This window comes from Acinetobacter sp. B-6, assembly GCF_056930735.1.
In genome coordinates, this window is record NZ_JBXPBY010000013.1 from 1 (window position 1) to 115,343 (window position 115,343).

A 115,343-nucleotide genomic window follows, 5' to 3' on the forward strand; every position below is an offset into this window, starting at 1 on the left:
GAGCCGCAGGCTGATCCTGAAATTGGGCAAAAACTCAGCAATACTATAAAAATACTTATTTTTCAATGAATTGAAGATATAATTGCATCAGAATCACGCTAAATTTTTTTAACAACTTATAACGATTCACTTAATTTAGCTCATCAACATGGACCGCATCAAACAAAATTGAGCAGTTCAGCAAAGCTTTTGATCCGAGCCTTTGGCTGAGCAAGATCTAACTCCTGCTGACTTCCATATCCATATTCAACAGCAATCGTTTCGATACCATTTTTGCGAGCACCGAAAATATCATGCTCTCGGTCTCCGACCATAAGACATTGTTCTGGATTGAGCTGTTCTTTATCTAAAATATAGGCAATCAATTCGGCTTTATTGGTTCGTTCACCATTGAGTTCACTTCCATAAGGATAGTCAAAATAACTCAATAAATCGAAATGATCTAGAATTTGACGCGCATAGACTTCAGGTTTTGCTGTTGCTAAAAACAGTCGATAACCTTTATTTTTCAATGCAGCTAAGGTCTGCGCAACATCCTCAAATACATGATTTTCAAATAGCCCAGTAACAGCAAAACGCTCTCGATACCCCAATAAAGCTTGCTCAGCCAATACATCATTTACATCAATATTCAACAATTTTGCTAAAGATGCTTTTAGCGGTGGACCAATGATCCAATCAATGTTTTCAGATTCAGGAATAGGATGCCCAACTTTTGCAAGACCATATCGTGCAGATGTAGTGATCCCCACCTTTGGGTCAGTGAGTGTTCCATCCAAATCAATTAAAATATTCTTTATCATGGTCCAATCCTTTAAATCTGCGTTTCAAACAATTATCAAATTACTATCGAGTGTTCTCTCAAAGTTGCCTATACTAACGCAAATTTGAGAATTAAGGACATCATCGTGCGCCCTACTGTACTTTGTTTTTCAGGTCTAGACCCTTCAGGTGGAGCTGGCTTACAAGCTGATATTGAAGCAATTGGTCAAAGTGGTGCGCATGCGGCAATTGCTTGTACAGCATTAACCATTCAAAACTCTCAACAAGTCTTTGGTTTTGAAGCGACCTCAAAACAACTCTTACTTGCTCAAGCCAATGCTGTTGTTGGCGACTTACCGATTAAAGCAGTGAAGTCTGGGATGCTGGGGACTACAGATAACATTGCCGCTTTGGCTGATTTTTTAAGAGAACATCCAGACTATCTTTATGTACTGGATCCTGTTTTAGTGGCGAATAGTGGTGGTTCTCTAGGTAATCAAGAGACCTTAGTTAAAGCCTTTGTTGAACTGATTCCGTTAGCAACTGTCATTACCCCAAACACAGTTGAGTTACGTGCCTTAACAGGTGAAGATAATTTAGAACAGGCAACCCAGAAACTATTTGAAATGGGTGCTCAAGCCGTTTTAGTTAAAGGTGGACATGAAGATACACCTGTCTATATTCGCAATGCTTTATATGTAAATGGTGAAATGATCACTGAATCGAAATGTCCGCGTTTAGCGGGTGAATATCATGGCTCAGGTTGTTCACTTGCAAGCTTTATTGCTGGGCGCTTGGCACTGGGTGATCAACTTAAAATTGCGGTACAACACGCTGAAACATGGTTATTTGGTGTATTGAAAAATGCAGAAACACCCATCGAAGATGGGCAAAAAATTCCAAAACGTTTTTAAACCTAATGATCCTAAACAAACTAATGTCCAAAATTTTATCCATTCATTTATAGGTAAGGTTTTGGACAATTGATCAAACATAACAGAGAACAACAATGATTAAAAAAAGCTCAATCATTCTGGCTTGTGTTTTTTTCCTCAGTCCACTCACTTTTGCCTTACCCCAACAACAAACTGTTACAGGCAATTTAAACTACACTGTAAATGGACAAAAAACACAATTTTTATTTAAAAATGGCGATGAAGAGTTAGGGCAGCTCACCATTAAAACTGCATCAAAACGGCAAACATTCCCACTGCAAGAATTGCCTTATCAACGCTCCTACCAGATCTATTTTAATGATTATAATTTTGATGGATATACCGATATTGCAGTGTCTGCTCCAGATATGGGTATGGGGGTTTATGCTGTGTTTGATATTTTTCTTTACCAACCCAAAAGCAAAGATTATCAAGTATTAGATCAAAGTAAGATTGATTTTAGCCATGCCCAATGTTCTATATGGGCAGATCTCAAATTGATTCCTCAGAAAAAACAAATGACCAGTTCATGTCGAGGTGGCGCAAGATGGTGGGTTGATACCTTTGAATTTAAACATGGGCAATGGAAATGGTTAAAATCTAAGGCAGAGGATGAATGATTCAACAATTTTATGATCAGCGCGTCTTAAAAAATCAGCACAATAAATAGCAAGGACCAAAAACTTTACCCACCCCATATAAAAGCGTAAATTAATAACTTGAAATGGTGATCATGCTTTTTCAATGAAATTAATCATTATAACAAAATGAGAAGATAACGATTGTCCAAACGTATTCATCAAATCACCCCATTAAGCCTTCCTATTGCTGGCACAGAAGCAATATCGTTGTTGACGGAGCACTCTTTTCCTCGGCATTCACATGATTACTTTGGTATAGGTATTATTACACGGGGAGCACAACGTTCTTGGAGTTTAATTGGTCAAGTGGAAGCAGCATCTGGTGATGTCATTATCGTAAATCCCGGTGAAATTCATGATGGTATTCCTATTGATGGACCACGTTGTTGGCAAATGATTTATTTTCAACCAGAACTATTGCAACAAGAATTGCTTGCTGAAGGACGCTGTGCAGATGCCATATTGCATCCACTCATACATGATCAGTTATTGAGTCAGCATTTATCTCAACTTTTTAAACATATGTCTCAACCTGACATTGAAAGTGTTGCATTAGAAGAAATGCTTTTGTTTAGTTTAATGCATACAAGTCGTCATCACATACTCTCGAAAAAACATCGACCCACGCAACACTTTTCTGTAAAGCGTGCTAAAGAATATCTTGACGAGATGTCTGGATATACAGTTACTCTGAGTGAGCTCGCTGATTTATGCGATATCAGTCGATTTCAACTACTCAGAAGTTTTTCGCATGAATTTGGCATTACACCACATGCTTACTTAATACAACGACGTGTTTGCCAAGCGAGAAACTACCTATTACAAGGAAAAACTTTAGTTGAAGCTGCTTTATTTGCAGGCTTTGCCGATCAGAGTCATATGACAAGAGCCTTTGCACGTCAATTTGCAATGACGCCAAGTCGCTATCAAAAATATTATTTGTGTTAAAAGTATCCTGCAATTTTATTCAAGACTTTAATTTTATATCTTTAAGATAATCAAGCTTCATTTATATTTGGAGCAGGCTCATGTACATGAGTTTCGAATTTTTAATTACATCACTTATTGTTGTTATTTCACCGGGTACAGGTGCCATTTATACCATAGCCACAGGGATATCACGTGGTACAAAAGCCAGTTTGATTGCTGCAATTGCATGTACATTAGGGATTATTCCCCATATATTCATAGCAATCCTCGGACTGGCGTTCGTGTTTACCATGAGTAGCTCAGTATTTATGATTTTAAAGTTTCTAGGTGTGACTTATTTACTATATATGGCTTGGTCAGCACTCCAAGAGAAAGGCTCCTTTCAATTTGAACAAAATGAGACTAAGCACTCCTCTCTTAAAATTATCAAACACGCAATATTTATTAATTTATTCAATCCAAAACTTCCCTTGTTTTTTTTAGCTTTTTTACCTCAGTTTATTTCTAGCCATACCGCTCAACCTATATTGGACATGCTCGGCTTAAGTCTAATATTTATGCTGCTTACATTAGTTGTTTTTATTTTCTATGGGTGTTTCGCTGCAATGATGCGCCGATATGTGTTAGGAAAACCGAGTGTACTAAAATGGCTTAGGCGCATATTTTCTATGAGTTTTGTTGGTTTAAGTATGAAACTCTTATTTAGTTCAAAATCATGAAAGTTTTACTCTCTTTCTAAGTGTCTAAATCATATATACGATTTGATCAAAGTGAAGAATTGAAAAGCTATTTATAGCATTGCTCAAATTTAATTTCGTTTTGACGGAGATTAAGTCAAAAAATTAATTCAAATTTGAGCTAAATTTTCTCCAACTTTAATAACACATCCTTATTTTCCAAACCTCCGGCAAAACCAACCAATTTACCATTTGCACCCACCACACGATGACATGGTGCGATAATAGAAATTGGATTTTTACCATTCGCAGCGCCGACTGCCCGAACGGCTTTCACGTTGCCAATCTGTTCAGCAATTTGCTTATAACTTCGCGTTTCACCAAATGGAATCGTAAGTAAAGCTTGCCAAACCTTTTGTTGAAACTCTGTTCCAGCAAAATCTAGGGCTAAGTCAAATTGGGTTCGATGTCCTTGAAAATATTCATTCAATTGTTGCTGTGTTTCCAACAAAACGGGATGATTTTTATTTTCAATCAATTGTGCTAAACGGACACGTTTAGGATTTTCATTTTCCCAAAGTACTGCAACCAACGCTTGATCGTGGGCCACTAGTTTCAATTTCCCTACAGGTGAATTCATTTCCATAAATGAAAGCTGCATCAAATGACTCACTGTTGCTGATATCTATTTTCACAGATTAACTTAGCTTGAAGATAATTTCATCAACACTAACCCAGAAATAATCAGTACAGCAGCCAACATCCGCATGGCAGATGCCGGTTCACCTAAAAAGAAGATACCGACAGCAAATGAACCCACAGCGCCAATTCCTGTCCAAACCGTATAGGCAGTACCAAGTGGTAAGCTTTTCATTGCATAAGATAATAAGGCAAAACTTGCGGTCATAAAAATAAGGGTTAAAACACTAGGAATCAGTTTACTAAAACCATCTGAGACCTTCATGAAATATGCCCAAACCACCTCAAATAACCCTGCAACCGCCAATAAAACCCATGCCATTCGATATTCACCATTTTCTATATGTTATTTCTCAATATGATCACACAAAAAAGTGCCATCCCCAATCAGGATGGCACTTCGATATTCCAATTAACTGGATGAAAGCTTCATCAGCACTAGACCGGAAATAATCAGTACAGCTGCCAGCATACGCATTGCTGTTGCAGGTTCACCAAGGATAAAAATCCCCACTAAGAATGAACCAATTGCACCAATTCCTGTCCAAATGGTATAAGCCGTTCCTAATGGCAAGGTACGCATTGCATATGCCAATAGACCAAAACTTAAAATCATAAAGAATAAAGTGATAATGCTCGGTGTGAGCTTAGTAAATCCTTCAGACATTTTCATGGTATATGCCCAAACGATTTCAAAGATACCTGCAAAGACGAGAACAATCCAAGCCATGACCAGCTCCAAAATTAAATTAGAATCAGGTCGTCCTGACGATTTTTCTCAGATTGAGGGAGGTCGTTCCTCCTAAAGAATCATAATTATATCAACTCATCTGACTAAATTTATTAAAATTTACAAAATTTGACCTTATTTACATTTGAATGGTACTTTTTCATCAGGCTTGCTTTATGATCATTCACAGTCATTATAAAAGCGGAGTAAATACGCCATGAAACATGATTATTGGGGTGAAATTCATCCAAGTTGGGCAGGATTTAGTTCAGAAACTTTTTTTTCACATACATTTTTTAATCAACATGCAGATCGAGAGATTTTTTTGGGAGAAGAGTTCGATGAAGAAGGTAATGAAATAGAACAAGAACCTGATCAAGAACAACTTAATGCATTCGCCAAAACATATCAAAAATTTCTACAAAATTTTGAACAACACCTCAAAACAATACAGCAACATGCTTTCGAACGTTACCAAAAACTTTATGCACACCACTATGAAAATCCTGAAAAGTCAGGAGAAGCAGCTTTAAATATTCACAATGTTGAGTCACATAATCCTTATATTCAGACCATGTTAAATTTACGACTAAGTTCTCCAGACACATTAAGGCTATCCATTCATTATGATTTGGATACTGAGCACGGAATGGAGTTTAAGTTTGTCAATGATCAGCTTGAAATCGTGGCAGGTATCGCTGAAACATAAAAGGTCACCTCCTCAGAAGTGACCTTTTATTTATTTTTGAAAATCAAAAATTAGAATCTTAAACGCAACCCTGCACCATATAACCAACCGTTTTCTGAATCAGTTGCTGTTTGCCATTGAGTTTCTTTATTACCCTTAGAGTAAGTATAGGCAACACTGACATAAGGCATGACTTTTTTAGTGATTTCATAACGTGTTTCTAAACCCGTCGTCATACTGTTTAGACCTGACTTTTTTGCATATCGAGAGTCATCACTAAAGACCACATTGAGATCTAAATATGGCTGCAAAATCAGTTTTTGAGTTAACAGTAAATCACGTGAGGTTTCTAAACTAAACGCCACTCTGCTGTCTTGACCCAAATAAAGATAAGCATCTGTTTCAAAGAAATACTGCGCCAAACCATGTAAACCGAGTGCAGCATCTACACGTTCTTGATCAGTTTCTCGTTCAGGATTATCACTATAACGCACACCCGCTTGAACATCCCAGAATGCTGCAATATTACGGCTATACAAAGCACTCAGATCATATTCAACTTTGCTTGATTCGGCTTTACTGGAACTTCCTTTAATAAACAGTTTATTTTCGTCTGTTCCAACTCTGAGTTCGAATGAAGAATCCAGAGTACCTTTTCCATCCTCATCCACCATCCAAGCATTGTCGATCGTGACCCGTTGATATACTTGTCCACCATGCTCCTTTCGATGGTCATGTGTATCATGGGATGAACCCGTATTTGCTGGGTTATTACTCTGCTCAGCATCCATTTGATGTTGAGAATGATCAACCGTTTGGTTTGGATTTTCCATTGAGTTCATTTTGGAATGATCCATGGATGAATTGCTCATCGTCATGGTTGATTCAGTGACTGCATTCGTTACACCTTGCAGCTGATGACCTTCATGGGCGATTGCTAAACCACTGACTGACAACAATGAAATATTTAAAACTGATTTTGAAAAAAGATTAATGATTCGCATGTTCGCCTCCTTTCATTTCAGTTTTTTGATTTGCTTTTGTTGCTTGAATAGGTTGTGTTGACACTTTGCCATCACTGACATTTGCAACAATCAACTTATTCATCATGCCTGACGTCATGTGATACAACAGATGACAATGGATTGCCCATTCACCTAATTCATCAGCAGTAAGCAATGCCGTCACTGTTTTACCTGGCGGTACAACAACAGTGTGTTTATTTGGCATATCTACTGGAGGTTGACCATTTTCCAGCTGCATAAACATGCCATGCAAATGCATTGGATGCGCCATCATGCTGTCATTAATAAATTTAATACGAATGCGCTCACCGTATTTCACTTTAAGCGGTTCAGCCTCGCTAAATTTTTTACCGTTAATGGTCCAGACATAACGCTCCATAGTTCCACCTAAACGCACCACCAGTTCGCTGGTCGCCTCGCGCGTATCTGGTTGTGGTGTTAGTGACTTTAAATCACTGTATTGAAGCGCTTTATCTCCTTGAGGTGTTGAGGCATTTGCCCAACCATAAACCACTTGGTCATTCTTAGACTTTGAGGCTTGGTCATGCTGAGAATGATCCATGCCTTGCATACTGTCAGCATTCATCTTCGAATGGTCCATGCTCTGCATACTGTCAGCACTCATCTTCGAATGGTCCATGCCCTGCATACTGTCAGCACTCATTTTCGAATGATCCATGCCCTGCATACCGTCAGCACTCATCTTTGAATGATCCATGCCCTGCATACTGTCGGCACTCATCTTTGAATGATCCATGCCTTGCATACTGTCAGCACTCATCTTCGAATGGTCCATGCCCTGCACACTCCCTCCTCCCATACTGGAGTGGTCCATTCCCATATCTTCCATGGTCAACAGTGAACGTGGGCGAGCATTAGGCATATGAATACCTGAGGCTTGAGCTGTTAATTCATTATGCAGTGTTCCAATCGCAAATCCTGAACGGTCAATCGACTCAGCCTCAATTTGATAATGATTGCCTTTAGGTTCAACGATCACATCATAAGTTTCAGCCGTTCCTATACGGAACTCATCAACAGCAACAGGTTTCACTGGTTGTCCGTCAGCACTGACAACCGTCATTTTTAAATGAGGAATTCTGACATCAAAAAATGACATTGCTGATGCATTCACAAAGCGTAAACGCACTTTTTCATTTGGTTTAAACATACCCGTCCAATTCTGTTCAGGAGTTTTGCCATTGACCAAAAAGGTATAACCCGTCACATCAGACATATCTGTTTTTAACATACGCATCTGATTCCACATTTTCCGATCAGACCACGTGGTCTTTAAACCATCACGCTGTATTTGTTTCCAAACATCAAAAACCGTTTCTCGTCGATTTTGGTAGTATTCCGCTGATACTTTTAAATTGTTTTGAATTTGATCACTGGTCTGCTTATGAAAGTCCGATAACATGACCACGTAATCACGTTCTGTTTGTTCATGTGCTGCCAGAGGTTTTCTATCTTTTGGATAAATGACTAAAGAACCGTATAAACCATCTTGTTCCTGTCCTTTTGAATGTGCGTGATACCAGTAGGTTCCACTTTGACGAACCTTGAACTTATATACATATTCTTCGTTGGGTTTAATGCCATTAAAACCATTAAAACCTGGAACTCCATCCATAATTCCAGGAAGTAACAGACCATGCCAATGAACGGAGGAATCCTGATTTTTTAATTTATTGGTGACACGAATAACAGCATCATCACCTTCTTCAAACTCTAAAAGTGGTGCTGGAAACTGACCATTCACAGTAATACGTTTTAAGGGCTTGCCAATAACATTGACCATTCCTTCATCAATCGTCAATCGATACTCTCTCACTGCCGCCATTCCCCATGTTGAGGAAAACAAACACAATGAGACAAGTAGGCTTTTCGCCAAACGTTTTTGAACTAAATAAATAGACATAACTTAACCTAAATTTTAAAAATAAACTTTACGAATAAAAAGTTTCTAAAATCAGGCTAAGCTTTGGGTGGACGTAAGATTTCTTGCCAAAAACCAGCAAGATGTTGTGCTCTGTAGGTTGCTGGATAAGAAGCACTATTTTGAAAATGATCAGGTATGATCAATTTAGGAATATCACTATTCAACCAAATCACGGTAGATTGACAGGATAACAAGCTACAATCTTGGCACTTAAACGCTTGTGTTGGCTCAGATTGACTCACTTGCTGATGACAATCATTTTGATCCGTTATCGCTTGATCATCATTTGTATGCTGATTATGTCCATTTTTATTCTTATTTATATCTGTACAAAGATTTTTAAGCTGTTGTACAGACCCATATTCCTTTTTTGTTTGATGCCCATCGATGTGATGAGATGATGACATCATTTGTTGATGCTGCATACTCATCTGCATGACTTTTGCAGATGCAATAGACACACCACTCCACCCTATGGCAAAAACCATAAGACAAACAAACCACAGCTGTTTGCGGAGTTGTATAAACAAAACTTGAACCTTGTTAAGCCCATGATGAGCCTAAAGCATAGCCAATAATCTCGATTTTGGCAAATATCGCACATTTCAATGCATAAGTACTGATTGGATAAATCTTCAGCACGTTATTTTTTATACAATGCTGAATCATTGAGCAGGTCAATAAACAACACATTTCATAAAAAAAGAGCGCATATGAACTCTTTTTAAACGATTCTTGATGAACGACTAAACAATTGACAACTAATTGTTTAATCTATACCCAGCTTATCCATATGCTTATCAACATAGTTATCCATATAGTTAATCACAATGTTATCCACAGGGTGTTTTCAATTTTTGTGGAAAACTTTTAAACTGAAACTTGACCTACTTTGGCTAATTCAGCTCGCATTTCATTAATTACCGCTTGATAGTCGGGTTTTCCAAAAATCGCTGAACCTGCCACAAACATATCTGCACCCGCTTCCGCAATTTCACGAATATTGGCAGGTCCAACGCCCCCATCAATTTCTAAACGAATATCACGACCTGAAGCATCGATAATTTTACGTGCCTCACGGAGTTTTTCTAAAGTCTTTGGAATAAATTTTTGACCGCCAAAACCAGGGTTAACACTCATCAATAAGACTTGATCTACTTTATCCAACACATAATCTAAATAATGTAATGGTGTTGCTGGATTAAATACTAGACCCGCTTTTGCGCCACCATCTTTAATCAGTTGCAAAGAACGATCAATATGGTGTGTTGCCTCAGGGTGGAAGGTAATAATATCCGCACCTGCCTCAAGAAAATCACCAATCATACGATCTACAGGAGAAACCATGAGATGCACGTCAATCGGTGCTTTGATGCCATATTTCTTTAATGCCTTACACACCCCAGCACCAAAAGTTAAGTTTGGAACATAATGGTTATCCATCACATCAAAATGGACAACATCTGCGCCTGCAGCCAATACATTTTCAACTTCTTCACCTAAACGGGCAAAATCAGCAGACAAAATTGATGGGGCAATTAGAAATGGCTTGGACATGAAACAACCTAGCAGATATAAAAATTTTTCCTATTATAACAAACTTACCTTACAAGGTTGATTTAAAAGTAGACAGCTTTAATCTTCATCAGTATTTATAAAATAATTCTAATGCAGACCATCGATGAATCCTGTGTAAATTGTTTCCAACTACAATAAATGATACTGCAAACTTAAAATATTTTCTTTTAAGCGTTTTGGATAACCAAAAAAATCAAGGGCTTTAACAAGCCCTTGATCAAATCAGTTGTTATCTAAAGATAGAAGATCATTTGGACTGCTGATGCTTCTCTTGCTGTTTTTTCTCAAAATCGCGAACCATTTGAATGCGTTCTTCAGTTGCAGGATGCGAAGATAATGCATCCAGAATTGCTAAAGACTGATTTTTATCCGACTCTTTTTGCGATGAAGGCGAACTAGCGGATGCCTTTTTATCAGCATTGGCAGTTTGACTCGCATTGTCAGCTTTTTCTGAATCTTCTGTTTCATCACTTAAACGTTGTAAGAAATTGGCAAAATGTGAGACTTCAATGCCCTTTCGATCCATCAACTGTAAAGCATATAGATCAGCTTCGGATTCAAATTTACGTGAATAATTTGCACCAATCATTGCAGCAGGTAATGAAGTAAATAAGTCAGAACTATCTCCCGTCATGGCAATATACAAAACGCTAAGCCCTAAACTGGTTAAGCCTTGTTGTAGGCTATGGCGCTGAATTAAGTGACCTTGCTCGTGCGCCAAGACGCCTAAAATTTCTTGATCACTATGTGCCATTTCGATCAATTCATCCGTGATAATGATGGTATTGTTGGGCAATGCCACCGCATTGGCACCCAAGCGCCCTCCTTCACGAAAAACCAATTTGGCAGGTTTGCCTTCAGCCACTGTATTTAAATATTGTTTGGAAATTAAATCCTTTTGACCTTGAGCCAATTGGCTGGGCGCTGTCCAATTATTTAAAACATAGGTTTCGGCTTCATCCCCTAATTTTTTCAAACTATTTTCAGGCAATTGAAAAGCCACATAATGTGAAGCAGCTGGAACGCCCCATTTGACTAAGGCAAACACAAAAGCAACCACAAAAATCACGCTAAAAATGATCAGGCTTGGTGAACGTTCAAGTTTCCAGATTGAATGCTGAACTTTTTTTGTTCCATAATTAAACCATTCAGGTAATGCTCCATGAAACTCGATGCGCGCATCGTCTTTTAATTCAATCACAGGATGTAATTGCCCAAGCGCACCAATCAATGCCATATCTGAATATTGATAGCGACGATGCTGCTCTAAACGATCACCATAGCGAATCAGAACTTCAGACTCAGATTGAGCTGAAATCTGTGCATGGTGCGGTTTAGACACCACACCATCATAGAAAATAATATGTACTGGTTGTGACATAGATTATTCAACTCATATCATTATAAAGAAATATCAATGTCAAAAATGTCACTGATTTCTTCGGCTAAAGCGCTTTGTTCTTGCTGTGCCAAATTCATCATTTGATCTGGATCATCATGCAAAATTAAGCTCATCGACTCAACCTGATATTTGTGAATACGAATCGCAGCCCAAGCAGACATCAATCCTATGCTTAAAATTTTGACAATCCAGTTTGAGGCAATAATCCATGCGTAACGCCACTGACTGCAATCTGTTTTAAATTGGCTGTTGCCGACCGTGGTATTGTTCCATGTGGTAATAAAAAGACGTGCAGCGATTAATGGATAAATAAATAATCCAACCACTGCATACATGATAAATATCCCAGTAATAAAAAAGCTTGGTGAGAAACCTGCAACAGTGCCAATGATGCCGAAATAAACCACAGAAAATGCAATAATTACACCAATCGACATAAAAATAGGCACATAGACAGCCGCCATATAAGCAGACCAATCTGCATTTAATTTAAAGTTTAACTGCCCTGCATATAAATGATTGAGATAATATTTTTTATATAGCCATATCGCTACAGGCGAAAAGATACCCAAAGTAAAAATATACACCAATATGCTCAAGAAAAAGACTTTATAAGACTCTTTAGTGGTTCCAGCAAAATAAAATCGGCTGTTTCCGAATTTACTGTTTCGCGCAGTAAAACGCATAGTTGCACGAATCAACCAAGGGACTGCAGCATATAACACAACCAACCCAACCACAGTTGCTATCATTGAATAGTGGGATGAAATGGAAAATGCTGCGTAGATCCCCAATGCGATCAAACGCCCAATTAAAATTTTAGTTGGAATACCCGTAAAGTCAAAACGGCGCTGGAAAAACTCCGTGTTTCCATAAAAATAACGTAAACGACGAACCTTTGCCCAAGGTGCATACAAACTTAAAGTCACAATGGTCAATAAGATATTGACAATCCATATTCCAAAATACTCCATTGCATCACCATGAAACTTAAAGCGGTGAACTTTAGGGTATTGTTGGTCTGTATATTGCGGAATACTGGGTGGTGTGAGCTGTTGATCCACATTCAAATGATCAGGAAATAGAGGTGGAATTTGATCTTGCATATTATTCTCTTTATTCAAATTATGATGGTGAACTCAAGTTTTTCATAATAAAAAATATCAGTGCCAGTGTATATTTTTTCTAAACTGAAAGAAATAGAGTAAAAGTAAACAACAATTTACTTTTACTCGGCATCAATTTTTTTAATATTTTGAGATAAATCGCATTCTATTTTTGCAATTGTAATGCATGGAATTGCAAATGATCATCCATAAAACTTTGGATAAAATAATATCCATGATCATAGCCTTCGTGAAATCTCAGGCTGATCTTTTGCCCAACAGCATTACACGCTTGCTGGAATTTTTCAGGATTCAATTGACTGTAAAATTGATCTTTTAAGCCTTGGTCTATCAAAACCTCATCAAACAGTGAACCCTTGTTAATCAACAACTGCGTGGCATCATGTTGGCGCCATACTGATTGGTCATCCCCTAAATAATGGGAAAAAGCTTTTTCGCCCCAAGGACATTCACTTGGTGCGCAAATTGGCGCAAAGGCAGACACAGATTTAAAATAATGTGGATATTTCCATGCCAATGTTAAAGCGCCATGTCCTCCCATACTGTGCCCAAAAATACCGATCGCATTTGATTGGATTGGGAATGTTTCAAGCGCCCAAGAATAAAGTTCATCGACGATATAACTTTCCATTTGAAAATGTTCAGACCACGGTGCCTGAGTTGCATTGATATAGAATCCAGCACCTTGTCCCAAATCCCATGAATCGCCTTGAGCAACGTCTTGACCACGTGGCGAAGTATCTGGCGCAATCAATATTAAACCGAGTTGTGACGCCAAGCGCTGGGCATGCGCCTTAATAATGAATGTTTCCTCAGTACAGGTCAGACCAGCCAGATAAAACAATGCTGCACACTTTTGCCCTTTTAAAGCTTGAGGTGGCATATAAACAGCAACTTTGCTTGCACCTTTTAAATAATTCGACTGAATCTGATAAATTCGTTGTTCACCATCGAAACAAATCGTGTTACTTAAAAGTTCCATTGCCATCTCTCTCTAAATTTGGATTTACAAATTGTTTAAGGTTTATATCACTTACCTGATGCCTAAATGACAATAACCATCAAGGTTTAGCTGGATCTAACTTTTCATTCTGACTTTGTGCGGAAGCAATCACACCTTGTTGTGGAAATAAATGCTGCTCTAATTGAGGCAACATCAACTCCATATTTTTTCCAATCACCCACTGCGGCTCAGATGGATCAAATCCTTGCGCATTTTCCCATTTCGCAACTGTTTCAGATGCTTCTTTAAATGCCGCTTTTAATGAGCCTTGTTCACGCATTGCTTGATCAAAGAACGCTCGACCGAAATAAGTATAATCTGCTTCATTTGAACAACCAAATGATGCACGATCAGCTGCTGAAGCAGTAATAATTAAGGTATCTGGTGATTGCAGTGCTGAAACAAAACTACCTGAATAGCAGGCTGATATAACAATCACTTTCCAACGAATACCCGATTTATCTAAACTTTCTCTGAGCCATTTTGGATCAACATCGCTTAAATCAATCGGTTCATTTTCCAATTCAAAACGATTCGGTAAACCGTGTGAGGTCATATACAGAAACAACACATCACTTTCACGATTCATTTGCTGCCCGATACGGCGTAAGGCGAGATCTATACTGGTTTTTGAAGCGATTGGGGTCTCGTTAATACTTGCAGGATTATTCACCAACTCGATAGAGCGCCCGAATGTTCCAAAACGCGTATCAAACTGCTCTTTAATTCGATCAATCTCAAATTTAAATACATCCTGATAACTTGCCCCTGCCACACCTAAAAAGTACCAGTGTGTTTTGGCAAACTCACCAAACTGAATTTGTTCTAATGCTTTATTGAGTAAACGACTTTGGGCATAGAACGCATTTTCACTGATACTCGGTGGAACCTCTTCTACTTTCCAAATCGGCTGCTCTTTAATAGATACTTGCCAAGTAAACAGCGTCGCAACCGTAGCAAACATGATCAGCGCACGTTCCCACCACGGCCATTTTAACTCTCTCGAAAACACCCAAACCACTGCAAGGCTCTGCCAAATAAATAAAGCAAAGAACAACAGCGGAATCACATCATAAGTGAAATACGGTAACAGATCATGATTGCCCAGATACTGTAAAAGACACTGAAACAACATGATATGCGTATCAAGCACCAACCATAATAATGCAGGCACCAACATTAAACGTGGATTATTGGTCCGTTGAGAAAGGAATATCCCAACAATCAAAGCAATAAATGGCCATAAAGCATAACTGACTAAGCCTTGACGATTAAATACCCCACCATCACCTGCGACCAACCAACTAAATAAAGTATTGGCACACGCACCCAACAGCCCCCAAAAAATAAGCTGTAAAATTGACGGACGAACAATTTGTAAAGACTTTCGCGAACCCAAGAATAACCAAATCCCTGCACGTTGGTTACTTTTCAAATCATGCCAAAAGTTAATTGAGGGTTTAAGGTCTATCATATAGATTCTGTTAAGGCAGTCGCTTCAATCAGCCTATCTAGTTTAGGCTTGGCTAAAAAATTATCAATGTTTGATTTAACTATATATCAATAATTCGACTATTATTGAAACAGTTACCAAACTACTCAATAAGATTGCTGTTAAAATAAGCATCAAAACGACAAGCATCCCCTTGCCACTGATGATTGGTTGGTTGATCATTTAAAAATACAGCCAATCGAGGACGTTTTACCACAACCCGTTTGGCAATGTATTGAGCTAAGACTAAAAGATGATCTCCTAAATCCATTTCACCATCTTCTGGAAGCAGCATGTGCAATAACTGCATTTGTTTTTTGACTTGCGCCTGCTTTTTGACTGCCTGCTGATGTTGATCACGTTGCGGAAACATGGGATCTAAATAAACCACATCGACTGTTTGTTTATCTTGAATCAATTGCTCTAAATAGACGGTGGAATCCGAAAAAATTAAATCAATTCGCGCAACGACTTGTCCTAGAAATGGATCATTTTCAGCGTGTGCTTTTGCATCTTCAAGCAAAGTAAATAAAATTGGATGGCGTTCTACCAAGCGAATATTGGCACCCAGATAAGCCATCAACAAGCTGTCATGACCTAAACCTGCTGTGGCATCAACCAATTTTGGTTTTTCTGAAAGATGACAAGCTCGAGCAATCATTTCTGATTTTAAACTGGCACGTTTTAGACGTGGTATTTCAGCTTTCCAATCAGGCTGCATTCTCATGCCATTGGCACATAGACTCAAACCTTGCTCATCAACACACAGTGCGAGTTCAGGGTTTAACCTTAAAAAACGCGCGTTGAGTTTTTCAATCACCTCTATATTAACCACGACTCCACGTAGAGAAAGCACAGTTTGATAAGACTGTGCTTTCTCTAAAAAAGTGGATTCTGTAAATAAGCGAATCTCGCTTACCATAATTTCCAACCTGTTAAAGCAAATAATAAAATGATTAAACCTGATGCAATGCGATACCAAGCAAAGACCATAAAATCACGTTTGGAAACATAAGCCACCAAAACACGAATCAAAATTAATGCAGAAACAAACGAAACAATCAAACCTACAAAAAATACGGTCCAATCTTGAGTAGTTTCATAAATATGATAGTTTTTAAAAAGATCTAATAACCCTGCACCGACAATAACAGGAATACCTAAGAAAAAAGAAAATTCAGTTGCCGCCTTACGCGATACACCCAACATCATACCGCCAATAATTGTTGCGCCTGAACGTGAAGTACCTGGAATAAGCGCTAAAACTTGAATCAAACCAATATAGATTGCTTCTTTAATCGTAATATTGTCGACTTCAACTGCATTAACTCTAGGTGGATTTTTCTCTACCCACCAAATAATTAAACCACCAACAATTAAGCCAATCGCTACTGAAATATCATTAAACAAAAGTTCTTTTACGATATCACCACAAGTCAAACCCACAATCATGATCGGAATTGAAGCAGCAATTATGCTCACGCCTAAATGTCGACCTTTAGGTTCACCAGAAAACAGACCGATAGCAGCTCCCCAAAGCTTGCCCCAATATTCATAAATGACGGCAGCAATTGCCCCCATTTGAATCGCAACAACAAATAAGTCGCTCTTTTCTTTGGTCCAGAAATTCATTAATTCAGATGCAAGAATTAAATGCCCTGTACTTGAAATAGGTAAGAATTCGGTAATACCTTCAACGATACCCATAATGGCTGCTTTGAGTAGCAGTAAAAGATCCATGTTAAATCCTAAAAAATTAAATCCTAAAAATTAAAGCGAAAAACGATTATGGCTTGCCTTGTTCTGGTATTTTTTTCCATGCATTATCACGTAAATATACAGGTAATGCCTGTTCAGCACTGAGCCATTGCTGTTTCAATGCATGTTGTCTTGCAATCGTCGCAATATCGTTGGCATTTGCAGTAAGCTGCTGAAATTTAGTCGCTTCAGCATCGACCAATGTTGCACCAGAACCAATTAAAGTATATTTTTGGTACGCTGCAGCCTGCTGATAGTCTAATAATTTTTCTTCATCTACAAGTTGCATAATGTTATTTTGATCGAGCTTAAAACTCGCCATATAAACTTCATTCATACGTGCATCTAAAACGGCTGTAACTTCTACCAATTGAGCATGTTGATATGCTGCCTGAGCCAATGCTTGTAATGTAGACACAGGAATGACAGGAATATCATGTGCCCATGCCAATGCTTGGGTCACTGCGGCATTGATACGTACACCGCTAAAAGAACCAGGTCCACGGCTAAACGCAATCGCAGTCAGCGCTTGATTACTGATTTGGTTTTGCTGAAAGCCTTGCTCAATCATTGGCAAAATCGTTTGAGTCTGTGCCTTTGCTCGCGTATCAAGTTGAAAATAGAGTGTTTGAGTTTCATCAACAATCGAAACGGAACACTGCTCATTGGCAGTTTCCAATGCCAGCAATTTCATGCACAACCTTACCGTATTAAAAATGCTGCCTATGATACTCCACTCATTTCATTAGCGCGAGAACTAAGCGCTAAAGCCTGTCAGATAAAATCCATCAGATCAAATTCATCTACAAAAAATCAAGGCAATAGACTTTTTTCCTGAGCAAAAATGATGGTAACGCTCTCGATGGCAGTGTTCCGTTGAATATCTTTAACTCATGGATACGACTTAAGCAAACTGATTAAATTTTCTTAAAATATAAGGCGATGAAAGCAATTTATTTATGTTATGTAATTTTTCTTAATGGGATAAGTATTGAGGCGAGAGTACAGCATGTACCCCTCGCCCGAAAAAAATAAAGCCTTATTCAAAGACATTATTCATTTTTAAATGACGCTATTCACTTTGAAACAACCATGCTAATCAAACTTAAACTCTTCTAAATTGATAAAATCTTTATAGTGTGAGGCATAATGCATTGCACTCATTTTTAATAAATTAGCTGCATTTTCATCTAAAGTTCGAATGACTTTTCCTGGAGAACCCACCACCAAAGAATTATCCGGAATGACTTTACCTTCAGGAATCAAGCTATTGGCACCGATAATACAGTTTTTACCAATCACAGCATGATTTAAAACCACTGCATTGATACCAATCAAACTATTCTCACCGATGGTACAACCATGCAGCATTGCTTGATGTCCAATAGTCACATAATCGCCAACGTGTAATTCAATACCTGCATCAGTGTGTAACACTGCGTTCTCTTGAACATTACTAAAATTCCCTACATGAATTTTCGCATTATCCGCACGAATAACGGCACCAAACCAAACACTGACTTGTTGTCCCAACTCAACTTGACCAATTACAGTTGCATTATCAGCAACCCAACCATCAAAAGGCTCATGTAACGCTTTAGGTGCCAGTCCTTTAAATTTATACATCATCGCGTGATATTCCTTTCAATTTTTCCCTGTAACAATACTTTCAGATATAAAACTTATTTTCGATTAAAGATTTGAGATTTAAATGATGGAGAATTCAATAAAAATGGCCAGTTTTTCTGATAATCCAATCCATATTTAAATAATGAAATTAGAATTCTAGCCGTTAAACCCCAAATAATTTCATTTTCGATTCGCAGGCTAGGAAAATATACGGATTGATGTGCCAATCGCACTTCATAAGGAATCGGTTGTGATTCCATCATTTTTTTAATCGGTGCATAAAAAATACGATCTATTTCAGTCGGTTGTGGAATCAATTGAATATCAGGTGGAATTAACCCCACCACAGGTTTCACCGTAATTCCGCTTTTTGCTCGCTCCATGGGTAAATCACCAATCAGCTTGACATCAAAAGGATTTAACGCAGTTTCTTCCCAAGCTTCACGTAAAGCCACAACAATATTACTGGTATCATTCGGGTCACGCTTACCACCCGGAAATGAAACTTCACCGGCATGGTTTGATAGATATGCAGAACGTCTGGTCAACAAAATTTTAGGATCAGCTTCCTGAGTAATTGCAATCAGAACCGCAGCATTGGCAGGAAATGTTCTTCTGCCAAAACGTAATCTGTTTTGCAATATTTGTGTTAACTCATGATCCTGCATGTATCTCACTCAATATTTTTGTTCTCTTTCTATCATATATGAAATTTTATGGATAAGGCTATAAATGATGCGAAAGTAGAATTTTTCAGTTATGCTGAGTTATCTCACATTTTCAATGAAGCTTATGAGTTTTTGCAGTGCTTGTGGTCATTCGACAATCGAAAAAATTCCTTTAGGTGATCAAAAAATCCGTAAAGTTTGTACACACTGTGGCACTATTCATTATGTCAACCCTAAAGTTATTTGCGGCGCACTTGCCCTTTGGGAAGATAAAGTTTTACTTTGTCGCCGTGCAATAGAACCTCGCTATGGGCTTTGGACATTACCTGCTGGGTATATGGAACTGTTTGAAACCATGGAGCAAGGTGCAGCACGTGAAACACGTGAAGAATCAGAAGCAGAAGTAGAAATCGAACAATTGTACTGTATGTATAATATTCCACGCATTGGGCAGATTTATGTGTTGTTTAAAACACAAATTAAAGATGGTTTTTTTGGTGCTGGAGAAGAAACACTCGAAAGCCGATTATTTGAAGAACATGAAATCCCTTGGAATGATTTAGCATTTCCAAGCGTTGAACGTACATTACGTCATTATTTTGAAGATCGGAAAAATAATATCTTCCCAATACACTTAGAAACATTAGGAACACGTCTCGACCAAACAGGTTGATTAAAAATTAATTTATTGATAGTCAATTATATAGAGAGCTAAAAAAAATCCCCCAATCTCAATTGGGGGATTTTTTTAGCGCAATGAGATTATTTTGTTTTCACTGTATAACACTGTGGCAAACTTACCGATAGGGTCCCTTGCTGACGCTTCGCTAACTCTTTTTGTTCTGTAGTAAGCTTATCTTTATTAGTATCTGTATTGTTATAGATTGCCTGATAAACCGCTTGTAAATTGACCCAAGTTGCCTGAATTGTTTTGTCTCCATCCCAACTGGTTATATTCACCCCACTAGATGTATTTTGTTCATTAATTAATCGTTGAAGGTTTAAACGAATACCGCCCGAAGAGACTGAAGCTTTATTTAAGTCATCATTGGTAGTCCCACTCGTAGGGGTAACGACCAATTTTTCATTTAATCCCACTAAAGCACCATCAAGACTTCCAAAAATAGGATTGGCTAAAATCATACGCAGTGTAATTGATTTTTCAATATCCCCATTAATATAAGCAGTCCCTGTTGTACCCAGTCGATATTGTTGAACACCTGTTTCTTTATCAATGTAAGTGCTTGGATCGACATCCGCACAGGTATTTGAATTTAAAGTACCATTTCGACCAAGATTAGTACGGATATCCCCATTTTCATCAATCACAATACCTAGGGTTTGAGTATTTGGATTAACTTCAGGATTCGTAAACGTAAATGTAATATTGGCATACAGTGGGAAGTAATATTTTTCTCCTGTTTTTACTGTATTTTTCGTCATGAAAACTCTTCGATCTAGATAGTTCGCAGGATTGGTTTTATAAATATCAATACCACCTGAAAGCTGATCCCCATTGAATGTCTGACGCCACTTACCATAAACTGTCGTATCTGTCGGAGCAGTGGTCGCACCAGTCGCACGTTTATACATATATTCCGTACCAGCTACATTGGTATTGTTCAGTAATGTACCTTGATAAATGCTCAGTTGATCTGTTGTTGTTTGATCTTTTTTGAATATCAATGGATTGCTGATTTTTCGAGTGAATGGACTGATCCAACCTTGCTGTGGATTGACATCTAATTTTTGTGGAACCACTTGATTGAGTAACAGGAACTTTAACAATGAATCAGCAATGGTGCTACCTTCGACTTTTTGCGGAACACCTATCCATTGCATCGCATAACCTGTCGTATAGCCTTGGCGGTCCGTCACGAGATACATATTGGCTATCGATTCGTTCTTCGTATTTAAGTCACTCTTCCCTGTAAAGCCTTGGATATCAACATTTGCTCCACTAAAAATCAGGAAGTTTGTAGAGTAAATATTAACTAGCGACTGTTGAATCAAACGCTGTGCTGTTAATTGTGCCGAATCGTTATCGACCGTTTCAAGATTAAGCCATGGTTTTAATTTTTCTATATAGCTACCATCAAGAAAATCAGCAACACCAATATCTGCTGGTAAATCTTTCAGGTTATTTTTTAAATTATCAGATAACTCGATTGGCTGAATATCTCCAACTTGGTTGTTATTTTGCTCTACACCAATCGCTTGGAAAACACGAACCAAGCCAACCATGACTTTAAAAGTATCATCATTCATATCCATACTGGCAGGTGTTTTGCCTGTCATGGCACTTGCGATATCAATCAAACCAATCGCAGCAGGTTGTCCCCTCACCTTTAATGGACGAATTTTATTTAAATCTACATCCCCCAAAACAATTTTACGTTCTGATTGAGAACCCTGAATATAAAATTTTGCCTTATCACCAATTAAACAACCGCCAGAAGCCAAACCACCTTCTAATTTGGTGTTGAAATGATTTCGAGTATCTGTACTACAATCAAAATTTAATCCAGTCACTGGATAATCGACATAAAAACCTAAACATTTTTCATAAGATGCATCACAGCCATTGGTATAAGTGACGATACCTTTGTAAGGATCTTCATTGACTGTTGAACTTTCACCACCACAACCAGTAAGTGCTAAACCTAAACTCGTTAAAACGAAAGGGGCTAATACTCTTTTTTTCATAATCTCGTCCTTACTGAATAACACTCAGCTTAATTTGTCCATGATTTGTTAACTGTTTATTTTCAACATCTATAGCTGAGGATAATGGTGTTAAAAATAGATAAGTCGCTTTTTCTGGTTTTCTCAACACACCTTCCATTGCGGCATATTGTAAGTTGTTGTCGTGTGATTCTTCATTTTTAAAGCCACTGACACCTTCAATGACACAGCCTTGTTCATCTAAAAATACAACTAAAGGCCAATAGTAGGTTTGTGTCTTAGAAGAGGATGCGTAGGAGGTCAAAAGTATATTTTGTACCTGAGCATCTAATTTCACCACTTCATAAGCAAAATGCGCTTTAATCGGCGCAACAGGCCATAAACCAATCTCTTGATTTTTAAGTGATAAACCTTTTGCTTTAAGTATTTTTTTACCTGTAAAACAAGCTTGTTCTAAATTATGAACCACTTCGTCTTTAGGTAATCGGAAATAAGTTGAAGATAGCACGACTGGCTTTTTTTCGTCAGCATCTGGATTGCCTCGAATACGGTTTAAGAGACTTGTACTCAGTCCCTTTTGTCGTTCAATTGTTTCATAACGCCCATGTACTGCACCAATCTCTGGGGTCATATAAAATCGCTTTTTTCCCTCGAGATTAAATTCACGATCTTCCAGATATTCATTATTCACATACTTTTCACCATCAATGATGGTGAAGTTTTTGTCTTCAGTTTCTTGAATACTCTGCGTTTTAAGCGCAGCTTTGGAAATTTGTGAGTTCTGAGTCGTTAAACTCTTTTGTTGTTTTTCGACTTGTTTAGCTTCATGTTGTGATTTAGCTATTTCAGCAGTTTTGGTTTCTGGAACAGCTACAGCTGTTTTTTCTTGTTCATCTGGCGGTACTGATGACGAAACAGTTTGTTGTGGTTGTGGTTGTGGTTGTGGTTGTGGTTGTGGTTGTGGTTGTGGTTGTGGTTGTGGTTGTGGTGAAACCTTAACAGTTTCTTGCGGTCTTGTTTGGATTTCTGATGAATGCTTAGTTAAAGGTATCACAGATTTTTTTGGCTCTGGTGCACTTGTAGGAAAGCGCTCAGGTTGAGTCACATTTTTATTTTGTGTTGTGCTGGATTGAGGTTGAATAGCCTCAATAGATTTTTCAGTTTTATTTTCATTCTTTTCATTATTTTTTTGTTTGGTTTCAGATTTTGTTGATGATTCAGGTTTTTGGATAATCATCGGATGCCCATCAGGTCCGATAATGGTATAGAAACTGGATGCATAGCAAGCTGATGTGGCTAAGCTCATACCAATTACCAGCCACAAAGAAGTCAAAACTATTTTTTTCTCAGCTTTTAAATGCATTACCATCTCGTTCTGTAGTTAATCCCTAGAATTGTGACTTTGGTATTTGTTTTTACATTCAATCCAGCATATGGGTTGAGCAGTAAATTATCTACCCCTGTTTTATTCGCTAAACTACTAGTATTTGCAGGAATATTATCTCGGCTACGTAAGAAGCCCACAGATAAATCAATATCCGTATCTTCATCAAAACGGTAACCTAAACCTAAACCGAATAATTGAGCATTATTGATCGGCACCATAGTATTTCGTTTATCATCCGGAATCGCACTGGCACGAGGTTCATAACCTGCTCGGAGTTTTAAACGGTCATTGGCTGAATACTCAACACCAATTCCCCAGCTCCATGGTGATTTAAAGCCAAGCGGGAAAGCCAATGAAGTGTCTGTGACTTGATTGGATAAAAGTTTAGCAATTTTTAATGCTGAAATTTGGCGATCAAACTCAAATTGGAATTTTTCCCACGCTTTAAAGTCTGTCCACCCAACATCGAAATTCACTTGTAAATCAGGTAAAACCTTATATTTTATCCCTGCTTGGAAATGTGCTGGATATTCTAAATCCATTGCGATCAAACCAGATTCTGTTGGTGGTATATAACCTGGAAACCCAAGAATCGCAGCAAGGATCTGCCCCGTCGCAGATGAGTTTAAGCCTTTAATCAGTTCTCTTGGCGCGTTGGCATTATCAATAAAATATTTACCTTTCATACGCATTTTTGCCGAGCTTTGATAGACCATACCAAAACCAAAGTTTTCAGTTGGCTCCCACATTAAACCCAAGTTATAGCTTGGACTCAGACTTTGTTCTAAAGAAACCTGCATTTTCCCGAACTGACCAAAAGGATTCATACCCTCATTGGCATTACAAATACCAAACAGCAAAAGATCCGTGATCATATTGGAGTTATTTCGGAATGGTCCACAAACAGACTCATCCACCATTCGTAATACGCCAATCATTTCATTGGGGAAGCGTAAGTCCGTCTTTAATGCCATGGCATTATATGACATCCCAATCGAAGCTCCCAAAGAGAGTTGATCATTGACTTGATATGCAACAGAAGGTGATAAATATGTAATACGTTCAATGGCAACCTGTTGTCCCATAAAGTTGCCGGGATTTTTATCTTCTGAACCAAATCCTGCCACCATCGGTGCGTAAGCTGCGGTTGCATAGGTTAATTTTGAACCTGGCGGATTATATGAAACTCCACCAGTAGGCGCCAATACCGGCCATCCAGGTCCCAAATCTACAACTTTCTTTAAAATAGGAATGTATAAACTTGCATATTCAACGTCACCACGTACAGAGTCTTTATAGTCTGTACATAAGCTGGATGGATTATCAGGTGCATCATTACAGATTAAAGGATCATCAGAATAACCAAATACGTTATAACCTGGCGGTGCAGAAAACTCTCGTTGAACATCAAAGTTTGCAATGATACCTTGTACGTCGGTCTGTAGACCTTTAAGTTTCGTCAATCCAGCCGGGTTAAAATGAATTGCACTAATTCCTGGAGGGTCTGCAGTAACAGCATTCCCCATCGTCAATGAACGTATATCTACAGATAGGTTAAGCCCTAAATGTGCAAATACTTGAGTTGAACACCCTGTTAATAAAATTGCTGTTACTAATGGGCGCAAACGTATGTTTTTCATACCTTACACTCCTTAGCGAGCTTTTTTCTTACCAAAGCCAATAATATCTAATGGGAAGGACAATCCAAGTGAAATATCTGGTGAATCCTCAGTTAGACCAATTCCCAATGTACCATTCACAATGGTTTCAGGATTGACACGCACACCTAAAGCAATCGAGAACATACCACTTGATTGATTCGCAGCATCATATTTTTCACGCCCCTTTTCAGGGGTTGCTGGATTTGCCTGATAGGTAAAGGAGGTATTCATGTTAAATGATTGTTGATATGACATAGTCATAGATACATCATAGTTAAATGAATACGCAAAACCGAAAGAGAATCCGCCTGTCACTCCTGGATCAAACTCTTCTAAAACCCGTTGACCGAGCTGCTGACCACCCTGACCATTGGCATTTCCCCCCCCACGCACTTGGTTTAGACCAGTTTCTTTAAATCCATAGTTAGCCGAAACAGAGGCAAATAATACAACAGGGTCAATATATTTTCGGGTACTTGCACCGAAACCGACAGAATAATAGCCCTTACCTGTGGAGAGATCTGTATTCGGGTTAATTTCGTATGGGCTATCCCCTGTTTTTGTCGATACACTACCAAATAAAATCAGTGGTAAACGACCAGCTTTAAGTGGGAACGGTTCCCAACGTGCTCCAAAGTTAATATCCCCTAAACCTGCGGCAGTTGCATCTTTTAAACTATCTGATTTTGCGATAAAAGGGAGAGAGGCGGTAAAGGTTAAATTATCTCGAACGCCATATTGCGCCGTAAAGGTATTGGTAATGGTATGACTTGCATCCTCGTCTACACGAAGTTGGTAAGCAGTACCTTCATTAATCCCCAAATTCAGTTGTGAATCGCGATAATATGAATAATCCAAATCATAGAAAGTTGATATTTCACCTTTTTTAATTAAGGAATATTGCCGCTCATTGGATGTAAAAACTTCTTGTAAGTTGGTTTCCTGAGAAGCATCCCCTTCTTTCTTTTGTAATGCTTCAGCCGCTTGAGAGCCTGACTTTGGTGCTAAAGATTTTGTTTCATCTTTATTAATCTGTACATCTTCTTTAGCTGGAACAGCTTGATCTACTGCTGCTTCAGCACTTGCATCAACCTCAGTATTTGTTTCAGCCGCATATAAACTTCCAATTGCAAACTGAATACTCACTGCAACTAAAGTTCTTTTCATCCATTGATTATTCATATTATTCCTATCCCAAAAAATCCAATTCAGTTATGTAATTTTTAGTCCATCTTTTACTTACGTTTATAATAGAGTCGTAGGTAAGTTGTAATTGGCTGATTATAGGTTGCTGACTTGGTATCTAGGTCAATTACTTTACGCATGGTTGATGCTTTATCTGCCAATCTATTGACGTAATCTGTTGAATATTGAGCCTCTACCAATGCATAACGATTAATTGTTGCATCATCAACATGACGCATATCTGCCTCTTGTAAAGCCAACATATTACGTTGTTGGTCTTTAGGCGCATTAATCATAAATAAAGTATTATTTTCCCAAACTTGCTTAAAGCGCTCTTGGTCAAAACTAATATTTCCTAATGCAGGGTCAGCCACATAGACCCGACCATCTTTATACGCTTTAAATACGACAAAATGTTTAAAGCCTGCATAAGAAATAGGCACAATCACAGGTTGATTTTGATTAATTAAGTCTGTGAATTCCCCTTTAAAGCCGCCGCTCTCATAACCAATCGCAGCCACAAAACGTTTCATATCCAACAGAGAAAAACTTCGACGTTCGATAATACGGTTGTATTCTCCAAAACGTAACAAACCTTCCATGGTTTGCTGTTCAGTTAAATTTGTTCCGACATATCCATTAAGCAATGTCGTGAGCGCCGCAGAGCCACAACTATAGTCATATGCCTGACGGACGATACCACGGAATTGATTTTCTAAAGCAGGTTTAATCTGTACCATCTCACGATGATTTCGTGAGAATGATGGGTCCCGAGAATCCGCAAGCTCAGTATAATAAACAGCATCCTTTGGCTTGGGTTTTACATCTAGTGCGTGGTTGGCAAAATAGTACATTAATGCCGAACCTAAAGTAATTTCTAACATAATTTTAACTATCAAGTATCGGCAGTATTTTGCCTAAAGTGCTGATTTTATTTTTAGAGTGAACACTCTACATCCCTGAAACTAGAAGATACCGTTTTTTGAAAAAAAAAACAGTCTTTTTTTGAACTTTTGTCGTTTTTAGGACGTTTTTTTGTAAAAAAAAACGCATGCTCTGCATGCGTCTTTTTACAACCAATCAATTCTAAATTAGTGACCAGAAATAGTCAGTTTTACACCATTTGGCGTAGCTGAACCACCGTTATAGAATTTCATACCTGTAATCGAAACATCACCGATTGAGCCTGTACCTGTACCTGTACCAGCAGTTCCTGGAGTACCTGGTACAAAACCTGTACCACCACCCAACACGACTTTAGTTAAATAAATATCTGTACCTGTTGCACTTTTCATTGCTGTTACAGCTAAACCTTGTGGTGTTACTGCAATATCAGCATCTAAAGCCAAATTTGCTGAACCTGTATCAGTTACTTTTACGCCACCTAAAACGATATAACCGCCACCACCAGCAGAAGCATCTTTAAATGCTAAGTTACTGATTGATAAACCACCAATCATTGAACCATTCAATTTAATCATTGCACCTTGTGGTGTATTACCCAATTGAATGTTTGCAGTTGTTGCGCCTACATTTACCGTTAAACCACTTAAAATTTCAGCAGAACCAGCATCAGGCTTATAAGCTCCCGCCGTACCTGTCACGTTATTAACTTCAATTTTACCTAAATCAATTTTAAGCGCATTAATTGCTGCCGCTACGTTTAAAAATGGCTTGCCCGTTGCTCCAGCTGTTGCACTACCATCAGTATCAATTACTAAATCAGCTAGATTACCAGTACCTGTCTTGGTCACAACCACATTATTTAAAGTGATCGCACCCGCTTTACCTGAACCACCAGTTGTTGCGTTTACAGCCAAACCATCACCATCAAAAACATGTAGTTTAGCAATTTCGATTTTAGAAGCATCAATACCAACATTGATACCATCTTGACCTGTGGTTGCACTCAGTGCAGCATCATCCATTGCTTGCAGAGCCATTGCATTTGAGCTAACAGCAACAGCAGAAACTAAAGCGAGTTTAGTAAATAATTTCATAATCCGTACTCTCCCAAGAGCATTTTTTTTCATTTTTAACCACTCTCCGTAGTTCCCTGTTGTTTTTAGTTGTTTTACAACTTAGAACACCAATCCTTGAGTAGTCCGTTTTGCCCTTTTAAATTAACTGTATGTTACTTTTTGTTCAACTGCTGTTTATCAAAAAGGAGATGAAACCGATAAACGGTAAGCAGTTTCACTACATTATGTTATTTTTTTGTTCAACCGCTGTTTATCACAAAGTTGATAAAACCGATAAACGGTAAACAGTTTTTTCACCTTGGTTTTCAGGTAGAATATAGCCGAATCAATCAATTTTTCTTTTTGAGTTCAATCTCCCTATGTTTCGGAAGTTATTACATTTTCCATCAAACAGCATTGCTACAGTATTACATCGACTTCACTCGCTTTTTGGTTGTGTCTATTTAAAAAATTCAGGGCAAGATGTCATCGCCTTCTTACCTGAAAAGTATTGTATTTCAACCTCACAACAATACGAGACTTATACACGAACTGACTTTAGCAATTATCAAAAAGATCAAAATACAAATAAGTTCGATCATTTTTTTTCTTTTAATCCACTCTCCTCTTCGGATAGCGTTGAAAATTTTCAAGGAGGTTATATTGGATTTATCGACTACAATTATGCCAGTGCCCAACATATTGATTCAGCAACAAGAACCCAGCCTAATTTTTATATGGGTGAATATCAAACTTTTATTCACATCGAAAATCAACAATTAGTTTTCTGCAGCTTAGAATCTTGTGCAGAAGAATTTTTCACATTCGTACAGAATCTATTACATACAAATCAAGCACCAAGCACATTTAAACTCAACACGCTCTGTCAAGCGAAGTGGACAAAACAAGACTATGCCCGAGCTTTTACCCAAGTTCAAGAATACATTAAGGCAGGCGATTGCTATCAAATCAATTTGACACAAGAGTTCAGCGCAAAGGCGCAAGGCTTACTTTTAGATACAGCTGAACGTTTTTGGAAACTGACTGATGCACCTTATTCAGGTTATTTAAAACTTGATGATTTTGAGTTACTGAGTTGTTCACCTGAATTATTTATTGATTTTAAAGCGGATCGTAAAATTATCACTAAGCCCATCAAAGGCACGATGCCGCGTTATGATGACCCTGTTTTAGATCAACAATCCAAAGATCGGTTAATTCATTCTCAAAAAGATCAGGCAGAAAATGTCATGATCGTTGATTTGTTACGTAATGATTTAAGTGTATATGCCGAAACAGGTTCAGTAAAAACACCTAAACTTTTCAATATTGAGTCTTTTAACCAAGTCCACCACATGGTGAGTGAAGTCACAGCAACATTAAAACCTGAAGTCAATCCATTTGATGTACTCTTAACAGCTTTACCAGGTGGCTCAATCACAGGCGCACCAAAAATTCGAGCAATGCAAATTATTGAAGAGTTAGAGTGTGCTCCGCGTGGTGCTTATTGTGGTTCTTTGGGATATTTTAATTTTGATGGTACAGGATCTTGGAATATTTTAATTCGTTCGATTCAAAAATATAAAAATGACATTTCATTATGGGCAGGTGGGGGAATCACCATTGCGTCTGACTGCGATGCTGAATATCAGGAATGTTTTGATAAAGTTTCCGCAATGCTTGATCTGCTCAATACTTGGTATCAGCCAGAAGACCAATACACGGAACGAAATTAACGAGCATGATTCACTCAATATAAATAAAATGGCTTTTGTTTCCCTATCAGCCATTTTATCTTCATCACGATCGCAAGGCGACATCCATGTCGACCACATGCAATAATTACAGTTAAGACAAGATATCCTGCTTTAAAGTATCAACAAGCCGTTGATTTTGCTCATCTGTACCTATCGTAATCCTTAAGAACTGGTTAATACGAGGCTTATTAAAATAACGGACAATAATCCCCCTTTCACGCAACGCCTGTGCAAGTTCACCAGCATCTTTAGACGGTAAAGATGCAAATATAAAATTCGCTTTAGATGGCAGCACTTTAAAGCCTATCGCTTCTAAGTCTGCAACCAGTTTGTCGCGACTGAGAATCACTTTTTGACATTGCGCTTCAAAGTATTCTTGATCTTCAAAAGACGCAACGGCAGCAGCAATGGCAAAACGATCAATCGGATAGGAGTTAAAACTATTTTTAACAGCTTCTAATGCTGCAATGAGATGTGGCTGTGCAATCGCAAATCCAACGCGTAGTCCCGCTAAAGAACGAGATTTTGAAGTCGTTTGACAGACCACTAAATTCTCATATTTTTCAACCAGCTGTACCGCAGATTCCGCTCCAAAGTCAACATAAGCCTCATCAATCACCACCACAACATCTGGATTGGATTGTAAAACTTCTTCAATAGCATCTAAACCCAATGCAATACTGGTGGGCGCATTTGGATTGGTAATAATAATTCCACCATTAGGCTGTTTATAATCATCCACCACGATTTCAAACTGCTCATTTAGAGGAATGATTTTTGTTTGAGCAGAAAGCCCAAAAAACTGACTATAAACAGGATAAAAACTATAGGTAATATCTGGATATAAAATAGGCTGATCTTGTACGAAAAAAGCCTTAAAAATATGGGCTAGAACTTCATCTGAACCGTTGCCGACAAAAACATTGGCAATATTGACATGCTGTTGTTGAGCAATTGCTTGTTTCAATGCAGTTGCATCGGGATCTGGATAAAGTCGTAATGCATCCGCGGAATTTTCCAAAACAGCTTCAACCGCTTCAACCACTTTCGGCGATGGCGGATAAGGGTTTTCATTGGTATTCAGTTTTAATAAATTTTGAATTGTAGGCTGTTCTCCTGGGACATACGGATCTAACTCACGTACCTCAGGACTCCAAAAACGCATTTGTTCAGGACGAATCTTTGACATTTTCTTATCTCTTATTTGTCTCATCTGTCTCTTACACCACTTTAAGTGCAACTCACTAAAAGCGCATTGAGAGAAGGTAATTCAAAGCTATCAAAATAAATGCTATAGACCCAGCACTCTACTTTAAATAGCTTCCTCTCTTTTGCTTTGAGAGGAATTTGTATTACATGATCAGTGAGGTATTCAATTTAATTACTGGTAACGGTATCGTGCAGATCGTGCATGTGCATCCAAATCCTCTTGCTGAGCAAGAAGATCTGCTGTTTTCGCCAGTGGTTTAACCCCCTGCTCAGAACACATGATTAAACTCGAACGTTTCTGGAAATCATAAACACCCAAAGGTGATGAAAAGCGTGCTGTGCCTGATGTTGGCAATACATGGTTAGGACCTGCACAATAATCACCAATCGCTTCAGGTGTATAACGTCCCATAAAAATCGCACCTGCATGGCGAATGCTTTCTGACATCAATTGTGCCTCATCCAAACACAACTCTAAATGTTCTGGCGCAACTTGATTAATTAAATCAATCGCTTCTTGACGGTTTTTAACCAAAACCAAAGCACCACGATTCGCAATCGATGTTCGCGCAATTTCTGCTTTTGGCAAAGCAGCCAAATGCGCTTCAATTGCCAGCTCCACATCATTTAAAAGCTGCTCATCCGGTGTAATAAAAATTGCCTGTGCAACAGCATCATGCTCTGCTTGTGACAATACATCCATCGCCAACCACTCTGGATTATTTTCACCTTCTGCATACACTAAAATTTCAGAAGGTCCAGCAATCATATCAATTCCCACTTGACCAAAAACCGCACGTTTTGCAGCGGCAACAAAACGATTGCCAGGTCCAGTGATTTTATCCACCTGTGGAATTGTTTCTGTACCATAAGCCAATGCTGCAACTGCTTGAGCACCTCCAATGGTAAATACACGATGTACTCCAGCCAGATATGCAGCAGCCAAGACCAAAGGGTTTAATTCACCATTCGGCGCAGGTACAACCATGATAATTTCTTGTACGCCAGCAACATGTGCAGGTATGGCATTCATCAGCACAGAAGATGGATAAGATGCCAAACCACCTGGAACATAAATCCCAACACGATCTAAAGGTGTTACTTTTTGCCCCAAGGTATTGCCCAAATCATCAATATAAGTCCAACCTTCTTGTTTTTGTGCTTGATGAAATGAACGAATACGTTGTGCTGCCATTTCTAAGGCGTCACGAATTTCAACCGTTAAGCCCTCAAATGCAGCTTTCAATTGGGTTTGTGACAGTTCTAGATCTGAAAATTGATGCGCTGGATGTCGATCGAACTGTTGAGTGAGTTTTAATACATGTGCATCGCCATGCTGACGCACATCTGCAATAATTTGGTCTACTGTTTTTAAAAGCTCAGGATCACTCACTGTTTCAAAAGCTAACAAGTCAGCAAAGACTTGTTTAAAGTTCTGCTCTTGAGTCGATAAACGTCGCATCAATTTACCCACAAGGTTGTTTAAGAAAGATTTAGTTTACCTTGTTTTGAACATCTTGTGGGCAAAGATCACATAGTCAATTTAACTTAGTTTGATAGGAAAGTCTGATGAGGAATACTGTTGATCATACAAAATCTGATTTAAGTACTCACATCTGGATAATCCCAGTCACTATCTGCCTGAATTAACCAATTCAATGCACCGTGTCTTTCAACAACAACCGATGAGTTTAGATTTGCAGGTGCTTGCTGTTGTTTTAAACGCGCATCCACACAAGCCCAATCATAACGATAAATTAAATCTGCCTGATCTAAAATTTCCTCAATCTCACGTAATTTCACTTTGCTCATAAAAGCATCAAATGTTTCACAGGAGGTCACCGCTTGAATCGCAAAATCACAATCAATAATATGGTCAGGATAAGTGAGCTCATCCACGAGACCTAAAGCCCATAACAAGACCCAATAAGCTTCGTATTTCCAAACCATATTAACAACGTCTTGTTCAGATACATCACGCTTTAAAATCGCCTGCTCTTTTTCGGTCAATTCCGCTAAAACTTGCATTTTTTTTAAAATATCAAATACAAATTCCTGCGTTTCATCATCGTATTGATCGTTGTTTAGATCACAAGCCACCTGAATGACCCATAAACAAGCAATCGCTCGTTTTGCAATCTCTTCAGCTGTACGCATTTGCGCTTCTTCCACAGATTCGATCACAGGTAAGTGATCAATATAGGGAATTGAATTTTGCTTAAGGATCTGTATAGATTGATTTTTACGTTGTTGAGGCGTTTTCATCTGAGCTTTTATATATGAATGACTATGATGTTTTATCATAAACCGTATTTAGGTTTATGCCATGATTTGTTAAAAATTTGATTTTGATTATAAAAAAACACCACTCTAGTTTGAGTGGTGTTTTTGATTATACATTGACCTGAGGATATTACTTTTGCTGCTCACGCTCTTCCACTGCTTTTTCAAGCTGTGCAAGTATCGGATTTAATAAAGTTTGCTTACGCTTAAAGCTTGCTTTATTCACAATCAAACGTGAAGACACTTTGCAAATTTCTTCCAAAGGTTCTAAACCATTGGCACGCAAAGTATTTCCTGTATCAACCACGTCTACAATGTAATCCCCTAAACCCACCAAAGGCGCCAACTCCATTGAACCATAAAGTTTAATTACATCGACTTGCTCACCTAGGCTTGCATAGTATTGACGAGTTAAATTGACATATTTTGTGGCAATCTTTAAACGTCCTTTAGGACGTACCATGCCCACTTTACCTGCAGTCATTAACTTACAATTGGCAATTTTTAAATCTAATGGTTCATAGACATTTTGAGCGCCATGTTCCATTAGCACATCTTTACCTGCGACACCAATATCTGCTGCGCCATTTTCAACATAAGTTGGCACATCAGAAGCACGTAAAATTAAAATACGAACTTGTTTATGTGTGGTTGGGAAGATTAACTTACGCGATTTATCTGGGTCTTCCAGTAAGTTAATTCCCGCAGTTTCAAGTAAAGGAAGCGTCTCTTTGAGAATACGTCCTTTACTCAATGCCAAAGTCAAACCATGATCAAAATTGCCCATAACGTCAAAATTTGGATCATCGTTTCTCATATCGCTCATTAACTTGTCTCGCTCACTCGCTTAATTTGGGCACCTAAACCTTGTAATTTTGCTTCGATATTCTCATAACCACGGTCAATATGATAAATGCGATCAACAATGGTTTCGCCTTCAGCTGCCAAAGCAGCCAAAACTAAAGAAAATGAAGCACGCAGGTCAGTTGCCATTACAGGTGCAGCAGATAGTTTTTCTACACCTGTCACAATAGCATCATTACCTTCAACCTGAATATTTGCACCCATCCGCGCCAATTCAGGAACATGCATAAAACGATTTTCAAAAATCGTTTCAGAAATTGTTGCGAAGCCACGACCAATTGCATTTACAGCCATGATCTGTGCTTGCATGTCTGTTGGAAACTCTGGATGAGGTAAAGTACGGAAACTGACTGCTTTTGGACGTTTGCCCATCATATCAAGCTCAATCCAGTCTTCACCACGGGTGACTTCCGCACCCATTTCTTCAAATTTATCTAAAACAGATTCAAGCAAATTTGGATCAGTATGGGTGGTTTTTACTTTACCGCCAGTGATTGCCGCAGCAGCCAAATATGAACCAGTTTCAATACGATCAGCAACCACTGAATACTCGCAACCGTGTAGGCTTTCAACACCTGTAACCACCAAGGTGTCTGTATCCAAACCTTCGATTTTTGCGCCCATTTTGATCAGCATTTGCGCTAAATCTGTAATTTCAGGTTCGCGTGCAGCATTACGAATCGTCGTGACCCCATCAGCCAAAACAGCTGCGGTTAAAATATTTTCAGTTCCACCGACCGTCACCATATCAAAGATGACTTCACCACCTTTCAAACGTCCATCGACTTTGGCATGTACATAACCCGCTTCGACCTCAATTTGCGCACCTAAAGCTTCCAACGCTTTTAAATGCTGGTCTACAGGGCGTGAGCCAATCGCACAACCACCCGGAAGTGAGACTTTTGCACTACCATAGCGCGCTAATAATGGTCCAAGCACCAAAATTGATGCACGCATGGTTTTTACCAATTCATAAGGTGCAAATTGATTATCCAGAGTAGAGGTGTCCGCAATCACGGTTTCTCCCTCGTAACTCATGGTGACGCCAAGACCACCAATCAATTTAACCAAGGTACGGACATCTTTTAAATTTGGGACATTTCTTAAAGTAATTGGTGTGTCTGCAAGAATCATTGCAGCCAACAAAGGTAATGCCGCATTTTTTGCACCCGAAATGCGTACTTCGCCTTCGAGTTTTACACCGCCTTGAATGACAAATTTATCCATTGACGCTTAAGCTCCAAACATACTGGCTTTGCGCCATTCTTCTTTAGTCATCGCACGAATAGTGACCGCATGTACTTCACCACTAGCAATATAACTGTTAAGTGGTGCATAAACAGCTTGTTGACGAGGAACAGGACGTTTCCCTTCAAACTGATCATCGACAATACGGAGATCAAATTTACCTGCTTGTCCACTGACAGCAACTTCAGCATCAGGAAAAGCTGCTTTTAAGATTTCAGTGAGCTGTTCACTATTCATTGCATCGACCTCTTATTAGGACTAACAGTGTAAAAACTGGCTATTTTACTATAACTCACTAAAATAATTCATTAGCTGGTACAAAAAATATAGATAAAAAAAAGAGGTATTTTCAACCTCTTTCTAAAATGTTTAAAAATATTGAAGTTTAAGTCGCTAAAATATTCATCGGCTGATAATCCAGCTGCATTTTACGATGCTTATCTAATTGTCTTTTTAATTTATCGGTCAGCTTAGTAATGGCATTATACATATCATCCGCAGTTGCTTGCGCAAAAAGCTCGATTCCGGGCAAACGAACAATCGCTTCTGCGATATGATTTGCACTGCCTTTTTTTGATCTTTTATCTAATTGATGATCTTTACTTAATTTCACCTGCATACTGTTCACTTGATCGATATGCTTTATCATCTGCGCGAATCTATCTCGAATATTTTCTTCTATTGCAGGTGTAATGGTTAAATGATGTCCACGAATTGTAATTTGCATAGCTTTATCCCTCTCCTTTTATAGGAATATGAAAGTCATAACCAAAACGATTTCATGACAGAATTCACCAAGGAAAAAACTGTGCTTAATATCATGCAATCATTTAAGTTACTCCAAAAGACAAACAAGCGATTCATTATTTCGTCATAATGAGTCATTAGAATAGCCACACTTTAAAAACTAGATCAAGACCTTTCTGTCTGATGACGATGGAATATGTAACGATTCGCGATATTTTGCGACCGTACGTCGTGCAACATCGATTCCATCCTCTTTTAACAAATTAGCAATCGTATTATCAGACAATGGTTTACGAGGATTTTCATCCGCCACCAGTTTTTTAATTTTGGCACGAATTGCTGTTGATGATGCTTCACCACCCGAAGTCGTTCCTACATGGCTTGAAAAGAAATATTTCAACTCAAACAAACCCAATGGTGTGAGTAAAAACTTATTCGTGGTGACTCGCGACACTGTTGATTCGTGTAATTCAACTTCTTCAGCCACATCTCTCAACACCAAAGGCTTCATACCTTCTGCGCCAATTTCTAAGAATTCACGTTGATGCTGTACGATACAACTGGCGACTTTTAATAATGTTTTATGGCGCTCATCGACACTTTTGATAAAGTTTTTAGCTTCCAGCATTTGATTACGTAAATACTGATTCTCATCACTTTGATCTGCACGTTTGATCATGCCTGAATAAAAAGAGTTGATTCTCAACTTAGGCAAAACATCTGGATTCAGCTGAACATGCCAGTGATTATTCTTTTTGGAAACCACTACATCAGGAATTTGGTAATCTGATTCTTTTTGCTCAAACTCTGCCCCAGGATATGGCTTCATGGTTTTGAGCAATTCAATTGCTGATTTCAATGATTCAGCATTTAATCCCGTTTGCTTAATCAATTTATTGAGATCATTACTGACCAAAAGCTCATAATGTTTTAATAACATCAAGGCTTCTTTCCTAAACAAAGTCGTTATAGGGAGAGCCTCGATTTGCACAAAAAGACATTCTGCAAGATTTCGTGCTCCAATACCTATCGGTTCAAGCCGTTGAATATGCTTTAAGACAACCAAAACCTCGTCTTCTTCTACTTCAATGTCATAGTCCATTTGTTGTAGCAAATGTTGAACAGAACTGACGATTTCATCGATATCCGCCTCCAAAAAACCTTTTTCATCCAAGGCATCCACAATGCAATACGCAATTAACCTATCGACTGGGGAAAAATGCAACAAATTCACTTGTCCCAGCATATGCTCTTTTAATGATGCATTGGAATGGCGATTGTCTTCACGGTCTTCAAACTCTGGACGCTCAATTGCAGTAGATTGATGGGTATATACATCATCCCAATCGGTATCAACAGGTAACTCGTCAGGCAAATGATTGGCATTTAAAGCATCTGAAAGTTCATACTCTTGTTGTTCTTGTTGTGCACTTTCCAAACTTTCATGTGTTTCTTCTTCAACTTTTTCAAGCAAAGGATTACTGTCCAGTTGAATTTGAATTTCCTGTTCAAGTTCTAAGCTCGATAATTGTAGTAATCGAATGGCTTGTTGCAGTTGTGGCGTAAGCGACAACGAGTTTGCAACTTTTAATCCAACCGATAACTTCATATCTATACTTCCCACAGTGCTTTATTTCACTTTGTTTTGCTTTAGTAAATAAAGCAAAATTCATGCCTATTGATTTTTTATACCACAGTAACCATGGGACGACTAGCAAAAAAAATGAATAAATCACATAAAAATATTTATTATTTATAAGTTAAAGTTAAATTTTAAAAATGTATTATTTCTATGAATGACTTATCGAATAGTCACATATTAGTACTGGTGAAATAGCCATCAAATATCTAAATATAGTTTAAAAAACTATAAGCAAAAATAAATGAGCTTAGGGCTATTTATTTCAAAATATTTAAATAAAATAGGTTTCGCTTTGTGATACCAATCACATTTCTAGTTTTGCTAAATTTATTATTTTTATCCTTTACTTATTGGAATAGTGAGTATAAAAATAATGATATAAAGAAATATGATGGATCATTCTTTCAAGGAAAAGCATTGGCACGATAACTGCTTAATTTAAGGACAAGCACTATTGTAATGCCAAAATAATCATGTAATGGAGAACTCAAAATGACACAATCTACAAAAGCACTATCAAAAAAAGTATTCACCACTGCGCTTGGCGTACTTATGGCTGGTGGCGCTTTTTCACAAGTTCAAGCTGCTGATACTTTGGCAAAAATCAAGCAATCAGGAAAAGTCATCATTGGTTATCGTGAGTCTTCAGATCCAATTTCCTATGTTGTTGGTGGTAAACCAATGGGTTATGCGGTTGATATCTGTAACAACTTTGCCAACGAACTTAAAAAAACCCTTAAAATGCCTAACCTTAAAGTGGAATATAAGGCTGTTACTTCATCTACACGTATTCCAGAAATGCTGGCAGGCAATATTGATATGGAGTGTGGGACAACCACCAACTCTATTCAACGCCAACAACAAGTAAGCTTCTCTACCAACTACTATGCGACAGAAGTACGCATGGCAGTCAAAGCAAATGCACCAATTAAATCAATAGCAGATTTAAATGGTAAAGCTGTAGTGACAACACAAGGAACTACATCTGATAAATACATCAAAATGGGTGAAAAAGGTGAAAAGGTCAACGTAAACAACGTTTACGGTAAAGATCATTCTGATTCATTCGCAATGGTGGCATCAGGACGTGCAGCAGCATTTGTTATGGATGACAATATTCTTGCAGGTCTCATTGCGAAATCTTCAAATCCGAAAGACTTTAAAATCGTAGGTCCAGTGCTTTCTTCTGAGCCTTACGGCATTATGCTTCCTAAAGGTGATGCAGCATATAAAGCCATTGCGGATAAGACGGTCACTACAATGTGGAAAAATGGTCAAATGGCAGCTTTATATAAAAAGTGGTTCCAATCTCCAATTGCACCAAAGAATGTGAACTTAAATATGCCAATGAGTTCATCCTACTTAAAACTTAAAGCCAATCCTACAGACGCTGGCATTAATTAATTCCGTGCTCAAATCACAGTTTATAGATCAGGCTTAAATCAAGGTCTGGTCTATAAGTTTTTTACAAAATTAAAAATACAAAGGAGCACACATGTCAGTAGGCTCACTTAACTGGACAGCATATTGTCTCCCCTCAAATGAATATAGTTTGGATAAGGCTGCATGGGCTGAATCCGTCTGTAAAGCTATAGGTGGTGAAAGTTACTCTCCTGTTGCTGATGCACCAACATGGTTACAACTCTTAGGTTCAGGTGTCTGGACCATGGTTTGGACTGCGGTACTTGCATTTTTTATCGCTTTCCTGCTGGGTTCGTTAATCGGAATCTTGCGTACGATTCCCAACAAGCCACTTGCATTTATTGGCACATGTTATGTCGAACTGTTTCGAAATATTCCACTGATTGTCCAACTCTTTTTCTGGGCATTCGTTTTTCCAGAACTACTCCCACTCAGCCTCAGCACAGGCAGTGGTGAAATGGTACACGGTGGATGGTGGCAAAATATTCTCAATGACAATCCAGCCGCAGTTGGGGTTTTTGCATTAGGATTGTACACAGCAGCACGCATCGCAGAACAAGTCCGCTCAGGGATCAATACCGTTTCCAGAGGTCAAAAAAATGCAGCTTTTGCAATTGGTCTGACCCAAAGCCAAAGCTATCGCTATGTCATTCTTCCTGTTGCATATCGAATTGTATGGCCGACACTCACTTCCGAAGCAATGAACATTTTCAAAAACTCTGCCGTGCTTTATGCACTCAGTGTTTTAAATTTCTTTGCTTATACCAAAACGATGCGAGAAGAAACATCACAAGATATTGTGATTCTTATTCTTTCAACACCAGTCTATTTGGTCATTACCTACACCATTAAGCTTATTATGGCGTGGATTGAAAAAAGAATGGCTGTTCCTGGTCTTGGTTCAGGAGGTAAATAGTCATGGATTTTAGTATTTTACAAAATCACGATGTGATTCAAACACTGATTGCAGGGTTTAAGTTTACCGTTACTGTGACGATTTTATCTATTATTGGCGGGATTCTGATTGGCACGCCTTTAGCCATGATGCGTTTATCCGACAATAAAGTCGCCAGTAATTTTGCTAAAGCATATGTTGACTTTTTCCGTGGTGTTCCACTGATTCAAGTCATTTTCATTTTCTATTTTTTATTGCCAAAGTTTTTTGAGTTTCAATCTGATACCTATTATGGACCACTCTTTTCCAGTGTCGTCACCTTTGCAATTTTTGAAGCTGCATTCTTTTCAGAAATTGTTCGTTCAGGTATTCAGTCTGTCTCAAAAGGTCAAGTCAATGCAGGTTATGCCTTAGGATTCACTTATGGACAAACCATGTCCAATGTCGTACTGCCTCAAGCATTTAGAAATATGTTACCTGTTATATTGACTCAATCTATCGTACTTTTCCAAGACGTCTCTTTGGTGTATGTGATCAGTGCGCCAGACTTCCTAGGCAATGCAAATACTTTAGCAAATACGTATGGTGCTGAAACCAAAGCAACCTTCTACCTGATTGTAGCAGTTGTTTACTTCTGTATCTCCTTTGCGCTTTCAAGACTTGTGAAGCGTTTACATCAAAAAATAGCAATAATTCGATAATTGGAGAATCAATATGCCAATGATAGAAATACAACATATCTCAAAATGGTATGGAGATTTTCAGGTTCTCACAGATTGCACCACATCCATTGAAAAAGGTGAAGTTGTGGTCGTTTGTGGACCATCTGGTTCTGGAAAATCCACACTGATTAAGACAGTCAATGCATTAGAACCTTTCCAAGAAGGCAATATTATTGTTGATGGAACAGCGCTCAAAGATTCAAAAACTGATCTGGCACAGTTTCGCTCTCGTGTTGGTATGGTATTCCAACACTTTGAATTGTTTCCGCATATGACCGTTTTAGACAATTTAGTCATTGGGCAAATCAAAGTATTGAAACGTTCTAAATCTGAAGCTGAGAAAAAAGCCTTACAATATTTAGATCGTGTCGGTTTAGCAGCACATAAGAACAAGTTTCCTGGACAACTGTCAGGTGGTCAGCAACAACGTGTTGCGATTGCCCGAGGTTTGTGTATGGATCCAGTATGTATGTTATTTGACGAACCGACTTCTGCACTTGATCCAGAAATGGTTGGCGAAGTTCTTGAAGTTATGAGTCAGCTGGCAAAAGAAGGGATGACCATGATGTGCGTAACTCATGAGATGGGCTTTGCGCGTAAAGTGTCAAGCCGAGTGATTTTCATGGATCAAGGTAAAATTTTAGAAGACTGTGCAACCGATGACTTCTTTAATAAACCAGATGAGCGTCATGAAAGAACCAAGTTCTTCTTAGACAAGATTTCAATGGTACATTGATATTTAGGCTTTAAAACAAAACCCCAATTAAAATTGGGGTTTTGTTTTTTTAACAAGAACAATAAATTAACGTGAGTTTGATGCAACCACATCTTCAACTTATTGAAAAACAATAAGTCTCGGCGGAGTCTTGCTGAGTTTTCACCCAATTTCAGGATCAGCCTGCGGCTCGCCCTACTTTTCTTTCGGGAAAAGTAGGCAAAACCACTGTCATCCGCAAAACTCGTCAACCACCAGCAACACATTCAATCAGTCGCAGAAACAATACTTTATAAAAGTAGTTCTGCCTCAAACAACTGCGGATGACGTTTCCGAGTATCATATTTCATCAAGAATTTTTATCGAACTCAGGTTAAATTATCAAGGTTTTACTGTATTTTGAGTAAAGTTGGGCGATCTTGGTCCGTATAACAAGCCTTTTTGTTGGCTTAAATTAGGGGAATACAACTGCGAACTCACAACACCAGATAAGGCATAAGCTTTATCAGATAAGTGATTAGAAATCTGATCCACCACAGCGCCCACTAAAGCCCCTAGTAAACCTGCGTTGCTATTATCATTGGATTGCTGAAGTCGCTCCTCACCTTGCCAAAGTAAAGTTCCAGATGCGAGGTCCACCAATTTTGCTTCTACAGCAACTGTCGAAACAGATTGAATCACCTGATACTTAGAACCATATTCGTTGACTTTGATATAAAGTGCAGCATCAGCCCCAAAAATCTCTTTTAACTTTTGAGGAGCAATTGCTTGCGCATCAAATCCATTGGTGACCCCATTCTCTTTAAACATGGTATCAACCACAGAAATGGGGAACACATAATAACCCGCCTCAGCAACCGGAAGTGCCACCGTTGACCAATATCCATAAGTTGCACGCGTATCAGGCGAGTTATTAATGGGTGGTAGTACCAAAATCGACTTAGGTTGATGCGCATGATATGCAGCCAAATCTCGGTTGTTTTTGGGTGCCACTGCGCAGCCAGTAAAAAGCATCGCGAAACAGCTCAAAATCAGCAATTGTTTCATTTTCTTCATGGCGTCTTAACCTCAACAGATCGAGTGGTCATTTTCTTAAGTAAACGATCCATCAATACTGTGGACTCAGGGTAAACTTGACGCTCCAATTCAAAATACTCAATTGCACGTGGAGCATTATTGATATTTAAGTTTAATAAACCCAAATGTGCATATAAACCAGGCGGTACTGCTTCGTTTTTGGCTTTTGCTTTTTCAATATCTTTCTCAAGCAGCAAAATTTGCTGCTGAGGTGAAGTTTTTTCAGGAACGCTCAACATCAGGTAAGTTTGTTGAGGAAATCCTCCCCAACGATATAGAGACTTTGGTCCAGAAGCGCAGCCGACTAAACTTAAGGTCGCCAAGCAACTGATCAAGAATAAAACAATTTTCATGGGTTGATTCAAACCTATTGTGTTGACCACTTGTTGGTTTGGATATCATTCACAAGATTATTGACAGCTTCACGAACGGCCAAATCTAAAACCTTACCATTGAGTGTTGAATCATATGATGCGGTTGAACCAAAACCTAAAACTTCTCGTTCACTCAGCGCATATTCACCTGCACCCTGCACAGAATGTACAACTTCTGCAGTTTTTACATCCACCACATTGATATTGACTTTTGCATACGCAATTTGTGTCTTGCCACGACCAAGTAAACCAAATAATTGATGATCACCCACTTCTTTACGACCAAACTCAGAAACATCTCCAGTCAAAACAAAACGAGCACCTTTAATCGACTGAGCAGCCTTACCAAATCCAGCTTCTTGTTGTAATTCAGAAAGATTATCTCGATTCAGTACAGAGAAGTATCCTGTTTGCTGTAAATGCGTTTCTAAAATTGTTTTTGCTTGACCACCTAAGCGATCAACATTGTCAGAAAAAATGCCGCGCATATAGCTTGAGCGATTATCAAACTTACCAATCGAGATGGGTGTTTTAACGCCTCTATATTTCATCGTTGTCGTCGCAGCAGTCACTTGCGGTGCTTGAATCGTTTTTGAAGTTTCAGTGGTTGAACAAGCACTCAGAACTAACCCATTTAGGGCAGCAATAAATAATATTTTTTTCAAGATTACATCTCTCTATGGTCAAAGCCATTATAATTTTCAAGCCAATTATAACAAGCAAATACTAAATTAACTATTTAATTTAATTAACAAAATAAAAGAACTTCAATAACAGGCGCTGTTTTTATAGAATAATCACTTGATTATTTCAATCCAAAAATCAACTTTAGCCCCAGTACAGTCATCACACCGCCAGCAGCTCGGTCAAATACTTTCTTAAATTTTAAATATACACGGCGTGGTCTTTCTGCTGACAATGCAACAGCAACCAAGGAGTACCACCCAACATCGATAAAGAAACACAAAATGGGTAAAACAAAATAATAATAGGTTGGAATTTCTTTAGGTAAAAGTGCGGTAAAAATACTCGCCAAAATAATGGCAATTTTAGGATTACTCAACTGTGTGATCAAACCCAAGCGATAAGCTTGTTGATAGCTCATACTAAACGAAGAGCCAGATGCTTGTTCCATTGGATCTTTGGCATGTTTTATAATTTTATAAGCCAGCCAAAGTAAATACAGCCCACCACAGAGTTTTAAAACTAAATAGGCAGATGGCACTGCCAGTAATATGGCTTGTAAGCCCATCACTGCAAGAAAGCCAAATAATGCTGCACCAGTTCCTGTACCCAATGCTGTAAATAATCCGTGTTTACGAGAAATCGCAATTGAATTTTTAGCGACATACACAAATGTAGGACCAGGACTAATTGCACCCAACATTAACGCTAGCGCAATAGAGCCTAAAATCAATAACGATTCCAAGAGTTACCTCGTCACAAAGAGTATTTAAAGAAGCTTATTTTAAGCCACAAGCGTTTTTTGAAGATACAAAAAAATTGATTATTTCACTATGAAGTTTTTCTATAGTTTAAAACCATATCGAATTCAGCCACTTTATTCTATACAGTTGTGAATTATTCTCAAATACAATAGCTTTGATTCATTTTAGAGCAAAAGCTCAATAAAAAATTATTTTTCAATAACTTGTATCATATCAAAAAATTAATAGATCGCGTTGAAATATTCTGAAAATCCATAAAACTGAAGATTTTGATCACAAAAAATAACTTTCCTTTTCACTCTTTTTTAAGCTATAAAAACCCATAATAAAACTATGGTTTTAATTTATACATCATCAAAATTTCATATTCAGGGGTAAAAATGAACAACTATAAACCTAATCATTTAGATGCTAAACAAGCACATCTTTGGATTGTTGGCGGTGGTATCGCAGGTATGGCAGCAGCTGCATTTGCGATCCGTGATGCCAAGGTTCCTGCTCAAAATATTCATATCCTAGAAGAACTGGATGTATCTGGTGGATCTATGGATGGTGCACACACACCCAATACATCTCAAGCATGGGTCACTCGCGGTGGACGTATGCTTACTGATGAAACTTATTTATGTCTATGGGATTTGTTTTCCAGTATTCCGTCTTTAGAAAATCCTGATATTTCTGTTCGTGAAGAGTGTCGTGAATTCAATGAGCAGATTAAAACTCATGCCCAAGCTCGCTTGATCAATGCACAACATGTTATTTCTGATGCATCTAAACTGGGTTTAAATACCTTACATCGTGCACAAATGTTACGTTTATTGGCATCAAAAGAAGAAAAAATTGGCAGTCGTCGTATAGATGAGTTCTTTGATGAAACCTTCTTTGAAACAAATTTCTGGCGTATGTGGCGTACAACATTCGCTTTCCAGAAATGGCACAGTGCAGCAGAACTGCGTCGCTATTTTCTACGCTTTATTCAAGAACTGCCCCGTATTCATACGCTCGCAGGCGTAAAAAGAACCAAATATAACCAATATGACTCAATGATTTTACCATTACAACGCTGGCTGGTAGAGCAAGGCGTCGATGTTCGTTTTGGACATTATGTAACTGATGCTGATTTCCAAACCGATGAGAAAACCTCAGAACGACGAGCGACACGCTTATATATCAACCTCCCTGAAGGTGCTGAGCAAATCGATTTAAAAGAAAATGATCTGGCTATATTTACTTTAGGTTCGATTACAGCTGATTCCCGTTATGGTGGGAATGATGATGTGCCAGCACTTATTCGTGATCGTCTTGATCATGGCTGGACATTGTGGGAAACCTTGGCAAAAAAAGCGCCTGACTTTGGTCGTCCAATGACTTTTTATGGCAACATCGATGAACATAAATGGGAATCTTTCACCCTCACCATGCATGATGATGTGCTGTTAAATCGGATTATTGAATATACCGGTAATCAACCTGGCACAGGTGCATTAATGACTTGGTTTGAGTCTGGTTGGCATTTATCGATTGTTGTCCCAGCCCAACCACATTTTGCTGATTTACCTCAAGGCACATTTACACTTTGGGGTTATGGTTTCCAAATTGATCAAAATGGAGATTACATCAAAAAGCCAATGTCCCAAGCCACAGGCAATGAGATCCTTATTGAGCTGATTAAACAACTTGGTTTTGATGATATTCTCGAACATGTATTAGCGAATACCACAGTAACAACAGCAATGATGCCTTATGCATCAGCATTATTTGCTTGTCGCAAGTCTGGTGATCGCCCTCAAGTGATTCCTCAAGGTTCTAAAAACTTTGCCTTCTTGGGACAATTCGTTGAAATTGAAGATGATGTTGTTTTTACTGTTGAATATTCAGTTCGTGGTGCAATGCTCGCAATTTATGCATTTTTTGGCGTAGAACGTGAAATTCCCGATATTTATAATGGTTTACTTGATCCTAAAGTCGGATTAAAAGCATTAGAAACAGTCTTTCATTAAGTCAATTTAATTCAACCCATAGATCAACTTTGATCTGTGGGTTGAATATTTTCAAAATACGCTTCTATGGTTGTATTTCGGTTGATGTATCGCGAGCAGTTAAGCGGTAATCTTTTTCATATACTGGCATTCCTGCAATATGAATGGAGCGAACTTCAGTCTTGGTCGGTGTAGGAGGTTTTTTTTCACATCCAACTAAAAACACCACCAATATTGCACCCAAACCCATGGATAGCTTTTTCATAGCATCTCCTCTACTTTTTGTTTTATTTATCCTTTGAGCATAACAGTTTTGATTAAAAATACAGTTTTTTTTTATTTCAAATGTTTTCTATTGGTCTAAAACTTTATTCTTTACAAGGGTGTTTCAAGTAAGCAGTGATTTCATCAGCATTTTTATTGGCATAACGATAATTAAAACGTCCTTGTTTATCAAATTTCATATCACTAAAGTACTGCGAAGCATCCACCCATACAGATTCGGCTTGGGGATATTCATTAGGTTTTAATTGTATTTTATTGAGTGCTGTCGAGCGAAACATTTTCTGAAAAATAATTGTAGGTGCATCTTTGAACTCAAATCGAGCAATACACCCCGACTTTTCATCTACCGCAACAACATCATCCAAGGCTTGAACTACACCATCTTTGGAGATAAACAAACTATGATGAAGATTGAAGATATACCCATAACTTAAATGCAAAAAATCGTTGGTCTGATGTTCAAAATTTAAACCTCGTTCCCAATCCACAACCAAAGGTAGTCTGTAATCATCACCTTCATACAGCACAAAATCACAATGCTTATTGGCATTCTCATCACATGATTCTTGAATAACAGAAAACTGCCCAATGTTTGCCACAGTACGTTTAAATGTTTCAGCATGACTATTTACTGTGTAAAACATCAGGCTCAATATTATGATTAAACATCTTTTCATTGTTATTTTTGACATGGTGTATAAATCAAATTTTACTCAATACCAAATATACCGCTTCACTGGTGAATGTGCCATCCTTCTGAATTTGGTAATATTTGCGTACATGATCTGATATTGTAGATTGCAAATAGCGAATCGTGCTGATGCCATCTTCAGGTGTTTGCATCCGCTCTACCCAACTACGAAAATTTAACGCTAAACTTTGTTTCTCAATGATTTCGACTTTAAAGCCTGCCTGTTCCACAAAAGCCATCCATTCAGATAAATTATAGTTTCGGACATGGCTTGGATCTCGAATCATTTCAATGGTTTGAATAAAGGTATCTAAGACAGGATTGGAGTTACCAATAATATCAAACATGATCACTTTACCATTCACACGCAATACTCGGTAAATTTCATGGAGTGCCTGCGTGATATTTTGCCAATGATGTGCAGAATAACGACTAATCACACAATCGAAATGCTCTGCAGGAAAATCCAATTGTTCTGCTGCACCAACCTGTCCAACCACATGATCAAATCCCTTTTGTTGCGATTGCTTGGTCACAAGATTGACCATTTCGGGGGTAATATCATAAGCAATTACTTGCTCTACAATGGGTGCAACTTGATAGCTCACATGCCCACCACCACAACCTAAATCCAAGACCCGCTTAAAGTCATGCTGTTGGATTAAGTTTTGCATTTTTGCAAACTCATCCCCTTGAGCGTGTACGACGCTATTCAAATAAGCTTCTGATTTAGTTTGATATTGTTTTTGATTGACTTGATGTTGAGTGACCATAATAGATTCCTTTTGGTTGAATAAATCTACAATAGTCAACTTGATTCAAAAATAAAAATGATGCTTTTTAATAAAATTAATAACTTTATTTTATTAACCCTAACTCATAATGACCCGATAATCGGACTGACATGGGTTTTGAATAATGACATCTTGCACGCCCATTTCACCTTCAATTTTAATATTATAATTAAAAGAAAAATCCCCATTATCATTAAAATTTGCAGTGGTTGGATAACTGAATTGTTTGAATTGAGGCACTTTATTGTTGAGCACTAAACGGACTCGAAAATCAGGAACACTATAAAAAACCAAGGAATTTGGCATATTTTTTAAATTTGATTCATAGGTGACAAAACAGCTCTGTGAGGCATTCATAGCAAGAAAACTACCATAATCTTTTTGCTGGTTTTTATCATTCACCACCATAAGATTATGATCACCACCCGTTGCTCCCATCAGAAAACCCATTAAGTTAGGATTAAACTGATAAACATGTGCGGTTTTACTCCATTGTTCTAGTAATACCTCGCGCTTGCCTTTAGCATCATACAGTACATAATCACAGATATAATTGTCCTTAGCACATGATTCTGCTTTAATTTTTACCTTTCCTGCATGTCCCAAAATCTGATCTTGTTCAGTATCTACTTCGACAGCGGCATTACTCTGTGCAAAAATCGAACCACTGGTTAAGACACTGATTACAAATAAACTATTCTTTATTATTCTTGACATATCACTTTCCTAAAGTTCAAGCATTTTTAAATATAAACACATTCATGATGCTTGATTTTAAAATACTATTCTAATTTTTTAAACATTCTGAACTTTTCGATTTATAGTCTTTCCCCCAAGTTCGATAGCCTTGGGTATCAATATGGTAGCGGTTATTCCCATACACCCCTAGCCCCATTTTATAATTTTTGCCTTCCACTTTCCAAAAATGACACATTTTTTTAATCAATAATTCGCGATCTTTTTCAACCGTTTCTTTAGGAGACAATACGTGAAAATCTACCGCATAATTACTTAAATGCTTGCTCTTCCCTGCACCGCCAACACACTTATTTAATTCAGGTGCACGATAGATCGCTGTGATGGTATAGGTTTTAAAATATCCATTACGATTTAACTTTTCCACCAGTTGTAAACTACTCACCACGTTTTTCCAATAAGCTTTGGGAGGAACAGCAAAACGTTTGGGATAGCATTGTTCAGGCATATAGTTTCGAGTCGTGGTAAGTTCCATTAAGCTTGGCGGATGTTTTAGATACTGCGATATAAATTGATGATAATCTGCCAATAAATGAGGGTCTTGTTGAGCCTTCCAAACTTTGAATTGTTGTTCAATTTGTTGTTCTGATGTTTTTTTTGAAGACGATGAATGTTCAGCATTTTTTTCAGATGGTGTACAGCCATTCAAAGTCACCCAACTGATACAGCCCATAATGATGAATATTAATTTAGAATTTTTCACAATGACAGCACACGTATTGTTTTATTTTAAAAAATAAATAAATAAAAACTTGGTTTTTGGCTCGTTATGATTTGAATCACAAAGATATTCTAACCAATCCCATCCACAATAAGCGCTCACTTTACAAAAAATCACACAGATAATGATTTACAACGGACAAAAATGTCCGTTAAATATCACTATAAAATTAACTCTCTCTATCGCTATGCGTAAACGCCAACAACAGGCAGCACAAAATCGTGAGGATTTACTCGATGCTGCTCTCACAATTTTCCGCAAACAAGGGATACGTGCGCCTCTACAGTTAGTGATTGATCAGGCTGGAGTAGGCAGAGCCACTTTCTATCGTAACTTTCAAGATCGTCGAGAACTGGTGGTTGCGTTAATGGAACAAGCTCTGACTCGATTAGATGAACGGGCAAAAAGTTTTTCCGAATATCCAGACGGTCTGATTCGTTTGATTCGTAATCATGTTGAGAATTTACCTTATCTGACCGCCTTAATGGAATATTGGCGTGTGATAGATCGTAATGATCCAGTGATGGTGGATATCTACCAACGGCGAGATGCGATTTTACAACCGTTGATTGACCAAGCAATTGCACATCAAATTTGCCGTCCTGATCTCACCCCAAAAGACTATGCACTGATTACAGGAATTTTGCGTGCTTCATTTCAAGGTCTCACTGATGAGGAACAAGTGCAACTTGCCACAAGAGCTGTTGATTTGCTGATTGATGGTATCAAGGCGTAATTGGGACTGCTATGGATAAATCACCACGTATACTTGAACCTGCACCCGATTGGACGCCTGAAGAACGTCCAACCTTACCCGGTTCGCCTGCTGTTATTGCACATCCAACTTATAAAAAACTGATTTATTTTTTTATTGGCTTATTTGTGGCAATTTCAGGAAGTTTAAGTAATGGATTTATTACCGCAAACCTCCCCCTGATTCAAGGTGAATATTCGCTCACTCCGTCAGAAGCTGCATGGATTCCTGCGGCTTATGTCATGGCAAATATCAGTTCCAACATGATTTTGTTTAAAGCAAGACAACAATATGGTCTACGGCTTTTTTCCGAAATCGGATTGGTCTTGTTTATCTGCGTTTTGGTTTTACATATTTTTGTTCATACGTTTGAAATGGCACTGTTTGTTCGTGTCATCAGTGGTCTGGTTGCAGCCCCACTCAGCTCACTGGGTATGTACTACATTATGCAAGCCTTTCGACGGGAAAATTTCGGACGTGGAATCTATCTCGCACTGGGCTTCCAACAGTTGGGCATTCCACTGGCTTGGATCATTTCTCCATCACTGGTCGATGTCAATGACTGGGTGGTGTTATATACCTTTGAGCTGGGTTTGGCGATCTGTTGTTTGGCGATGGTGGTCTCTTTAAAACTACCGCGTAGTTTAAGAATTGAAGTATTTGAAAAGCAAGATTTTTTGACCTTTGCCCTATTAGCCCCAGGATTTGCCCTACTCTGTATCGTACTTAGCCAAGGTCCTATTCTTTGGTGGTTTGAAGTTAAATGGTTGGGTTATGCTCTCATTGCAGGATTTAGCCTAATTATTATTGGGCTAACCTATGAACATTACCGGGTTAATCCATTGATTATTACCCGTTGGCTGGGTTCAGCGAGCACATTAAAATTTGTTTTTGGTGCGTTGGCAATTCGTTTACTGATGTCAGAGCAAAGCTATGCTGCTGTGAATTTCTTAAAGACCATGGGCATGGGTCCAGATCAGTTCGTTACACTATATAGCGTGATTTTTTTAGGAATTGCTTCGGGGACTATTTTTAGTGCATTGACCTTTAAACGTGAACGAATTTCATGGCATCTGGTCGGTGCTGTGATTTTGGTCCTGATCGCTTGTGCTTTGGATTATCACCTCACCAGTGATGTGCGACCAGAAAACTTCTATCGTAGTCAGTTTATCGTGGGTTTTGCCAGTGGTATGTTTATTGGTCCTTTATTATTGACAGGATTTATCAGTGTCTTACAAAAAGGTCCAACGCATATGGTTACTTTTGTGGTGCTATTCTCAGCAACACAAAGTTTTGGTGGCTTAATTGGAAATTCGTTCTTTTCAACCTATCAACAATTGCGTACACAAAATTATCGTGCAGAAATCGTCAGTGATTTATCGCCAACAGACCCTTTAGTTGTACAGCGTCTTGCTTTGTATCAGCAATCTGCCAATAAATATACAATTGATCAAGCGTTAGAACAGAATCAAGCTTATCGTAACCTTAACCAGATTGTGACACGTGAAGCTCAGGTACGCGCGTATAATGATGTGATTGCATTAAATGGAATATTTGCCATTTTACTGTTGATTTGGAGTAGTTTTAATATTACTTGGACACGTTACCAACTCAAAAAACAGCAACAAGCCCTCAATAGCAGTTAGACAACGCTCATGATTTTTATCAACTCAATACCCCATGACGTCATTCTATGCATTAAAATATTTGAGAACTCTTATGTCACAAGATCAAAAACCAACTGAACCAGCAACGCCAGCACCTGCACAGCAGGCATCCGCAGCAGCTGTAACGCCACCACCATCCAGTAAATTAATTCCTACCGCCAAAAGAACCTTATTGATTATGTTTTTGGTGTTATTGGTCGGGATCGCGGTAATTATGCGTGCTTGGAAAATTGGTCCATTTGACAGTGCAATAGAGTCAACTGATAACAGCTATATCAAGGGTAAAACGACTGTTCTATCTTCGCAAATTAATGGTTATATCAAAGATGTCTTGGTCACTGACTTCGATCACGTTAAAAAAGGTCAGGCATTGATGCATATTGATACCACCACTTATGATCAAAAAGTTACTCAGGCTGAAGCAGGTGTTGACCAAGCCAATACAACTTTAGCCAATCAAAGCCAAGCGATTGAACAGCGCAAAGCTGATATTGTGGCGGCGCAAGCCAAAGTGGAACAAGCCAAAGCAAGCTATGAGTTATCTACAGCACAACTTCGTCGTTATCAACAATTAGGCAACAGTGGTGCGACCTCTAAAACCGAACAGGACAAAGCCGCAGCAGATGTAAAAAACAATTTGGCATTATTAAAGCAGGCTGAGGCAAACGTTTTAGTCGCTCAAGAAGCCTTAAAAACAGCACAAGTTGCTGAATCAGGGCTCAAAGCACAAGTGACCAATGCTAAAGCACAATTTGACCAAGCCGTAACGACTAAAGACTATAGTGTAATTTCAGCGCCAATGGATGGGCAGTTAGGTGAAGTTACACCTCGTGTCGGACAATATGTTTCAGCAGGAACACAGTTAATGTATCTGATTCCACAACAGACATGGGTGATTGCCAACTTTAAAGAAACTCAAATCGCGGATATGCGTATTGGACAGAAGGCAAGCTTTACGGTGGATGCAATGAAGCATCAAAAATTTACTGGTCACGTTGAACAAATTTCGCCTGCTGCCGGTGCTGAATTTAGCGTATTGAAACCCGACAATACCACTGGAAACTTCACCAAAGTTGTACAGCGTATTTCAGTCAGGATTGCGATTGATCCAAATCAAAAAGGTCTAGAGTTTTTACGACCAGGAATGTCTGTAGTGACTTCTGTTGATACACGATCGTAGTCAATAGAGATAACTAAATAGCGTTTTACCAAGTATGTTTACTCAATTCTTTATTCCTCTGGGCAGATTTGAGTAAACTAGCCTGTAAATACACTTTCCTGTACTTAAGATGACGATGTTTGATCCTATTGCCCAAACAATTTCTGACCAACACTTAAACTTAGCTTGTTCTGTGCAACTCACCGTCAGACGTCTTGATCAAATTCATCCAAATATTTCTGGCAATAAGTTTTTTAAACTTAAATATAATTTCGTTGAAGCTCAACGCCTTGGCTTTAAAAAAATTCTGACTTTTGGTGGTGCATACTCCAATCATATTGCCGCCACAGCTTATGCAGCACAATTATTTGGTTTTAAAAGTATTGGAATCATTCGTGGTGAGGAATTAGCCAGTAAAACATATAATCCCACCCTCATGCTTGCTCAACAAATGGGCATGGATTTTAAATTTGTTTCACGTGAAAATTACAAGCTAAAGCAATATCCTGAATTTAATCAGCAACTCCAAGTTGAGTATCCCGATACCTATATTATTCCTGAAGGCGGTACAAATGCTTTGGCAATACAAGGTTGTCAGGAGATTTTAAAGCCTCAAGACGGCACTCAATATGATGTGATTTGCTGTGCTGTCGGTACAGGCGGAACAATTGCAGGCATTATTGAGTGCAGCGCGCCTGAACAGCATATTCTCGGCTTCTCAGCTTTAAAAGGAGATTTTCTTAAACAAGAGATCCAACAGTGGACCCAGCGAACCAATTGGTCACTTACCAATGCATATTGTTGTGGTGGTTATGCCAAAACAACACCAGAACTACTCAGATTCATTCATAATTTTGAGCAAGAGTATCAATTACCATTGGAACATATTTATACAGGTAAAATGTTCTATGGGATATTTGATCTGATCTCTAAAGGCTATTTTGTTGAAAACAGCAGAATTCTGTTGATTCATACTGGCGGTTTACAAGGGCGTCTCACAATATAATACACTAACAATTGTTCTGAAAAATTGCCTAAATTTGTCTATAATCCCCTGCTTGTCATTTTCATGAGTGTGTTATGTCTTCGAACCAATACGATGTGGTAGTCCTTGGTGCAGGTGCTTCAGGTTTAATGCTTGCAGCTAAAGCTGCTGCACGTGGACGTAAAGTCTTGGTCGTAGAGAAAGCCAATAAAGTCGGTAAAAAAATCCTCATGTCTGGTGGTGGAAAGTGTAATTTCACCAACCTTTATGTCGAACCTGACAATTTTATTTCACATAATCCGCATTTTGTTATTTCTGCCCTTAGTCGTTATACCAATTGGGATTTTATTGGTCTGGTTTGCGAATATGGCATCGACTATGAAGAACGTAAACACGGACAACTATTTACCCTGAATGGCGCCAAAGAAATTTTAGCCATGCTACTCAAGGAATGTGAAAAAACTCATTTGGTCGACATTAAAACCAGTTGTGAAGTCAAAGCGGTAACGTGTAGTGCGGAAGATCATTTTCAGGTTGCAACCAATATAGGCTATTTTCAAGCTGAGTCTGTTGTGGTTGCTTCAGGTGGTTTATCTATACCCACTTTAGGAGGCTCAGGGATTGGCTATGAAATTGCTAAACAGTTTGGTCATCACATCTTTCCAACACGCGCTGGCTTAGTCCCCTTTACATTCTCAGATCAATTTAAAGAAGTGACCACACGTCTGAGTGGTAACGCGGTTGAAGCAACACTTTCCAACGACCTCAACAGTTTTACTGAAGCCTTATTGTTTACCCATCGTGGTTTAAGTGGTCCAAGTTCATTACAACTGTCCAACTACTGGAATGCAGGGCAGACCTTTAATATCGATTTTTTACCAAGTCTCGGATTGTTGGATTTCTTCAAGGCAAAAAAACAAACTCAGCCTAAAGTTTTGCTGAGAACATTACTGGCTGAACATTTACCTAAAAGTGTGGTGATTGAATTACAAAATCTGGTTTGGTCAACATGGGCAGAAACAGCCATCGGACAACTCAGTGATGAAAAGCTTGAGCACATCGCCAAGCAATTACATCAATTCGAGGTCAAACCTTCGGGTACAGAAGGTTATCGAACAGCTGAGGTGACTTTAGGTGGGGTAGATACTACTGAGGTTTCTTCCAAAACCATGGAAAGTAAAAAGCAAAAAGGTTTGTTTTTTATTGGTGAAATCCTAGATGTCACTGGGCATCTCGGTGGGTTTAATTTTCAATGGGCATGGGCTTCAGCACATGCCGCATCTGAATATGTCTAAACAAGCGCACGAAACCACTTATTCTAAATAATCAGTTTTAAATAAAATGAGCTGATTTTGATTTTGCTGCTTCCGCGTAACACGCTGAATGGCTAAATCCATCTGATTCGGGCGATCTTTTTTTACAAATAAAGACTGATGAATTTTTTGTACAAAATGGATTATTTTCATTTCTATTTCCTTTAAAAATGACTTTTATTCAGCTCGATTGGTGTTTTACTTCTTGCATATGAATGACTTAAATTTAGACAATAAATCAGCCAATGTCTATCTCTTTTCAAGAAAAAACATCATATAAACAACTTCACACATGCCTAATCAATCACGGTTGGGATTTTTTTTGAGATTCATCTTGTTTTTCAACATCATCCGCTTGTTGCTTCTTCGGTTTTGCAAAAACAAATTTATATGCACTTGCTAAAAAACCAACCGTAATACCTGCGATCACAATTGGAGCAATAAAATTATTTGGCTTTTTCTTGGACATCTCAATCTCCCTTATTTTTGACCTTAGAATAAAAAATCGATCAAGCTTTAATCCTGATCGATCTTTGTAAGGATTTACATGTTAATTCGGGTCATCTTTATCCTCTTTAAATGAATCGGTTAAAGATTTATATTCATTTTCGATCGTAGGTGTATCCGCTGTGACTTGACTAGAATCTGTTGCCGGAGGGACAACGGAATCTGTATTTTTTTGATTTAGAGGATTCGGTTGATTTGCTTGTTGTTTTGCTTTGTCAATCAAATCTGTTAAAACACGTTCAGCAGGTTGACGACCACCTAAGCCGAATGCCAAAGCAAATGCTACAGCCACAGAACCTAAGGTTAAGCCAAATGCAAGATTGACAATAGAGTCTGCGATACCCATGGCTTTTAAGCCCATTGCAATCACTAAGCCCATGATCAATACACGAACAAGATTTCCTAACCATCTCGAGCTGTTATATTCTCCACGTTGTACAATATTTGCCACGATATTGGCCAACCAGAAACCAATAACCAATATCACTGCACCCAAGAGAATATTCGCACCAAAGTGAATGAACATCGAGATCAGACCACTGACCTGCTCAAAACCGAGTCGATTCGCAGCTTCTGAAACTGCAAACAACATAGTAAAGAACACGATCAAATATCCAATGATGCAAGAAACTTTAGTTTCACCTAAAAAGCGTTGCACATCTAATTTAGCAGGAATTGAATCTACACCAGTTCCTGCAACAACTTCAGCAACCAAACGCCCCACAAAACGAGACACCACATAAGCAACGATTAAAATTAATCCCGCTGCAATAATATGTGGAATCGCATACATAATTTCACCGAGCATCATTGTTGCAGGTTGTGAAATTGCCTGTATACCTAAAGCTTCAAATGCCACGATTAAAGCAGTAATCATGACCACAGCAAAAACAAATGAACCTAAAAACTTAGATAAACCCTGATCTGAGTTTTTAAATAGCCCCACTTTTTCAGCTTGGCTTTGTAAATTTAAGCTACTGATTAAGCCCTCTACGATACCACGCACAATTTTTGCCAAAATATAACCGACAAAAACAATTACACCTGCAATGAAAATATTAGGTAAATAAGAGATGGCTTCATTCAACATAGATTGAACAGGAACCAATAATCCTTGTAAGCCTAAAATCGACAGAACAATCGGCAGGAACAACAACAAAATCAACCAGTAAACAATATCAGCAATGTTATGACTGATTGGGCTAACACCCACATCTGCACTTAGCTTTTCATCAAGTTGAGTACGATCCAAAGCTTTTTTTAGCCCAACCTTGACGAGGTTTGCTACAATCCAACCAATGAATCCTATTGCTACAGCAGCCAATAGTTGCGGGATAAACAATAAGAATTGTTGAATCATCAAACTGAATGGGCTACTCACACTGTTCAAATTCAGTACATTGAGCGCGCCAATGACAGCAATGACCATGACCACCCAGAAAATAATTCTGGAAAGGATACTTTCGATGTTTGAACGATGCCCTGTGGCAGAAGATAATTTCGAATTTGTTCCCAGTTTCTCTAGGATTTTTCTAAAACCTGCTGCGACAATTAATGCAATAATCCATCCGACAATCAGGATAGCTACAGCGGCTAAAATTGGGTGAAATTGATTCCAATAATACATGGCATCAAAATTCCCCTGAGTGTGTAAAATTTCATTCATTTTTATTCCCTCAAGTCATAGATTTATAACAATTTGAGTGTGCTCAAATGACTCCAAGCATCATTCTTATTTTCAACAGAAAGCGTGATGAACTACTCTTTTACTTTATAATTTGCTTATATAACGATCAATTTTTACTGCATAAATACAACAAAACAAAGCATAAATACTAAGCAGAATCAAAAAACCCTAGCTTGCTGACTAGGGTTTCTGCTTAATGTATAGTTTAAATTATTGATAAGTTTTAAATTAGAGCCAATCGGCCGCCATATAAATAAGCAATGATACGAGAAATAATCCCACAAGAATAAGCATATAAATTGGTAGGCGATTCTTATGTGTAATCTCTTCATTACTGGTTACGTAAGATGGTTTATTGAAATCGTGTCTCATGACATCCACCTCCATCAACTTGATGTATTTTTATACTATCAGTCTATTCATCAACTTTGTGTAAAATATTTTAAGTAAAAGTAAATTTTAATCTAAAGCGGTAAGAGACAGATAAATGGGCTATAATATGTACCCCCATTTTTGTTGACTATTGTATATATGGCATATCAACGACAAAGTGTCGCACTCGATTTAGACACCGATGTCACTCATCAATGCTTCTTACATACATCTAGAGATGATCATTTAATCGGAATCATTGAGTTTAGTAAGCCTAGCTATATTTTAAAGTGGGGAGATCTGGAATATTTCCGTAGACGTACTGATGAATTTTCAGTAATGCCCTTCCCCGAATGTATCAATGCCATGATCATTGACATTCGTAATATCAACTCCTTTCTTGACAATGAAGTTCCTATTATTCCTTGGCGCTTACTCGAAGAAGACTGTCCAATACGTCTGGTCGTGCCTCAAGATCGTTTAGAACATTATGCTGGTATTTTTGAACCCACTTGGCTGACCACTGATATTGAAGTCGCGATTCAGGAGTTACGTGAATTTATGGATATGTTTGTGCATTGATCTTTAGCTAGCACACCAGCAAACCTAATTTTCATTCTCAAACATTTTTGCCGCCATTCGTTTTGCTTGCGTTCCATAAAACCAATAAGTAATTAAAAAGAGCGGAACGGCAAGCAAAAGAAGCATAATAAGTATCGTGCTCAAAAATCGGATATTTTGCATATAAGCAATGAATGATTGCCAAATTTCAGGGTCGTTGCGAGAAAAAAACCAGATGCCCGCGAAAACGCCCAATACATTATAACTCCAGAAAATGAGCGTAAAACCTAAGGTTAAATTTCTACGTTCTTGATCGGTTGGTGCTCGATGTTGTTGTTTTAGAAAACGATACAATACAATAATCATGGCAAGTAAATAAGGTAGCGCAGTGAACACACCTGCAATCTCATTGGGTAAAATTGCCGCCAATATGCCAGCAATCATTGTTAACACTAAACAAAGTAGAAAAAACCATAAAAAATATTTATTTAAAGAGACCATAGTGTCAACTTAAATTGCAATGAGACCGACATTATAAAATTTTTTAAATTTTTTTTCATTTTCTTGTCAACCAATCAGAAACTGTTGTCGTTATATAAGTATAAGGTCTGCAGCAACCAAGTTTATTGCACGGCATCCGCAGTTAAATTTGGAGACCTTAACTCCCCCAGAGAGACTAAAAACTTATGCTTCTTCAAGATTTAGAATAGCAGCCTGAATCTTTATAAACGAAGTATTTTGGCCGACGATTTACTCATCACTCGAATCGTCGGCTTTTGTTTTTTTACATTTGATCTTTTCTATGTCTTGTGTAAAAAATGGCGTGGAATTTATGAAAGTTGTTTGAGCTTAAGTTGTTGCGATACTTTTAAAATTGCCAAGAATCCTGCGACAGTAAAAGCCAACATCAATATCCCCATATTGAATAAGTGATTCCAGACTAAAAAGTTCAACACCACACCACCCAATAAACCACAAGCAAACTGCATACTGCCCATAATTGCACTGGCTGTACCTGCTCTTGAACCTTGTTCTGACATCGCTAAAGCCATCGCATTAGGTCCTGTAAAACCGATCCCTGAAACTGTTAGGAACAAACCGAGCATCACCATTGCCAATGGTGCTTGTGCGATTAAACCAGTTCCTACAATAATTAATGCACCTGCAACCTGAATCAATCCCCCCATGGTTAAACGGCGGATCACTGAAAAACGATTGGCTAAACGTTTATTGATTGAGGACAGTAAAATAATACCAAAAGCATTAAAACCAAAAGCTATTGCGAACTGTTGTTGTGTTAAATGATAGCCATCCATCAATACCGCTGCTGCGGAGCTGATATAACAAAATAGCGCAGCCCCTGTAAAACAACCTGCCATCATTGGAAAGCGAAAACTTCGATCTTTAAAAATAGCAGCATATAAAATAAAAACCTGACTAAAATTCAGTTGAAGTCTACGTGATGGCGCTAAAGTTTCTTTAAATAAGAAATGAACACAGGCTAAGCAGATCAAGCCAATTAAAAATAAAGCAACAAATACTGTTTGCCAGTGAAAGAAATACAGAATTGCAGCACCTATAGATGGCGCAAGAATAGGCGCTATTCCCATCACAATCATCATGCTGGCAAAAGCTTGAGCAGAACCTTGAACATCTAAACGATCTCGAATGGCTGCGCGTGCCATGACCACACCTACACAACCGCCCAAAGCCTGTAAAATTCGCGCAGCAATCAATGACCAATGATCAGGAGCTAAAACGCATAATAAGCTGGCAAAAGCGAATAAGGTCATACCAAAGTAAAGTGGCTTTTTACGACCTATGCGGTCGCTGATCGGACCATAGATCAACTGCCCTACAGCCAAGCCCAAGAAATATGCAGGTAAAGTATTGGCAACTTGTTGGGTGGTGACATTAAAATCTTGCGCCATTTGTGGGAGTGCTGGCAAATACATATCGATAGATAAAGGACCTAACGAGGTAAATAGTGCCAAAAGCATAATCCAACCTGTTGAATACTGTTGACCAGCGTTTTTTTCAGACATAGATCGTTTATAATTTCATACTAAATATTGCGAACAAGTTTACACTGTCCATTGTAAGATGTGTCACAAAGATAAGTGAAAAATCACCTCAGCAATAAAACAAGCACCCCAGCAATAACACCGTATCGATTGAATAAGGATTTCCTTTGAACACATGGCTGTTAAAACTACGAAAAGCCACCTATAACACAAGTTTCATGTATAACTTGAGGATGGTCATCGCCTTTACAGGCACTGCTTTTGTCCCTTATTTATTGGGTCAGCAGTTGATGACCATTCCATTGACCTTGGGTGTGGTTGCCGCAGGTCTGAGTGATATTGATGACCGCTTTTCAGTGCGGATCATGAATTTGATTTATACCTATATCGGATTTTTTATCACCGCTGCCTCAGTGAGTTTGTTGTTCCCTTATCCTGTACTTTTTGCTTTAGGTTTAATTGTTTCTTGTATCGGATGGATTTTATTGGGTTCTTTGGGACGACGCTATGCCACCATTTCTTATGGCTGCTTGGTCGTTTCAGTTTATTCTATGCTTGGCGTTCATCTTTTTGAGCATTGGTATATCCAACCTAGTCTGTTAGTGATTGGGGCGATTTGGTACGGTCTCATTTCCACCATCAGTTTTTTGCTCTTCCCAGTACGTCAGGTTCAAGACAAGCTGTCCCAATGTTTTTCATCATTGGGTAATTTTCTTTTTTCCAAATCCAACTTATTTGATGTCGATATGACAGCGACCAGTTACCAAGACAGCATGATTAGCCTGTCCATGGAGAATGGTCAGCTGATTAGCATTTTTAACGATATGCGCACAGCACTACTCACCCGTCTCAAAGGCGACCGTGGGCAACGTGATACACGGCGTAGCTTGCAATATTACTTTGTAGCGCAAGATATACATGAGCGTGCGGATTCAGCACATATTGATTATCAAAAACTGGCAAAAATGTTTGAACATAGTGATGTTTTATTTCGCTTTCAACGTATTTTGGCACTACAAGGCAAAGCATGTAAGGATTTAAGTGATAGCATTTTACATCGGACCACATACCAACATAACGCCCGCTTTGAATATGCCTTTAAAAATTTAAAACAGTCTTTAAATAAGCTCAGAAAAGAAGAACACTATGACCTCATTTGGATCAACTCATTATTTGCACTTTATCAAAACTTAAAATCTATCGATGCCCAATTACAGAACTTAGAGACTGAACGTCATATTAAATATGATCAAAATAAAAATGTTGAACAACAACTGAAAGATGATGATTTAAAAGGCTGGGATGATATTGTTATCCGTATTAAACAAAATTTAACCCCTGAATCGGTCTTGTTTAGACATGCGATTCGGGTTTCTGTGGTTTTATTTATCGGTTACGTTTTTGTGCAATTGACCAATATTCAATATGGTTATTGGATCTTATTAACAGCACTTTTTGTCAGCCAACCAAATTTCAATGCCACCAAACGCCGCCTAAGATTACGTATCGTGGGGACACTCGGTGGCATTATTTTAGGTTATGCCATCTTATTCTTTGTACCTTCCATTGAAGGGCAACTGTTGTTGCTTGTGATAAGTGGTGTGTTATTTTTCGACCTCCGCAGTAAACAATACGCACAAGCTACAGCGTTCATTACCATCATGGCACTGATCAACTTTAACTTAGATGGGCTGGGCTTTGAAGCAGCTCTACCCCGTATGATTGATACGGTGATTGGGTGTGCCTTGGCATGGTTTGGCGTGAGCTTTATTTTTCCAGATTGGAGATTCCGTCGTTTGCCAAGAACCATTCAACGTTCTCTGGAAGCGCAATGTAATTATTTGGCTGATGTTGTTACTCAATATCATCAGGGACGTAACAACAGTTTAAACTATCGAATTGTTCGTCGAGCAGCCCACAATACAGATGCTGAAGTTGCATCATTGATTTCAACTTTAGCAACGGAACCAGATTTTGACCAAAGTCAAAAAACATTGGCTTTTGAGTTTTTATGCTTAAATCATACCTTCCTTAGTTATATCGCTGCATTGGGTGCACATCGTGAAAAAATCCAGGATCAGCAAGTTTTAAATCTACTGGATCAAGCTTTGGATGATATCCGTGGTGCCTTGTTACGGGATGAAATGCCTGATTTAACAGCACATAATATGCTGCAAGCGATTCGTACCCGTTTGGGGCAGTCAGAAGCAGATGACTCTAAGTCATTGATTATTCTTCAACAACTTTCATTAATGTTTAGTATCCTCAAACAATTGAGTAGCCTCAAACAAAATTTAAGCCATGCCCGTGACGATCAATCTACAGAATTAGCTTCTTTATAAAAGAGCGTAAAATTTGCCTAGATATTTGGTACAATAGGCGCACTAAATCTTGGGATTTAGTGCTAAACTCTGACTAGATTTACATACATTACTGACACTATGACTGCCAAGAATATTTACGCTTATACCTTACAACCAGTTCCATACGAAGTATCGGAAGCCGAACAACGTAGTGCTCAACTTGCGATTTGGCGCAGTACCAATAAAATTGGGACTAAAGCTTGGGCAATCATGGGTGTCGCTGTTGTCCTTTCAATCTTGGGTATTGCGTTAATTAAAAACTACTCGACCATTATTTTTTGGGTCATTCTTGCCTGTGTGGCGATTTATCTCTTAGTGCGCAAATTTGGGCTTGAATGGTATGTAAAACGTAAGATGAATGAGTTTCCAGTTCAAGAAATCAAAGGTGTCAAACTCGGTGTACAGCCAAGCGGTATCGTAATGCGTCAGCAAATGGGCGTACAAGAAGGTGTCGGTACGATTGGCTGGAAAGATGTTTATGAATGGTATAACACACCAGAATTTTTACTTGTGAATTTTAAAGTAAAAGGTCAGCAAGGTGCGTATATTTTACCTAAGCGTATGGACAGCAAAAATTTTCCATTCGAGACTTTACGCAAACATCTTAAAGAATCAGTCGGTGAAGCAAAAACACTGTAAACCGTAAAAACTTCACAAAACCTCCATCGTTGGAGGTTTTTTTACATTTATGATGACTATTTTAATAAAAATGATAATGAGAATAAATATTATCTGCAAAATTCATTATCTCTCCTAGATATTCAGCTATAATCTGTGATCAAACAATTCTTCCCTTTCCATCACCATGTTTAAAAAGACTTTTTTCCAAATACACTGGTTTTTAGGCATTACAGCGGGCTTGATCCTTTCGATTATGGGGGTTACTGGTGCAATCTATTCTTATGAACAACCGATTCAAAGATGGTTAAATCCAGACAGTTTTACTGTAAAAGTTGAAAATCATGCAAAGTTAACTCCTGCTGAAATTTATCAACATTTTCAAGTTCAAAATCCTGAAATGAAGATTAACAGTATCACTGTCGCCAAAGCACCTGAAGAAGCGTCAAATATTAATATTGTTAAAGAAGGTGCACGTAGAGGGTATACCATGATGGTTAACCCCTATACAGCAGAAATCTTGCCTGAAGTTAAAGGCAAAGATTTTTTCCAATTTATCCAGCAACTTCACCGTAATCTCACTGTAGGCGAAGTCGGCAAACAGATTACTGGTGCAAGTACATTGATGCTGATCTTCTTTGTACTCAGTGGCTTATATCTTCGCTGGCCAAAAAAACATTCTTTCAAACAATGGTTTGCAATAAAGCCTAAACTCAAAGGTCGTAATTTCCTTTGGGATTTGCATGCAGTGGTTGGAACTTGGGTTGTTATTTTCTATTTACTTCTAGCATGTACAGGGTTGTATTGGTCATATGACTGGTGGCGTGACGGGATGTTCAAGGTGATGGGCGTTGAAAGACCTCAACCCGAAATGCAAGCACCTCGCATGGGTGAAGGCAAAGGGCGCCAAAGCAATACCGCAGACCCGCAACCAACACGTACACCGTCCAATCTTTCAGCACAAGGACGTGATCAACATCCGCGTGGTGGTCATCGAGAAGCGAATGAAGGGCTAAAACCTGAACAGATTCAACAAGTCCTAATACAAACATGGAATGGTTTTAACTCACAAATCAAACGTGATTATTCGACCCTAACAATTTCGATTCCTAAAAAAGCTGATGGTAAGGTCGAACTGACATTTGTTGATGCAATTCCTCAACACGAGCGCGCACGAAACAAAGCGATTTATGATTATCAAAAAGCTCAAATTGAAAAAGTTGATTTATATGAAGTTAAACCGCTGAATGAAAAAATCATGAGCAGTATGTTACCTGTTCATCGCGGTAGCTTTTTTGGTCCAGTGTTCCAATTCATCATTATGCTTGCCGCATTGGCAATGCCGTTGTTCTTTATCACGGGATGGATGTTGTACTTAAAACGTCGTAAACAAAAGAAATTAACCCTTGCGGCAAAACAATCTGGCTCAGCAATTCAAATTGATCCGGATGCAACTCCGTGGTTAATTGTTTATGCTTCACAGACAGGTGTATCTGAACAATTGGCATGGCGTACTTCTATCAGTCTACAAGAAGCACATCAACCCACTACAGTAAAATCTGCTCAACAGCTTTCTGAAGAAGATTTAAAACAAGCAAAACAAGTTTTATGGATTGCCAGCACTTATGGTACTGGTGAAGCACCTGATTTAGCATCACATTTTGAGAAGAAGTTAATGAGTAAATCATTAGATCTGTCTCATCTCAAATATGCCGTTTTAGCCTTAGGCTCGCAAGACTATCCTGAAACTTACTGTAGTTTTGGTCATCGTATAGATCACTGGTTAAAACAATCTGGCGCACAGCAATTATTTACGACCATCGAAGTGAATAATGGCAGCAATAGCGATATTCAACAATGGAATAAAGCTTTAATTCAAGCCACCAAACTTGACCTGCAAACCATGTCGATTGATAAAGTGTTTGATCAATGGCATTTGAGCAAACGAGAATTACTCAATCCAGAGAGCTTGGGCGCACCAGCTTTCAACATTGAACTTCATGCCTGTCATGAAACAGTCTGGCAAGCAGGTGATATTGCAGAAATACAAACTGGAAATAGCCTTGAGCGTATTCAACAATTTTTAGATAAATACCAAATTAATCCAGATACAGCTGTCGATTCACATGAGCAACAATCGATTAAAAATATCCTTTGGGATCGAGACTTAACTGTCGAAGTTGAGCCTTTTGCCAATATGGAGCATTTACTTGAGCAGTTGCCTACCCTGCCTACTCGTGAGTACTCCATTGCCAGTATTCCAAGTCAGCAGGTATTACGTTTAGTGGTTCGTCAACAACGTGATGCTCAAGGTGAACTTGGTTTAGGTTCAGGCTGGTTGACCTCACACTTAAAATTGCGTGACAAAGTTGCGTTAAGAATTCGCAATAATGATTCATTCCATCTAATCACGGATAATCGCCCGATTATCTGTATTGGAAATGGAACAGGGATTGCAGGTTTAATGAGTTTAATCCATGCCCGTGTTCGCTTGGATTATACGGAAAACTGGTTAATTTTTGGTGAACGTCAGCAAGCACATGATTTCTTCTTCAAAGAGACTATTCAAGCTTGGCAAAATACAGCAATGCTACAACGAATCGACTTGGCTTTTTCCCGTGATCAAGCAGAAAAAGTCTATGTTCACCATAAACTGCGTGATCATGCTGATGAAGTTCGGAAATGGATTGCCAATGATGCCGTGATCTATGTTTGCGGAAGCATTGAAGGTATGGCAAGCGATGTTGATCAAGCTTTGATTGATATTCTAGGGCAAGATACAGTTGAACAATTACGCCTAGATGGACGTTATCGACGTGATGTTTACTAAGCTACTTATAGCATCTAAACAGTTCTAAATAAGCCCATCAAACCGAGCAAAATTGCTCGGTTTGTTTTTCACTAACCTCAATTGCTATAGATCGTTTACAATGTGCGCTGGATGACATTATTTATCACAGACCATGAACAAAAATAAACTATTGCGTTTAAGCCTATTCATTATCGGCTTATTATTATTTCTTGATGGCTTTATTTTGCTACTGTATAAAAAAATTCATCTAGGCACTCTCTTACCCTTATTGATTGGTTTGGGCTTTATCTGCACCGCCGTATGGGGAAAGGTAATCCAACAATATCTGGCACATCACAGCAAACTTAAAAAACTCTGGCGTTTAGGCTGGTCTGTGTTTGGAATTTGGTTGATCAGTCTCATTGGCTTTTTTGGCTATATCCATTTTAAAACACAACAAAATCATGCTGAGAATGGTTTAGATGCAATCATTGTTTTAGGTAGTGGAATAACACAAGGTAAAGCGTCACCTACACTCGCCAAGCGCTTAGATCGTGCAGGGAATATTGCACAACAACAACCACAAACATCGATTATTGTAAGTGGTGGGAAAGATTTTGGTGAGATTAAAACTGAGGCTGAAATTATGTCCAACTACTTAGAGGAAAATTATAAGATTCAACCCCATAGAATTCTTCAAGAAAATAAAAGTACCAGTACAGATTTAAACCTCAAGAACAGCCAAGCTATTTTGCAGCAGCATGATTTGTCTTTAAATTCAAAAATTGCAATTGTCACCAGTGATTTCCATACGCTACGTGCAGCGGCGATCGCAAAAAAACAAGGTTATCGCAACTTCATCACGATTGGGGCCGAAACACCCTTGAGTACTCGATATAACGCATGGTTAAGAGAATATTTTGCATATATCAGCGGTTGGGTACTTGGAGAGTATTAAATTAAATACAACGCCATTCACTCCATCTATCAAGGATGTATCCGAATCTTGCGTGGTAAAGGGATTCGGGTTTGATCTCGAAAAAGCTCAGGTTGAGCTATGTAAAGCTGATATAAATAACTTTTTATGTCCAACAAGAACTTACGTCCTGACACCAAAATATTCTGCCCTTCAGGGGTTAAATTGATTGACAGCAAAGTATCATTTTGTTGAATAAAAGGAATCATTTGCTCGATAAAAGAAATAAAATTGACTTCCTGAACATCGAAACGGCTCCAGTTGTCTTTGACCAATAATTGCGCCAGACTCTTACTGTGCCATACCGCTACAGCTTGTTGTCCTGTAGGAGTTGCACATAAAGCCCAACCTTCATCATAAAGTGCAAAAACTTTAGCATCAGACACTATTTTTTCGATAAATGCCTTATATTGATCTGTCGCTTGAGCAGTATTTTTCTGTACCGAAGACGCAGCCTTGCGTTGATATGGATTTCGCATAAGATACTTATTTTTAAAATAATTATATAGATATTCTACACAAAATTTTAAAATAAATAAATAGAAGAAAGAAAACTTGGTGGGCGCTGACGGGATCGAACCGCCGACATTCTGCTTGTAAGGCAGACGCTCTACCAACTGAGCTAAGCGCCCTGAGGAGAATAAACAATGTTGCACTGCTTAAACTAAATGAGATGTAAAAAGAACAATCATTTTACATTTGAATATCTTAATCTCAGGATATCAAGATAAATGGCGCAGCGGACGGGACTCGAACCCGCGACCCTCGGCGTGACAGGCCGATATTCTAACCAACTGAACTACCGCTGCACTGTATATGGTGGGCGCTGACGGGATCGAACCGCCGACATTCTGCTTGTAAGGCAGACGCTCTACCAACTGAGCTAAGCGCCCTGAGTGAAGATCAACAGAGATCACCCTGTTTAAACTTTAAAAATGATGCATGGAACAAACGAAAACGTTATATCTAAACATCTCCATTTATCTTTACCTCAGGAATCAAGATAAATGGCGCAGCGGACGGGACTCGAACCCGCGACCCTCGGCGTGACAGGCCGATATTCTAACCAACTGAACTACCGCTGCGTTTTATATGGTGGGCGCTGACGGGATCGAACCGCCGACATTCTGCTTGTAAGGCAGACGCTCTACCAACTGAGCTAAGCGCCCTAAACGAGTCAATAAATAAAAATCTATCTACACTCTAATTAGGTTATTACACCTGTTCACAATTTTTCTGTAAAGTGGCGCAGCGGACGGGACTCGAACCCGCGACCCTCGGCGTGACAGGCCGATATTCTAACCAACTGAACTACCGCTGCACTTCAACATATTATTGCGATACAAACGATTCTTGAATTTAATGGCGCAGCGGACGGGACTCGAACCCGCGACCCTCGGCGTGACAGGCCGATATTCTAACCAACTGAACTACCGCTGCACTAAATTCAACGTTAAAGCTTGGTGGGCGCTGACGGGATCGAACCGCCGACATTCTGCTTGTAAGGCAGACGCTCTACCAACTGAGCTAAGCGCCCTAACGACTTCATCGTTTGTGAGGTGCATTATAGAGAATCTTTACTGTGTGTCAAACGCTTTTCTCTATGTTTTAAGTATTTTAGGCGTGAGTGATTAAAAAATAGATCATTTTAATTTAATTTATTCTTTTTTGTTTATTATTTATCTATTTATCAAATATCCATTCAACAGCTATTATTGTCTTTCATTCGTAGGTTAAGTGATATTTCCAGTATTACAGCTTTATTGTATGACGACTTTAAAACTCTTTTAGAGGTTTGGGCATATTTAAAATCTACCCAATCACTGCTGGTCCTGCTGCTTCCCCGTTAAAACAGAACGAGGTTCAGGACGTAACCACAACCAGACTGCGACAATAAACATCGTGAGATCAGTGAAAATTTTGACGGCCAAAGGTGCATTGGTAAAGAGCATAATAATGCCACTGATCAACATCATGATACTGGCAATCCATTTCGCTTTACGTGGCACAGTACCATTCTCTCGCCATGCTCGAAGTGTTGCACCATATTTAGGATGATTCATTAACCATGCATCAACTTGAGGCCAACCTTTTGAGGCTGCCCATGCAGCTAAAATCAGAAAAACTGTGGTTGGCATTCCAGGTAATAATGCGCCAATAAATCCAAGCACAATAAATAACACCACCAATGTTCGCCAAAACAAAATTTTCATAGCTTCACTCAATCTACGCACAACCCAGTATAACGTTCAAATGATATACGCTGTATATTTTCAAACGGCACTGCTCATTTTATTTTAGAATCATGTTGTTCATTATTTCCGATACTCAACAAATTAAACTTGCATCTCGATAAGCTTCTTTGCTTGAATCACCACATTATGCTCTCTTTATTTAATCCTAAGTTTCAACCTGAGATGTGATGCAATGACAGATTATTTTGAACCCTGGTTGAAATATCAGCATCCGATTGTCCGTCAATTGGCTTTTTGCATTGCCAGTCCAAATATTATTCAAGCACTCCCTGATGAATTGCAGATTCACCATCATTTTGAATTACATAATACTGAGTTTTGGCAACAACAATTTCTCGCCTATCAAACACGCTTAGATGACTTGGACCAAAATCCAACAACATTAATTGAGTTTGTTCAACAACTCAAAAGTACGCGTTTAGGTTTACGTTTTGAATATTTGTTCTGGTTTTGGCTACAAGATGAAGCCAATCCACATTACCAACTGATTCAACATAGTATTCAAATCATTGAGGGGAAACATACAAAAGGAGAAATTGATTTTTTGGTGTTAAATCGTCTAACCCAACAAATTGAGCATTGGGAAGTTGCTTTAAAATACTATTTAGGTGAAGCAGATTTACATTTAGCACGTTGGTATGGCTTAAATCGTAGTGATACTTTATTTCGTAAATTAAATCATTTCTCTGAAAAACAATTTCAATTTAGCCAAGTTTTAGATCGAAACATCGAAAAAAAATGCGCTGTACTCAAAGGACAATTGTATATCCCCTATTTTAGACACACCGCCCCACTCCCTTCATGGATTAATCAACAACGTAGATTGGGACAATGGGGACAGCACATTGAACAAGGTTTATATCGCTTACAGCGACATGAATGGATTTGTCCAGATTTAAAACAAAGTTCAACAACTGCTAAATGGTGGTGCAATGGCTTGTACCATGACCATCATACCCAGCAATTTTATATGTATCGCCAAGCACCTTTATTATCTTCTCTTGACACAAAGACTTAATTATTCACGTTTTTCATACAGTGCTTTACGAATCCACTCATAAAAGCATAACGATATATTTCAAATAATTTCGTATAGTATAAATGTAATTAACGCGTGAAACACGGAGATAGTAATGAAAAAAATTTTAGCAGTTTCAATGTTATTCGCTTTTGTTTTGTCTGGCTGTAACACTTTTAAAGGTGTTGGTAAGGATGTGTCTAAAGCGGGGGATGCGGTTACGAATTCTGCAGAAAAAGTTGAAAATAAGATGTAATTCACAACCACCAAAATTTGATTTTTGGAAAGCCTTATCTGCCACAGATAAGGCTTTTTCATGCTTATTTAAAAGCTTTTAGACTTTCTCTGCTTTTGGGTTTTCATTCAGTTTTATCTTCCTCTATTATATTGTTCAATTTTCTTACTTGATCAATGTCCATGAATCGTTCGGATACCTTAGAACTCAGTTTACAGCTTCTTCGTCAACCCTCTGTGACACCTGTAGATCACAATTGCCAAAACATCATGGCAGATCGTTTGTCTGCAATTGGTTTTAATATTGAAAATATGCGTTTTGAAGATGTAGACAATCTTTGGGCAAGACGTGGAACTAGCTCGCCAGTTTTCTGCTTTGCAGGTCATACCGATGTTGTTCCAACAGGTCATTTAGATGCTTGGCAATCAGATCCATTTTTACCAGAAATCCGCGATGGTAAGCTCTATGGTCGCGGTAGTGCCGACATGAAAACAGCCTTGGCAGCAATGGTGGTTGCCTCTGAACGTTTTGTTAAAAACCACCCTGACCATAAGGGTTCTATTGCTTTTTTGATTACCTCTGATGAAGAAGGTCCTTCAATCAATGGTACTGTCAAAGTGGTCGAAACATTAGAAGCCCGTAATGAAAAAATGACATGGTGTCTGGTTGGTGAACCTTCAAGCACCTCTACCCTTGGTGACATCGTTAAAAATGGACGTCGTGGTTCATTGAATGCCGTCTTGACAGTAAAAGGTAAACAAGGTCATGTTGCCTATCCTCATTTGGCAATTAATCCGATTCATACCGCATCCAAAGCCTTAGCAGAACTTTGCGATACTGTTTGGGACAACGGCAATGAATACTTCCCAGCAACCTCGTTCCAAGTATCTAATATTCAAGCAGGTACAGGCGCAACCAATGTTGTTCCAGGTACAATGACAGTAACCTTTAATTTCCGTTACTCCACTGAAGTCACAGCAGATCAACTCAAAGCTCGTGTGCTAGAGATACTTGATCGCCATCAAGTGAGCTATGATATTGAATGGACACTTTCAGGTTTACCATTTTTGACACCTGTAGGTGAATTGGTGAATGCCGCACGAACTGCCATTAAAAACGTAACAGGTACCGACACCGAGCTTTCCACTAGCGGCGGTACTTCTGATGGACGTTTTATCGCTCCCACTGGTGCACAAGTACTTGAACTGGGCGTACTTAATGCAACCATCCACCAAGTTAATGAACACGTGAATATTGATGAACTAGAGCCATTGGCTGAAATTTATGAACAAATTTTGGTTGAGTTGCTTGCGTAACGCATTCAAACTGTTTGATCAAGATTTTAAACCATTTCAGCTTGTAACAAGAGGGTATATGTAGATCATAGAATCATTCATTGAACATGATGCGCAAAGTTTGATTATTTGATTGACCCATAGACCATCATGACTGGTAACATCAAAAACCCCATCCTAAAACAAGCGATCCTAAAGCAGAGAGTCATGAGGTTGATCAAAACAGAATGACTCCGGATGGGGGTATAACTGCCCCTCAACCGACAAAGTAACAAACAATTTAAACCGAGAACTGGCTAATAGGCACATCGTCAAAAAAACCATGATCTCATATGTTGAATAAGTTGCTAGAGAAACTGTTCATCAAGTTTAATTAACCTGAGTTCGATAAAAATTCTTGATGAAATATGATACTCGGAAACGTCATCCGCAGTTGTTTGAGGCAGAACTACTTTTATAAAGTATTGTTTCTGCGACTGATTGAATGTGTTGCTGGTGGTTTACGAGTTTTGCGGTGAGCAGCGATGACGCTGCGCAAGATGGTTGCCCTTGCGGAGCTTCGCTCCTCATCCCGAAAGAAAAGATACAAGTAGGGCGAGCCGCAGGCTGATCCTGAAATTGGGTGAAAACTCAGCAAGACTCCGCCGAGACTTATTGTTTTTCAACAAGTTGAAGATGTGATTGCATCGAACTCACGTTAATTAAAGTGCTTCTCCAAATATCAAAATCCTGCCCTTTCATTGATCATGTTGATCAAAATCTAGAATCCTGTTTAAGCAATATTTGGTGCTATACCAGAAATATCACAATTGATGTTATTTGGCAGATAGACTATTGCAAAATGATATAGATAAAATGCTTGGACAGTAAAACGAATGCTTTAGTCAATCTGTTGAAAAATGCATACAACAAAATATCATTTCTCTTGATCAATAAAATGAACGTTAAGAATACGTTGCTAGATGATATAAGCTTTCAATGCCATATTCTACGCCTAAAGGTTAAATAGATTTGCAAGGATAGAAATCAAAATCTTTGTATGAATAATCAGGTGATTTTGCTATATCTTGAAAAATGAAATTTAGCCCATCAATCAAAATACCAGATATTTAAAAATATTATAAAAACATCAATTTAGACTATATAAAAAATTAGATTCTTCTAAAAATATAAACGCCCTATGAAGCTCATCGGGCGTTTATATAAAATCACTGTCAACCTATTTTAAGGTCATTCATTATTTACTTTTCAAATGTGACATATCGAGCAACACATTAGCAGCCTCATTCACAAAAGTCTCTTCTTCAGGCAGCGCTGGACGTTGATTTGCTTTCATTTTAGCTCTGGACTCTGCCAATGCATCTAAACTGGCTTGATAGCTTTCCCAATTCGAATAAGGTTTCAAGCCTGTCGCAGCACGACGTTTGTTTTCAGCAGCTAAAGTTTTCATTTCAAGTGCAACCAACTCTGCTTTACGTTTATCAATATCCAAAGAAATACGTTTTTGATCTTTGGTTTCTTGAGCAATTGCTTTACGTGTTTCTAGATATTGAAATTGAGGGTCCTGACTTACACGCACCTTAGATTTTTGATCGAGTTGCGCCACATAAGGTTGAATTGAACCTTCACGCTTAAATGGTGCTGTTGGAATGGTATCCCATTTCAAAGCATTCTTCGCTTTACGCTCGCCGAACTCTTCATCATAGATGTCAACCAGTTTGATGTCAGGAATCACACCTTTATTTTGCGTACTTCCACCCGTAACGCGGTAGAACTTACGTTGCGTCAATGTTGCTTGACCATAAGCCAAACTATCCAACTGAACTTGCGCAGTTCCCTTACCTGTTGTGGTACTTCCCAGAATCACGGCGCGGTCATAATCCTGAAGTGCAGCAGAATAAATTTCACTTGCGGATGCAGAAGCTAAATTCACCAGTACAGCCAAAGGACCCGCATAGGTTTGTGCACCACCATCTGTGTCTTCAAACACGCTGACATTGCCATTACCATCACGAATTTGGACGACAGGTCCTTCTTTAATCACTTGCCCAATCATTTTGGCAACTTCTTCTAAAGAACCACCTGGGTTATTACGCAAGTCTATGATAATCCCTTCTACATTTTGAGCAGCCAGTGCTTTTAATGCTTTGTTGGTATCTTCAGATACAGAACGATATTCTGTACCTGCACGACGAGCACGATAGTTCAAGTAGAATGATGGAATTTCTAACACACCAAATTTATGTTTTTGCCCATCACGATTGATTTCAACTGTACGTGAACGTACACCGGCATCTTCTTCTTGGATAACATCACGAGTAATGGTCACAACGCGAGCTTGGCTCATCGAAGCACCAGCGCCAAGTAATTTCACAGAAACTTTGGTTCCACGTTTACCACGAATCAAACCAACAATTTCAGAACTTGGCCAGCCAATCACATCAACCATTTTGTCGCCATCTTGAGCAACACCAATAATCCGATCACCCGACTTCACTTGTCCTGTTTTGCTTGCAGGTCCGCCATCTACGATGGTTTCAATCTTCGTATAGTCTTCATTGCCACGTTCAGGGCGAATGGACACACCAATCCCCTCAAGTTGTAAGGTCGTTTGGCGATTCAACTCCATCGCATCAACAGGCGGGAAATAATTACTATGTGGATCATAGGTTAATGTCATTGCATTGAGGATACGTTCAAGCACATCATCGCTCTTAGTCCGACCGATTCGTTCCAATTGACGTGTATAACGTTTAGTTAAGGTCTGAACAGGCGTTAGATCTTCAGATGCAGCTAAATCTTGCCCGTTGGCAAGCGTTGGATCGTCTTTCAATGCTTTTTGTTTAGCTTGATCTTCTTGTTTTGCAATGGTGAGATTAATCAACTGCGAAACCAGCATTTTGCGCCAATAATTCTGTAATTCAGCTTTACTACCAAAAAATGCAGCTTTTTCACGGTCTGTATCGATAAATTCATTCGGCTGATTTAAGTTTTGTGTTTTTTTCAGTTCAGCCAATTCAAATTCATAAAACTCTTTTAAACGTGCACGATAATGTGCATGAATGGCAAAAGGTCCAGACAAATCGCCCGCTTTTAGTTTTGCACCTAACGTTGCGCCATATTGCTTTTTATATTGTTCAATTTCTGAAGCTAAAAATAACGTATGTTCAGGATCAAGACTATCAATATACATATCTAAAATACGATTGGATGTATTGGCATCTAAACGCATGTTTAAATAATGCTGACGATCAATTAATGTTGCCAATTGACGAGTCACAAGTGCTTGTTCTTGTGAAGGATGAAGCGATTGAGCAACGTTTGTAGCATTGGTTTCCGCCATTGCTTGATTGATGGTATGTGTGAAGAACAAACCACCTGTTGCAAGTGCTATAGCGCAAGCGAGAGTTTGAATTTTCATAAATTCTTAATATTTCCTTGGGTTTTCCAATTTCTCTATCGTTTTTCAATCTGAACTCAACAGTTTCAACATCTTAAACGATTTTATCTGTGTGTGTTGTGTAGTTTTAGCATAATCTGTACTGAGTAAATGTAGCAAATCATTGCAGAAATCGGGTATTGTTTCCAAGTTTATATAAATACAACCGTGGATTCCTATGATCGGCGCATTGATGCTTGATATTGCAGGCACAGAACTTACTCAAGAAGATATTGAACTATTACGCGCTCCGCAAGTCGGTGGCATGATTTTATTTTCAAGAAATATAGAATCTCCTGCTCAGGTCCGTGCCTTGACTGACCATATGCGTAAAATTCGCCCAGACATTTTAATTGCAGTTGACCAAGAAGGTGGTCGTGTACAACGCTTAAAAAATGGTTTTACTTTGCTTCCAGCCATGGGGCATTTTGGTCAACTTTACTTAAGCCAACCTGAAAAAGCCATAGCATTGGCTGAGCAATGTGGCTGGTTGATGGCAATTGAAGTGCTTGCTGTTGGGATTGACTTTAGTTTCGCTCCAGTCTTGGATATCAATGACATCAGTGATGTGATTGGTGATCGTGCTTTTGCTAAAAATGTGCAAGATATTGTTCCATTGGCAAGTGCTTTTATGAAAGGGATGCAACGTGCTGGTATGGCAACCACGGGGAAACACTTCCCTGGGCATGGTTCGGTCAAAGCAGATTCACATGTGGCTGCGGCAATTGATCAACGAGATTACCAAGACATTTATGACAATGACATGCAGAGTTTCATCCAAATTCAGGGGCAATTGGATGCCCTCATGCCTGCTCATGTGATTTATGAAAAAGTTGACCCAAACCCTGCTGGATTCTCCGCTTATTGGATTCAAAAAGTATTACGTCAAACTTTAAAATTTGATGGTGTTCTCTTTTCAGATGACTTGAGTATGCAGGCTGCTTGTGTTGCTGGAGGTGCAGATGCTCGTATTCGTGCAGCACTCGAAGCGGGCTGTGATATGGGACTCGTTTGTAATAATCGTGAATCCGCATGTATTGCTTTGGCAGGTATTGAAAACTTACCATTACCAAACCAAACACGTTTAGCACGTATGCGCGGCAAAATTCCCAATATCACCATCGGTGAATCATTTGATTTAGGTGATGAATGGAAAACTGTCAAAAAAGTCATTGAAGAATTCAGAAATTCTCTTTAAAAAGATAGATAAAGTTCCTCCTACAATGCATAGCAGATTGTAGGTAGGACATTTTAAGTTTATTAATCTTGCATTGTGCTCGCTAAAATAACACGATGAATAGTGTGCAAATATTTTTCATTATTCGTGTGGCTTAAAAGGCACTGTAAAGTCCTATATGGAAATCAGGAAGAACGCATCAGGCAACCGTTGAATTTATGATTTGTGTTGCCATATTTGATGTCCCAATTAAAAAAATAATAGTTAAGGAAAACTATGTCAGACCAACAACTTTCAAAACATCGTCATATTTCATTTACCGCACATTATACAGGCTATATTTGGTATCAAATGGGGATTTCCCATCCTTTGCTTGCAACAGCGAAAGGCAAAAGACTGGCTATGATTGCGCATCCCATCGAAAGTTGGGGCGAAAAATTTGTTGGTGGCAGTATGCGCACCACGTTAAAACAACGTCACACCATCTTGGATAATCGTTTACATCAATTGATTGAACAATTCCCTGATTTACAAGTACTTGAAATTGCTGCTGGATTATCTCCACGTGGATGGTGGTTTAGACAACAATACGCTCAAATTGATTATCGTGAATTAGATTTGCCTGAGATGGCAACAACCAAACAAGCAGCATTAAAACAGATAGATCCCGCCAGCCCAGCGGTTTTATCAGTCGACTTATTTACCCAAGACTTTCAAAATGCCTTCAAAGTTTTTGATCCTCAGAAACCCCTCGTTGTGATCAGTGAAGGCTTGATCAATTACTTTAACAAAGACCTTTTAAAACAATTGATCCAATCCATAGCAAATTATGGGCAAGGCTTTAAAGCTTTACACTATCTCACCGACCTATATCCTGAACCTGTCAAAAACAAATTGGCTGCCGTTATCTGGAACAGCAGCAAACTACTGAAATTGATGTCTAGAAGCGCCTTTACTTTTCATTTTATCTCTCCAGAACAAGTCAGACATTTTATCTCTGAAGCAGGTTTTAAAAAGGTTGAAGTGATTCAACCTCGCCTTTATTTCAATCCAGATCATCAACAAAATCCTGAAGAACATCATGGCGACTTAGTGTGGGTGATTGATGCACAATTATAAAAAGTGAGAAATAAAATATAAAAAAACCAGTTCACATTGAACTGGTTTTTATTGCCTCATTAAGCTAAAGCGGTATCTTCAACCCTACAGGTTTGGGCTTGAGTTTGGCGAGTGATAAAGCGTAACAAACGATCTGCATTTTCAAAACTACCATGTTTAAATAGTGCACGAACACCATCTTCACAAGTTTCAAAAATTAGACACTCAATTGCAAATTCGCCCTCATCATCACTCAGATTCAATGCCAAATCTCGAGTATGTTCATTCACAAAACTCAAATCAGGCAGATGATCAAGATCCATTAAAAGTCCAAAATAATTTAAATCAACAATGTGAACGGGAATCACTTTATTAGAATGACGATGCGTTAATTGACGCTGTGGATCAAGCACATGAATCCGAGCCTCCCCACGACGTTCAATATTGTGCATTTGCTCGCGTGTTAAATTGATAATTCCATCCAATCCCTGAATAGATTTCCCTTGCAAATAGGTCGTAAATAAATTCATGGTTTCTTTACGGCGTTGTAATTGTGGCACATGATCCGCATTGGCAATCATGGCAAATTGCATATCTGGGCATTGCAAAGCAAAATGAGCATTTTCATGGGGCAGTGTAAAACTGTCATACTGACCGCATGCCACCAGTGTATTTACACGTGGAACAGGAACGTGGCTCAAACGTAATAAACGATTGCAGTTGATTTCATAACGTTCTTGTTCTGTATTTGAAAACTCAGCCATTTGCTTAAAGAACAATCTTTTCGCGGTAGGCGACATTCGAGTTTTATCGAGTTTGGCATGATTGACCAAATAAAGAATAACGGCTTGACCAAATTCGTCCATCCGTTGCTCTTTCATCAACATTAAAGACTCTTCCAATAACATGCGCCAGCTCTTACGAGTTTCCTGCATGACGCCCATTAAGATCATCTTTTCAACAAGTTCTGGACGTTGGTCAACAAAAAAGGAGGCGATCACCGATCCTAGGGAAATACCAACAACAGCAACTTTTTGAATATTCACGATATCTAGCCACTGTCCCAACATACGTGAAAGATCAGGCAGTTCCAAAGTACCCGCAGATAGACCAGAATCGATATTGGTAATTTGCTGATTCGCTCCCATAGAGGGTAGATCAATGAGAATGACTGGACCACTTTCAAAGAATTGCTCAACACAATATTTATAGGAGTTAAAATTTTGAAATGCCCCTCCCACAATCACAATCGGGGTATTGTGAATAGTTCGTGCATCAGCAATCGCCATATACTCAACTTTCCAACCATCAATCCAAGTTGTCCTGGGTTCCTGTTTGAAACTATTTTTATGGTATATGTCGAAAAAACCAAAGCTTGATAAAGATTGGTGTGATTCTGTGTCCATTTGGATAATGGAATTCATATCCTTCCTCCATCCTTGCTTTATTCTTTTAATATGCAAGATTTCGACCCGCATTATTCTTTCAAATTTGTGATACGTATATGTTCTGTATCACATCAATGTCCTTATTGTTTCATTCTTACAGATGTGTGATTTATACGCAATCGCTAAATTGACCGTCTGTCCAGTTTAAATGGCAAAAACATTGCAAGATATTTAGTGGCTATGCGCGGGGTAAATAAGTTTATTTCAATGAAATACTTCCTTGCCTTTGCTTAGACTGCTACTATCAAAGGGAAATTTTTAAACGATCAAATAAACTGCTATGCAAGATTCAATTGAACAGTATATGCAAACTGTAGGAATTCAAGCCCGTCAAGCCGCTGGTGCTTTGGCAGGTGCGACTACACTTGTAAAAAATAATGCCTTATCTGCTATTTATACTGCTTTGGAAAATAGTGAACCGCAAATCTTAGCTGCTAACCAAATTGACATGACCAAAGGTCGTGACAACAATTTAGATAGCGCTTTACTTGATCGTTTAGAACTTAACCCCACACGCTTCAAAGGCATGTTACAAGGCTTAAAAGATGTAATAGGTCTTGTAGATCCAATTGGTGAAATTACTGATTTGGCTTTTCGTCCAACAGGAATTCAAATCGGTAAAATGCGCGTGCCTTTAGGTGTCGTTGGTATGATCTATGAATCACGTCCAAATGTAACCCTTGAAGCAGCGTCATTAGCACTTAAATCAGGCAATGCCATCATTCTACGCGGCGGTTCTGAAGCACTGAATTCAAATCAGGCAATTGCTCAAGCCATTCAACACGGCTTAAAAGCAGCAGGATTACCTGAAACGTGTGTACAGGTCATCAATACATCTGATCGTGCAGCAGTTGGTCAGTTGATCACGATGTCTGAATATGTCGATGTCATCGTACCACGTGGTGGGAAAGGTCTAATTGAACGTATTAGCAATGAAGCAACAATCCCTGTGATTAAACACTTGGATGGTAATTGTCACGTGTTTGTTGAAGCTCAGGCAGACCTTCATAAAGCACTGCCAATCGCATTAAATGCGAAAACACATCGTTATGGTGTATGCAATGCCATGGAAACTTTATTGGTCGATGAAAACATCGCGGAAGAATTTTTACCTCGTATTGCCGAGCTCTATGCAGAAAAACAGGTTGAATTACGCGGTTGTATCAAAGTTCAAAAGATCTTAGGCAATATCGTAAAACCGGCAAGTGAAGAAGATTGGTATGAAGAATATCTTGGTCCAATTTTGGCAGTAAAAATTGTGACAGGGATTGAAGAAGCCATTCAACATATCAATAAATATGGTTCCCATCATACCGATGCGATCATCACTGAAAACTTTAGTTTAGCACGCCAATTCTTAACTCGTGTAGACTCAAGTTCAGTAATGGTCAATGCCTCTACCCGTTTTGCAGATGGTTTTGAATATGGTTTAGGCGCTGAAATCGGTATTTCAACCGATAAAATCCATGCTCGCGGTCCAGTTGGGCTCGAAGGCTTAACTTCGCAAAAATGGATTGTATTGGGTGACGGTCAAATTCGTCATTAATCGAATTTTTGAAACTTTAAACACTCAGCGTTGTGTCCTACAGCGCTGAGTTTTTTTATAAGTTTTGTCTGAAGATTAGGGACAACTTCTTGTGCAGTAACATCTCTATAGCCAAACCGTCTGATTATTTATACAAGTGATATGATTTCAATCATTTATTCCCCAGTAAAACTTATATCTTTATATACCAATTTTTATAAGCTTTAGGTGATTCGTTTATTTTGCTCATTGAATCATAGATGGTCTTGCTATCGTGAGGTATCGTCATCACAAACCTGTTTAATCTGAGTTCGATAAACGTTTTATAAATGATCAAGCTGAATCTTTAAAAAAACATCCCTAAGCTTTGTTTCGCAAGAAAGCCTACCATCAATAATAATGACAAAACCAACAGATCCGCTTTATGCCCAGACAGATTAATTGCTAGACAAGGATATAAGTTTGTTTACAAGAAACTGCACAATGCAGATAGATTAAAATAAAGATGAATGATAGTTTTTAATAATCAACTGATAAATATTAAATATTAATCAATATCAGGTCGATAGTCCGAAAGTCTAATCACCTAAAGTCTATCTAGGACAAAAAAACTACACATGGTACAACATCACTACTGATCTAATTGGCCCTATAAATAAAGCGTAATCAGATCAATCAGGATGACTTTTTCAAATTACAATTTCGGGTATTAAAACGTGTCTACATCAGTATTAGTAATTAACTGCGGATCTTCATCAATCAAATATGCGCTTGTTTCTGAACGTCGTGAAGATCGGATCTTTGGTTTAGCAGAAAACCTTGGCTCTGCTGATGCACGTATTAAAGGGATCACTGCGGGCAATCAGCCACTTGAACTCTCCATTCCACATGCAGACCATGAAAAAGCTCTTGAAACCATCTTGAGTCGTTTATCACAATATCAACCGAAGGCAATTGGTCATCGTGTTGTTCACGGTGGTACATTGACCAAAGCAGAATTGCTTACACCTGAAATTGTAGAAAAAATTCGTGAAGCAACACCTTTAGCTCCACTGCATAACCCTGCTCACCTAGTCGGTATCGATGCCACAATGCGTCTATTCCCAGAACTACCGCAGGTGGCTGTATTTGATACTGCATTCCACCAAACCATGCCTGCACATGCTTATCGTTATGCATTGCCAAAATTTCTTTATACCCAACACAATGTTCGTCGTTATGGTTTTCACGGTACTAGCCATGCCTATGTTTCTGAACGTGGTTCTGAACTTGCTGGTAGCTATAAACATGGTGGTTGGTTAACTGCACATTTGGGTAATGGTAGCTCGACATGCGCAATTTGGAATGGTCAAAGTGTAGATACTTCAATGGGACTTACGCCACTTGAAGGTGTGGTGATGGGGACACGTAGTGGTGATGTAGATCCAAGTATTCATAGCTTCCTCGCGTCTAATCTAGGCTGGGATATTTATAAAATTGATAAAATGCTGAATAGCCAATCAGGTTTGCTCGGCTTATCTGATCTTTCTAACGATATGCGTACTTTGATTGAAGCTTCAGAACAAGGCAACGAAGATGCCACTTTAGCCATAGAAGTATTCTGTTATCGTTTAGCAAAATCACTCGCGGCATTAAGCTGTGGCTTACCGCGTATCGATGGTTTATTCTTCACAGGTGGTATTGGCGAGAATTCAGCATATATTCGTGAAAAAACCGTGTCATACCTACCACACTTCGGGTTTAACCTAAGCAAAGAACAAAATGATGGTTTAAAACGCGGCACTGAAGGTCGTATCGATGCTGGAACAGGTCCGCAAATTTGGGTTGTTCCAACAGATGAAGAGGGTCGTATTGCCAAAGAAACGGTACATGTGGTTGAGCACGAGGTACAACAGGCTGCAAAAAAGCCTGAATCAGATGTTGCGACAACTTAAACTGTCGTTAACAATAATCTGTGCCAAGATGATCCGTTGTAAGATCATGAAATTCTTAAAAGCATGATCTACAACAAAGCAAAAAATTATACATTTTAGAGTTCCTGTAATCTTTGAATAAAAGTCATACAATCATGTCGCTAATTACAGAAACTCTAAGTATTTGACTCAAATGTATCGATGAATAAAGATTTTGCGTCAAATAGTGTATTCTGCTTTGTGATCTTCTCTGTATATACAAATTTCAATCTTTTAATTTATTAAAGAATAGTCTATGAAAACAATTCTGTTGGTTCCAACTGGGGAAGGTGTCGGATTAACTTCTGCATGCCTAGGCTTAGTTTATGCTTTGGAATGCCAAGGTGTTAAAGCAGGCTTCGTCAAGCCATTTTCACAAGAATTACAAGCAGAACCAGATCGCACAACAGCTCTGTATCGCCATATTTCAAAATTAGACACTGTTGAACCGATTACTTATGCAAAAATTACTCAACAGTTAAATGACGGCGAAACTGATGAGCTTTTAGAAGAAGCAGTGAGTTTACAGCGTCAAGTGGCTAAATCACATGACATTATTATTGTCGAAGGTTTAGTCCCGACAGCGCGTGATGCTTTTGCAAGTGATCTGAATGCTTCTTTGGCACAAGCACTAGATGCAAAAGTTATCTTTGTCAGCAATGCCGACATCAATCGACCTGAATATACTGCTGAAAAAGTCGAAGCACAATTACGTAACTTTGGAGGTGCTTCATCTACGCGTAATGCAGGTGTATTGTTTATGCGTACACGTGGCTTACCAGAGGAATCTGCTCAAATTCCAGTGACCATTGACCCAAGTCTACGTTTAATCTCTGATACCGAAAAATTCAAAACTGAAATTCAGAAAACACATGCTCACATTGGCTCAGCAGCTTTCCCAATCATTGGATTGGTGCCTTTCAGTGATACCTTGAGTGTACCCCGCATCTCTGATCTGGCAAAACAGATTCAGGCAACATGGATTAATCAAGGTAAAGCCAACACACGCCGTGTTTTGCACAGCAGTTTGATTGCTTCAAACATTGAGCATGAATTACAAAAGTTTGTTGCTGGTGAATTAATTATCAGTGCATCTGATCGTATTGATGTCCTGTTGGCAAGTAGCTTAGCCACCAGCAATGGTATTCCACTTGCAGGTTTAGTTCTTACTGAACATCATGAACCTAATCCATTGGTTTTAGAGTTCTGCCAATCTGCAATTAAAAATGGCTTACCGATTTTACACACACCACTCAGTACCTTTGAAACTGCGCAACAATTGGCAAATCTAGGGAATGAAATTCCTGTAGATGATACAGAGCGAGCAGATCAAGTTACTCGTTTCGTTTCTAGTCATATCGATCAAGACTGGTTACTTCAAATCCTCAATGGTGATTATAAACCTCGCCTCTCTCCTTCTGCATTCCGTCATGAATTGGTGCAAAAATCAATTGCAGCAAAAAAACGTATTGTACTTCCAGAGGGTGATGAACCACGTACCATTCAGGCAGCAGCCATTTGCCAATCTCGTGGAATTGCACAATGTGTATTGTTAGCAAAACCTGAAGCTGTTTTTGATGTGGCCAAAGCCCGCAACATCGAATTACCCGCTGATTTAGAAATTATTGACCCTGACCTTATTCGTGAAAACTATGTCGCGCAAATGGTTGAACTGCGTAAAGGTAAACTCAATGAATTGCAGGCACGTGAACAACTTCAAGACACTGTAGTGTTAGGGACGATGATGTTGGCATTAGATCAAGTGGATGGCTTGGTATCAGGTGCAGTACATACTACAGCCAATACTGTTCGCCCCGCTTTCCAACTGATTAAAACAGCCCCTGAATACTCTTTAGTATCCTCAATCTTCTTTATGCTCTTGCCTGATGAAGTGTATGTGTACGGAGATTGTGCGATTAATCCTGATCCGGATGCTGAACAACTGGCAGAGATTGCGATTCAGTCAGCAGATTCAGCAAAAGCTTTTGGAATCGACCCACGTATTGCGATGATTTCCTATTCGACTGGGACTTCAGGCGCTGGTGCAGAAGTGGAGAAAGTGGCTAAAGCAACCGAAATTGCCAAACAACGTCGCCCAGATTTATTGATTGATGGACCCTTACAATATGATGCTGCGTCTGTGGAAAGTGTGGGGCGTTCTAAAGCACCAGACTCTCAGGTTGCAGGTCGTGCCAATGTCTTTATTTTCCCTGATCTCAATACAGGAAATACCACCTATAAAGCAGTTCAGCGCTCAGCCAATGTGGTGAGTGTTGGTCCTATGTTGCAAGGTTTGAACAAACCTGTGAATGACTTGTCCCGTGGTGCATTGGTTGATGATATTGTATTTACCATAGCATTGACGGCGATTCAATCAGAACAACAAGCAACGCAATAAGCTTTTTATACAGATAAAAACCCACTCAAATTATTTGCGTGGGTTTTTATTTTGTTGTTTTTATAACTCAACCAGCTCTGTGCCCAATACCATAATTCAAATCAATATAAGGCACATAACAATGTTTATTTCATAGGATTTAGAAGTAATAATTCACACGGAACAGATAGTTTCTTGGTGTCCCTGGCATAGAGTTTGAACGCCAATATTCTTTATCGGTGAGATTATTCACAGCAAATGTTGCACCCCATTTATCATCTTTATACCCTACTGCTGCATCGACACGAGTCCAGTCTGGCATTTTGGTGGTGTTTTCATCAGAAGTATAATAAGCCCCCATGTAAGTTGCGCCAACTTCTCCATAAAACTTTTCTGTTGGAAGATAACGTACAAACAAGTTACCGGTATGTTTTGAAACATTTCTTAGATCATTATCAACTAATTCAGGTTTTAAATCATTTTTAGCGATTTTGGCATCTGTATAACCATAACCACCACGAATATATAGGTTATTTAGCGCCTGACCAATAAAACTAAACTCAGCCCCAGTAGATTCATGTTTACCAACAACCACATAAGGTGAATTATTGTCATCTGGGTCTTTACGAGCACGAATATTATTTTTATTGATGTTGAATACAGAGAATTGTGTATTTAATTTAGAATCAAGCCATTCGCTTTTTATACCAATTTCATACTGATCAAGATATTGAGGCTCGTAATTGTATGCATTTAGATCATCTGTTGCATTAACAACATTCACGCCCATATTTCCACCAAAAGGTGAAAAACTACGACTATAAGATGCATATAAACTTTGTTCGGGTACAGGCTGCCATACGAAGCCTACATTTGGACTAAAGGTTTCATCTTGAACAGTACGTGATTGTCGGTAAGAAGTTGAACTTTCTAATTTATTTGTAGTTTTTGCTTCATAATAATCATATCTTCCACCCAACATTATTTTAAATTGGTCATTGATACTAATTAAATCTTGAAGAAAAAGTGCATAATTCGTCCCTTCATTATAATTATGAGAGGTCACAATATGCCCTGTACCACGATTACTAAAACGATCTCCAGTTAATGGATTTACAAATCCATAAATCAATGACCCATCTGAGTTTTTATTAGATAATAACGGCTCTCGCTGTTCATAAGACCAATCGGTACCTACTAGAATATTATGTTTAATTGCTCCAGTCTTAAATTCACCAGTAATATCCCAAGTATTGGCTGTGGTTTTATTAGTCGTTTGTTGCCAGTAATAAATTTGGTTGATATAACCTTTGTAACACCCTTTATTTGTGTTTGTAGGTTTTACATCAGCAGCACACATAGACCCAGCATAAAAATGATCAAAATTTTGTTCAGACTGACGATGACTTAACCCCCAATGGAATTTCCAATTCGGCGCAAATTCATATTTAACGTCTGTTCGCATTGTTTGAAGAACATCTTCCACATAATCACCAGCCTGAGCAAACCCCATTTTAATAGATGTACCAGAAGGTAAATTATCATATGAAGGTCCACGATCAGGTACTCGTTCTAAATTGTCATATGTAAACTCTGTCGTCCAAAGTAATTTCTCATCATCACTTCGATAGGTCACACTTGGGGAGATCATTTCTTCCTTAGAACCAATCCCTGAGCGAAAACTGTTGGTATCCGACTTTTCGCCAACTAAACGCACAGCCCAGTTATCATTTAAAATTTGATTTAGATCAATAGTTCCACCGACATTATCATAAGATCCAACATAAGCACCGATTGAGCTTGGTGAATCAAAATTTGCGTATTTGGTGACCATATTAATTACACCTCCACCGCCACTACGACCGTAGAGTACCGATGCTGGTCCTTTTAAAATCTCAATACGTTCAACATTGGCAGTACTGCGACGAATCTGTCCACTTTCACGCACACCATCACGATAAATATCACCAGAATCAGCACTAAACCCACGTAGCATAATTCCATCACCACGCATATCATAACTGGTCGAAACACCAGGTGTTCCCTGTAACATCACGCTTAAATCATTTGCGCCATACAACTTATATTTAGACACATCAATCGTATCTACAGTTTGAGGAATATCTTTCTTATCCAAACCATTTCGCGTCACACTGGCCTGTTTATAGTCCACATAGGTTTTAATGGGGTCACCATCTGCCATTGCTTCAATCACAATGGTGGGAAGTGTTGCTGTATTGGTTTTTTGTTCTTGTTTAACCGTATCAGAATCAGAAAATGCCTGAGTGGAAACAAACAGGCATCCCGTTGATAGCATCATGAGTGTTAAGCTTTTTTTGACAAAACGCATTGCATCCTCAAAAAATCGTAATGATAATAATTATCATTATAATACAAATTTTCATAATTTTTTACATAAATATATCAATCTCTGCACATAAACAACCATTTTCTCCTTATTTGAGCATATTTTTATTGAAATAAACTAATAATAATCTTAAGCATTAACTAAATAATTCTAAAAAATATCTATAAAATTCAAAAAAATAATTAAAATATTTTTGCGCTATTTATGTGATATTTATCACATTTATAATCATTTAACTATTTTATTCAATTGATTAAATGAACACCAATTATTTCCTTTGCGCCAACCAAACTGTATGTCCCGTACAATTAGGGTCTTCTACGACCCTATTAATCACTTTAAAGCCGTAGTTATGGAATAATTGGATATATTCTTCTGGCGATAAACTGGCATGATATAGAGGTTCTCCGAACAGTTCTCCAATTTTCTCTCCAAATGCAGGTCCACTGCTAAACATTAAAACCGTATCCTGTGTTGCAAAACGATCAAATCGTTGAAACATTGCCCTTTGCCACTCAGGTGATAAATGGAAAAAACTATCCCAAGCTAGAATCCCCTGAAACTTTTCAATCAGTTCAACTGTGCGCATATCCGCTTGAATCCAAGTACAGTTTGGAAACAGATCTTCAGGAAAATTTTCTCGCGCCATATCCAGCATTTCTTCTGAACTGTCTACACCCGTCACATTATGGCTTTGCTCAATCAAATAAGCTGCTATGGGTTGTCCTGAACCGCAACCTAAGTCCAGTATATTTGAGTGTTGTGGAAGTAATTTTAAAAACTGATCTAACCATACTTTCTCATATAAACAAGACCCTCTTAATGCAGTCCATGCGTAGGCTTTATTGTTATAAATTTCAATAATATTATCTGCAAGATGAGTATGCTTTCCCATAACGCTTCTGTGCCCATTGCAAGCTTTTATTCTATCATCAGTATAAAGTTTTTAGCCCAAATAAAATAATAAAACTTTAGCCTAAAAATCCATCAAAGCCACCACAAAACAAGCAATATCACGTATAATTCAGCCCGCTAGCTAACAGCCCGCTCAAGAGATTTTTGATATGACAACTATTATCAAACAAGATGACTTGATCACATCGGTCAAGGACGCGCTTCAGTTTATTTCGTACTATCATCCACAAGACTTTATCCAAGCGATGAGCCGTGCTTATGATCGTGAAGAGAACCAAGCTGCAAAGGATGCAATTGCACAAATCTTAATTAACTCACGTATGTGTGCAGAAGGTCATCGTCCAATCTGTCAAGATACTGGTATTGTTAACGTATTTGTTGACGTGGGCTTAGATGTTAAATTTGATTTAACCATGAGCTTAGATGATGCGATCAATGAAGGTGTACGCCAAGGTTATTTAGAAAACACCAACGTACTTCGTGCTTCAGTTTTAGCAGATCCAGCTTTTGGTCGCAAAAATACCAAAGACAATACACCTGCTGTAATTCACTACAAACTCGTTCCAGGCAATAAAGTCGATATTACTGTCGCAGCGAAAGGTGGTGGTTCCGAGAATAAATCTAAACTGGCAATGTTGAACCCTTCTGACTCGATCGTAGACTGGGTGCTTAAAACTGTACCAACGATGGGTGCAGGTTGGTGCCCTCCTGGTATGCTCGGTATCGGTATTGGTGGTACTGCTGAAAAAGCCATGATGCTTGCAAAAGAATCACTCATGGAAGAAATCAATATGGACGAATTACTTCGCCGCGGTCCACAGAACCAGATCGAAGAACTTCGTATTGAAATCTTTGAAAAAGTGAATGCTTTAGGTATTGGTGCTCAAGGTCTTGGTGGTTTGACGACTGTTCTTGATATTAAGATTAAAGACTATCCTTGTCATGCTGCTGGTAAGCCAGTCGGTATGATTCCAAACTGCGCTGCAACTCGTCATGCTCATTTCCAATTAGACGGTTCAGGTATTGCACATATTCAAGCACCTTTACTTTCAGATTATCCTGAAGTGACTTGGGATACTTCAACATCTAAACGTGTTGATTTAGACAATATCACACAAGAAGAAATGAACTCGTGGCAACCGGGCGATACATTATTATTAAATGGTACCATCTATACAGGTCGTGATGCTGCGCATAAACGTATGGTGGATATGCTCAATAAAGGCGAACAGTTACCTGTAGATCTAAAAGGTAAATTCATTTACTACGTAGGACCTGTAGATCCTGTAGGTGATGAAGTTGTAGGTCCTGCAGGTCCAACAACAGCAACACGTATGGATAAGTTTACACGTCAAGTCCTTGAAGCAACTGGCTTGTTCGGTATGATCGGTAAAGCGGATCGTGGTCCTGCTGCTGTTGAAGCGATCAAAGACAATAAAGCAACTTATTTAATGGCTGTTGGTGGTGCTGCTTATTTAGTATCTAAAGCCATACGTGAAGCTGAAGTTGTCGCATTTGCTGACCTAGGTATGGAAGCAATTTACAAATTCAAAGTACAAGATATGCCTGTATCCGTCGCTGTTGATGTAAATGGTACTTCTGTTCATGCAACTGCACCAAAAATTTGGCAAGCAAAAATTGGCAAAATTCCAGTTGTTGATGCTGCAAATTAATCTGCATAAAAGCTGAAATTAAGCTTGAGCATCACTTGAAAAGCACTCTATGATTAGGGTGCTTTTTATTTTGAGTCAGGTCATGAACTTTATAAAATATATTATTTTTTCTGTATTATTGTTATTCTCGATCTCTATACAAAGCTTTGCCTCAAATCCAGAAAGTGAATCCCTTGATCGACTCACACAGGGTATCATTGGCAATCAAATATGGCGTCTTCAAACGAATGAAGACGTAAAACGTATTTATCAAAATCAAGCTGAAAATTTAATTAAAAATGGGATAAGTACGATACAACTCACGGATAATGAAAAACAAATCATCCCAGAAATTGTCGCGGTTTATCAATCAATGACGAAAGATATTCTTCGAGATCCACAATTTATCAGTCAAACCAAGCAAATTATTTTAGAATCGTTAAGCCCTCAAGAAATTGAAGCACTTTATCAGCATGACACAACGCCAAGCCAAGCACTGTACACAAAACTTGCAAATGTTGACACGAAAATATTCATAGAAAGCAATGCTGCGATTCATAAAGCAATTAATGATCCTCAATTTATTCAGCAATATCGCAATAAAATTGGAGAAATTATTCAACAACTACATCGGTTAGAGGATAATAAAGAAAGGAAAACTCATGAAAATTAAACAGTTCGCTTTAACTTTAAGTTTATGCTGTATGACAGTGTCGAGCTTTGCATCTCCAGCAACAGATAAAAGCGTAGACAAATTAATGCAACTTTCCAATATCACCGAGATATTCAAACAAAGTACTCGAGATATGCAGCCCTATTTTGATGAGCAAGCTGAAGATCTTGTTCGGCAAGTGACTGGCGCTCAGACACTCAACATTGATCAACAAAATGCGGCACTGCAAATTAGTGCTCTCTATAGCGATGTTCAACAAAAAATGATTACAGATCCTGAATATCTTGCTCTATTCAAATCACTTTTTAAAAAAACCTTTACTGAAGAAGAAATCCAAGCCAATATTGCGTTCCTCAGCACACCTTTAGGGCAATCGATCAATCAGAAAATGAACCTATTGATGACTGAAGTCATGCAAGAAACCACTAAATTCTCACAGAAGCAAATGCTTAAAGCAGAAAATCAAAAAGTGATTAAAGATAAAATGGAAGCCATTTTAAAACCTATACTGCTAACCCAATAAAGCTTTATATTGTTTTCGAATGTGGGTAACACCTTTGTCGTATAAATAACAACGTGATCCTATAGGTATATTATGAAATTATTACAACATTTAGTGCTGCTTGGCTCATGTCTAACTGCCAATTTTGCTTTTGCAGCACAAGCATCTGATCAACAAGTACAACAATTGTTAAAAGTGATGAACATTGATCAACTTTTACAAGAAACGATGCAACAGATCCGTCCTCAATTAGATCAGCAGGCTTATCAAATCATTAAAATGTCCGTAAACAAGGAACAATTAAGTCCACAAGAACAAATTGTTGCCAATGAATTGGCAGATAAAATGTATGCTCAAAGTCAGAAAACGGTGTCTTGGGAACAAATTAAACCACTTTATCTCAAAATTTATAAAGACGTTTTCAATGCGGAAGAAGTACAAGCACAAATCGACTTTTATTCGAGTGCTGTGGGGCAATCTATACTTAAAAAGTCTCCACAAATTGCTCAAGAAACGATGAAGATGATGAATACTCAACTTAGCAATATCCTTCAAAATACCGAACAAGATTTTAAAGAGATAAATAAGAAACTTGCTGAATTAAAAAAAGCAGCGAATACCCCATAAACATTAAAAAAAGAGAGCTTCGCTCTCTTTTTTTAATCTGAATACTTAAAAGCTTACCAAGTCGTTGGATTCCAAAGCTTAAAGGGTTGCCCCAAGTGCACATCATCACTCACCTTATATGGTGCACCTTTAATTTTCTCTTGCGGTTTAATCACACGCCCATCCGCCGTCACCTCTGCCACAAAGTTCAACCCAGGTGTTTTAAGTTGCGTCATGGCAATTTCTTTTAAGCCCTGTCGGGTTGGCATTTGCATCAATGGTCCAACACGTAATAGCCCTGCCTCACCGTTTGGTCCACCACGGAATTTTTCTTCCTCATATTTGACAAAATATTGCCCACCCGCCTCTACTGAGAAATAGGCAACCTTAGGCTTTTGAAAATGAAAAACTGTTAAAGGGCGACTTAGACTTAATTTATAATCACCTTCAGCAAGTTCAATCCAATAGTAGTGATTACTGATTAAACTCGGAATCCGCTTACCATTTAAAAAGAAATTGGTGGGAATGATTTCTTGTCTGTTCCAGCGACTATCTGGACGATAAAAATAAATCACAGCAGCTTGAGGATTCTGTGGCTTCACCAAATGAAAGTATTGACCGGGTTTTTGATTGACCCAAGAACCTACAGAAAAAGATTTCACTTTATATTGATCAAGCTTTTCATGAACCAATGATTGTTCCTTTTTAAAATCAATAGGATCTAAAGTCGAAACAACTTTGGTTGATTGCTGTTCTACAGATTGATGACTCTGACAAGCTGCTAATCCACAACTCATCAAAACAACGAGACTGATGTAACGCATGATTTTCCCTCACCGCGTATTTTTTATTTTCATTCTTAAGAAACAATATTCTGCACAGTGAGCTTAACATTACAATGACAATTTAAAAATAAAAAAACGTGTAAATAGTCAAGCTACTTACACGTTTCAGATAAGATGCAAAAGTAATATTGAGTAAAATCGAACATTTAAGCCGATTTACTGTCTAAAACCTTTAGATCTACTTTTTCAACTTCATTGCTTTCTTGCTTGGGTTGCCGTTCAGGTTTGAACTCAGGCACAGCTTTATCATTGATCACTGCTTCATTGATAATGACTGTACCAATATCAGTGCGACTTGGTAAGTCATACATCGTTTCAAGTAGAACGTTTTCCAAAATAGAACGCAAACCACGTGCACCTGTATTACGCTCTAAAGCCTTTTTCGCAATCGCACGTAATGCCGAGTCTTCAAAGAGAAGATCAACATTTTCCATTTCAAATAAATATTGATATTGGCGTGTTAAAGCATTTTTAGGCTCAGTTAGAATCTGCATTAATGCTTCTTCATCAAGCTCTTCTAAAGTTGCGATCACAGGTAAACGACCAATAAACTCTGGAATTAAACCAAATTTCACTAAGTCAGCCGCTTCTACTTGACGGAATAATTCAGAAACTTTTTTAGTGTCATCCTTATTCTTCACATCCGCAGTAAAGCCAATTCCACCTTTCTCTTGACGTTGTTGTACCACTTTTTCAAGACCAGAGAATGCACCACCACAAATGAACAAGATATTTGCAGTATCAACCTGAATAAACTCTTGCTGGGGATGTTTACGTCCACCTTGAGGCGGAATGGATGCAACTGTACCCTCAATCATTTTTAACAATGCTTGCTGTACACCTTCACCAGAGACATCACGCGTAATTGATGGGTTTTCAGATTTACGGGTAATCTTGTCAATTTCGTCAATATAGATAATGCCTTTTTGCGCTTTCTCTACATCGTAATCTGCTTTTTGCAACAGCTTTTGAATAATGTTTTCAACATCTTCACCAACATAACCAGCTTCAGTCAATGTTGTCGCGTCCGCCATTGCAAAAGGTACATCAAGTAGACGAGCTAAAGTTTGCGCAAGCAAGGTTTTACCTGAACCTGTTGGTCCGATCAGCAAAATATTACTTTTTGCAATTTCAACTGCATCTTTAGGTTTATGTCCAGTTTGAGCAACTTTCAAACGTTTGTAATGGTTATATACAGCAACTGAAAGCGTTTTCTTAGCAGTATCTTGACCAATCACATATTGATCCAATGCCGCACGAATCTCATGTGGTTTTGGCAATGGGCGTGTTGCCCAATCGCCTGTTTCCACTTGTTGACTCGTTTGCACTAAGTCTAAGCACACATCCACACATTCATTACAAATATATGCGTCCTCGCCTGCAATCAGCTTACCGACTTCAGACTGCGTTTTACCGCAAAATGAACAATGCTTTTGTCCTTGAGGAAGATCGGACATTTTCACTCCAAATTCTTAAATCTTATCTATAAATGCTTAGTTTTGAGGTCGTTTACTTAATACCTGATCCACTAAACCATATTCTTTTGCTTGCTGCGCAGTCATGAAATTATCACGATCTGTATCTTTGGCAACAGTTTCGTAATCCTGACCACTATGTTCAGCCATTAAACGGTTTAAACGTTCTTTGATAAATAGAATCTCACGTGCGTGGATTTCAATATCCGATGCCTGACCACGGAAACCACCTAGTGGTTGGTGAATCATCACACGAGCATTTTCCAGGCAATAACGTTTACCCTGCGCACCTGCATTCAATAAGAACGCACCCATTGATGCAGCCTGCCCCATACAATATGTCACCACATCAGGCTTAATAAATTGCATGGTATCGTAAATTGCCATACCTGCAGTAACAGAACCGCCTGGTGAATTGATATATAAATGGATATCTTTATCTGGGTTTTCAGCTTCTAAAAACAACATTTGTGCAACAATAAGATTTGCCATGTTGTCTTCAACTTCACCCGTTAAAAAAATCACACGTTCACGTAAAAGACGCGAAAAAATATCGAAAGAACGCTCACCACGTGAAGATTGTTCTACGACTACTGGCACTAAAGCGCTTTCAATTGATGGAACATACATACGTTATTTATTCCTGAATTTTTGTTACGTCACTCATGTTCACAATATGAGGGATAATTGCTGAAAATGCAAAATATTCCCAACTAAATATCCGATATTTTTTGCATAAGTATTGTGAACAGATTAACTAAGCCAATGTTTAAACTCATAAAAAAAGGCGCCAAAGCGCCTTTTTCAACATCAAACAACTTAGCCTTGTTGGCGTGCTTGTTGCTCTTTTAACAAATCTTGATAGCTTACAGCTTCGTCAGTCACTTTAGCGCTAGCCAAGATGTGGTCAACCACTTGATCTTCTAACACAACGCCTTCAATTTGAGCACGTTGTTGCTTGTCAGTTTTGAAATATTCAATCACTTCAGCTGGATCTTCATAAGAAGAAGCCATATCTTCAATATAAGCATCAACACGTGCTTGATCTACTTCAAGTTTAGCATCAGCCAATACTTTACTCACAAGTACGCCAAGCTTCACTGATTTCTCAGCTTGCTCTTTGAACAACTCATCTGGAAGCATGCTGCTGTCAAATGCTTTTGCACCTTGAGCACCAAACTGTTGAGTAAATTGTTGAATCATTTGTTGACGTTGACGGTCAATTTCTTGAGCCAACATAGACTCAGGAACTTCAACTTCGTTTGCAGCAACAAGTGCATCAAAAGTTGCACCTTTCACTTGGTTACGCAAACCATTTTTCACTTCACGTTCCATGTTCTTGCGAACGTCAGCTTTTAATTTTTCAACGCCTTCTTCTTCAGTTAAACCAAAGATTTTTAGGAATTCAGCATCAATTTCAGGAAGTTTTTGCTTTTCAACAAGTTTAACTGTGATTTTGAATTGCGCAGCTTTACCAGCCAAGTTTTCAGCTTGATAGTCTTCAGGGAAAGTAACATCAATTATTTTCTCTTCGCCTTTCTTCATACCAACGATACCGTCTTCGAAGCCAGGGATCATACGACCAGAACCTAAAACAAGTTTAAAGTCTTCAGCAGCACCGCCTTCAAACTTTTCACCGTCTACAGTACCTTCAAAGTCGAAAGTCACTTGCATGTCTTTCTTCGCCATGCCTTTAGTTTCAGTCCACTCAGCACGTTGCTTTTGAAGGTTTTCAAGCATTACGTCAACATCTTTGTCTGTAACTTCAGACGATTTACGAGATACTTCTAGACCATCAAATTTAACTTCAACTTCAGGATAAACCTCAACGGTTGCTTGATAAACTAAAGCATCATCTTTGTTTTCAACTTTGTCGATGTTTGGCATACCAACAGCATTGATTTTTTCTTGTTGAATTGCTTCAAATACGGTGTCACGAATAATATCGTTGACAACTTCTTGATAAATACCCGCGCCATATTCACGACGTACAACATTTACAGGCACTTTACCTTGACGGAAGCCGTTAATCTTCACAGTTTTAGCAGTGCGTTTCAAGCGAGCTTCAAACTGCTCGTTAATACGGCTCGTCGGTACAGATACATTTAAACGACGGGCAACGCCCGAAACCGCTTCAGAAGTTACTTGCATGGCTTCCTCGATAGAATTTAATAATTACAGTTTTTCAAAAAGTGCCACATTATATGACAACATTTGAATATATACAAAACACCTGTGTAAATCATTTTATTTCAATGATTGTTTTTATCTTTATGCTGACTTTTTAAACATACCCTTTTTTCTTAGATGATAAAAATCGAACTCTTTTTTTTAAAGATTTACTGAAATGTAATGTTGTATTCATATTTGCTTCAATTTTTTTACATTTTGAAATACCCATACAACATGATTAAATTTATTTAATTCATATAATTAGTTTAAAATTAGTGATAAAACTCATTTATTTTTACTTACAAACTGTTTGAATTTATCGACAAATACAATAACAAACAGATGCATAAAAAAATAAGAATCATTATTATTCGCATACAAATTTACACTACTCTTTGTGAGTTAAAGTATGGCATTTATCAAATCACGCAAAAAGATTGTTAGCACAGCAATCGCTTCATCACTTTCAGTTATTGCAACGTCAGCTATCGCTCAGGACGAAATCGCAAAACTACCAACAATTAAAGCACAAGCAACTGCAGAACAAAGTTTAAAAGTAGATCAGTCGGCTAATACAAAATTTGTTGCCCCGCTTCTTGATACACCTAAGTCGGTATCAGTTATTTCAAAAAAACTTATTGAAGATACGCAAGTCACAACACTTGCCGATGCGCTTCGCACAGTTCCAGGTATTACTTTGGGGGCGGGTGAAGGCGGTAATCCAAATGGTGATCGTCCATTTATCCGTGGATATAACTCTGAAAGTTCAATGTATGTAGATGGGGTTCGTAATTCAACCTCACAAAACCGTGAAATGTTTGCTGTAGAGCAAGTTGAAGTAATCAAAGGTTCAGCCTCTGCTATGGGCGGTGCTGGAACTTCTGGTGGTAGCATTAATATGATTTCTAAAGTCGCTAAAAAAGGTGACTTTCTAGAAGGTTCAGTTGCAGGTGGTACAGACAATTATCAACGTATCACCCTAGATGGTAATAAAGATTTTGGTAATGGTATTGCTGCACGTGTTGCTGTGATGGGACATCACAACGAAAAAGCTGGGCAAGATGATGGTGCTGAATATAAACGTGCTGGTATTGCACCAAGTATTACTTTTGGTTTAGACACGCCAACTCGCGCAACTTTAAGTTATTATTATTTAAAATCAGACGATACACCTGATTCAGGTGTACCATATAATTATGATGTTTCTAAGAAAGCGACTGTTGGTAAGCCTGTCGATGTTAAACAAGGCATTTATTATGGTTGGTTAGATCGCGATTTCCAAAAACAAGAAAATCAAAGTGGTACATTAAAGTTAGAACATGATCTTACAGAAAATCTTACACTAAGCAACACTGCGGTTTATAGTAAATCAAAAAACAATTACTTATGGACTCAACCAGATGACAGCCAAGGCAACATTGTCAATGGTAAAGTTTGGCGTCGTGTGAACACCAATCTTACAAGCACCGACAGTTTTACTGATCAATTGGCTTTAACAGGTAAACTAAATACAGGTGCTTTCAAACATAAGTTTAATATCGGTGCAGAATACTCAAAACAAGATTCTGATCGTGGAACGAATATAGTTACAGACCCGAATACATCAAAAATTGGCGGTAGTTCAAGTAATAACAATGCAAATAACGCATGTTCGCTGACAAACTCTAATGGTTGGTGTACTGATTTAAACAATCCTAACTCTCATGATGCATGGCTAGGGAAAGTAACTGCTAATCCAAATGTAACCAATATTACCTCTAAAACACAATCAGTCTATGCTTTAGATAATATTGAAATTACGCCTCAATGGTTACTCGATTTGGGTGTTCGCTGGGATAAATTCGAAACTGACATGAAATATAATCAAGATTCAGGTTCAGGCGCGACAGCAATTAAAGCTGGCACACATTATACCTCTGATAACGACTTCTTTAACTACCAATTAGGCGTAACTTTTAAGCCTGCTGAAAATGGTTCCATTTATTTAAGCTATGCAACTTCAGCAAACCCTGTCGGTGTGGATGCTGGTGATGGTTCTGAAGGAATTAGTGTTCCAGGACGTAACACCACTGATGAACAATCTCGTGCAATTAATAACTTAAAGCCAGAAGAAGTTAAAACCTATGAAATTGGAACAAAATGGGATCTGTTTGGTGATAAGTTAAATTTAACAGCAGCTATTTTCCGTACTGAGAAAGAAAATACACGTGCATTAGACACTGATGGTTTCACACGTAATATTGGTGAAACTCGTGTAGATGGTATTGAATTAGGTGCGAATGGTAATATTACCAATAAATGGGCAATCAGTGCAGGTTATACCTATCTAGATAGTGAAATCGTAGATGCTGGTTTTACAAAAAATACTGATGGAACTTATTCTCCAAGTTCAACCAATGGAAATCAAGTTCAAAACGTAGCGAAGAACTCAGCCACTCTATGGACAACCTATCAAGTGCTTCCACAATTGAATTTAGGTGTTGGGGCAATAGCGATGGATAAAGTTTACGGCGATGCTGCCAATACTAAATTTGTTCCAGGCTATGTTCGCTATGATGCAATGGCACGTTATAACGTTAACAAAAATGTTGATCTACAATTAAATCTAAACAACCTTTCAGATAAACGTTATTTCACCAAAGCCTATGCATCACACTATGCAACAGAGGCTGAAGGTCGTAATGCAGTATTGTCGATCAACTTTAAATATTAATAGTTAATACTTTAAATATTAATAGTTAATACTTTAAAAATTAAATTGAAATGGCTCCTTTTCATAGGGGCCATTTTTTTACCTATAATTTAACTCGTCGTGTCTTTTTATTAAAGATAAATCTCATTGTTATTAATCCTTACTAAAAAATTATCCTATAATTTCCAATAGTTATTTTTTACCAATCATTAAAAATACACTATATTTCAGCAATATGATCAAATTCAATCAATCATATCCTCTATAGCTTTCTTTAATTATATTGAATGAATTAAACAGTTTTTCCGTATGAATAATTATTTATACACATTGTTAATGAAAATAATTATCATTAGAATTCGCAATATTAATTACATACCTTAACAATTTCTCCATTATTGCGACATAAAAGTCTTTGCGCAGTACTGGATAAGTTCAATATGATCTGCGATGGATGCAAAAATGGCTCGAAAGTATTCTGTAAAAAACAAAAAAGTGAAAACAGTTGCATTGGCAATTGCTTTACCCAATTTAGCGTTTGCTGCTGCTGAGGAAACTCCTCCTACCCAACTCCCAACAATTCAGGCACGTGCAGAGCAAAATGCATCCTATTTAGCACCTAAAACTTCCTCGACCAAACGTACAGAAACGGTTTTAGATACAGCTAAGACAGTACAAGTGATCACTGAAAAAGCACTTAAAGATCAAGGTTTACTTTCATTGCAGCAGGCATTAGCAACGACCCCAGGTATAAGTTTCGGTGCGGGTGAAGGTGGTGGTGGTTATGGAGATAAAATCAATCTGCGCGGATACGACGCAACCTACAACACCACGGTTGATGGTTTACGAGACGCAGCCTTAACCAACCGTTCAGATTTATTCAACTATGAAGCTGTTGAAGTCATCAAAGGCGCAAACTCTGTTGAAAACGGCGTAGGTCAAATTAGTGGTGGTGTCAATTTAGTTTCAAAAACGCCTAAAAACCGTGATAGCAATGAAATCACATTGGGATTCGGTTCAGACAATTATAAACGCTTTACTGGTGATTTTAATAAAGTTGTAGATGAAGATTTAGCATTCCGCCTAAACGTTATGGGGCATCAAAACACTTATGCTGGTCGTGATGAAGAAATGAAGCGCTGGGGAATTGCCCCTTCGGTTACATTTGGCATAAGTGATACGACCAAAGCAACGTTATCTTACCTTTATCAAAAAGATGAAAATGCCCCACAATACGGCGTGCCTTACTATAATGGCAAATCAGTCAAGGGGATTTCAGATAAAAACAGCTATGGTTATCGCAATCTAGATCAACAAAATATTGAAAATCAAGTTGTCACATTCAAAGTAGAAAGCGAAATCAGCCCTAACGCAAAACTCAACTCAATCACCCGTTATAGTGATATTGAACAAAAAGCGACTGTATCTGCACCACAGGGAACCTTCTGCTTAGCAGATGGTACATCACCAACAGCGATCACAAATACAAATCAAACAGGTTATAAGAATTGTAGTGTGACTTCTGGTTCAACGACCATTACAGTACCAAATGGTTCTTATTATATTTCTGGTCCCCGTGGCTATTATCGAGATACCCACAATAAACAATTTGCCAATGACACCAATATCAATATGCAATTTAAAACAGGAATCATTGATCATGCTGTTGTCGCTGGTGTAGGTTTTAGTCGTGAAGACTATTCAATTACAACAGCTGGGTATTTATATAATTCAAATGGTTCATCTGCTGGTAGTTCCATTACAACGCCGCTTTACATGAATGTATATAATCCAGATAACTTTTGGCATGGTCCAACAAACTTCCGTAAAACAGGTGTAGCTGAAGGCTATTTAAGTGTTTATTCCGCGTATGTGTTTGACACTTTAAAGTTCGGTGAACAATGGTTACTCAACCTTGGTGTACGTAATGACTATACTGATGGTCAATATCGTTCAGACACTGTTTCTACAACTACAGAAGCCGTAACTCGTGGTCAAAACTACAAACAGTCTGATAATTTAATTTCCTATAATGCTGGCTTAACGTTTAAGCCAACGCCTGCAACCAGTCTGTATTTGTCTTATGCCAATGCTCAAAAGCCTGTACAAAACACTGCAAGTGGTGGATGTTCTCAAACCATTACCAATAATGCAATCACAGCAAACTCTTGTAGTACTGATCCTGAAAATGCTGTTGCCTATGAAGTTGGTGCGAAGTGGCAAGCAAATCCTAACTTCTTAATTTCTGCCGCAATATTCCGCAATGAACAGGATAAAGTCCGTGTAACCAACGATATACCGGGACAACCTGATGCAAAATTAGATGGTAAAAACTATGTGCAGGGTGTTGAGTTTGGTTTAGCTGGTGAAATAACACCTAAATGGAATATCACGGCAAGTGCAGCCTATATGGAGGGCGAATATGATCAAACTAAAGTCAATGGTTCACCCAATATTGATTTCCAAAAAGGTGATAAGTTAGTCAATGTTCCGAAAGTTTCAGGTAGCTTATGGACCACTTATCAACTTAATGATCAATGGCAAGCTGGATACGGTTTAACCTATCAAGGTGAAATGTATTTAAGCACACGTTCAGCGACTAATAATCTAGTACAACAGGTCAAATCTGATGATTATTTGATTCATAATGCTTCTGTAACATACAACTATAACAAAGATTTAAGTTTCCAATTATTGGGGCAAAACTTAAGTGATGAAAAGTACTATACCCATATTCGTAACAACGGTTGGGCGATGCCTGGTGAAGGTCGTAAGGGTGTATTTAACATTAACTATAAATTCTAAGAAGTAGACAAACTATGTTAAAATTCAGCGTCTGATTGATCAGGCGCTGTTTCATTTTTTGGGAAGAAAATTATGATTTTACACATTCCAAATTTGCTGAATATGGATGAGCTGAATCATTGTCGCCAAACACTTTCTCAAGCTGAGTGGATAGATGGTAAAGTAACCACAGGTTATCAATCCGCACATTTAAAAAATAATTTACAACTTTCACAAGATTCCCAAGAAGCCTTAGAGTTAGGTCAAATCATTCAACATGCTGCTAATTCAAATCCACTTTTTTTTAGTGCTGCTCTTCCAAAAACATTTTTACCACCACTATTTAATTGTTACCAACATGGTGGCAACTTTGGCATGCATGTTGACAATGCTATCCGTCGACACCCTCAACTTAATCAATACTTAAGAACAGATATTTCATGTACTGTTTTTCTGACAAATCTTGATGAATATGAAGGTGGAGAACTGATAATCGAGGATACTTTTGGAACACAAGAGGTAAAACTTCCTGCAGGCGATGCAATTGTCTACCCTGCCACGAGTTTACATCGCGTCAACCCTGTCACTAAGGGTGCTCGTATTGCTTCTTTCTTTTGGGCACAAAGCTTTGTTTCCTCAGATGCTCAACGGCGAATTTTGTTCGATCTTGATCAGAATATTCAGAAATTAACCATAGAACTTTCTGCTACACATGAGCAAGTAATTAGTTTAACTGGGATTTATCACAATTTATTACGTGAATGGAGTGATTTATAAGTTTTAGCCAACAAGTCATTATTGTGATGAAAATGTTTTGCATAAATTTGGACAGTCAATAAATGAGTAAAAACATCCTCCCCCCTCTCACACAAATTCCTCCCCATTTACAGACTATTGCGGATTATGAAAAGCAGGCTGAACAGCATTTAGCTGAAAATACTTGGCACTACCTTCAAGGTGGGGCGATGGATGAACAAAGTGTCAGAGACAACTTAGAACAATTTAAAAAAATTCAACTCATCCCCAGATTACTGAATGACCTCACCCAAGGTTCAACGCAATGTGAAATTTTAGGCGAAGTATTCCCTCATCCAATCTTTCTTGCACCCATCGGACATCAGCAATTGTTTCATCCAGATGGTGAGGCAGCAACAGCCCTAGCTGCTGAGGTTCTCGGAAGTAATATGCTACTCAGCACATTTACCAACACCGATATGCGCTTGATCAAGAAAGAAAATCCATTTAAATGGTTTCAACTGTATTGGCAAGGTGATCGTGAAAAATCGTTGGCTTTGGTGCGTTTAGCAGAACAACAAAACTTTAAAGCGATTGTGATCACTGTGGACTCACCACATACAGGTATTCGTGATCGTGAACGTCGTGTGAATTTTCAATTGCCCGAAGGAATGCAACATCCACACACACCTACACATATTCCTCTGCCCGAAATCTCAACAGATCAACATCCAGTTTTTCAGGGCTTAATGCAAATTGCACCGACATGGGCGGATATTGAGTTTATGATTGCTCAAACTTCTTTACCTGTGATTTTAAAAGGGGTTGTACATCCGCTTGATGCCCAAAAAGCTGTCGAAACTGGAGTAAAAGGACTGATCGTCTCCAATCATGGTGGACGTGTACTTAATAGTGCCATTTCACCACTCAAAGCACTTGAACAAATTCGTAAGGTCGTACCGAATGACTTCCCCCTACTTTTGGATGGGGGTATTCGTCGTGGTACCGATGTTTTTAAAGCGTTGGCTTTAGGTGCAAATGCGGTGCTGATCGGACGACCTGCAATCTATGGATTGTCTGTTGCAGGTGCTTTAGGGGTTGCACATGTGCTTAAAATTTTAAAGGAAGAATTTGAAATTACCATGGCATTAATGGGAACAGCTCGCATAAATGAAATCAATCAAGAATATATTTTTCAAGATTAAGCCATTCAAAGGAAATTTTTCTCTCAACTGATATTTTTTATGCAAATTAAGGAAATTATTTCCAAGACAACTGTTTTAGAATTAATCTCAAGTTAAACCATTTGCAAGTCTTCAGTGTTTAAATTTATATCGTGATATCCACGTATAATTTTTTGAAATTTACAAGTATTTTCACCATAAAAATACTTGTAAATTGAACAGATAGACACAATCTATATCGGTAGTAAGTTGCCTTTACCCAAGAAGCGAGCAACGACAACTACACAAGGAGTTCCCTCATGATGTTGGCTGATCCAAGTAAAAAATACCGTCGCATGTACCAGCGTGTAGACTTGCCTGACCGTCAGTGGCCAAACAACGAAATCAATAAAGCGCCTATTTGGATGAGTACCGACCTCCGTGATGGTAACCAAGCAATTTTTGAACCGATGAACATTGAACAGAAATTCAAAATGTTCCAAATGTTGGTCAAAATTGGCTTTAAACATATTGAAATTGGTTTTCCTTCAGCATCTCAGATTGATTTTGATTTCACACGCAAATTGATTGAGGAAGGTCATATTCCAGATGACGTCTATATCGAAGTTTTAGTACAAGCTCGTGATCACTTGATTGCACGTACCTTTGAATCATTGCAAGGCGCTAAACGTGCTATTGTTCATATCTATAACTCAAACTCGCCGACCTTCCGTAAGAAAGTGTTGAATGTCGATGTGAATGGTGCCAAACAATTGGCAATCAATGCTGCAACCAAAGTTAAAGAATATGCTGCAAAACAGCCTGAAACCGAATTCATTTTTCAATACAGCCCAGAATGCTTTACTGCGACTGAATTAGAAGTCGCAAAAGATGTCTGTGATGCCGTAACCGAAATTTGGGAAGCAGCTCCGGACAATAAAGTTATTTTAAACTTGCCTGCGACCGTAGAAGTGTCTGGCCCACATGTCTATGCAGATCAAATTGAATGGATGCATCGTAATTTAGCCCGTCGTGATGGAGTGATCATTTCTGTACACTGCCACAATGACCGTGGATGTGGTATTGCTGCATCTGAATTGGCGATCATGGCAGGTGCTGATCGGGTCGAGGGTTGTGTATTTGGAAACGGCGAACGTACAGGTAATGTTGACGTTGCTGCAATTGCCTTGAATATGTATACCCAAGGTGTGGCTTGCGAATTAGATTTTTCTAATATTAATGAAATTATCGCTACTATTGAAGAATGTACAGGTTTACCAGTCCATCCACGACATCCATATGCAGGCGATTTAGTCTTTACTGCATTCTCTGGCTCACACCAAGATGCAATTAAAAAAGGCTTTGAGTTCCAAAAAGACGAAGAAATTTGGGATATGCCTTATTTACCGATCGACCCTAAAGACTTAGGTCGTGATTATGATGCGGTTATCCGAGTCAACTCACAGTCGGGCAAAGGTGGTATTGCATACTTATTAGAATCAAACTACAACGTTGTATTACCACGTCGCTTGCAAATTGAATTCTCGCAAATTGTTCAGCAAGTTGCCGATGAAGAAGGTGTCGAAGTTTCAGCGCAGCAAATCTGGACTTTGTTTAAAGACACTTATGTTTCTGCAAAAGATGCTCATTATTCAGCCAAAAACTACAGACTTTCAGACGAAAATGGCAATCAGGTCATTGAGCTTGAAGTAGTCGTGAATGGAGAAAGTCAGCGTTTACGTGGTGAAGGCAATGGTCCAATTTCAGCGATTTTAAATGCACTTCAATTACCAATTGATGTCTTGAACTATGAAGAACGTAGTATCAGCTCTGGTGCACATGCCAAAGCCTTGGCATTAATTGAACTTCAAGTTCAAGGCACAGGTAAGTCAGCATTTGGTGCTGGTGTACATGACAACATTGTGACCTCATCTATTGAGGCAATAATTGCAGCGACCAATCGTTTAATTGATCAAGGGGTACTCAGCACAGATCAAGTGATCGCAGCTGCTGTATAAGCTATATCAATTAAATGACTTTAGAAGGGATACCCCTGAGTGGTATCCTTTCTTTTATCTATTGATATTGATTGATATTACACATCATGACGCAGGGATAAGTTAAAAGTGCTTTGACCATTCATTTCATCTAAATGCGATTTGGATCAACTCAATACCGATCAGCAACTATTCACAAAATATGTTTTTTGATATTGTCATTAATTGTGCAATAAAATCTGAGCAAAATTAAAGTATTGGCTGAATGATCATCATTTAAGGCATTAAAACCTAGTGGTTAAACCTAGACTAAAGTCATGTGCAGTTGAAAAATGACTTTCGTATCATTCGTTTATTCGCAATAATGATGATGTCGTTGTGAGTAACATCAATTTATTCTGCTACCTAAAATTTTAAGGTGAATATTTCCAGTGTCTTTTCCAGCTGATTCAGTGGGGCTTGTGACTCCACAAAAGTTTGAATTCGAAGAACCGTTAGAACTTGAATGTGGTCGAGTGTTGCCACGCTATGAAATCATGGTGGAAACGTATGGTGAGTTGAATGCTGACAAATCAAATGCCATTCTCATTTGTCATGCACTTTCAGGACATCATCATGCTGCGGGTTACCATCATGACGACGATAAAAAAGCTGGCTGGTGGGATGCATGTATTGGACCTGGAAAAGCCATTGATACCTCAAAATTCTTTGTGGTCGCCTTAAATAATATTGGTGGTTGTAGTGGTTCAACAGGACCAACATCGCCTAACCCTGAAAATGAAAATCGCCCATATGGTCCTGACTTTCCTTTAGTGACTGTGCGTGACTGGGTAAAAACTCAAGCACTTCTCTCTGATCGTTTAGGAATCCAAGTTTGGTATTCAATTATTGGTGGCTCATTGGGTGGCATGCAAGCTTTACAATGGTCTGTTGATTATCCTGACCGTTTACAGAAATGCGTCATTATTGCCAGTGCACCTAAACTTTCAGCACAAAATATTGCCTTTAACGAAGTCGCTCGTCAGTCCATTTTGTCTGATCCTGATTTTCACAATGGTCGTTATCTGGAATTAGATAGTTACCCAAAGCGTGGCTTAATTTTGGCGCGTATGGTTGGACACATTACCTATCTTTCAGAAGAAGCCATGAAACAGAAATTTGGTCGTGATTTAAAATCTGGCAAATTTATGTATGGTTTTGATGTTGAGTTCCAAGTCGAAAGCTATTTACGTTATCAAGGTGAACAATTCAGTCGTAACTTTGATGCAAATACTTATTTGATCATGACCAAAGCCTTGGATTATTTTGATCCTTCACGTGAGTACCAACAATCTTTAACCAAAGCTTTGTCCAATACCAAATGTCGCTTTTTAGTGGTGTCATTTACCACGGATTGGCGTTTTAGCCCAGAACGCTCTCAAGAAATCGTCAATGCCTTGATTACCAATCAAAAACCAGTGAGCTACTTAGATATTGATGCTGAACAGGGGCATGATTCTTTTCTGTTCCCAATCCCATTGTACGTCAAATCCTTACGTGCATTTTTAGGTGGTACTGAACACCTCAATTCAACACCTAAGGAGGCTTTGTAATGCGTATTGACCAACAATTGGCTGAAAAATGGATCAATCCTGGTGCAAGTGTGCTCGATTTAGGTTGTGGTGATGGTGAATTATTGTCACAAATGAGCAAAAAACAGCAAATTCATGCTTATGGATTAGAAATTGATCAAGAAAAGATTGCAATTGCGGTCAGCAAGGGGTTAAATATTATACAACAAGACTTAAACCTCGGTTTGGGACGCTTTGCTGACCAGTCTTTTGACTACGTCGTAATGGCACAAGCTTTGCAAGCTGTAGATGCACCTGATGTGCTTCTGCGCGATATGGTGCGTGTGGGGAAACAAGCAATTATTACGTTTCCTAATTTTGCGTATTGGAAGACACGTTCATTCCTTGCGCTGAAAGGAAAGATGCCTGTTTCTGATGCCTTACCGTATATGTGGTACAATACACCTAATATCCACTTATGCACTTTTCGCGATTTTGAAGCCTTATGTGCTGAAAATCAGATTCAAATTATTGATCGACTCGCTGTAAATGGGAACCAACAAGGGAGCTTTTTAAGTAAAGCTGTCCCAAATTTGTTCGGCGAAGTCGCTATTTATCGAGTGAGCGCTCTATGAAGAAATTATTATTAGGCAGTAAATTATTTTTTGGGCTGCTCAGTATTCAAGCCCATGCGGACTATGTACCGCAGCAGCAACAATCTGTTTCAGCGATGGCAGCTCAGTATGCACATATGAATGTTTCAGATTTACAAAAAGCAGCCAAAGCTGGACAACCAGCAGCACAATTTTATTTAGCAACACATTTCCAAGCCGGTACTGGTGGTGTATCTAAAGATCTTAAACAAGCATTTACATGGTTTAAAGCGGCAGCTGACCAAGGTATTTCTGCGGCTCAGTTAAATGTAGGTCGTATGTATGCTGACGGTTTAGGTGTTGCTAAAAATGAAACATCTGCACGCCAATACTTTGAAAAGGCAGCAAGCCACGGTGACAACCGTGCGAGCTTTAACCTTGCAGTCATGGAAGAACAAAAGAAAAACTACATGGGTGCGTACCAATGGTATGAACTTTCTACACGTGATGGCATGTTAGACAATAAAGTGATCAATATGTCTCAAAGTAAGAAAACGGCTTTGGCTGCGAACTTAACTCAAGATCAAATTCGTACAGCAACACAACGTGCAGATCAATGGATTCAAGCTCAATAAGCTTGAAAATATTTTAAAGCACCTTCGGGTGCTTTTTTTATGCAACAACGAGTAGTTACAAATGACACATATGCTTCAACTTTTTCATAACACACGAATTTTAATTATTCCTCAAAATGAGGCTACAACGTATTCATTGCACAATATCAATGACCTGTTGAGTTTGGCATTTGCTGAAAATATAGCGCTGATTGCATTGCCTGTAACATCTTTAGAAAAGTGCTTTTTTCAATTGGAAAATAGAATTGCAGGCGAATTCATACAAAAATTTGTCAATTATAAAATTCGTTTAGCCTTTGTAGGAAATATTGAAAAATATACCCATAACAGTAAGGCACTCACAGATTTTGTTTATGAATCAAATCATGGAAAGGCATGCTGGTTTATAGAAAACTATGCTGAATTGGAACATAAGCTCAAACAAGAATTAAAAAACTAGTTTAAGTGGATAACACTTCGTGCATAACAAGGCTCATTTCAATCAGCACTGATTGTCAGACTTTTAAATATTTCAATAGGAGTTCAACATAATGCAAGAAACGCTCGCTCAATTAATCCAATTTGAATGCCAATTACATCATTCTGAGCGACGAAACCATAAAATATTGGATCAGCGCTTGCACCCAGAGTTCAAAGAAATCACCAAATCAGGTCGGATCATGAAAAAAAGCCAAATGCTTGAAGCACTTTTAAATGATCTAAACACGGATATGATTCATGCACAAGACTTTGAACTACAGCAACTCTCTGCTCATAGTGCTTTGTTGACTTACCTCAGCTATCAAGTCGATACCAATACTCAAGTAAAATATAATTCAGCTTTACGTGCTTCGATCTGGGTAATGAATGATCAGCAAGTATGGCAAATGATTTTTCATCAAGGTACGCTTTTGCATTTGTCCGCTGAGTCAGATTCTTCTATACATGGAAAAATATGAATAAGAAAAAATATTATGCTTCTCATCGTCAAATGCTTCCACTGGCAATTTTTACTGGTATTTTTGCCTGCCCATTTTGGTACGCTACCCTACTCCTCATTATTGAACTGTTTGAATTTAAGAATGGTGTTAAAAGTCTTTATTTAATTTTTGTCATTGCATTATTGGCAAGTTTTTCATATTTCTTGAGTCGAAAAGCAGTTTTACTATTTAAAAATCAATCCCCTATTCTGGTTTTGACTCAGGATAAAGTCCGAACCATCGAATTCAAAGGCAGAAGTGTCATTAAGAAAGAAATTTTGTTGCGTGATATTGCTCAAATAGAACTCAAAAAAACATTCTTGGATCGTCATTATTATTTACGCTTGATCATGAAAGACCAAAGTATCCAAAAACTCAATCTGAGCTCAGGGCTGATGCGTAATGATGACATCGTTGAGCTTAAGCAAGCGCTAGACTATTACATCCCTCCTCGCGCAAAACAGCGCTAATCATCAAATTTAGCCACATTTTAATTCACAGATTCAGTTAAAATAGCATCATTTTAACTTTCTGAGTTTGGATCATGTCATCTAAAGATTGGTTATCCCAAGGAACTCTGGTACTTGCCAGTAATAATAAAGGCAAAATTGCTGAGTTTGAAAAACTGTTTGCTGAATTGGCTTTACCTGTTGACGTGATTCCTCAAGGTCAGTTGAATATCGAAGATGCGATTGAAGATGGCTTAAGCTTTATTGAAAATGCAATTATCAAAGCGCGTCATGCAAGCCGTATTTCAGGCAAACCTGCAATTGCAGATGATTCTGGGATTTGTGTTCCTGTATTAGGTGGTGCGCCAGGAATTTACTCAGCACGTTATGCAGGTGAACACGGCGATGATGCAGCAAATAATGCAAAACTACTCGAAAACCTCAAGCCGTTGCGTAAAGAGAATCAGGTGATCGAAGGCATGTTTGTTTGCGTATTAGCATTAGTTGAGCATGCGGATGATCCTTTGCCACAGATTTTCCAAGGTATTTGGCAAGGTGAGGTGCTAGAACAAGCCCGTGGTGAAAATGGTTTTGGTTATGATCCACTGTTCTGGTTACCAGAGTTGGGGATTTCTAGTGCAGAAATGAGCAAACAAGACAAAAATAAAATAAGTCATCGTGGTCAAGCGATGCAATTATTTAAAGCCAGTTTGAAATAAAAATTACCTTTGAAAATTCCTCCCCTACTTTAAAATGAGGGAGGAATAAAATTTATAGACGCACAAAGAAATCATGAGGCTTTTCAAAGCCTTACAAATTAACAAAAATAAAGAATTAGAATGATAAAAAATGAATAAACACACCATATAAAACACATACCACACAACTGACTATTGTTCCTGAAGCAATATACTTTGCTGAAATACCCGTTCCTTGATAATGCGTTTCTAAAGCCACAATATTGGCGGCTGGAGGTAAACAAAATAGTAAGAACATCACACCGATATAGTCATGAATTTGTGGAACTGGTAAAAAGAAATACGCCAAGCTACATAAGATCATCCCACAAGACAGTTTCAGTATTGCCAGTCGAGTACTGATCAATAAGTCGTCCACATGCACTTTGGTTTTTCTTAACCACATCCCCAATACACACATCCCCGTAAAGCTCATACTCCACTTAGAGGCGTTATATATCCAATCCACCCATTGCTGGGTTTGAAAGTGTTGCACATCAAAACAACGTAAAAGTCCTGCAATAATTAAAGCAATCACGGGCGGTGATTGAAGCACTTTTTTAAACAGTAATACTTTAGATTGAGGCGCTGAGCTTACAGAGGTCACAGCCCATGAGTTACCAAAAATCGAAACACCGATATAAAGCGGAATCATGACCATACTATGCTCAGCACCAAAAATTGCTAAAGCGATTGGAAAGCCTAACCATGCCATATTGGTATAACTAAAACATAGCGATGCCAAACGATCTTTCGAGCGTTTTAAGTAAACAAAAAAAAGGATAAAGCACGAGAAAAAGGCAAATAGAATTAAAGCAATACTGCCCGATTTATAAAAAACCATATTGTAGATGATGACAATCGGGATAAAGACACGTGCCAGCAATAAAGACATCATCGTCTTTAAATTCATTGAAAATTTGCTATTCGCCAGTATTAACCCACAAATAAATGACAGAACTGGAAATAACAAAGACACAATATACCCCTTATTCTCAAATCATGATCATACTAGCACTTTCCAAAATCGATAGTGTTTAACATCGCAAAATATTTCAAAAATATTTTCTGTCTTTAAATTGAAATATTAATGTCACTTTTCTGTCACGGATAACTGTTGTTATAGCTCTAAATAAAATAGGAGTTAAAACTATGGCTGGATTATCGATTTGGCATGTACTTATTTTTGCAATCGTGGTGATTTTACTATTTGGTACATCGAAACTGAAAAATTTAGGTAAAGACGTTGGCGGTGCAGTAAAAGATTTTAAGAAATCAATCAAAGATGAAGAAGCGACCCAAGCTTCAATCACTGAAACTCGTACATTAGAGCATCAAACGACCAATACTGATGTGAACTCTACTGTAAAACACTAATCGGTGAGGCGTAGATCATGTTAGATGTTGGATTTTCAGAACTGTTAGTTTTCGGGATCATTGCGCTTTTGGTATTGGGACCCGATAAGCTTCCTGAAGCTGCTCGTTTTGCTGCCAAATGGTACAGTAAATTTAAACGGGCGATCACAAGTGTCCAAAATGATATCGATCGTGAGTTACGTCTTTCTGAGTTTAGAGAGCAAATGCAGCAAGAGATGCAGAAGATTCAAGAACTTGAACAAAAAATGCAAGCTCAGATGCAAGAGCTACAACAACAAAAAATTGCGATAGAACAAGAAACCCATGCTGAACAGCTAGGTCAAAAAAATCTTTTAGCAACATACCATTACTATAAACTAGATACTCAGGTTCCTTCTATTTATATGTTAAATCATGGATTAAATCAGCAAAGTTGCATGATGCCAGCTCCACAAATTGTTCCCATCGAGATGGTCACAACACCACAACTTAAGGTAGCCGTATGACGGATTCACTCGCGCCTCAGGTACAAGACAGCGCATCGACAGAACGTCCCCCTTTAGATGCAATGCCGATTACACAACATCTCATGGTGTTGCGTAAGCATCTATTTAAAATTGTGGGTGCATTGATTCTGATCTTTTTTTGTTTATTGCCTTTTGCCAATAAAACTTATATTGCTCTATCAGAACCATTAAGAAAGCAATTGCCTGCAACATCAACCATGATTGCAACGGATGTCACTGCAACATTTATGGCACCATTTAAGTTGAATTTTTTTATTGCACTGATGCTCGCTATGCCCTTTATTATTTATCAACTTTGGGCATTTATTAAACCAGCACTGTACGAAAAAGAAAAGAATCTAGCATTTCCACTCTTATTTGGCAGCATTATTCTGTTTTATTCGGGTATCGCATTTGCTTATTTCGTTGCTTTACCCTCAATTTTACACTTTTTCATCAGCGTCTCTCCTGAAACAGTTGCACCGATGACGGATATTAATAGCTATCTAAGTTTCTGCTTAAAGCTGTTCTTGGTCTTTGGTCTAACCTTTGAAATTCCAATTATTACTTTAGTTTTGATTCTTATTGGCTTCGTAACCACGAAGACATTGGCTGAAAAACGTCGTTTTATTGTCGTTGGCTGCTTCTTTGTCTCGATGTTTATTACTCCACCAGACGCAATATCAATGATTATGTTAGCCATTCCAATGTGGATGTTATTTGAGCTCGGCTTGTTACTCGGTAAAATGATCGAAAAGCGCAAAACTGCAGATGTCTAAATCATAAAAATAAGAAAATATTCAACACTCAAATGGCTTTTAAAAGCCATTTTTTTATTCTCAAAATTTCTCTGACCATCTTCCCCCTCAACAATCAAAAGATATATCACCTAATTTTTATTACTCATATTTAAAATAATTTGATTAAAACTTAGTGAATATTAATATTTTACACCGAATAAATTCTCACTATTAAATATAGATCGTAATTTTAATGAGTGAATTAACAACAAATTACTCAACATTTATTTCTTTGTGACAGTTCTATTACCTTCTTAAATTAATATTAAATTTAACCAATATTAAATATAAAAGTAAGAGAGTTTACATATTAGTTCGCTATGTTTTTAAGCTGAATCAAAATCACATTTCATCTTAAGTTAAAGCCATAGGGAATCTTATGACAGACCTCACGCCATATCATGAAGATCAAGAGTTAGATAACAATACTTCGAATAACATTCATTTCCGTGACATCTTAGAACAACGGATTTCTCGTCGTAGTTTAATTACCAAAACAGCCAGTGGTGCAGCAGCATTAGCTTTAGCATCTAGCTTGACAGGTTGTAATGATGACGATGACAATCATTCAAATACAGATAGTTCGGTAAAAAAACCAGAAAAACTCAGCTTTACACCCGTTGTAAAAAATCTGAATGATATCGTTACTGTTCCAGCAGGCTACGAAGCTACAGTGCTTTATGCACTCGGAGATCCACTGACACAAAACCTTGCTGAATGGGATGACAACAACGTTCCTTCAGGTGTAAGTTTCACTGCACGATCAGGGGATTGTCATGATGGGATGAGCTATTTTGGTTTAAATTCCAGTACAGCTAAATATGATGCAAAAGCATCAAATAGTGGTTTACTGGTGATGAACCATGAATACATCAACCAAACTTTTTTACATCCTAAAGGTGCAACAAGAGTCAATGGTCGTCGTCCAGAAGATGAAGTTATTCGTGAAATGAACGCACACGGCGTATCGATTATCGAATTAAAAAAAGATGCAAGTTCTCAAAAAGTGGATATTGTTAAAAGTTCACCATTCAATCGCCGTATTACCGCATCTACAGTGATGGATTTCGCGGGCATTGTTGCAGGTTCAGATTTAATTAAAACCAAATATTCACCGTCGGCAAAGCAAACACGTGGTACGCATAACAACTGTGGTAATGGTTATACACCATGGGGAACCTACCTCACCACAGAAGAAAACTTTATTGGGTATTTTGTACGCAACAAAGGGGATGATACAAAGCGGACTGCTTCGGAAATCATTGCACTCAATCGCTATGGTTTAAAAGATGGTGCAAGTTCTCGTTATGGCTGGGAAACGGCAATTGGTGCAATCGAAAGCCAAGATTTATATGATCGTTGGAATTCGTCTATTACCGCAGAGAC

General features: G+C 38.4%; 106 protein-coding genes, 8 tRNA genes and 1 pseudogene (1 of these 115 running past the window's edge). 51 read left to right on the plus strand and 64 right to left on the minus strand.

All coding sequences use genetic code 11. From position 1 onward, the window contains the following. Positions 1-158: 158 nt before the first annotated feature. Positions 159-803, minus strand: a complete 645-nt coding sequence (locus AC1Z3T_RS15635) for an HAD-IA family hydrolase (protein ID WP_004830031.1) — start codon at positions 801-803, stop codon at positions 159-161. Between the two features lie 105 nt (positions 804-908). Here AC1Z3T_RS15635 and AC1Z3T_RS15640 point away from each other — a divergent pair, with 105 nt between their 5' ends. The 4 genes from AC1Z3T_RS15640 to AC1Z3T_RS15655 all read left to right on the plus strand — a co-directional run bounded on the left by AC1Z3T_RS15640 (position 909) and on the right by AC1Z3T_RS15655 (position 3,987). Beyond that, positions 909-1,676, plus strand: coding sequence for a hydroxymethylpyrimidine/phosphomethylpyrimidine kinase (locus AC1Z3T_RS15640; protein ID WP_100885886.1), 768 nt, complete (start codon positions 909-911; stop codon positions 1,674-1,676). A gap of 95 nt (positions 1,677-1,771) precedes the next feature. Next, positions 1,772-2,317, plus strand: a complete 546-nt coding sequence (locus AC1Z3T_RS15645; RefSeq protein WP_100885887.1) for an FG-GAP repeat protein — start codon at positions 1,772-1,774, stop codon at positions 2,315-2,317. 162 nt (positions 2,318-2,479) lie between these two features. Then, positions 2,480-3,286: a helix-turn-helix transcriptional regulator gene (locus AC1Z3T_RS15650; RefSeq protein WP_100885888.1), complete on the plus strand. Its 807-nt coding sequence runs from the start codon at positions 2,480-2,482 to the stop codon at positions 3,284-3,286. A gap of 86 nt (positions 3,287-3,372) precedes the next feature. Continuing rightward, positions 3,373-3,987, plus strand: coding sequence for a LysE family translocator (locus AC1Z3T_RS15655; protein WP_035300845.1), 615 nt, complete (start codon positions 3,373-3,375; stop codon positions 3,985-3,987). A gap of 139 nt (positions 3,988-4,126) precedes the next feature. On the opposite strand, the gene AC1Z3T_RS15660 is transcribed toward AC1Z3T_RS15655, so the two are convergent. The 3 genes from AC1Z3T_RS15660 to sugE (AC1Z3T_RS15670) all read right to left on the minus strand — a co-directional run bounded on the left by AC1Z3T_RS15660 (position 4,127) and on the right by sugE (AC1Z3T_RS15670) (position 5,374). Then, complete coding sequence (locus tag AC1Z3T_RS15660) at positions 4,127-4,606, minus strand: methylated-DNA--[protein]-cysteine S-methyltransferase (RefSeq protein WP_009585224.1); 480 nt, start codon at positions 4,604-4,606, stop codon at positions 4,127-4,129. A 42-nt stretch (positions 4,607-4,648) separates the two neighbouring features. Continuing rightward, positions 4,649-4,966, minus strand: a complete 318-nt coding sequence (gene sugE / locus AC1Z3T_RS15665; RefSeq protein ID WP_100885889.1) for a quaternary ammonium compound efflux SMR transporter SugE — start codon at positions 4,964-4,966, stop codon at positions 4,649-4,651. A gap of 90 nt (positions 4,967-5,056) precedes the next feature. Continuing rightward, a complete protein-coding gene (gene sugE / locus AC1Z3T_RS15670) occupies positions 5,057-5,374 on the minus strand; it encodes a quaternary ammonium compound efflux SMR transporter SugE (RefSeq protein ID WP_004830041.1) in 318 nt (105 codons plus the stop codon). Between the two features lie 217 nt (positions 5,375-5,591). Between sugE (AC1Z3T_RS15670) and AC1Z3T_RS15675 the strand changes: the two genes are divergently transcribed. After that, complete coding sequence (locus AC1Z3T_RS15675; RefSeq protein ID WP_100885890.1) at positions 5,592-6,083, plus strand: DUF6985 domain-containing protein; 492 nt, start codon at positions 5,592-5,594, stop codon at positions 6,081-6,083. Positions 6,084-6,133: 50 nt separating this feature from the next. On the opposite strand, the gene AC1Z3T_RS15680 is transcribed toward AC1Z3T_RS15675, so the two are convergent. The 13 genes from AC1Z3T_RS15680 to AC1Z3T_RS15740 form a co-directional block, all read right to left on the minus strand. Next, positions 6,134-7,066 carry a copper resistance protein B gene (locus AC1Z3T_RS15680; protein WP_100885891.1) on the minus strand — a complete coding sequence of 311 codons (933 nt, stop codon included), beginning with the start codon at positions 7,064-7,066 and terminating at the stop codon, positions 6,134-6,136. Further along, positions 7,053-9,011, minus strand: a complete 1,959-nt coding sequence (locus AC1Z3T_RS15685) for a multicopper oxidase domain-containing protein (protein ID WP_100885892.1) — start codon at positions 9,009-9,011, stop codon at positions 7,053-7,055. Before AC1Z3T_RS15685 ends, AC1Z3T_RS15680 begins: the two co-directional genes overlap by 14 nt. A 56-nt stretch (positions 9,012-9,067) precedes the next feature. After that, complete coding sequence (locus AC1Z3T_RS15690) at positions 9,068-9,520, minus strand: hypothetical protein (protein WP_100885893.1); 453 nt, start codon at positions 9,518-9,520, stop codon at positions 9,068-9,070. Positions 9,521-9,902: 382 nt separating this feature from the next. After that, positions 9,903-10,589 (minus strand): ribulose-phosphate 3-epimerase, encoded by a 687-nt coding sequence (rpe, locus tag AC1Z3T_RS15695; RefSeq protein WP_005033643.1) that lies wholly within the window; start codon positions 10,587-10,589, stop codon positions 9,903-9,905. Positions 10,590-10,857: 268 nt separating this feature from the next. Next, on the minus strand, positions 10,858-11,991 hold the full coding sequence (locus tag AC1Z3T_RS15700) for a M48 family metallopeptidase (protein ID WP_100885894.1): 1,134 nt from the start codon (positions 11,989-11,991) through the stop codon (positions 10,858-10,860). Positions 11,992-12,011: 20 nt separating this feature from the next. Then, positions 12,012-13,118, minus strand: coding sequence for a YjgN family protein (locus AC1Z3T_RS15705; protein WP_100885895.1), 1,107 nt, complete (start codon positions 13,116-13,118; stop codon positions 12,012-12,014). 166 nt (positions 13,119-13,284) lie between these two features. Next, a complete protein-coding gene (gene fghA, locus AC1Z3T_RS15710; protein ID WP_100886330.1) occupies positions 13,285-14,121 on the minus strand; it encodes an S-formylglutathione hydrolase in 837 nt (278 codons plus the stop codon). Positions 14,122-14,200: 79 nt separating this feature from the next. Continuing rightward, complete coding sequence (locus AC1Z3T_RS15715) at positions 14,201-15,616, minus strand: C13 family peptidase (RefSeq protein WP_005033652.1); 1,416 nt, start codon at positions 15,614-15,616, stop codon at positions 14,201-14,203. 121 nt (positions 15,617-15,737) lie between these two features. After that, positions 15,738-16,556 (minus strand): class I SAM-dependent methyltransferase, encoded by an 819-nt coding sequence (locus tag AC1Z3T_RS15720; RefSeq protein ID WP_100885896.1) that lies wholly within the window; start codon positions 16,554-16,556, stop codon positions 15,738-15,740. Next, on the minus strand, positions 16,550-17,374 hold the full coding sequence (locus AC1Z3T_RS15725) for an undecaprenyl-diphosphate phosphatase (protein WP_100885897.1): 825 nt from the start codon (positions 17,372-17,374) through the stop codon (positions 16,550-16,552). The genes AC1Z3T_RS15720 and AC1Z3T_RS15725 overlap by 7 nt, the downstream gene beginning before the upstream one ends. Positions 17,375-17,420: 46 nt before the next feature. Continuing rightward, positions 17,421-18,086, minus strand: a complete 666-nt coding sequence (tsaB, locus tag AC1Z3T_RS15730; RefSeq protein ID WP_005033659.1) for a tRNA (adenosine(37)-N6)-threonylcarbamoyltransferase complex dimerization subunit type 1 TsaB — start codon at positions 18,084-18,086, stop codon at positions 17,421-17,423. Between the two features lie 401 nt (positions 18,087-18,487). Beyond that, positions 18,488-19,021 (minus strand): gamma carbonic anhydrase family protein, encoded by a 534-nt coding sequence (locus AC1Z3T_RS15735; RefSeq protein ID WP_004830067.1) that lies wholly within the window; start codon positions 19,019-19,021, stop codon positions 18,488-18,490. A 53-nt stretch (positions 19,022-19,074) separates the two neighbouring features. Then, positions 19,075-19,689: a CoA pyrophosphatase gene (locus AC1Z3T_RS15740; protein ID WP_004830068.1), complete on the minus strand. Its 615-nt coding sequence runs from the start codon at positions 19,687-19,689 to the stop codon at positions 19,075-19,077. Positions 19,690-19,813: 124 nt separating this feature from the next. On the opposite strand from AC1Z3T_RS15740, the gene AC1Z3T_RS15745 reads away from it, so the two are divergent. Continuing rightward, on the plus strand, positions 19,814-20,362 hold the full coding sequence (locus AC1Z3T_RS15745) for an NUDIX hydrolase (RefSeq protein WP_100885898.1): 549 nt from the start codon (positions 19,814-19,816) through the stop codon (positions 20,360-20,362). An 89-nt stretch (positions 20,363-20,451) separates the two neighbouring features. On the opposite strand, the gene filF is transcribed toward AC1Z3T_RS15745, so the two are convergent. Genes filF through filB form a run of 5 tightly spaced genes read right to left on the minus strand, consistent with a single transcriptional unit; the run spans position 20,452 to position 27,491 of the window. Beyond that, entirely contained in the window at positions 20,452-22,395 is a 1,944-nt protein-coding gene (gene filF, locus AC1Z3T_RS15750; RefSeq protein ID WP_100885899.1) for a putative pilus system protein FilF, read from the minus strand. Positions 22,396-22,405: 10 nt separating this feature from the next. After that, positions 22,406-23,737: a putative pilus assembly protein FilE gene (gene filE / locus AC1Z3T_RS15755; protein WP_483396774.1), complete on the minus strand. Its 1,332-nt coding sequence runs from the start codon at positions 23,735-23,737 to the stop codon at positions 22,406-22,408. Further along, entirely contained in the window at positions 23,737-25,401 is a 1,665-nt protein-coding gene (filD, locus tag AC1Z3T_RS15760; protein ID WP_042086073.1) for a putative pilus system OmpP1/FadL family transporter FilD, read from the minus strand. The genes filE and filD overlap by 1 nt, the downstream gene beginning before the upstream one ends. Before the next feature lie 12 nt (positions 25,402-25,413). After that, on the minus strand, positions 25,414-26,604 hold the full coding sequence (gene filC / locus AC1Z3T_RS15765; protein WP_100885901.1) for a putative pilus system protein FilC: 1,191 nt from the start codon (positions 26,602-26,604) through the stop codon (positions 25,414-25,416). A gap of 53 nt (positions 26,605-26,657) precedes the next feature. Then, complete coding sequence (gene filB / locus AC1Z3T_RS15770; protein WP_005033675.1) at positions 26,658-27,491, minus strand: putative pilus system C39 family peptidase FilB; 834 nt, start codon at positions 27,489-27,491, stop codon at positions 26,658-26,660. A 123-nt stretch (positions 27,492-27,614) separates the two neighbouring features. On the opposite strand from filB, the pseudogene AC1Z3T_RS15775 reads away from it, so the two are divergent. Next, positions 27,615-27,743: pseudogene (locus AC1Z3T_RS15775) on the plus strand (hypothetical protein); the annotation flags it as partial. On the opposite strand, the gene filA reads toward AC1Z3T_RS15775, so the two are convergent. Then, positions 27,699-28,607, minus strand: coding sequence for a putative pilus system protein FilA (gene filA / locus AC1Z3T_RS15780; RefSeq protein ID WP_042086075.1), 909 nt, complete (start codon positions 28,605-28,607; stop codon positions 27,699-27,701). The pseudogene AC1Z3T_RS15775 and the gene filA sit on opposite strands and share 45 nt — an antisense overlap. 341 nt (positions 28,608-28,948) lie before the next feature. On the opposite strand from filA, the gene AC1Z3T_RS15785 reads away from it, so the two are divergent. Beyond that, the gene (locus AC1Z3T_RS15785) at positions 28,949-30,304 is read left to right on the plus strand and encodes an anthranilate synthase component I family protein (protein ID WP_042086078.1); all 1,356 of its coding nucleotides are present in this window, start codon (positions 28,949-28,951) and stop codon (positions 30,302-30,304) included. Positions 30,305-30,416: 112 nt separating this feature from the next. Here AC1Z3T_RS15785 and hisC read toward each other — a convergent pair whose 3' ends face one another. From hisC to AC1Z3T_RS15825, 8 genes are all read right to left on the minus strand, one after another. Further along, complete coding sequence (hisC, locus tag AC1Z3T_RS15790) at positions 30,417-31,514, minus strand: histidinol-phosphate transaminase (RefSeq protein ID WP_100885902.1); 1,098 nt, start codon at positions 31,512-31,514, stop codon at positions 30,417-30,419. Between the two features lie 192 nt (positions 31,515-31,706). Further along, a complete protein-coding gene (hisD, locus tag AC1Z3T_RS15795) occupies positions 31,707-33,008 on the minus strand; it encodes a histidinol dehydrogenase (protein WP_100885903.1) in 1,302 nt (433 codons plus the stop codon). A 128-nt stretch (positions 33,009-33,136) separates the two neighbouring features. Further along, positions 33,137-33,799 (minus strand): DUF4272 domain-containing protein, encoded by a 663-nt coding sequence (locus AC1Z3T_RS15800; protein WP_058968647.1) that lies wholly within the window; start codon positions 33,797-33,799, stop codon positions 33,137-33,139. A 148-nt stretch (positions 33,800-33,947) separates the two neighbouring features. After that, a complete protein-coding gene (gene hisG, locus AC1Z3T_RS15805) occupies positions 33,948-34,643 on the minus strand; it encodes an ATP phosphoribosyltransferase (protein ID WP_004830084.1) in 696 nt (231 codons plus the stop codon). Then, complete coding sequence (gene murA, locus AC1Z3T_RS15810; RefSeq protein ID WP_004830086.1) at positions 34,643-35,908, minus strand: UDP-N-acetylglucosamine 1-carboxyvinyltransferase; 1,266 nt, start codon at positions 35,906-35,908, stop codon at positions 34,643-34,645. The genes hisG and murA overlap by 1 nt, the downstream gene beginning before the upstream one ends. Positions 35,909-35,914: 6 nt before the next feature. Further along, a complete protein-coding gene (gene ibaG, locus AC1Z3T_RS15815; RefSeq protein WP_004830087.1) occupies positions 35,915-36,166 on the minus strand; it encodes a BolA family iron metabolism protein IbaG in 252 nt (83 codons plus the stop codon). A gap of 148 nt (positions 36,167-36,314) precedes the next feature. Then, on the minus strand, positions 36,315-36,656 hold the full coding sequence (gene hpf, locus AC1Z3T_RS15820; RefSeq protein ID WP_483396775.1) for a ribosome hibernation-promoting factor, HPF/YfiA family: 342 nt from the start codon (positions 36,654-36,656) through the stop codon (positions 36,315-36,317). 180 nt (positions 36,657-36,836) lie between these two features. Beyond that, entirely contained in the window at positions 36,837-38,285 is a 1,449-nt protein-coding gene (locus AC1Z3T_RS15825; RefSeq protein WP_009585239.1) for an RNA polymerase factor sigma-54, read from the minus strand. Between the two features lie 525 nt (positions 38,286-38,810). On the opposite strand from AC1Z3T_RS15825, the gene AC1Z3T_RS15830 reads away from it, so the two are divergent. The 4 genes from AC1Z3T_RS15830 to AC1Z3T_RS15845 all read left to right on the plus strand — a co-directional run bounded on the left by AC1Z3T_RS15830 (position 38,811) and on the right by AC1Z3T_RS15845 (position 42,093). Next, positions 38,811-39,722, plus strand: coding sequence for an amino acid ABC transporter substrate-binding protein (locus AC1Z3T_RS15830; protein WP_004830092.1), 912 nt, complete (start codon positions 38,811-38,813; stop codon positions 39,720-39,722). 91 nt (positions 39,723-39,813) lie between these two features. Next, a complete protein-coding gene (locus AC1Z3T_RS15835; RefSeq protein WP_004830094.1) occupies positions 39,814-40,656 on the plus strand; it encodes an amino acid ABC transporter permease in 843 nt (280 codons plus the stop codon). A gap of 2 nt (positions 40,657-40,658) precedes the next feature. Beyond that, positions 40,659-41,336 (plus strand): amino acid ABC transporter permease, encoded by a 678-nt coding sequence (locus AC1Z3T_RS15840; RefSeq protein WP_004830097.1) that lies wholly within the window; start codon positions 40,659-40,661, stop codon positions 41,334-41,336. A 13-nt stretch (positions 41,337-41,349) separates the two neighbouring features. Continuing rightward, entirely contained in the window at positions 41,350-42,093 is a 744-nt protein-coding gene (locus AC1Z3T_RS15845) for an amino acid ABC transporter ATP-binding protein (protein ID WP_004830099.1), read from the plus strand. Between the two features lie 360 nt (positions 42,094-42,453). Here the strand turns inward: AC1Z3T_RS15845 and AC1Z3T_RS15850 are convergent, their stop codons facing one another. From AC1Z3T_RS15850 to AC1Z3T_RS15865, 4 genes are all read right to left on the minus strand, one after another. Beyond that, positions 42,454-43,128: a DUF799 domain-containing protein gene (locus AC1Z3T_RS15850; protein ID WP_004830101.1), complete on the minus strand. Its 675-nt coding sequence runs from the start codon at positions 43,126-43,128 to the stop codon at positions 42,454-42,456. Continuing rightward, complete coding sequence (locus tag AC1Z3T_RS15855; protein ID WP_004830102.1) at positions 43,125-43,502, minus strand: DUF4810 domain-containing protein; 378 nt, start codon at positions 43,500-43,502, stop codon at positions 43,125-43,127. Before AC1Z3T_RS15855 ends, AC1Z3T_RS15850 begins: the two co-directional genes overlap by 4 nt. A 14-nt stretch (positions 43,503-43,516) precedes the next feature. Continuing rightward, on the minus strand, positions 43,517-44,188 hold the full coding sequence (locus AC1Z3T_RS15860) for a CsgG/HfaB family protein (RefSeq protein WP_100885904.1): 672 nt from the start codon (positions 44,186-44,188) through the stop codon (positions 43,517-43,519). Positions 44,189-44,328: 140 nt separating this feature from the next. Continuing rightward, complete coding sequence (locus tag AC1Z3T_RS15865; RefSeq protein ID WP_004830107.1) at positions 44,329-44,952, minus strand: LysE family translocator; 624 nt, start codon at positions 44,950-44,952, stop codon at positions 44,329-44,331. Between the two features lie 399 nt (positions 44,953-45,351). Between AC1Z3T_RS15865 and AC1Z3T_RS15870 the strand changes: the two genes are divergently transcribed. Next, complete coding sequence (locus AC1Z3T_RS15870) at positions 45,352-46,971, plus strand: oleate hydratase (RefSeq protein ID WP_100885905.1); 1,620 nt, start codon at positions 45,352-45,354, stop codon at positions 46,969-46,971. A 64-nt stretch (positions 46,972-47,035) separates the two neighbouring features. Here the strand turns inward: AC1Z3T_RS15870 and AC1Z3T_RS15875 are convergent, their stop codons facing one another. The 5 genes from AC1Z3T_RS15875 to AC1Z3T_RS15895 form a co-directional block, all read right to left on the minus strand. Further along, a complete protein-coding gene (locus tag AC1Z3T_RS15875) occupies positions 47,036-47,215 on the minus strand; it encodes an NF038215 family lipoprotein (protein WP_100885906.1) in 180 nt (59 codons plus the stop codon). Positions 47,216-47,318: 103 nt separating this feature from the next. Beyond that, positions 47,319-47,879: a hypothetical protein gene (locus AC1Z3T_RS15880; protein WP_100885907.1), complete on the minus strand. Its 561-nt coding sequence runs from the start codon at positions 47,877-47,879 to the stop codon at positions 47,319-47,321. Between the two features lie 58 nt (positions 47,880-47,937). Next, positions 47,938-48,699 (minus strand): class I SAM-dependent methyltransferase, encoded by a 762-nt coding sequence (locus tag AC1Z3T_RS15885; RefSeq protein ID WP_100885908.1) that lies wholly within the window; start codon positions 48,697-48,699, stop codon positions 47,938-47,940. A gap of 99 nt (positions 48,700-48,798) precedes the next feature. Further along, positions 48,799-49,437: a hypothetical protein gene (locus tag AC1Z3T_RS15890; RefSeq protein ID WP_100885909.1), complete on the minus strand. Its 639-nt coding sequence runs from the start codon at positions 49,435-49,437 to the stop codon at positions 48,799-48,801. Between the two features lie 70 nt (positions 49,438-49,507). Next, positions 49,508-50,179, minus strand: a complete 672-nt coding sequence (locus AC1Z3T_RS15895; protein WP_228153622.1) for a D-Ala-D-Ala carboxypeptidase family metallohydrolase — start codon at positions 50,177-50,179, stop codon at positions 49,508-49,510. A gap of 205 nt (positions 50,180-50,384) precedes the next feature. Here AC1Z3T_RS15895 and AC1Z3T_RS15900 point away from each other — a divergent pair, with 205 nt between their 5' ends. From AC1Z3T_RS15900 to AC1Z3T_RS15920, 5 genes are all read left to right on the plus strand, one after another. After that, entirely contained in the window at positions 50,385-50,933 is a 549-nt protein-coding gene (locus AC1Z3T_RS15900) for a TetR/AcrR family transcriptional regulator (protein ID WP_009585243.1), read from the plus strand. Positions 50,934-50,944: 11 nt separating this feature from the next. After that, complete coding sequence (locus tag AC1Z3T_RS15905) at positions 50,945-52,597, plus strand: MFS transporter (RefSeq protein ID WP_042086343.1); 1,653 nt, start codon at positions 50,945-50,947, stop codon at positions 52,595-52,597. A 73-nt stretch (positions 52,598-52,670) separates the two neighbouring features. Then, complete coding sequence (locus tag AC1Z3T_RS15910; protein WP_005033693.1) at positions 52,671-53,798, plus strand: HlyD family secretion protein; 1,128 nt, start codon at positions 52,671-52,673, stop codon at positions 53,796-53,798. 115 nt (positions 53,799-53,913) lie between these two features. Next, complete coding sequence (locus AC1Z3T_RS15915; protein ID WP_100885911.1) at positions 53,914-54,783, plus strand: 1-aminocyclopropane-1-carboxylate deaminase/D-cysteine desulfhydrase; 870 nt, start codon at positions 53,914-53,916, stop codon at positions 54,781-54,783. Positions 54,784-54,857: 74 nt separating this feature from the next. Continuing rightward, entirely contained in the window at positions 54,858-56,057 is a 1,200-nt protein-coding gene (locus AC1Z3T_RS15920; protein ID WP_419320935.1) for a BaiN/RdsA family NAD(P)/FAD-dependent oxidoreductase, read from the plus strand. Between the two features lie 18 nt (positions 56,058-56,075). Here the strand turns inward: AC1Z3T_RS15920 and AC1Z3T_RS15925 are convergent, their stop codons facing one another. The 3 genes from AC1Z3T_RS15925 to AC1Z3T_RS15935 form a co-directional block, all read right to left on the minus strand. Then, on the minus strand, positions 56,076-56,228 hold the full coding sequence (locus AC1Z3T_RS15925; RefSeq protein WP_167387366.1) for a hypothetical protein: 153 nt from the start codon (positions 56,226-56,228) through the stop codon (positions 56,076-56,078). Between the two features lie 151 nt (positions 56,229-56,379). Continuing rightward, on the minus strand, positions 56,380-56,544 hold the full coding sequence (locus tag AC1Z3T_RS15930) for a hypothetical protein (protein ID WP_167387367.1): 165 nt from the start codon (positions 56,542-56,544) through the stop codon (positions 56,380-56,382). An 81-nt stretch (positions 56,545-56,625) separates the two neighbouring features. Further along, on the minus strand, positions 56,626-58,248 hold the full coding sequence (locus tag AC1Z3T_RS15935) for a mechanosensitive ion channel (protein WP_100885913.1): 1,623 nt from the start codon (positions 58,246-58,248) through the stop codon (positions 56,626-56,628). A gap of 552 nt (positions 58,249-58,800) precedes the next feature. On the opposite strand from AC1Z3T_RS15935, the gene AC1Z3T_RS15940 reads away from it, so the two are divergent. Beyond that, the gene (locus AC1Z3T_RS15940; RefSeq protein ID WP_004830127.1) at positions 58,801-59,223 is read left to right on the plus strand and encodes a hypothetical protein; all 423 of its coding nucleotides are present in this window, start codon (positions 58,801-58,803) and stop codon (positions 59,221-59,223) included. A 24-nt stretch (positions 59,224-59,247) separates the two neighbouring features. Here AC1Z3T_RS15940 and AC1Z3T_RS15945 read toward each other — a convergent pair whose 3' ends face one another. Together AC1Z3T_RS15945 and AC1Z3T_RS15950 are read right to left on the minus strand one after the other, a co-directional pair. Then, positions 59,248-59,703, minus strand: a complete 456-nt coding sequence (locus AC1Z3T_RS15945; protein WP_100885914.1) for an ABZJ_00895 family protein — start codon at positions 59,701-59,703, stop codon at positions 59,248-59,250. 329 nt (positions 59,704-60,032) lie between these two features. After that, positions 60,033-61,247: a multidrug effflux MFS transporter gene (locus AC1Z3T_RS15950; RefSeq protein WP_042086353.1), complete on the minus strand. Its 1,215-nt coding sequence runs from the start codon at positions 61,245-61,247 to the stop codon at positions 60,033-60,035. Positions 61,248-61,393: 146 nt separating this feature from the next. Between AC1Z3T_RS15950 and yccS the strand changes: the two genes are divergently transcribed. From yccS to AC1Z3T_RS15970, 4 genes are all read left to right on the plus strand, one after another. Next, positions 61,394-63,568: a YccS family putative transporter gene (gene yccS, locus AC1Z3T_RS15955; protein WP_080633136.1), complete on the plus strand. Its 2,175-nt coding sequence runs from the start codon at positions 61,394-61,396 to the stop codon at positions 63,566-63,568. A gap of 99 nt (positions 63,569-63,667) precedes the next feature. Further along, the gene (locus AC1Z3T_RS15960; RefSeq protein WP_004830134.1) at positions 63,668-64,228 is read left to right on the plus strand and encodes an SdpI family protein; all 561 of its coding nucleotides are present in this window, start codon (positions 63,668-63,670) and stop codon (positions 64,226-64,228) included. A gap of 166 nt (positions 64,229-64,394) precedes the next feature. Next, positions 64,395-67,037 carry a PepSY domain-containing protein gene (locus tag AC1Z3T_RS15965; protein WP_042086358.1) on the plus strand — a complete coding sequence of 881 codons (2,643 nt, stop codon included), beginning with the start codon at positions 64,395-64,397 and terminating at the stop codon, positions 67,035-67,037. 133 nt (positions 67,038-67,170) lie between these two features. Beyond that, positions 67,171-67,956, plus strand: coding sequence for a YdcF family protein (locus tag AC1Z3T_RS15970; protein WP_100885915.1), 786 nt, complete (start codon positions 67,171-67,173; stop codon positions 67,954-67,956). A 29-nt stretch (positions 67,957-67,985) separates the two neighbouring features. Here AC1Z3T_RS15970 and AC1Z3T_RS15975 read toward each other — a convergent pair whose 3' ends face one another. The 10 genes from AC1Z3T_RS15975 to AC1Z3T_RS16020 form a co-directional block, all read right to left on the minus strand. Further along, complete coding sequence (locus tag AC1Z3T_RS15975; protein WP_009585222.1) at positions 67,986-68,453, minus strand: DUF2750 domain-containing protein; 468 nt, start codon at positions 68,451-68,453, stop codon at positions 67,986-67,988. 77 nt (positions 68,454-68,530) lie between these two features. Then, positions 68,531-68,606 (minus strand) — tRNA-Val (locus tag AC1Z3T_RS15980). A 100-nt stretch (positions 68,607-68,706) separates the two neighbouring features. Beyond that, a tRNA-Asp gene (locus tag AC1Z3T_RS15985) sits at positions 68,707-68,783 on the minus strand. Between the two features lie 8 nt (positions 68,784-68,791). Next, positions 68,792-68,867, minus strand: a tRNA-Val gene (locus AC1Z3T_RS15990). A gap of 115 nt (positions 68,868-68,982) precedes the next feature. Beyond that, positions 68,983-69,059: transfer RNA gene (locus AC1Z3T_RS15995), tRNA-Asp, on the minus strand. An 8-nt stretch (positions 69,060-69,067) separates the two neighbouring features. Next, positions 69,068-69,143 (minus strand) — tRNA-Val (locus tag AC1Z3T_RS16000). Between the two features lie 75 nt (positions 69,144-69,218). Further along, positions 69,219-69,295 (minus strand) — tRNA-Asp (locus AC1Z3T_RS16005). Between the two features lie 42 nt (positions 69,296-69,337). Then, positions 69,338-69,414, minus strand: a tRNA-Asp gene (locus AC1Z3T_RS16010). A gap of 21 nt (positions 69,415-69,435) precedes the next feature. Next, positions 69,436-69,511: transfer RNA gene (locus tag AC1Z3T_RS16015), tRNA-Val, on the minus strand. A gap of 283 nt (positions 69,512-69,794) precedes the next feature. Beyond that, entirely contained in the window at positions 69,795-70,187 is a 393-nt protein-coding gene (locus AC1Z3T_RS16020) for a YbaN family protein (RefSeq protein WP_004830140.1), read from the minus strand. Positions 70,188-70,401: 214 nt separating this feature from the next. Between AC1Z3T_RS16020 and AC1Z3T_RS16025 the strand changes: the two genes are divergently transcribed. The 3 genes from AC1Z3T_RS16025 to dapE all read left to right on the plus strand — a co-directional run bounded on the left by AC1Z3T_RS16025 (position 70,402) and on the right by dapE (position 72,798). After that, positions 70,402-71,247 (plus strand): DUF1853 family protein, encoded by an 846-nt coding sequence (locus tag AC1Z3T_RS16025; protein WP_100885916.1) that lies wholly within the window; start codon positions 70,402-70,404, stop codon positions 71,245-71,247. A 115-nt stretch (positions 71,248-71,362) separates the two neighbouring features. After that, complete coding sequence (locus AC1Z3T_RS16030; protein ID WP_004830144.1) at positions 71,363-71,503, plus strand: entericidin A/B family lipoprotein; 141 nt, start codon at positions 71,363-71,365, stop codon at positions 71,501-71,503. A 161-nt stretch (positions 71,504-71,664) separates the two neighbouring features. Beyond that, positions 71,665-72,798 (plus strand): succinyl-diaminopimelate desuccinylase, encoded by a 1,134-nt coding sequence (gene dapE / locus AC1Z3T_RS16035; RefSeq protein ID WP_004830145.1) that lies wholly within the window; start codon positions 71,665-71,667, stop codon positions 72,796-72,798. Between the two features lie 1,216 nt (positions 72,799-74,014). Here dapE and AC1Z3T_RS16040 read toward each other — a convergent pair. Then, a complete protein-coding gene (locus tag AC1Z3T_RS16040; protein WP_004830147.1) occupies positions 74,015-76,198 on the minus strand; it encodes a carboxy terminal-processing peptidase in 2,184 nt (727 codons plus the stop codon). A 196-nt stretch (positions 76,199-76,394) separates the two neighbouring features. Here AC1Z3T_RS16040 and nagZ point away from each other — a divergent pair, with 196 nt between their 5' ends. Together nagZ and AC1Z3T_RS16050 are read left to right on the plus strand one after the other, a co-directional pair. Continuing rightward, on the plus strand, positions 76,395-77,414 hold the full coding sequence (gene nagZ / locus AC1Z3T_RS16045) for a beta-N-acetylhexosaminidase (RefSeq protein ID WP_100885917.1): 1,020 nt from the start codon (positions 76,395-76,397) through the stop codon (positions 77,412-77,414). Positions 77,415-77,669: 255 nt separating this feature from the next. Continuing rightward, the gene (locus AC1Z3T_RS16050; RefSeq protein WP_046760948.1) at positions 77,670-78,512 is read left to right on the plus strand and encodes a class I SAM-dependent methyltransferase; all 843 of its coding nucleotides are present in this window, start codon (positions 77,670-77,672) and stop codon (positions 78,510-78,512) included. 59 nt (positions 78,513-78,571) lie between these two features. Here the strand turns inward: AC1Z3T_RS16050 and AC1Z3T_RS16055 are convergent, their stop codons facing one another. Beyond that, positions 78,572-79,915 (minus strand): alpha/beta fold hydrolase, encoded by a 1,344-nt coding sequence (locus AC1Z3T_RS16055; RefSeq protein ID WP_100885918.1) that lies wholly within the window; start codon positions 79,913-79,915, stop codon positions 78,572-78,574. A gap of 304 nt (positions 79,916-80,219) precedes the next feature. Here AC1Z3T_RS16055 and AC1Z3T_RS16060 point away from each other — a divergent pair, with 304 nt between their 5' ends. The 3 genes from AC1Z3T_RS16060 to pta all read left to right on the plus strand — a co-directional run bounded on the left by AC1Z3T_RS16060 (position 80,220) and on the right by pta (position 85,814). Further along, positions 80,220-81,485 carry a glutamate-5-semialdehyde dehydrogenase gene (locus tag AC1Z3T_RS16060; RefSeq protein ID WP_005033719.1) on the plus strand — a complete coding sequence of 422 codons (1,266 nt, stop codon included), beginning with the start codon at positions 80,220-80,222 and terminating at the stop codon, positions 81,483-81,485. 695 nt (positions 81,486-82,180) lie between these two features. Continuing rightward, the gene (locus AC1Z3T_RS16065) at positions 82,181-83,398 is read left to right on the plus strand and encodes an acetate/propionate family kinase (RefSeq protein WP_100885919.1); all 1,218 of its coding nucleotides are present in this window, start codon (positions 82,181-82,183) and stop codon (positions 83,396-83,398) included. A 274-nt stretch (positions 83,399-83,672) separates the two neighbouring features. Next, complete coding sequence (gene pta, locus AC1Z3T_RS16070; RefSeq protein ID WP_100885920.1) at positions 83,673-85,814, plus strand: phosphate acetyltransferase; 2,142 nt, start codon at positions 83,673-83,675, stop codon at positions 85,812-85,814. A gap of 139 nt (positions 85,815-85,953) precedes the next feature. Here the strand turns inward: pta and AC1Z3T_RS16075 are convergent, their stop codons facing one another. Then, on the minus strand, positions 85,954-88,143 hold the full coding sequence (locus AC1Z3T_RS16075) for a TonB-dependent receptor (RefSeq protein WP_100885921.1): 2,190 nt from the start codon (positions 88,141-88,143) through the stop codon (positions 85,954-85,956). A 286-nt stretch (positions 88,144-88,429) separates the two neighbouring features. Continuing rightward, complete coding sequence (locus AC1Z3T_RS16080; RefSeq protein WP_483396777.1) at positions 88,430-89,056, minus strand: class I SAM-dependent methyltransferase; 627 nt, start codon at positions 89,054-89,056, stop codon at positions 88,430-88,432. A 169-nt stretch (positions 89,057-89,225) separates the two neighbouring features. Here AC1Z3T_RS16080 and AC1Z3T_RS16085 point away from each other — a divergent pair, with 169 nt between their 5' ends. From AC1Z3T_RS16085 to AC1Z3T_RS16100, 4 genes are all read left to right on the plus strand, one after another. Beyond that, positions 89,226-90,749, plus strand: coding sequence for a fumarate hydratase (locus AC1Z3T_RS16085; protein WP_005033728.1), 1,524 nt, complete (start codon positions 89,226-89,228; stop codon positions 90,747-90,749). Between the two features lie 82 nt (positions 90,750-90,831). Then, positions 90,832-91,401, plus strand: coding sequence for a hypothetical protein (locus AC1Z3T_RS16090; RefSeq protein ID WP_100885923.1), 570 nt, complete (start codon positions 90,832-90,834; stop codon positions 91,399-91,401). Further along, entirely contained in the window at positions 91,391-91,924 is a 534-nt protein-coding gene (locus AC1Z3T_RS16095) for a DUF2059 domain-containing protein (protein WP_004830167.1), read from the plus strand. The genes AC1Z3T_RS16090 and AC1Z3T_RS16095 overlap by 11 nt, the downstream gene beginning before the upstream one ends. 72 nt (positions 91,925-91,996) lie before the next feature. Beyond that, positions 91,997-92,530 carry a DUF2059 domain-containing protein gene (locus tag AC1Z3T_RS16100; RefSeq protein ID WP_009586393.1) on the plus strand — a complete coding sequence of 178 codons (534 nt, stop codon included), beginning with the start codon at positions 91,997-91,999 and terminating at the stop codon, positions 92,528-92,530. Between the two features lie 53 nt (positions 92,531-92,583). Here the strand turns inward: AC1Z3T_RS16100 and AC1Z3T_RS16105 are convergent, their stop codons facing one another. The 4 genes from AC1Z3T_RS16105 to tig form a co-directional block, all read right to left on the minus strand. Beyond that, the gene (locus AC1Z3T_RS16105; RefSeq protein ID WP_005033736.1) at positions 92,584-93,333 is read right to left on the minus strand and encodes a DUF2846 domain-containing protein; all 750 of its coding nucleotides are present in this window, start codon (positions 93,331-93,333) and stop codon (positions 92,584-92,586) included. A 167-nt stretch (positions 93,334-93,500) separates the two neighbouring features. Next, the gene (clpX, locus tag AC1Z3T_RS16110) at positions 93,501-94,811 is read right to left on the minus strand and encodes an ATP-dependent Clp protease ATP-binding subunit ClpX (protein WP_100885924.1); all 1,311 of its coding nucleotides are present in this window, start codon (positions 94,809-94,811) and stop codon (positions 93,501-93,503) included. A gap of 36 nt (positions 94,812-94,847) precedes the next feature. Beyond that, entirely contained in the window at positions 94,848-95,459 is a 612-nt protein-coding gene (clpP, locus tag AC1Z3T_RS16115; RefSeq protein WP_005033741.1) for an ATP-dependent Clp endopeptidase proteolytic subunit ClpP, read from the minus strand. A gap of 189 nt (positions 95,460-95,648) precedes the next feature. Further along, the gene (gene tig, locus AC1Z3T_RS16120) at positions 95,649-96,980 is read right to left on the minus strand and encodes a trigger factor (protein ID WP_100885925.1); all 1,332 of its coding nucleotides are present in this window, start codon (positions 96,978-96,980) and stop codon (positions 95,649-95,651) included. Between the two features lie 430 nt (positions 96,981-97,410). Between tig and AC1Z3T_RS16125 the strand changes: the two genes are divergently transcribed. The 12 genes from AC1Z3T_RS16125 to rdgB all read left to right on the plus strand — a co-directional run bounded on the left by AC1Z3T_RS16125 (position 97,411) and on the right by rdgB (position 111,277). Beyond that, positions 97,411-99,714: a TonB-dependent receptor gene (locus tag AC1Z3T_RS16125; RefSeq protein WP_100885926.1), complete on the plus strand. Its 2,304-nt coding sequence runs from the start codon at positions 97,411-97,413 to the stop codon at positions 99,712-99,714. 441 nt (positions 99,715-100,155) lie between these two features. Continuing rightward, a complete protein-coding gene (locus tag AC1Z3T_RS16130; RefSeq protein ID WP_171266138.1) occupies positions 100,156-102,498 on the plus strand; it encodes a TonB-dependent receptor in 2,343 nt (780 codons plus the stop codon). 72 nt (positions 102,499-102,570) lie between these two features. Next, positions 102,571-103,254 (plus strand): Fe2+-dependent dioxygenase, encoded by a 684-nt coding sequence (locus tag AC1Z3T_RS16135; protein WP_042087471.1) that lies wholly within the window; start codon positions 102,571-102,573, stop codon positions 103,252-103,254. A gap of 62 nt (positions 103,255-103,316) precedes the next feature. After that, positions 103,317-104,417, plus strand: a complete 1,101-nt coding sequence (locus AC1Z3T_RS16140; RefSeq protein ID WP_100885928.1) for an alpha-hydroxy acid oxidase — start codon at positions 103,317-103,319, stop codon at positions 104,415-104,417. Between the two features lie 278 nt (positions 104,418-104,695). After that, positions 104,696-106,393: a 2-isopropylmalate synthase gene (gene leuA / locus AC1Z3T_RS16145; protein WP_100885929.1), complete on the plus strand. Its 1,698-nt coding sequence runs from the start codon at positions 104,696-104,698 to the stop codon at positions 106,391-106,393. 410 nt (positions 106,394-106,803) lie between these two features. After that, a complete protein-coding gene (metX, locus tag AC1Z3T_RS16150; protein WP_009586392.1) occupies positions 106,804-107,964 on the plus strand; it encodes a homoserine O-succinyltransferase MetX in 1,161 nt (386 codons plus the stop codon). Further along, complete coding sequence (gene metW / locus AC1Z3T_RS16155; RefSeq protein ID WP_004830182.1) at positions 107,964-108,557, plus strand: methionine biosynthesis protein MetW; 594 nt, start codon at positions 107,964-107,966, stop codon at positions 108,555-108,557. Before metX ends, metW begins: the two co-directional genes overlap by 1 nt. Then, the gene (locus AC1Z3T_RS16160) at positions 108,554-109,150 is read left to right on the plus strand and encodes a tetratricopeptide repeat protein (protein WP_483396780.1); all 597 of its coding nucleotides are present in this window, start codon (positions 108,554-108,556) and stop codon (positions 109,148-109,150) included. The genes metW and AC1Z3T_RS16160 overlap by 4 nt, the downstream gene beginning before the upstream one ends. A 70-nt stretch (positions 109,151-109,220) precedes the next feature. After that, on the plus strand, positions 109,221-109,589 hold the full coding sequence (locus AC1Z3T_RS16165) for a DUF4180 domain-containing protein (protein WP_228153623.1): 369 nt from the start codon (positions 109,221-109,223) through the stop codon (positions 109,587-109,589). A 91-nt stretch (positions 109,590-109,680) separates the two neighbouring features. Then, positions 109,681-110,088 (plus strand): nuclear transport factor 2 family protein, encoded by a 408-nt coding sequence (locus tag AC1Z3T_RS16170; protein ID WP_100885931.1) that lies wholly within the window; start codon positions 109,681-109,683, stop codon positions 110,086-110,088. Next, a complete protein-coding gene (locus AC1Z3T_RS16175; RefSeq protein ID WP_100885932.1) occupies positions 110,085-110,579 on the plus strand; it encodes a hypothetical protein in 495 nt (164 codons plus the stop codon). The genes AC1Z3T_RS16170 and AC1Z3T_RS16175 overlap by 4 nt, the downstream gene beginning before the upstream one ends. A 74-nt stretch (positions 110,580-110,653) precedes the next feature. Further along, entirely contained in the window at positions 110,654-111,277 is a 624-nt protein-coding gene (gene rdgB / locus AC1Z3T_RS16180) for an RdgB/HAM1 family non-canonical purine NTP pyrophosphatase (protein ID WP_004830189.1), read from the plus strand. Positions 111,278-111,392: 115 nt separating this feature from the next. Here rdgB and AC1Z3T_RS16185 read toward each other — a convergent pair whose 3' ends face one another. Then, a complete protein-coding gene (locus AC1Z3T_RS16185) occupies positions 111,393-112,274 on the minus strand; it encodes an AEC family transporter (protein WP_100885933.1) in 882 nt (293 codons plus the stop codon). Between the two features lie 173 nt (positions 112,275-112,447). Between AC1Z3T_RS16185 and tatA the strand changes: the two genes are divergently transcribed. From tatA to AC1Z3T_RS16205, 4 genes are all read left to right on the plus strand, one after another. Next, the gene (gene tatA, locus AC1Z3T_RS16190; RefSeq protein ID WP_004830191.1) at positions 112,448-112,672 is read left to right on the plus strand and encodes a Sec-independent protein translocase subunit TatA; all 225 of its coding nucleotides are present in this window, start codon (positions 112,448-112,450) and stop codon (positions 112,670-112,672) included. A 17-nt stretch (positions 112,673-112,689) separates the two neighbouring features. After that, positions 112,690-113,157 carry a Sec-independent protein translocase protein TatB gene (tatB, locus tag AC1Z3T_RS16195; protein ID WP_042087483.1) on the plus strand — a complete coding sequence of 156 codons (468 nt, stop codon included), beginning with the start codon at positions 112,690-112,692 and terminating at the stop codon, positions 113,155-113,157. Next, positions 113,154-113,936, plus strand: coding sequence for a twin-arginine translocase subunit TatC (tatC, locus tag AC1Z3T_RS16200; protein ID WP_004830193.1), 783 nt, complete (start codon positions 113,154-113,156; stop codon positions 113,934-113,936). Before tatB ends, tatC begins: the two co-directional genes overlap by 4 nt. Positions 113,937-114,336: 400 nt before the next feature. Continuing rightward, positions 114,337-115,343 carry the 5' end (the start) of a PhoX family protein gene (locus tag AC1Z3T_RS16205; RefSeq protein WP_100885934.1) on the plus strand. Its footprint extends 1,159 nt past the window's final position, so 1,007 of the gene's 2,166 nt are visible here — the first part of the coding sequence; it begins with the start codon at positions 114,337-114,339; its stop codon lies off the right edge, out of view.

Excerpts from the sequence above, each read along its gene's own strand:
- AC1Z3T_RS15635 (WP_004830031.1), bottom strand. The coding sequence starts at position 803 with ATGATAAAGAATATTTTAATTGATTTGGATGGAACACTCACTGACCCA.
- AC1Z3T_RS15645 (WP_100885887.1), top strand. The coding sequence starts at position 1,772 with ATGATTAAAAAAAGCTCAATCATTCTGGCTTGTGTTTTTTTCCTCAGT.
- AC1Z3T_RS15655 (WP_035300845.1), top strand. The coding sequence starts at position 3,373 with ATGAGTTTCGAATTTTTAATTACATCACTTATTGTTGTTATTTCACCG.
- AC1Z3T_RS15660 (WP_009585224.1), bottom strand. The coding sequence starts at position 4,606 with ATGCAGCTTTCATTTATGGAAATGAATTCACCTGTAGGGAAATTGAAA.
- sugE (WP_100885889.1), bottom strand. The coding sequence starts at position 4,966 with ATGGCATGGGTTTTATTGGCGGTTGCAGGGTTATTTGAGGTGGTTTGG.
- sugE (WP_004830041.1), bottom strand. The coding sequence starts at position 5,374 with ATGGCTTGGATTGTTCTCGTCTTTGCAGGTATCTTTGAAATCGTTTGG.
- AC1Z3T_RS15675 (WP_100885890.1), top strand. The coding sequence starts at position 5,592 with ATGAAACATGATTATTGGGGTGAAATTCATCCAAGTTGGGCAGGATTT.
- AC1Z3T_RS15680 (WP_100885891.1), bottom strand. The coding sequence starts at position 7,066 with ATGCGAATCATTAATCTTTTTTCAAAATCAGTTTTAAATATTTCATTG.
- AC1Z3T_RS15685 (WP_100885892.1), bottom strand. The coding sequence starts at position 9,011 with ATGTCTATTTATTTAGTTCAAAAACGTTTGGCGAAAAGCCTACTTGTC.
- AC1Z3T_RS15690 (WP_100885893.1), bottom strand. The coding sequence starts at position 9,520 with ATGGTTTTTGCCATAGGGTGGAGTGGTGTGTCTATTGCATCTGCAAAA.
- rpe (WP_005033643.1), bottom strand. The coding sequence starts at position 10,589 with ATGTCCAAGCCATTTCTAATTGCCCCATCAATTTTGTCTGCTGATTTT.
- AC1Z3T_RS15700 (WP_100885894.1), bottom strand. The coding sequence starts at position 11,991 with ATGTCACAACCAGTACATATTATTTTCTATGATGGTGTGGTGTCTAAA.
- AC1Z3T_RS15705 (WP_100885895.1), bottom strand. The coding sequence starts at position 13,118 with ATGCAAGATCAAATTCCACCTCTATTTCCTGATCATTTGAATGTGGAT.
- fghA (WP_100886330.1), bottom strand. The coding sequence starts at position 14,121 with ATGGAACTTTTAAGTAACACGATTTGTTTCGATGGTGAACAACGAATT.
- AC1Z3T_RS15715 (WP_005033652.1), bottom strand. The coding sequence starts at position 15,616 with ATGATAGACCTTAAACCCTCAATTAACTTTTGGCATGATTTGAAAAGT.
- AC1Z3T_RS15720 (WP_100885896.1), bottom strand. The coding sequence starts at position 16,556 with ATGGTAAGCGAGATTCGCTTATTTACAGAATCCACTTTTTTAGAGAAA.
- AC1Z3T_RS15725 (WP_100885897.1), bottom strand. The coding sequence starts at position 17,374 with ATGGATCTTTTACTGCTACTCAAAGCAGCCATTATGGGTATCGTTGAA.
- tsaB (WP_005033659.1), bottom strand. The coding sequence starts at position 18,086 with ATGAAATTGCTGGCATTGGAAACTGCCAATGAGCAGTGTTCCGTTTCG.
- AC1Z3T_RS15735 (WP_004830067.1), bottom strand. The coding sequence starts at position 19,021 with ATGATGTATAAATTTAAAGGACTGGCACCTAAAGCGTTACATGAGCCT.
- AC1Z3T_RS15740 (WP_004830068.1), bottom strand. The coding sequence starts at position 19,689 with ATGCAGGATCATGAGTTAACACAAATATTGCAAAACAGATTACGTTTT.
- AC1Z3T_RS15745 (WP_100885898.1), top strand. The coding sequence starts at position 19,814 with ATGAGTTTTTGCAGTGCTTGTGGTCATTCGACAATCGAAAAAATTCCT.
- filF (WP_100885899.1), bottom strand. The coding sequence starts at position 22,395 with ATGAAAAAAAGAGTATTAGCCCCTTTCGTTTTAACGAGTTTAGGTTTA.
- filE (WP_483396774.1), bottom strand. The coding sequence starts at position 23,737 with ATGCATTTAAAAGCTGAGAAAAAAATAGTTTTGACTTCTTTGTGGCTG.
- filD (WP_042086073.1), bottom strand. The coding sequence starts at position 25,401 with ATGAAAAACATACGTTTGCGCCCATTAGTAACAGCAATTTTATTAACA.
- filC (WP_100885901.1), bottom strand. The coding sequence starts at position 26,604 with ATGAATAATCAATGGATGAAAAGAACTTTAGTTGCAGTGAGTATTCAG.
- filB (WP_005033675.1), bottom strand. The coding sequence starts at position 27,491 with ATGTTAGAAATTACTTTAGGTTCGGCATTAATGTACTATTTTGCCAAC.
- filA (WP_042086075.1), bottom strand. The coding sequence starts at position 28,607 with ATGAAATTATTTACTAAACTCGCTTTAGTTTCTGCTGTTGCTGTTAGC.
- AC1Z3T_RS15785 (WP_042086078.1), top strand. The coding sequence starts at position 28,949 with ATGTTTCGGAAGTTATTACATTTTCCATCAAACAGCATTGCTACAGTA.
- hisC (WP_100885902.1), bottom strand. The coding sequence starts at position 31,514 with ATGTCAAAGATTCGTCCTGAACAAATGCGTTTTTGGAGTCCTGAGGTA.
- AC1Z3T_RS15800 (WP_058968647.1), bottom strand. The coding sequence starts at position 33,799 with ATGAAAACGCCTCAACAACGTAAAAATCAATCTATACAGATCCTTAAG.
- hisG (WP_004830084.1), bottom strand. The coding sequence starts at position 34,643 with ATGAGCGATATGAGAAACGATGATCCAAATTTTGACGTTATGGGCAAT.
- murA (WP_004830086.1), bottom strand. The coding sequence starts at position 35,908 with ATGGATAAATTTGTCATTCAAGGCGGTGTAAAACTCGAAGGCGAAGTA.
- ibaG (WP_004830087.1), bottom strand. The coding sequence starts at position 36,166 with ATGAATAGTGAACAGCTCACTGAAATCTTAAAAGCAGCTTTTCCTGAT.
- hpf (WP_483396775.1), bottom strand. The coding sequence starts at position 36,656 with ATGCAAATTACAATTCGTGGACATCATTTAACCATTACACCTGCAATA.
- AC1Z3T_RS15825 (WP_009585239.1), bottom strand. The coding sequence starts at position 38,285 with ATGAAGTTATCGGTTGGATTAAAAGTTGCAAACTCGTTGTCGCTTACG.
- AC1Z3T_RS15830 (WP_004830092.1), top strand. The coding sequence starts at position 38,811 with ATGACACAATCTACAAAAGCACTATCAAAAAAAGTATTCACCACTGCG.
- AC1Z3T_RS15835 (WP_004830094.1), top strand. The coding sequence starts at position 39,814 with ATGTCAGTAGGCTCACTTAACTGGACAGCATATTGTCTCCCCTCAAAT.
- AC1Z3T_RS15840 (WP_004830097.1), top strand. The coding sequence starts at position 40,659 with ATGGATTTTAGTATTTTACAAAATCACGATGTGATTCAAACACTGATT.
- AC1Z3T_RS15845 (WP_004830099.1), top strand. The coding sequence starts at position 41,350 with ATGCCAATGATAGAAATACAACATATCTCAAAATGGTATGGAGATTTT.
- AC1Z3T_RS15850 (WP_004830101.1), bottom strand. The coding sequence starts at position 43,128 with ATGAAGAAAATGAAACAATTGCTGATTTTGAGCTGTTTCGCGATGCTT.
- AC1Z3T_RS15855 (WP_004830102.1), bottom strand. The coding sequence starts at position 43,502 with ATGAAAATTGTTTTATTCTTGATCAGTTGCTTGGCGACCTTAAGTTTA.
- AC1Z3T_RS15870 (WP_100885905.1), top strand. The coding sequence starts at position 45,352 with ATGAACAACTATAAACCTAATCATTTAGATGCTAAACAAGCACATCTT.
- AC1Z3T_RS15875 (WP_100885906.1), bottom strand. The coding sequence starts at position 47,215 with ATGAAAAAGCTATCCATGGGTTTGGGTGCAATATTGGTGGTGTTTTTA.
- AC1Z3T_RS15880 (WP_100885907.1), bottom strand. The coding sequence starts at position 47,879 with ATGTTTTACACAGTAAATAGTCATGCTGAAACATTTAAACGTACTGTG.
- AC1Z3T_RS15885 (WP_100885908.1), bottom strand. The coding sequence starts at position 48,699 with ATGGTCACTCAACATCAAGTCAATCAAAAACAATATCAAACTAAATCA.
- AC1Z3T_RS15890 (WP_100885909.1), bottom strand. The coding sequence starts at position 49,437 with ATGTCAAGAATAATAAAGAATAGTTTATTTGTAATCAGTGTCTTAACC.
- AC1Z3T_RS15900 (WP_009585243.1), top strand. The coding sequence starts at position 50,385 with ATGCGTAAACGCCAACAACAGGCAGCACAAAATCGTGAGGATTTACTC.
- AC1Z3T_RS15905 (WP_042086343.1), top strand. The coding sequence starts at position 50,945 with ATGGATAAATCACCACGTATACTTGAACCTGCACCCGATTGGACGCCT.
- AC1Z3T_RS15910 (WP_005033693.1), top strand. The coding sequence starts at position 52,671 with ATGTCACAAGATCAAAAACCAACTGAACCAGCAACGCCAGCACCTGCA.
- AC1Z3T_RS15915 (WP_100885911.1), top strand. The coding sequence starts at position 53,914 with ATGTTTGATCCTATTGCCCAAACAATTTCTGACCAACACTTAAACTTA.
- AC1Z3T_RS15920 (WP_419320935.1), top strand. The coding sequence starts at position 54,858 with ATGTCTTCGAACCAATACGATGTGGTAGTCCTTGGTGCAGGTGCTTCA.
- AC1Z3T_RS15925 (WP_167387366.1), bottom strand. The coding sequence starts at position 56,228 with ATGAAAATAATCCATTTTGTACAAAAAATTCATCAGTCTTTATTTGTA.
- AC1Z3T_RS15930 (WP_167387367.1), bottom strand. The coding sequence starts at position 56,544 with ATGTCCAAGAAAAAGCCAAATAATTTTATTGCTCCAATTGTGATCGCA.
- AC1Z3T_RS15935 (WP_100885913.1), bottom strand. The coding sequence starts at position 58,248 with ATGAATGAAATTTTACACACTCAGGGGAATTTTGATGCCATGTATTAT.
- AC1Z3T_RS15940 (WP_004830127.1), top strand. The coding sequence starts at position 58,801 with ATGGCATATCAACGACAAAGTGTCGCACTCGATTTAGACACCGATGTC.
- AC1Z3T_RS15945 (WP_100885914.1), bottom strand. The coding sequence starts at position 59,703 with ATGGTCTCTTTAAATAAATATTTTTTATGGTTTTTTCTACTTTGTTTA.
- AC1Z3T_RS15950 (WP_042086353.1), bottom strand. The coding sequence starts at position 61,247 with ATGTCTGAAAAAAACGCTGGTCAACAGTATTCAACAGGTTGGATTATG.
- AC1Z3T_RS15960 (WP_004830134.1), top strand. The coding sequence starts at position 63,668 with ATGACTGCCAAGAATATTTACGCTTATACCTTACAACCAGTTCCATAC.
- AC1Z3T_RS15965 (WP_042086358.1), top strand. The coding sequence starts at position 64,395 with ATGTTTAAAAAGACTTTTTTCCAAATACACTGGTTTTTAGGCATTACA.
- AC1Z3T_RS15970 (WP_100885915.1), top strand. The coding sequence starts at position 67,171 with ATGAACAAAAATAAACTATTGCGTTTAAGCCTATTCATTATCGGCTTA.
- AC1Z3T_RS15975 (WP_009585222.1), bottom strand. The coding sequence starts at position 68,453 with ATGCGAAATCCATATCAACGCAAGGCTGCGTCTTCGGTACAGAAAAAT.
- AC1Z3T_RS16020 (WP_004830140.1), bottom strand. The coding sequence starts at position 70,187 with ATGAAAATTTTGTTTTGGCGAACATTGGTGGTGTTATTTATTGTGCTT.
- AC1Z3T_RS16025 (WP_100885916.1), top strand. The coding sequence starts at position 70,402 with ATGACAGATTATTTTGAACCCTGGTTGAAATATCAGCATCCGATTGTC.
- AC1Z3T_RS16030 (WP_004830144.1), top strand. The coding sequence starts at position 71,363 with ATGAAAAAAATTTTAGCAGTTTCAATGTTATTCGCTTTTGTTTTGTCT.
- dapE (WP_004830145.1), top strand. The coding sequence starts at position 71,665 with ATGAATCGTTCGGATACCTTAGAACTCAGTTTACAGCTTCTTCGTCAA.
- AC1Z3T_RS16040 (WP_004830147.1), bottom strand. The coding sequence starts at position 76,198 with ATGAAAATTCAAACTCTCGCTTGCGCTATAGCACTTGCAACAGGTGGT.
- nagZ (WP_100885917.1), top strand. The coding sequence starts at position 76,395 with ATGATCGGCGCATTGATGCTTGATATTGCAGGCACAGAACTTACTCAA.
- AC1Z3T_RS16050 (WP_046760948.1), top strand. The coding sequence starts at position 77,670 with ATGTCAGACCAACAACTTTCAAAACATCGTCATATTTCATTTACCGCA.
- AC1Z3T_RS16055 (WP_100885918.1), bottom strand. The coding sequence starts at position 79,915 with ATGAATTCCATTATCCAAATGGACACAGAATCACACCAATCTTTATCA.
- AC1Z3T_RS16060 (WP_005033719.1), top strand. The coding sequence starts at position 80,220 with ATGCAAGATTCAATTGAACAGTATATGCAAACTGTAGGAATTCAAGCC.
- pta (WP_100885920.1), top strand. The coding sequence starts at position 83,673 with ATGAAAACAATTCTGTTGGTTCCAACTGGGGAAGGTGTCGGATTAACT.
- AC1Z3T_RS16075 (WP_100885921.1), bottom strand. The coding sequence starts at position 88,143 with ATGCGTTTTGTCAAAAAAAGCTTAACACTCATGATGCTATCAACGGGA.
- AC1Z3T_RS16080 (WP_483396777.1), bottom strand. The coding sequence starts at position 89,056 with ATGGGAAAGCATACTCATCTTGCAGATAATATTATTGAAATTTATAAC.
- AC1Z3T_RS16085 (WP_005033728.1), top strand. The coding sequence starts at position 89,226 with ATGACAACTATTATCAAACAAGATGACTTGATCACATCGGTCAAGGAC.
- AC1Z3T_RS16090 (WP_100885923.1), top strand. The coding sequence starts at position 90,832 with ATGAACTTTATAAAATATATTATTTTTTCTGTATTATTGTTATTCTCG.
- AC1Z3T_RS16095 (WP_004830167.1), top strand. The coding sequence starts at position 91,391 with ATGAAAATTAAACAGTTCGCTTTAACTTTAAGTTTATGCTGTATGACA.
- AC1Z3T_RS16100 (WP_009586393.1), top strand. The coding sequence starts at position 91,997 with ATGAAATTATTACAACATTTAGTGCTGCTTGGCTCATGTCTAACTGCC.
- AC1Z3T_RS16105 (WP_005033736.1), bottom strand. The coding sequence starts at position 93,333 with ATGCGTTACATCAGTCTCGTTGTTTTGATGAGTTGTGGATTAGCAGCT.
- clpX (WP_100885924.1), bottom strand. The coding sequence starts at position 94,811 with ATGTCCGATCTTCCTCAAGGACAAAAGCATTGTTCATTTTGCGGTAAA.
- clpP (WP_005033741.1), bottom strand. The coding sequence starts at position 95,459 with ATGTATGTTCCATCAATTGAAAGCGCTTTAGTGCCAGTAGTCGTAGAA.
- tig (WP_100885925.1), bottom strand. The coding sequence starts at position 96,980 with ATGCAAGTAACTTCTGAAGCGGTTTCGGGCGTTGCCCGTCGTTTAAAT.
- AC1Z3T_RS16125 (WP_100885926.1), top strand. The coding sequence starts at position 97,411 with ATGGCATTTATCAAATCACGCAAAAAGATTGTTAGCACAGCAATCGCT.
- AC1Z3T_RS16130 (WP_171266138.1), top strand. The coding sequence starts at position 100,156 with ATGGCTCGAAAGTATTCTGTAAAAAACAAAAAAGTGAAAACAGTTGCA.
- AC1Z3T_RS16135 (WP_042087471.1), top strand. The coding sequence starts at position 102,571 with ATGATTTTACACATTCCAAATTTGCTGAATATGGATGAGCTGAATCAT.
- AC1Z3T_RS16140 (WP_100885928.1), top strand. The coding sequence starts at position 103,317 with ATGAGTAAAAACATCCTCCCCCCTCTCACACAAATTCCTCCCCATTTA.
- leuA (WP_100885929.1), top strand. The coding sequence starts at position 104,696 with ATGATGTTGGCTGATCCAAGTAAAAAATACCGTCGCATGTACCAGCGT.
- metW (WP_004830182.1), top strand. The coding sequence starts at position 107,964 with ATGCGTATTGACCAACAATTGGCTGAAAAATGGATCAATCCTGGTGCA.
- AC1Z3T_RS16160 (WP_483396780.1), top strand. The coding sequence starts at position 108,554 with ATGAAGAAATTATTATTAGGCAGTAAATTATTTTTTGGGCTGCTCAGT.
- AC1Z3T_RS16165 (WP_228153623.1), top strand. The coding sequence starts at position 109,221 with ATGCTTCAACTTTTTCATAACACACGAATTTTAATTATTCCTCAAAAT.
- AC1Z3T_RS16170 (WP_100885931.1), top strand. The coding sequence starts at position 109,681 with ATGCAAGAAACGCTCGCTCAATTAATCCAATTTGAATGCCAATTACAT.
- AC1Z3T_RS16175 (WP_100885932.1), top strand. The coding sequence starts at position 110,085 with ATGAATAAGAAAAAATATTATGCTTCTCATCGTCAAATGCTTCCACTG.
- rdgB (WP_004830189.1), top strand. The coding sequence starts at position 110,654 with ATGTCATCTAAAGATTGGTTATCCCAAGGAACTCTGGTACTTGCCAGT.
- tatA (WP_004830191.1), top strand. The coding sequence starts at position 112,448 with ATGGCTGGATTATCGATTTGGCATGTACTTATTTTTGCAATCGTGGTG.
- tatB (WP_042087483.1), top strand. The coding sequence starts at position 112,690 with ATGTTAGATGTTGGATTTTCAGAACTGTTAGTTTTCGGGATCATTGCG.
- tatC (WP_004830193.1), top strand. The coding sequence starts at position 113,154 with ATGACGGATTCACTCGCGCCTCAGGTACAAGACAGCGCATCGACAGAA.